Genomic DNA, 111,536 nt, shown 5'->3' on the forward strand with positions numbered 1-111,536 from the left:
AATTCATTCTTGCCGGCTTCTTCATGGCTGGCAAACGGGCTGGAAGAGAAATGGCCGGTGAGGCGGTACCAGCGTCCTGGCAGCACATAGCGGTTGTTGCCCGCCGCTTCAAAGTGCTTGCCCGCGGCTTCGATCTCTTCCATGCGCAGGCGCGACAGTTTATCGGCATCCTGAACACCCTTGACGCCGTAGGCACCGGCATATTCATAGGATTCGACATCGAGCACATTGCCCTGCTTGTTCAGGGTCGGCACGCCGGCATTGATCGGCACCGGGCTCTTGAAGTTGAAACCGGACAGCGACACCGAACCGGGCACGATCTGCCGCACCGGAGAAAACTCGCCGATGCCGTCTTCCTCAAACGCGCCGCCATGGCGCTGGAAGCGGATTTCTGCGCCGCCGTCGATGGGGGCTGCCTGGGTCGAGTCATCGGTGATGACCAGCTTGTGGCCCTTGTCCGTGTGTTCGTAGTAGTACAGCAGGCCGGCAGCTTCCAGCCGGCGATGGACGTAGTTATGGTCGCTTTCGTCGAACTGGATGGCGTCCGTCATGACGGGATCAGTACCGCTGACGCGGTAGTCCCAATCGGGCAATGTGCCGTAGTCGGCGCAGATGCTGTCGATCTGTTCGCGCAGGGTCTTGCCGTGGAAGATGTAGTTGTCCTTGCGCAGGCGCAGGTATTGGGTCCAGGGCCCCAGCTTGGCTTGATAAAACGTGATGTTCCCGTCGGTGCGAGAAAGACGGAATTCGAAGCAGTAGCCGGAGAAGCAACGCAGGCTGCCATCGGCACGGACCAGCTCCACGCAGAACAGCTTGCCTTGCAGATCCTTCAGGGCCAGCCCGGCGTCATCGGAGAGCAATTCCACGGTGTAGTCAAAATCGCGCGACAGGCTTTCGACGGCATCGAGCTTGTTCACCAGCAGCTGGGCGTGCGGGCCGTCGTCGTGGGGAAAAGACAGCCGAAGAATACGGTTGTTCTGCCGGCCTTGGATCAAGGTGGACAGGGATTGAAGCAAGCTACTCATGCGGGGGCCCCCGGGAATTGAACTGCTAACAAAAAATACTATTTCAACAATATTTTTTGTCGATGTACTAGTTGATAAAATCTTATCCAATCATAACCGCTGGCGGCTTTAATTGCCAAAAGGAAATTCCCATAACGGGCGAATTTTGCAAGAATTAACACTGTTGTGGGAGTTTTGAGACGCGGTGGGCGGCTTCGGAGTCCGCCGGGCGGTAGAACTGGCCGCGACCCGGCCGTCGTTCCAGCCCTATTTCCCGCTCAGCGCTTCAGCCGCAACCCCCCCCCTGAAAACATCGCCGTCGCCACCCCGAATCCGGGATAAGTGGTCTGTCCCGCCAGGTACAAGCCGTCTATCGGCGTCTTGTGCGGAAATTGCTGGTCCGGCCGTGCCGCTGGCGACAGGCCGTAGACGGCGCCGCCGAACAGGTGCATGCGCTCGGCGTAGTTTTTCGGGCTGGTGACGCGCCTGGTCACAATTTCGAGTGGCTGTTGCCGCGCCAATGCAGCGATGGCGGTATCGGCGGCAGCAGTCTTGGCTTGCTCAGTCCAGGCGTCCAGCGGCAGGTTTTCATCGACCGCGGCGAACATTTCGACGATGCTGCCGCCGGGCGGCGCCAGTTCGGGCATGGGCAGGGTCGGCACGGTGTAGTTGAACCACTTGATGCCATCCGTCTGCGGCGCCAGCATGCGCTTTTGCTCTTCCATCAGGGGGATGTGGTTGACCGAGTGGGCGGCGGGCTGCAGGCGGTTGGCGAGGCCGAGCTGGATGCTGAGCGTGCGGTGCGACAGCGGTGCGCCTTGCACGCGCCGCTGCATGGCGCGCGGGACCTGGCCGCTGTCGATCAGGCGTCTTTTCGACGGCCATGGTAGCGTAATTTTTCACGCCAGGCTTTTGCCTGCCGTGGTGCTTCGCCGGCGCCGGCGAGTGCTTTTCCCGCAGCGGCGCCATGGCTGGATCCTTGGTCAGATTTGTCTATGAATCCTCTAGAGATTAGTTTTTACAAGCGCACATTTGTTGCATATGATGGGGCGGCAAGGGTCATTGGCACGCATGAGAACGACATAGCCGGGCAAATGCGCTCATCGTGCGGCGCCTGGCCGAGACAGTGGAATTCTCGCTGACGTATATAAAAATAAACATCAAAGGCAGACTATGAACACCATCGTGAACGAAGCCGGCGCCGAGCTGGAGCTCGACCAGATCAAGAGCGAAATCCTGCGCGTGTTTGACCGCCAGCGCGCTACTGCGCTGCGCTTGCGGCAATCCAGCAAGGCCGCGCGCATCGCCAAGATCCGCAAGCTGAAGGCGGCGGTGCTGGCCAATCGCGAGGCGATCATCGCCGCCGGTTTCGCCGATTTCGGCAAGCCTGCGGCCGAGGTGGAGCTGACCGAAATCCTGCCGGTGATCGCCGAAGCCAATGACGCCATCCGCAAGCTGGGCAGCTGGATGAAGCCGAAGAAGGTGTGGCCGTCGCGGCTGTCGGTCGGCACCCAGGGCTATATGCAGTACGAACCCAAGGGCCGGGTGCTGATCGTGGCGCCCTGGAACTATCCGGTCAACCTCAGCCTAGGGCCGCTGGTGTCGGCGCTGGCGGCCGGCAATACGGTGATCGTCAAGCCTTCGGAAATGACGCCGCATGCTTCCGCCGTGATCGGCAAGATCCTGCGCGAAGTGTTCGTGGAAGACGAAGTGGCGCTGTTCGAGGGCCCGGCGCCGGTGGCGCAGGCGCTGCTGGAACTGCCCTTCGACCATATCTTCTTTACCGGTTCGCCGGCGGTCGGAAAGATCGTCATGGCGGCGGCCGCCAAGCACCTGGCCAGCGTCACGCTGGAACTGGGCGGCAAATCGCCGACCATCGTCGACGAAAGCGCCGACCTGGCGATGGCTGCCCAGAATATCCTCTGGGCCAAGTTCACCAACAACGGCCAGACCTGCATCGCGCCCGATCACGTGTATGTGCATGCCAGCGTCAAGGACGCCTTCCTGCAGCATTGCATCGCCACCCTGGAAAACGCCTACGGCAAGGATGCGCAGCAAGCCGCCAGCCCGTTCCTAGCGCGCATTGTCAACGAGCGCCATGCCGAGCGCGTCAAGGCCCTGCTCGACGACGCCAAGGCGCGCGGCGCGCGGGTGGTGACCGGCGGCCAGGTCGACGCCGGCCAGCGCTATATCGCGCCGACCCTGATCGACGGCATTCCGGACGACGCCAAGATCATGAGCGAAGAAATCTTCGGACCGCTGCTGCCTATCATCAGCTTCACCGAACTGAGTGCGGTAATCGCGCGCATCAATGCCGATCCCAAGCCGCTGGCCTTGTACGTCTGGAGCCGCAAGCAGGCAAACATCGACAAGGTGATGCAGCAGACCACGTCCGGCGGCGCCTGCATCAACCATTGCGTGGTGCAGTTCCTGCACGGGAACCTGCCCTTCGGCGGCGTCAACAATTCCGGCATCGGCAGCGGCCATGGCCACCACGGCTTCCTGGCGTTTTCTCACGAGCGCGCGGTGGTGCGCGGCCGCATCATGCTGACCAAGATGTTTTACCCGCCCTACACCGCCACCACGCGCAAGCTGATTTCCCTGTTCATCAAGACCGTCTGATCCGCAGCCGGGGCTGCTGCCTGCCTAGCGGCCCAGGGCTTCCACCGCCGGCTGGTCAGCCAGGTTGTCGATGAACCAGTTCGGATACACCGGCGCCAGCGGCGTGGCGGCGTCCAGTTCGGCGACTTCTTCGGCGCTCAGCTTGATGCCGGCGGCGCCGAGGTTATCCTCCAGCTGAGGCAGTTTCGAAGCGCCAATCAAAACGCTGCTGACCGCATCCTTGGCCAGCAGCCAGGCCAGCGCAACCTGCGCCACGCTGGCGTTGTGGCGGCGCGCGATGCCGCGCATGTGCTCGACCACCGCAAAGCCATGTTCCTTGTCGAACGGCAGCAGGTCGAAGCCGGAGAAGCGGTTGTCGGGGCTGGACAGGGTTTGCGGGGTGTATTTGCCGCTCAGGAAACCCGAGGACAGCGGACTCCACACCGTCATGCCGAGGCCGTAGCGGCGCATCATCGGCGCCACGTCGCGCTCGACATCGCGCCCCAGCAGCGAATAGTGCATCTGGCCGTGGGTGAACGGCGCCAGGCCGTTGGCTTTCTGGATTTCCAGCGCCGCCGCCACCTTCCAGGCTGACCAGTTGGAAAAGCCGATATAGCGCGCCTTGCCGGATCGCACCACCGCATCCAGCGCCCACAGCGTTTCTTCCAGCGGCGTGTGCGGGTCTTCCCGGTGGGCGATGTAGATATCCACCCAGTCGGTATTGAGGCGCTTGAGGCTCTGGTCGATAGACCACAGGATATGCCGCCGCGACAGCCCCGACTGCATCAGCGCCGGCCCGGTGCGGAAGCCGACCTTGGTGGCGATCACGACATCGTTGCGGCGCGATTTCAGCGCCTGTCCGAGCAAGGTCTCCGATTCGCCGCCGGCATAGCCGTCCGCGGTGTCGAACAGGTTGACGCCGGCGCTCAGGGCATGGCCGACCAGCTCATCGGCCAGCTGCGCGCCGACCTTGTAGATGGCGCCTATGTCTTTGTTGCCGGAAGTGAAAGTCATGGCGCCGAACGCCAGGCGGGAAATCAACAGGCCGGTCTGGCCGAGCATGGTGTATTGCATGGTGGGTCTCCTGACAGACGAATGAAGTGGGATGCGACAAACGGCAAGAAGGGCAAGTGAAAGTATCTCTTGGGAAACTTTTAAGAATTGTACGACATTCTCGCCCGCGCAGCGCGGTGGCGCCGTCCTTGGTGCCGTGGCTGCAAGAGCCGTCGGCGGTGGCTAATTAACATTTAATGACGAAAGAGGTCTTTATAGTGATGGCGCGTGGCAATTATTGTTGTTCAATGTCCACACAGATGTCTTGGCGGCAGCTGTTTGCTTGCGGCAAAACCTTGTTTTTGCAAAAATCGCAATGCAGATAGATGCTTTGCGAAATCAAGGACTTGCGTTCAGCCACGCGGCATTTCGAAGAGCGTAGGAGCGGCCGGTGGCGCAACAATATCGACCGGCGTAGTCGAAGAAAGCGGCGGATCGGGGAGATAAGCAAGAATGCGGTCAACCAAATTCCGCCAGCCGCGTTTTTAAGCGTATGCCGCAGCAAACGCGGATGTTAACCTCAACCATTTAAAGGATTGAAAAATGAAAAAGCTGCTAGGTGCTGCTGCACTCCTCATCGCATTTGCCCCATTCGCCCAAGCTCAAGACGCCAGCGGTGTCCTGGCTAGCCATCCGGACGCACGCAATGACCGCACTGCTGTCGAAGCTGCCGCTGCTCCAGCCAAGCACGTGAAGGCCAAGGCTCACCACAAGGCTGCCAAAGCCAAGCCGAAAGCAGCTGAAGCCAAGGACGCTGCTTCTAAGTAAATCGGCAGCTCATGCCGCGCCTGGCGCGCGCATGAACAACAGAAGGCCATGAACGCGGATACCCGCATTCATGGCCTTCTGGCATTTGGCGCGACGAATTGGCTTTTTCCGCAATGCGGCCTGCGCTATAGCCGGAATTTCTCTCCTCTATCCTGCATTGTTACTTTGGTTTCCCGATCGAGGTTCTGTCCGAGGTGCTACTGCTTCCGCCCCAAGAAAAATTGAACCGGCCGGGCGCGCCCTGCATTTGCGAGGCAGTATTCTGAAATTTTTTTTTGTGCCGGAATCGATGCCGCGCTCCGCAATACGCCGCAAATGTTGGAAGTTGTAACGGTATGTAATCGCCGTCAACATACCGCCGGCACCGCTCGTTAATTGCTCAGGACCTCGGGAATTACCTGAGTTAATCAAGATAACTTTAAGGTGCACAAATGAACAAATTAATCGCTACTCTGATCGCTGGCCTGTTCGCAACTTCCGTTTTCGCTCAAGCCGCCGCACCTGCCGCTCCAGCAGCGCCTGCAGCCGCCGCAACGACTACCCAGGCAGTAAAGGCCGATGTCAAGGCGGATGCCAAGACCGAAACCAAGGCAGCTCCTGCAGCAGCCAAAGTCAAGACTGCAAAAGCTGAAAAAACCAAGGTTGCCCGTAAAGCGGCCAAGGCCAAGGCCAAGGCGCCTGCAGCGAAGGCAGAAGTAAAGACAGAGGCAAAGGCAGACACCAAGGTAGAAGCCAAGACAGCAGCCCCTGCCGCTAAATAAAGTACGGCATGTCGTGCACGCCGCGACTATGATGAGCATGGCGGCATGATTGCGGAAAAACGCAGTCATGCCGCCATGGCGCGTTCCGGCATGGAGCGAAGCTGTTTTGCGTAATTGATTACGCAGTTAAAAATTCCGCTGTTCGATATTTTTTAGGAGTTGGTCATGGGTATTCTGGAAGAAGTCATTGGTGCTGTGGTGGCCGTTGAAGGTGTCAAGAAATTGGATCCGAACGCATCCATCCTGACGGAAGGCATTGCCGCTGTCGCCGGCTACAAAGGTGTGGAAGCGGTTACCGAACACCTGGAAAACAAGGAAGCAGAAAACAAAGAGGGCGATGTCCCTGATCAGCCTGCCTGAGTGACTGCATAATTGCAGAACAAATTGCTGAAGCTTTAAAAAGATGAAATTTTCTCGCCCGGGAAAATTTCATCTTCCGCATTACACGCCGCCATTTTTCATCCAGTTCACAGCGGATGAGAGCAAGGCGCCGGCCGCAGCCGTCAGGTCAGACAAGGCCGCCTGGCTGCCCCGCCGCCAAGGCAAAGGCTGGCGCGCTGGCTATCGTCATTCCCCCGCTCAATATTCCCGATCAGCAGCGCGCCTGCCTGAACTCAGGCGGCGAGGTCGATCGCCTGGTAGTTGCCAAGATCGGCCTGGATGCCAAGCCGGTTGAACATTTCCTGCGGATGGAAGTCGGTCTTGACGTGCAGCTTTTGCACTTCGATTTTTGCCGCTTCGATCGACGCCAGATAAATCTGGGAAGCCATAGCTGTTTCTCCGGCGGATTGGGGTGGCGACGCACTGCGTTTGGTGAGAGTGCGGCGAGAAGATTTCAGATACCGGAGATGAGTGTAAAATCTCAAGTTAACTTGAGGTCAAGCAAAAAATAACGCAGACGATCCGAGTTGAGGTAAGGTAGCGCAGCGCGACCTGTCCATCCTCGTTCCCTACCCGATCATGCAAGCCACCGAGTCCTTTGACGTCTCTTACGAAAATGCCATCCTGAAGGGCGATTTTCAGCCCGCCGCATCATCCCAGCACATCCTGCTGCTGCACGGCGCCGGCGTCAGTTCGCGGGCGACCGCCAGCCGTTCCGGCCTGCGGCCGGCGCTGCAGCAGCGCGGGATCGCCACCACTTCCTTCGATTGCATCGGCCATGGCGACACCGGCGGCGCCCTGTCAACGTCTTCGCTGCACAGCCGCTCGCGCCAGGCTGAGGCGGTGATCGCCGCCAGGAAATTGGTCGACCCGCTGGCCGGCCCGCTGGTGATATGCGGCGCCAGCATGGGCGCCTACAACGCCATCCGGCTGACGCAGACGCAGCAGGTCGCCGGATTGATTTTGATCGTGCCCGGGGTCTATACGCCCGCCGCCTACGACTTGCCGTTCGGACCGCTGTTTTCGGAGGTTATCCGCCGCCATCGCAGCTGGGCCGGCAGCGATGCCTGGGAAATCCTCCGGCAGTTCAAGGGTGACCTGCTGGTGATCGCCGCCGAGCGCGATGCCGTCATCCCTTTGGAAATACCGGAGCGGCTGGTGCTGTCTGCGCGCCAGGCGCGTTCGCGCCGGCTGCGGGTGGTGGCGGACACCGACCACAACCATTTGTTTCCCTTGCTGGCGGCAGAACGCCCGGCGGAATTCGAAGAGCTGATGACGCTGATGGCGGATTGCGGCCGGAAGCACTAAGGTCTATCCGCACGGCCACGGACGCCCACCCAGCGAGAGCGATGGATAAACAGGATCTGTCATGATTTAAGAAAATATCAATAGTATGATGCAGGCAAGCAGGCGCACCGGCCGGTCCGGAACGTTTCGCCCGCCAGCCTGTCTGTCAGAGTACCCATTCAATTCTTGAGACCACGATGCGCCTATTCTTTTTCGTCATTGCCAGCTTCCTCCTTGTAGCCTGCGGCCACGTGTCGCCGAACAGCGACAGCGGCAGCAATGGCAGCATCAGCGGCAGCAGCGTCACACCTTACGGCGTGATCGATACCGGCGTTACCCGCACCATCAACCGCTGATCATCAAACGCCAATCATCAAACGCCAATACGCGAACGGAGTTTTCAAAGTGAAGCAATACATCAACGCAAGCCTGGTCGAAGCACAGCAATCACTGAATGCCTTGCTCGCCAATCCGACGGCGCTGGACGCGATTGAACAAGCGGGCCAGCTCTTGATCGATGTGTTCCAGCGCAAGGGCCGGGTGTACTCATGCGGCAACGGCGGCTCGATGTGCGACGCCATGCATTTTGCCGAGGAGCTGACCGGCCGCTACCGGCTCGACCGCGCCGCCCTGGGCGCCACCGCCATCAGCGATGCCGGCCACCTGACCTGCGTCGGCAACGATCACGGTTACGAACAGGTATTCTCGCGCTACATCGAAGGCCACGGCCGCGCCGGCGACTGCCTGCTGGCGCTCAGCACCAGCGGCACCAGCAAGAACATCATCCGCGCGGCGCAGGCGGCGCAGGCGCAGGGTATGAGCGTGATCATCCTGTCCGGCAAACGGAGCGAAGCCTTGGAGGCGCTCAGCAGCGTCTACATCTGCACTCCAGGCGGCAAGTTTGCGGACCGCGTGCAAGAGTTGCACATCAAGGTGCTACATATTTTGATCGAGTTGGTGGAGCGTCATTTCTTCCCGGAGAATTACGCAGACGGTCAATAATCCCGGCGCCGCCGATCGTTGATCGACGCGTCGCCGACGCGGCGCGCCTGCTACTTCTCGCTAATCCAGCCTATCGACAGCACATAGCGGCTGCCGCCTTCCACCCGCGTCACGCTGTGCTCGCACTGATCGGGCCGGAACAGCTTGATGCGCGCGGTCGAGAAGATCGGCGCACTGCAGACGAACTCGCCGCCGCGCGGTGAGCGTTTGAGCACCAGGTTCAGGCGGTAATGTTTGCCGTGCGCGACCGCATCGGTATGCGGCGGAATCTCGGCGCCGACCGGATATCGGATCAGGTAGCTGTCGAAAGGCAGCGGCCAGCGCGCCGTCAGCAACAGCATCTTGTCGTAGCCGCTGCCCTGTCGTCCGCGTTGCCATTTGAATGCGACTGCAAGATAGTCGCGCAAGTTGTTCAGCATGTTTCCCGTATCCGGCATGGCCGCTCGGCCGTCGCTTCACATTCTATTTCAAGGCAGCGTTTCAAGGCAGCGCTTCCGGTTTGCCTGTGGCGGGCAAGGCCGCCGCACTCAGCACGGCATCGCGCTTGTCCAGCAAATGCTGGCGCAGCACAGCCGCCAGGCGCTTGCCGTCGCGCGCTTCCAGCGCTTTCACCATTTCGTCATGGTCGTGCGCCGCGCTATCCCATTTGTGCGGCTGGAAATTGGACTTGAAGCGCAAGGCTTGCAGGCGCCGGTTGAGGGTCAGGTAAGTCTGGCGCAGCACCGAGTTGCGGGCAGCGTCATTGATTTTGTCGTGGATTGCCTGGTTGCGGCTGTAGTAGCCCGGCAAGTCGTTTTGCGCCTTGCAGGCCAGCATCGCATAGTGCAGAGCCTTGATCTCGGCCAGCTCGACCGGCGTGATGCGGTCGCAGGCCAGCTCGCCCGACATGGCTTCCAGGCCGCTCATCAGTTCAAAGGTTTCCCAGATTTCCGTTTCCGACATCTTCGACACCGAAGCGCCGCGGTTCGGCGAGATCTCTATCAGGCCTTCGGCTGCCAGCACTTTCAGGGCTTCGCGCAGCGGCGTCCGTGAAATGCCCAGGGTTTCGCACAGCTCCCGTTCATTCAGCTTGGTGCCCGGCGTCAGCACCGCTTCGACGATCAGGTTGCGCAAGTGATCCACCACCGTGTCATGCAAACGCTGACGTTCCAGTTTCGGCACCAGCGGCGCGGCTTTTATCTCTTCGTCAGTTATCGTATTTTGCATTCAAAATCCTTTTTTGCGCATTTTTCTCTATTTTAGCATCAAATATGACGCCTAAGAATCCTCCTGTCTATGCGCTTGAATCTGAATGTAAATATGCAAAAAAGGCCAATAAATTGACAAATAGTGCCATTTTTCATTGGTTTTTATCGCCTTAAAGCCGTTCACAGAAGTCGGGTAATCACAAAAAGTCCTTTACGTCCGAAATGTCGACTGCTAAAGTATTTTGAATGCAAAATACAATTTGTTCAAAAAGGAGACGTAAATGTTGACACTAGACTTCCATCCGGCCGGCCGTCATTTCCTGCAGATCCCAGGCCCCAGCCCGGTGCCGGACCGGATTTTGCGGGCCATGAGCTATCCCACCATCGACCACCGCGGCCCGGAATTCGGCGCGCTGGGTTTGCAGGTGCTGGCCGGCATCAAGAAGATTTTCAAGACCGAGCAGCCGGTGGTGATCTACCCGGCCTCCGGCACCGGCGCCTGGGAAGCGGCGCTGACCAATACCTTGAGCGCGGGCGATACGGTGCTGATGTATGAAACCGGCCATTTCGCCACGCTCTGGAAAAAGATGGCGGAAGCGCTGGGCCTGAAGCCGGAGTTCCTCGGCTTGCCTGGCATCGAAGGCTGGCGCCATGGGGTCCAGGCCGACCGCATCGAAGCGCGTCTGCGCCAGGACCGCGAGCATCAGATCAAGGCGGTGTGCGTGGTGCATAACGAAACCTCGACCGGCGTCACCTCCGATATCGCAGCTGTACGCCGGGCGATCGACGCCGCCGGCCATCCGGCTTTGCTGATCGTCGATACCATTTCCGGCCTGGCGTCAGCCGATTACCGCCATGACGAATGGGGCGTCGACGTCACCGTCTCCGGTTCGCAAAAAGGCTTGATGCTGCCGCCCGGTATCAGCTTCAACGCGGTGTCGCAGAAGGCCATCGAAGCCAGCAAGCGCGCGACGCTGCCGCGGGCGTTCTGGGGCTGGACCGACATCATTGAAATGAACGCCAGCGGCTACTGGCCTTACACCCCCAACACCAATCTGCTGTATGGATTGTCGGAAGCGCTGGAGATGATTCTGGGCGAAGGCCTGGACAATGTCTTCGTGCGTCACCAGCGCCTGGCCAGCGCCTGCCGCGATGCGGTGCGCGCCTGGGGCCTGGAAATCCAGTGCGCCGATCCGGCCCTTTACTCGCCGGTGCTGACCGGCGTCATGACGCCGCCCGGCTTCGACGCGGACGCGATCCGCAAGACCATCTATGAAAATTTCAACATGTCGCTTGGCACCGGACTGGGAAAAATGAAGGGCGGCATGTTCCGCATCGGCCACCTGGGCGAAGCCAACGATCTGACCCTGATGGCGACGCTGGCCGGCTGCGAGATGGGACTGAAGCTGGCGGGCGTGCCGTTGGCCGGCAGCGGCGTGGTGGCGGCGATGGACAACCTCGGCGCGCAGCATCGCAAGTCGGTATTGAAAGCCGCATGAGAACAGCACGAAGCGAGCAGGCGCCGGTCCGCGACCGGGGCCTCGGGTAGCAGAACCAGAACGGCTGGTTTCCGGCATGCAGGCGGAAGCGGCCAGGCATCGTCCCACAGAGGGCGGGCCAGGCCGGGAGCGCGCAAGCGCTCTTCAGCGCATGCCGACCATATACATAATATTGGAGACAACCATGAAGCATCTGCGTTTGCGCGCGACCACCGTCGTGCTGATCATGTTATGCCTGATGTATTTCATTACCTACCTCGACCGCGTCAACGTCAGCACCGCCGCGGCCGGCTTCGCCAAGGAATTCAATCTATCCAAGACTGAAATCGGCCTGGTGTTTTCGGCATTCGCCTATCCCTACCTGGTGTTCCAGATCATTGGCGGCTGGGTCAGCGACAAATTCGGCGCCAAGCGCACCCTGATCTACTGCGGCATCCTGTGGGGCATCGCCACCATTTTGACCGGCTTTGCCGGCGGCCTGTTTTCGCTGCTGATGGCGCGCCTGCTGCTGGGCCTGGGCGAGGGCGCCACCTTCCCGGCCGCCACTACCGCCATGTCGCGCTGGGTGGCCAAGGAAAACCGCGGCTTCGCTCAAGGCATCACGCACGCCTTCGCCCGCATCGGCAATGCCGTGGCGCCGGCGCTGGTGGTGTTCATCATGGCGATTCACGGCTGGCGCGAGTCCTTCTATATCTTCGGCGTGTTCAGCCTGATCTGGGTGCTGGTGTGGGCCTTCGTGTTTACCGAACATCCGGAAAAGCATCCGCGCATCACCGCGGAAGAACTGGCGATCCTGCCGCAGGCCAAGAAAAACAATCCGAAGATTCCATGGGGCCCGTTGTTCAAGCGCATGCTGCCGGTCACCATCGTCTATTTTTGCTACGGCTGGACCCTGTGGCTGTTCCTGAGCTGGATCCCGCAGTACTTCCTGCACAGCTACGACCTGGACATCAAGAAATCGGCGCTGTTTGCCTCCAGCGTGTTCTTTGCCGGCGTGGTGGGCGACACCTTGGGCGGCATCGTCAGCGACAAGATTCTGAAGCGCACCGGCAACCTGAAGCGAGCGCGCAGCCAGATGGTGTCGGTCTGCATGTTGCTGACCTTGCTATCCCTGCTGCCGCTGCTGTACACCCATAACGTCTACGTCTCCATCCTGTGCCTTGGCGCCGGCTTCTTCTTCGCGGAAATGACGATCGGGCCGATGTGGGCGATCCCGATGGATATCGCGCCCCAATATTCAGGCACCGCCAGCGGCATGATGAATACCGGTTCGGCGCTGGCCGCCATCATTTCGCCGGTGCTGTCCGGCTATCTGATCGACCGCTTCGGCAACTGGGAACTGCCCTTTGTCGGCAGCATGATCCTGATGGGATTCGGCGTCTTCCTGGCATTCCGCATGCAGCCTGACAGCAAGTTCGAGCAGGCGGCCGCCGGAAGTGCGCCTGGCGTCGCCAAGGCCGGCGTATAGGCCGGCGGCAGCGCCGGCTTGTCGCCGATTCATTTTGCACTGTCCCGAGGCCCTGCCCCGCCTCGCCATTTTTTCAGGATTTTCTCCATGCTGGTCAAGCCCATACATCTAGTGCCGCGCGCTGCAACCCTCGCATCTCCGCTGGCGACGCAGCTGCGCCGCGAATTGCGCGGCGATGTTCTGTTCAGCCAGGCCGACCGCGGCCGCTATGCGACCGACGCCTCGATTTATCAGATCATGCCGATCGGCGTGGTGGCGCCGCGCGACCAGGCCGACCTGCTGCTGGCGCTGGATATTGCGCGCGATAACCGCGTACCCATCCTGGCGCGCGGCGCCGGCACCAGCCAGTGCGGACAGACCGTGGGCGAGGCGCTGGTGATCGACAACAGCAAATGGCTGAACCAGGTGATCGAGTTTGATCCGGCCGCCCGTACGGTAACGGTCGAGCCGGGCATGGTGCTGGATCACCTCAACGCCTGGCTCAAGCCGCATGGCCTGTGGTTTGCGGTGGATGTCTCGACCGCCGCCCAGTGCACGATAGGCGGCATGGCCGGCAACAATTCCTGCGGCTCGCGCTCTATCGAATACGGCAACATGGTGCACAACGTCGCTGCCATCGATGCGGTGCTGGCGGACGGCACGCAGGGACGCTTCGGACGACTGGAGCAGATGGCAAGCGGCGGCCGCATCGGCGATATCGTCGCAGGATTGCAGCGCATCGCCGCGCGCGAACGGGGCGAGATTGCCGAGCGTGTGCCCAAGGTTCTGCGCCGGGTCGGCGGCTACAACATCGATCTCTTCGATTGCCAGAATCCGCGCGCCTATACCGACGACGGCATGGCCAACCTGGCGCATATCCTGGTCGGTTCGGAAGGCACGCTGGCCTACAGCCGCCAGATCACCCTGGCGCTGGCGCCGCTGCCGGCGCACAAGGTGCTGGGCGTGGTGAATTTCCCGACCTTCTACCAGGCCATGGACTTGACCCAGCACATCGTCAAGCTGGGCCCGACGGCGGTCGAACTGGTCGACCGCACCATGATCGATCTGTCGATGAGCAATCCGGCTTTCAAGCCGGTGATTGAAAAAGCCATGAGAGGCCAGCCGCAAGCGATCTTGCTGGTCGAGTTCGCCGGCGAACAGCTGGAAGCGCTGCTGCGGAAACTGGCCAGCCTGGATGAATTGATGGCCGATCTGCAACTGCCGGGAGCGGTGGTGCAGATGTCCGGCGTCGCCGAGCAGAAAGCCCTGTGGGATGTGCGCAAGGCCGGCCTCAACATCATGATGAGCATGAAGGGCGACGGCAAGCCGGTGTCCTTCATCGAGGATTGCGCCGTGCCGCTCGAACACCTGGCGGAATACACCAGCCAGCTGACCGAGGTGTTCCACAAGTACGGCACCGAAGGCACCTGGTACGCCCACGCCAGCGTCGGCACCCTGCACGTGCGGCCGATACTCGACATGCGCCGCGGCGGCGCCAAGGACATGCGGGAAATCGCCGACGCCGCCTCGGCGCTGGTGCGCAAATACAAGGGCGCCTACTCCGGCGAACATGGCGACGGCCTGTGCCGCGGCGAATGGGTGGCCTGGCAGTATGGCCCGAAGATCAACGCTGCCTTCAGCGAAATCAAGACCCTGTTCGATCCGGACAACCGCTTCAATCCGGACAAGATTGTCAGGCCACCGAAGATGGACGATGCCGCCAACTTTCGCTTTGCGCCTGGCTACGCCGAGCTGCCGCACCAGCCCTTGCTGGACTGGTCGGTCTGGAACGTCAAACGCGATCCGCTCAGCGGCGAGGAAAGTGCAGCCGGCACGGGCGGCGACCGCAGCGGCGGCCTCGCCAAGCTGGTGGAAATGTGCAACAACAACGGCCATTGCCGCAAGTTCGACGCCGGCACCATGTGTCCCAGCTACCGTATCACCAAGGATGAAAAGCACGTCACGCGCGGCCGCGCCAACACCCTGCGCCTGGCGCTCTCGGGCCAGCTCGGCAGCGCAGGCCTGGCCAGCGCCGAGGTCAAGGAAGTGCTGGACCTGTGCGTCTCCTGCAAGGGCTGCAAGCGCGATTGTCCGACCGGCGTCGACATGGCCAAGGTCAAGATCGAAGCGCGCGCCGCCTGGGTCGGCAAGCACGGTCTCGGCTTGCGCGAGCGGCTGGTCGGCTTCATGCCGAAATACGCGCCCTACGCCAGCAGCATGGGCGGCCTGATCGCCGTGGCCGACAAAATTCCGCTGCTGTCGACCTGGGTCAAGAAGCGCCTCGGCCTTGCACCGCAGCGCGCCTTCCCGCAATTCAAGAGAGCCTTCCTGGCCGATGCCCGGTCCGCCGTTGCAAGCGAGCGCGAAGTGCTGCTGTTCGTCGATACCTTCAACAACTACATGGAACCGGAAAATGCCCGCGCCGCCCAGCAGGTGCTGGAGGCCGCCGGCTACAAGGTCCATTTCAACACGGTCGCCGGCGCCCGGCCCCTGTGCTGCGGCCGCACCTATCTGTCCGCCGGCCTGGTGGACCAGGCAAAAGCCGAGGCGCGCAGGACGCTGGATGCCTTGCTGCCCTATGTCGAGCGCGGCATCGCCATCGTCGGACTGGAACCGTCCTGCCTGCTGTCCTTGCGCGACGAATTTCTCAATTACGGCTACGGCGACGAGGCCAAAAAACTGGCGCAGTCGGCCTATCTGTTTGAAGAATTTCTTGTGCGGGAAAAAAATGCAGGCCGCCTGCAGCTGGATCTGAAGCCGCTGCCGGGCAACAAGGTCCTGCTGCACGGACACTGCCATCAAAAAGCCTTCGATGCCTTGCGCCCGGTGCAAGCCGTGCTGGAATGGATTCCGCAGCTAGCGCTGTCCACGGTTGAATCTTCCTGCTGCGGCATGGCCGGCAGCTTCGGCTACGAGGCCGAGCATTACGAGGCGTCGATGGCGATGGCCGAGCTCACGCTCCTGCCGGCGGTGCGCAAGGCTGGCGCTGGCAGCATCGTGGTCGCCGACGGCACCAGCTGCCGGCATCAGATCCAGGATGGCGCCGATACGGCGGCCTTGCATGTGGCGCTGGTGCTCGCCATGTCCTTGCACGGAGCCGATCAATCAGCGATTAATTCGATAGTCGATAGGGTGGGCACTTGTGCCCACGCGGAACGTCGATCATTCGAGGAGCGGATTCAGCGTGGCAGAAAACCTGCCCATCCACCGGCGTCGGGCCTTGCGGGCCTTTTGTTGTGATTCAAGTGTTCATATCGACACTGTTTGCTGATGCTCTTTCTCACACATCGTAATCGCTGTCGGTCTTGCGGCCTGACAGCGCCTGGTTCAGCTTTTGTTTTTCAATCCGCCGCACCCTGCGCGCCGGGTTGTGCGAAGCATGCGCTCCGGCTTTCCTGGCCCTGGCTGGCGCCACCAGCGGATTGCGCGGCTTCGGTAATTTAATCGTGACTTTCATGATCATCCTTTCACGCAAACGACCTGGCGCAGCGTGTGCACCACCTCGACCAGGTCGGTCTGGTGCGCCATCACCTGGTCGATATCCTTGTAGGCCGCCGGAATCTCGTCGACCACGCCGCCGTCCTTGCGGCATTCGATGCCCTGGGTCTGATCGGCCAGATCGAAGCGGTTGAAGCGTCGCTTGGCTTCGCTACGGCTCATGCGGCGTCCGGCGCCGTGGGAACAGGAGCAGAACGAGTCCGGATTGCCCTTGCCGCGCACGATGTAGCTCTTGGCGCCCATGCTGCCGGGAATGATGCCCAGTTCGCCTTCGCGCGCCGAGATCGCACCCTTGCGGGTGATGAACAGCTTTTCATTGCCGTGCATTTCCTGCGCCACATAGTTGTGATGGCAGTTGATCGCTTCGCCATCGAGCTTGAACGGCGGCAGCTGCTGGCTCAGTACATCGACCGCACGGCGCATCATTTCGCGGCGGTTGATCAAGGCGTAATCCTGCGCCCAGTCGACGGCATCGACATAATCGTCGAACAGCGTCGATCCTTCGCTGAAGTAGGACAGGTCCTTGTCCGGCAGGTTGATGCGGTGGCGCGCCATCTCCTTTTTGGCGGCCGAGATGAAATAGCGGCCGATCACGTTGCCGATGCCGCGCGAGCCGGAGTGCAGCATGATCCAGACCCGTTGTTCTTCATCCAGGCAGATTTCGATGAAGTGGTTGCCGCCGCCCAGCGTGCCGATCTGGCAGATCCAGGTCTGGGCGAACTTGTGCTGCATCTTCATGATGCCCTTGTGCCTGGCGACGATGCGGTCGAGGCGATCATTCAGCGGACGGCCGACGCGCGCATGGGCCGAACCGCGCACCTTGTCCCATTCGTGCTGCTCGAAGCCGACCGGGATCGCTGCTTCGATGGCGCTGCGCAGGCGCGCCAGGTTGTCCGGCAGTTGGCTGGCGGTGAGCGTGGTGCGCACCGCGTTCATGCCGCAGCCGATATCGACCCCGACCGCGGCCGGGATGATGGCGGCGCGCGTCGGAATCACGCTGCCGACGGTGGCGCCGATGCCGGCATGGACGTCCGGCATGGCCGCCACGTGGGGATGGACGATAGGGAGGCTGGCGATGTTCAGCAATTGCTGAAGCGCGCTGTGGTCGATATCGTCGGTAAATATGTGCACCGGCACCAGGCCCTTGTGCAAGCTCTGTTTGATTGGCATAACGTTTTTCTTCGTTTTCTTTGTCATGCCGGGGTCTTTGCCGCGGGCCGGCTATGCCGTGCCCGCAAAAAAACAAAAACCCCGGCGAGTTTCCTCACCGGGGTTCTGGTTGGAACGACCGGCTCGGGTCGGCAATATGCCGAAGACCCCGAGCAGTCATGCGCGGGGCTATTTATCGTTTGAATTGTTGATAGCCGTCCGTGGCATGGCCGTTCCTTTCCTGTAAAAATGCGTTAGTCGAAAATGCTGAGCTGCGATTCTGCACCCGATGAAATCGCAGTGTCAAACAATTCGCCGCCGCGCGGCGCGATTCTGTTGTTTTTGGCACGAAACGAAGAGGCGAACTCAGCGCTGCAAATGGCCAGCAGGACTAATTGAGTTCGCGCATGCGGCTGTGCTTGGGCAAGCGCGCCGCCAGGTAGTCGTGCTGGTCGGCCAGGACGTTGCGGCCGCTCAGCAGATAGTGTTCGGCGCGGCATGGCACGTACGGCACATACAGCAGCGGGCGGAAACTTTCCAGCGCTTTGCTGCCTTTTTCCTGATTGCAGTCCTTGCACGCCGTGACGCAATTGGTCCAGGTGTCCTTGCCGCCGCGCGAGCGCGCCAGCACGTGGTCGCGCGACAGTTCATTGTGCGGGAAACGGCCGCCGCAATAGGCGCAGGTGTAGCGGTCGCGGCGAAACAGCAGATCGTTGTGATGGCCCAGCGGCAGTTCCATGTGCAGCATGCGCGCCATGATGGCGCTGCCGGCGATGGCGATGATGGGTTTGACGGCGATGCGGGACTGGATGCCGGCGCGGGAATAACCGCCGCGGAAAACGATGTCGCCGTCGCCGATTTCCCAAGCCACCTTCCCGCTCGCGTAATAGAGCACAGCGTCTTGCGGCGAAATCCAGTCAAACGGATTACCCGCGATATCGAGGGTCAGGATATGGGAGATCATTTGCATCACCTTTGCGGTTGATTATAACCAGCATTTTTGTGTTTCGTCCTTCGTTTGTTGCTTTTTAGCGTGAAGACGGACGGTGCCGGTGGGGTCGCCTATCGGGAATGATCCGATATCGCCGCGGGTCACAGCCGCGTGCTTTGCCAGTTAAGCTAAAGCCACCATTGAGATCTATATTGGGTGCGCCGGCCTGTTTGGAAAGAGGCGGCTTGCAGGTATTGCTGCAGCCGGCGCAGGGACCTGTCCCTGCGCCGCTTCATTCCTGTTTCATTTTGTTGCAATTGCGCAGACGCTGAACAGCCCTCGTTCTTCAAACGTGATCCTTACCGGCAAGAATTGTTCGATGACTTCGGCATTGGTGAACGCATGCTGCGACACGCAATCGACCGTAAACCGGCCGCTGCCTGCCAACGCCAGCGGCAACATGATCTGGTCGGCCAGGTGCTCGCCGACCGCGGCGCCGGAGGCAATATACTGCCGCACCTGCGAAATTGCCTTTTTTGCAACCGCTTCGGAGCGCACCATTTTCTCGCCGAACGCACAAAACACCTCTGTCACATGCTGCGATTCCAGCGTCACCAGCAAGGCGTTGCCCGGCGCCTGGTCATGCGGCAAGCCGCGGATCGCCAGTTGCGCATCGTCCCAGCCCATCGCGGTCTTGACGCAAGCCAGCTCGCGCTTGGCGACGTCGGCCGGCACGCCGGCGATGAAACTTTCGGCATAACCGGCGACGCGTTCGCCGCGGCTCATCAGTTCCAGCGGCTGCAACTGCCGGCATGGCGACACTTTCGCCTCGATCTCGCCGCCGCCGGCGGGATAAAAGCCAAAGCGTTTCAGTTCGATTTCCAGGTTCGCGCCCATGGCCGCCAGCACGCGGCCGTATGCGCGCTGCAGGAAGTGGGCTGGCGGCGCCATCGCGTTATGCGTGCCGCCGCTGATCTTCACCACCGATGGCGCATCCGCATACAGCAAGGCCGGCAGCAAGGTTTGCAGCACCAGGGTGCAGCTGCCGGCGGTGCCGATGGCAAACTGATAGGCGCCGCCCTTGATCTTGCCCGGGATGAATTGCAGCGTTTGCGCGCCGACCGCCGCCGAACCGATATCGGCATTGCTGATCTCGGCAGCGGCTTGCACCGCCACCAGATGCTGCCGCATCAATCCAGGCTTGGGCCGGTTGGCCCGGATATTCACAATCCGGAACGGCTGTCCGGTAATCATCGACAGGGTCAGCGCGGTCCGCAAAACCTGGCCGCCGCCTTCTCCTGTTGCTCCATCTAGTTCAATCATGTTCTTCTATTCTTTATTGTTATCGTCTTTACGGCCATGATCCCGCCGGGACCACGGCCTGTTCCAGGACAAGCCAGTGCTTAGCCTTTCACGCACACCACCTGCTTCAGCGTATGCACTACTTCCACCAGGGCGCGCTGCGCTTCCATCACCGCATCGATATCCTTGTAAGCCATTGGAATCTCGTCGATGACGTCGGCATCTTTGCGGCATTCCACGCCCTGCGTTGCCTTGATCTGGTCGTCCAGCGTGAAACGCTTCTTGGCCTCGGTACGGCTCATGGTGCGGCCGGCGCCGTGGCTGCAGCTATGGAAGCTGTCGGCATCGCCTTTACCGCGGACGATGAAGCTTTTCGCTCCCATCGAACCCGGAATGATCCCCAGCTCGCCTGCCCGCGCCGATACCGCACCCTTGCGGGTTACCAGCACATCCTTGCCGAAGTGATTTTCCTTCTGCACATAGTTGTGGTGGCAATTCACCGCTTCCACGTGCGTCTCGAAAGGCTTGCTGATGACTGTGCGCACCGCCGCAATCAGATTCTGCATCATCACTTCCCGGTTCATGCGCGCGAATTTCTGCGCCCAGCTCACTGCTTCGATATAGTCGTCATAGTGCTGCGTACCTTCCGGCAAATACGCCAGATCCTGGTCCGGCAGGTTGATGAAATGGGTACGCATATCCTGCTTGGCCAGTTCGATGAAATGCGAGCCGATGGCGTTGCCCACGCCACGCGAACCGGAGTGCAGCATGAACCAGACGGCGTTGCTCTCGTCCAGGCAGACTTCAACGAAGTGGTTGCCGGATCCCAACGTTCCCAGGTGCCGATAGTTATTCGTATTCTTCAACTTTGGCGTCTTCAGGCAAACCAGGTCGAATTCATCCTTCAGCTGCGCCCAGGCCGCGTCCACCGGCGTCGGCGGGGTTTCCCATGAACCTTTGTCGCGTCCCTTGAAACCGCGCGTCTTCGGCGACATCCCGTGCGGAATGGCTTTTTCGATGGCGCTGCGCAACGGGTGGAGATTGTCAGGCAGGTCGCGCGCATTCAAGGTGGTCTTGGCCGCCATCATGCCGCAGCCGATATCCACCCCCACGGCCGCCGGGATAACCGCACCCAGGGTAGGAATCACGCTGCCGATGGCCGAACCCTTGCCGAGGTGGACGTCAGGCATCACAGCCAGGTGCTTATAGATAAACGGCAGCTTCGCGGTGTTGCTCAACTGCTTGCGGGCCCCGTCTTCCACCGGTACGCCGCGGGTCCACATCTTGACGTGGCTTCCGCCCTCGACATTCATTACATCGTATTCTTCGTGTTTCATGATTCTCTTCTTTTAAATGCAGATTTGATCTGCGTGCACTTCAAGACCGATACTGCGCGATCCATTAAATTCCGACAAGAGCGGACAAGACATTCTGCCAAACTTGTTCAGCCTGGCCTGCCGTGGTTGTCCAAGATGCAGTCTTGCCGGCATTCGGCGACATGCGCCACCGGACAACGACATGAGTCGAGGTCGACGTGACGGAAAACCTGTCGACCGGAGCCGTGCCTGGATTCATGCCCTCCGTAAAACCGGTACTGCTAATTTTGATCATCCAGCTCATGATGAGCTCCTTTTTCTGGGCAAGCTCTCCGGTCTGGAAGGCGCTTGCCAAACTATTGTGTCGCGGCGGCTGGAATTTCATCCACCCACTGTGTTGTGCTCAGCTGCGCCGGCGGCATAGGCTGCATGCACTTGCGGCAGGAATTTTCCCTGCAAGGTTTGAAGCAATTGGTATTCGTCATTTCATTTCCTCGCTTGTCAGGGCTTGTTAAGCGGCCCTGAGTCGGATGCCGGCCGCAAGCTGTTTGCCGCATCGCGCAGCGCGAAAGAAAAGCCGAACGATGCAGATCGCCTCAAAAAATACCTGGCCAAGTTCGGACTGGGCTGGGAGGCGGTGGCCGGCAGATAGGCATTCGCCGCGCCGGTGCTATCGCGGGGCCGGCATGGTATCGCGCAGCAGTCGGCGCATACAGTCCGTCGGCCATTGCATAGGTAAGTTACTTGGCAGACAATACCAGGGCCAATTACAACCAGCGAGCTGACTATATGATCCTATGGGGAATTCTTTGTGGCGGGGTGCTGGGTTGGCTCTGGCCTAACGCCGGATATGGCGATGTCGGCGTATTTGCCGGCGGAGTGCTCGGCCTCGTGGCCGGCCTGGGCTTGCGTTACGCGGTCCGGGGAGAAATCGCCGCCGGCAATGAAAAGCTGCGCAAGCAGATGCAGGAATGGCTGAAGGCTCAGCCAAACCTGCATGGCGGCGCGCCGGCGTCCGATTTGGATCCGGGCGCCAAGCTTGTCGTGGACAAGGCAGCCGCGGTTAGCGCTCCTGTCTATCCGGCAGCGCCGCCAGCGATACCGGCCACGTCGGCCGGCACGCCCCTGCAGGCTGGCTCGCCTAGGATACAGGCGCCGCCATCGGCGCCTGCAGCGCCCAAACCGTCTCCTGTTCCGGCGCCGCCCAATCCACTGGACCTGGCCATCGCCGCCGCCAAGAACTGGCTCCTCGGCGGCAATACCATCGTCCGTGTCGGCCTGGTGATTCTGTTCATCGGCCTGTCCTTCCTGGCCAGTTACGCCGCTTCTGCCGGCTTGTTTCCGGTGGAGTTGCGGCTGGCGGCGGTTGCCGTGGCCGGGATTGCGCTGCTGGCGCTGGGTTTCGGCAAGCGCCGGGTCAAGCCGGCGTTTGCGCTGGCGCTGCAGGGCGGCGGCGTGGCGGTGATCTATCTGACGGTGTTTGCCGCTTTCCGTTTGTTCAGCCTGATCCCGCCCTTGCCGGCTTTCGGCCTGATGATCGTGGTGTGCGCGCTAAGCTGCGCGCTGGCGCTGTTGCAGGATTCGCGCGGGCTGGCGGTGGCGGCGTTTGCCGGCGGCTTTGCGGTGCCGCTGCTGCTGTCGACGGGAGGCGGCAGCAGCGTCGGCTTGTTCAGCTATTACACGGTGTTGAACCTGGCGATCCTGTTCATTGCTTATAAGCGCTCGTGGCGGGTTTTGAATATGGTGGGATTCGTCGCCACTTTCGGCGTCGCCACTACCTGGGGGGTGCTGAAGTACGACCCGGCGCTGTACCTGAGCTCGCAACTGTTCCTGATTCTGTTCGTGCTGATCTACGTGACGGCGGCGATCCTGTATGCCCGCAATACGCCCACCAGGCTCGGAAATGCGGTGGACAGCACCTTGATGTTCGGCACCGCGCTGATCGGCTTTGGCCTGCAAGTCGGCCTGGCCAGCCAGTTCAAGCTGGGCAGCGCGTTCTCGGCGCTTGGCTTTGCCGCCTTGTATCTGCTGCTGGCCGCCGTGCTGATGCGGCGTGGGCAGCAGAACTACCGTCTGATGATTGAATCCATGCTGGCCATCGGTGTCGGTTTTGTGACGCTGGCGGTGCCGTTGGCGCTGGATGTGCGCTGGACTTCGGCAGTATGGGCGCTGGAAGGCGCTGGTGCATTCTGGGTCGGCATGCGCCAGGCGCGCTGGATGCCGCGCGCCTTCGGCCTGCTGCTGCAGGTGGTCGCCGGTGGCGCCTTCTTGGCGGCGCTCGATGACAATGTGTCGGCCTGGCCTTTGGCCAACCCGATGTTCGTCGGCGCCATGTTCATCGCACTGCCGGCGCTGGCGATTGCCTGGTGGCTGCGGGCTGCGTTGCCGCACAGCGATTCGGCCTGGGCCAGGTCCTATGTGAAAGCAGAGGCATTGCTGGGTCAGCCTGTCTATCTGTATGGCTTCGTGTTCTGGTGCCTGGCCTGGATTCTGGAAGCATGGCGCAGCCTGCCCGGCGGCGAAGCCGGCATGGCAACGCTGCCCTTGTTCAGCGCCGGCACGCAGCAGTTGCTGACGATGCTGGCCCTGGTGGCGAGCGCGTGGCTGTCGTCGCTGCTGGGCCGCAAGAGCGGCTGGGCGGTTGCTACCTGGCCGAGCCGTCTTACCCTGTTGCCGCTGGTGCTTGTGTTCGTTGCCCAGGAATTATCCGATTTCCGCGTCCTCGCTACGCCGGCCTGGGCCATCTGGCTGGCAGCGCTGGCTTTGCATTTCCGGATGCTCTACCAGAACGACACCGATGCCAGCGCCGGCACCGGCGTGCTCAGGTTCAATCGCGTCATGCACGTCGGCGGCGTCTGGCTGCTGACGCTGCTGCTGGCCGATTGCCTGTGGTTCTGGATCGGCCGCGCCAATTTATGGCAGACGTCCTGGGCCAGCGTCGTGCTGCTGGTCAGCGCCATCGCCATCTTGCTGTTGCTGTCGCTGTGGGCGGGCAAGGCTAACCGGCTGGCGACACTGCCGGAATTCGGCTGGCCGCGCAATCCGCACGCAGTTGCCTATTACTGGCATGCCGCGATGCCGCTGGTGCTGCTGGTGTTTGGCGGCGCCCTGCTGATGGCCTTGTTTTCGTCTGCCCATACCGAACCGCTGCCGTATATTCCCTTGCTCAATCCTACCGACCTTGCGCTGGCGCTGGCCCTGGGCGCCTTGCTATTGTGGCGCCGTACGGTGAGTGCGGCGCAGCCCTTGCCGGCTGCCGCGGCCTGGGTGGCGCGCAAAGAGACGCTGCTGGCGCTGGCGGCGCTGGCCTTTATCGCGCTCAACACGGTCTGGCTACGCATCGCCCACCATTTTTTCGGCGTCCGCTGGGATGGCCCGGCCTTGTTCGACAGTTTCGTGGTGCAGACCGGTTTGGCCATCCTTTGGACTTTGCTGGCACTCGGCCTGATGCTGCTGGCGCACCGGCGTGCACAGCGCGCCTTGTGGCTGACCGGCGCCGGCCTGCTGGGGCTGGTAGTGGTCAAACTGCTGCTGGTCGATTTGTCGAATGCCGGCGGCGCCGAACGCATCATTACCTTTATCGCCGTCGGCATCCTGATGCTGGTGGTCGGTTATTTCGCTCCGCTGCCGCCAAAAGCCGCGGTCGCGGATCTTAACCCTGTGGAGAACAAGCAAGCATGAGACATTTTCCAGGTTTGCGCCGGCTGGCCGTCGCCTGCGTTCTGGCGATGCCGCTGACGGCATGGCCGGCCGGCGATCCGAACGTCATGCAATCCTATGCGCTGCACCTGCCGGTGCACTTCAACGGCGATGCCTCGTTGCAGCGCCTGCTGTTGCCGGCGCAGGTGCTGGCGAATCTGCAAAGCGGCGGCATGAGCGACTTGCGCATCTTCAATGGCCAGGGCCAGCCGCTCTCGATGGCCTGGTCGGATAGCGCCAGTCTGCGGCAAACTGAAAATCGTAAGCTGGTCCTGCCGTCATTGCCGGTCATGGGCGCCCCTGATGCCAGGGATCTCTCCGCTTCCTCATTGCGCATCGAGGAGCAGCAAGGCAAGCGCGTGGTGCAAATCGATAGCGGCGCCGCGACTGCCGGCCCGCAGTCTGGAAAAGTGCTGGGCGCCTTGCTGGATACCCGCGCCATCGCCGATCCGGTGGTAGGCATGGTGCTGGATGTCGACCTGCCCGATGCCCAGCCGATTACCTTTACGCTGCAGGCCAGCGCCGATTTGAAAGGCTGGCGGCCGTTGGCGGAAACCGTTCTGTATCGTGCCGATGCCGGCGCCGGCCATCTGGGCGCCGACCATGTGGAGTTGTCCGGCGCCAGTCTCAAGGACCAGTATCTGCGCGTAAGCTGGACCGATGCCGGCGGACATGTGGCGCCGGTGACCATGCGCAGCGCCACCCTGACGACCGCACGCGGCATCAGCAGCGCTCCCAGGGTCAGCGCTGCCCTGGCCGCGCCGCAGCTGCTCAATCCGTACGAGCTGCGTTTTGCCCTGCCCTTTGCGACGCCGCTGGCGGCGCTGAAGATCAAGGCGGCGGGGGACAATTTCCTGATCCCGGTGCGGGTGCTGGGCCGTAACGACTCCGGCCAGCCATGGACCTCGCTCACCGCCGGCGTCATCTATCATTTGCAGACGGCCGGCAAAGTGCAGGATAGCGCCGCGCTCGAATTGCCGCCGACGGCGTTCCGTGAAATCAAGATCGAAGCCGACAAGAAGAGCGCCGGCTTCAGCGCGGCGCCAGAGATTGCCTTGGAGTTCGAACCTGCCCAGATCGTGGCGCTGGTCAGCGGCCAGCCGCCGTTCACCTTGGCGGCTGGCCTGGCCAATGCCGCCAGTCCCTACCTGCCGATGCAAAGCCTGCTGCCCGGCTATAGGGCGGCGCAAGAAAACAGCTTGCCGCTGGCGACGGTCGATAGCGCCGCTGCGGTGGTGCAGGCTAGCGCCAGCCGCGACGGCGTGCCGGCCCGCAATCTTGCGCTGTGGGGCGTACTGCTGACGGCCGTCCTGGGGCTGGCAGCGATGGCCTGGGTGCTGCTCAAGCAGAATGACAAGGGACCAGCTGAAGAGCAATGATCTGGCGGCCCCTTGTCTGGTCTGGCTCAGCGCAGATGCGGATAAGTGAAGCCAATGAAGTGCACGGCATTGACCACGATATGGACGATGATCGGCGCTTCGATACGTTGCGTGGCGTAATAAGCGTAGGCATAGCCGAGGCCGGCGATGGCCGCCAGCAAGACATAAACGCCGCCGCCGGCCGCGTGCGCTGCGCCGAACAGCAACGCGGAGCAGATCAGCGCCGCTACCGGACCATGATGAAAGCGCGCCAGCGACGCTGCCAGGCGATCTTGCAGCAGGCCGCGGAAAAACGCTTCTTCCGCCACGACCGTAAAGAACAGATTGGTCGCCAGGAACAGCGCCGTGGTCTGGCTCAGCTTGAAATCCGCTTTGACATAGCCGACCCAGGCCGCCGCTCCCAGCACCGCGATGGCGGTCGCCAGCGCTGCCGGCCAGGTCTTTTTCAACAATGCGCGCCAGGCCGCGGCGGAATCCGCGCGGCGGCACAGCAAGGCCAGCAGCACCAGGCCGGCGGCGCCCTTGTCGAAGTTTGCATACTGGCTGAACGGCGCGGCGCCGGCTGACAGCGTCAGAGCGGAAATCAGCAGCGGATTGTTGAATCCCGGCAGACGGTGCAAGGCCAGCGCCAGCGCCACGATTGCCGCAGCGGTAGTCAGCAGGACGCGGGAAACGGATGGTTGCCTGGCGGTCGACGCCAGATAGGCGATGCCGCAAAAAATCACCAACGCCGCCGCCGACCAGGGATTGAGGACGCCGGCAGCCAGGCCGCAACAGACTGCGGCGACGAAGCAGCCGGTCCAGGGCGGCAGCGTCGCGTGTCGGCTGACGCGGACCGCCGGCAGCCAGACTGCGCAGATCGCCGCAGCAAGCAGGATAAAGGTAAGGGTGGTCAATCCGGAAATAGCCATGGCGGATGCGTCAGGAAACCGCCGGTGGCCCCTTCAGCTCCACCACGTTGCCTTCCGGATCGCTGATATAGATCGACGGCCCTTCGCCTTCGGCGCCATTCCTGGAAGTCAGCGGACCGGCATCGACCTGGTGCGCCAGCAGATGGCTGCGGATGGCGGCTTCGTCGAAGGGTTCGACGCGGAAGCAGAAATGGTCGAGGTTGCGTCCTTCTTTGCCCGGTGCGGCGCCGCCGGCGCTGCCGAGCTTGCCGTCGACCGGTACCAGGTCGAGCAGCGAATTGCCGGCGCGCAGCTGCACCAGGCCGATTTCTTCCTGGCGCCGTTCGACGCTGCAGCCCAGCACATCGCAGTAAAAATGCAGCATCTTGCCGAGGTCTGCCACTCTCAAGACCAGGTGGTCGATTTCGCGGATCTTTATCATCTTGGCTTCGTTCAAAATTTTTATTGTAGACCGCTGGCCGTCATGGCGTCTTGCGCGACACCACCAGCTTGGAGACGAACAGCTGGACGATTTCGCCATGCTGGTTGCGGGTCTCGCTGCGCAGCTTCACCATGCCGCGGTCCGGCCGCGAACGCGATGGCGTCACCTCCAGCACTTCGCTTTCCACATGCAGGATATCGCTGGCGCGGGTCGGACGCGGCCAGCTCAGTTCGCCGCCCGAACCGATGATGCCGCCCTGCAGCGGCATGCCGCTGGTGACCAGCAGGCGCATCGTGATGGCTGCCGTGTGCCAGCCGCTGGCGGCCAGTCCGCCGAACAGGGTTTCCCTGGCGGCGGCGTCGCTGAGATGGAAGGGCTGCGGATCGAACTGCTGCGCAAACGCCAGGATCTGCTGCTCGTCCATGGCGTGCTCGCCGCTGACGAAGAGCGAGCCGACCGTGAGGTCGTCCAGGTACAGCGCGGGTTGCGGGGGACTGCTATGTTGGTTCATGACGGCTTCCTCGGGTTTGTTCAAAGCTTGCGGCGCCCGTCCTCCCTGGCAGGCCGATGCCGGAGAAACGTTGCCTGAATGTGCGCTACCGTACAGATTCAATCTTACATCGCGCCTACAGTGACATCATGATTGCGGATAAAGATGCAGCCGCATCTCGATCACTGCGACGCGGCTGTTGCCTGGGCCGCTTGCCGTCGCTCATGGATGCCGAATCAAGGATGCCTGATCCGATCAGGAATATCGTCCGGAACTGGAGGAATTGACGCTTACTCAAAATTGCCAGTTTGTACATGCATCTTGAAAATGCCATATATAATTTGCAACGTTGTCCATTTGTTATCCACATCTCGTTGGAGAAAAAAATGCAAAAAAAATCCTTATTCCCAAGCAAGACCCTTGCTGCCGTCGCTGTCGCCCTGGCTAGCGTCACCTTCGCCGGCTGCACCACCACCATGCCAGGCAAGGACGCCAGTTCCCAGACCAGCCGCTCCGACATCAATGCCGGCGTAGACGCCACTTTGTCGAAACTGTACCAGACCGCGCCTGCTTCACGCGAGCTGGTGGCGCGCGCCAAGGGTGTCCTGGTATTCCCGCAAGTGCTGCAAGCCAGCTTCGTGCTGGGCGCTGAATACGGCAAGGGCGCGCTGCGCGTCGGCAACCGTACCGAAGGCTATTACAGCACCACTGCCGGTTCCGTCGGCTTCCAGGCCGGCGCGCAATCGAAAGCCATCGTGCTGCTGTTCATGACGCAAGACGCTTTGGATAAATTCCGCAACAGCAACGGCTGGACCGTCGGCGCCGACGCCACCGTAGCGCTGGCTAACATCGGCGCCAACGGCAGTATCGATACCAACACGGCGCAGCAGCCTATCGTCGGTTTCGTCACCACCAACGGCGGCCTGATCGCCGGCGTCTCGCTGCAAGGCGCCAAGATCGCCAAGATCACGCTGTAAGCAGCACAGCCTCAAGCAGTCCTGAAATCGATACGGCATCTTCGGATGCCGTATTTTTTTGCCTGCGGCAATCTGCGCAATCCGATCCTAGTCGCTCAACAGTTCGGCGATCGCATGCATGCCGTCGACCTGCTTGGCGACCACCTTGACGATGACGATGATCGGTATCCCCAGCAGCAGGCCCCATATTCCCCACAGCCAGCCCCAGAACAGCAGCACGATAAACACCGCCGCGGCATTCATCTTGGCGATGCGGCCGGTCATCCAGGTCGTCACGAAGGTGCCGACCAGGGTGGCGATAGCCAGCGTGATCGCCGCCACCAGCAGCATCATGTAGAAGGAATCGAACTGCATGAAGGCGGTGATGCCGGTCGCCAGCGCGATCAGCAAGGGGCCGAAATAGGGAATGATATGGAGGAAGCCGCCGGCCAGGGCCCAGGCGCCGGCGTTTTCCAGGCCGATCCAGCGGAATGCGATCCACATCAGCACCGCCAGCAGCGAGTTCGTCACCAGCAGCATGAACATATACCTTTGGATCGAGGAATTGATTTCGAGCAGGATGCTGACGGCGATCTTTTTGTTCGACAGCGACGGTCCGGTCAGTTTCACCAATTTGCGCTTGAACTTGTCGCCGGACAGCAAAAGGAAAAACACCAGGAAGGCCACCATGGTGGCCTGGCCGATGAAAATCATGGCGCCCATCGAACCGGTCCATATCCATTCGCTGAGCTGGAAGGATGGCGGCGCGACCGCCGCCGGCGCCTGCCGTTTGGCGTCGGGCCGCACGCCGGCAGCCTGGCCGGCGGCGCTTTCGATCTCGCTGGCGGCCGCCTGCATTTTCTGGATCGTGCTGGTTTGCCCGCCCTGGTTCCTGGCGTTGACGATGGCGCGCGACAATTGATGGGCGGCGGTTGGCAAGCGTTCCATGATGGACTGGAATTCGCCGCGCAGGGAATAGCCGACCTGGGCCAGGCCCAGCACCAGCGTCGCCATCACCAGGCAAGTGCCGAACAGGCGCGGCACGCGGATGCGCTCCAGCCAGACCACCAGCGGATTCAAGGTATAGGCGATGAAAATCCCGAACACCAGCGGCACCAGGAATTTTTGCCCCCATTGCAGCGCGAACACCAGGGCCAGCACGGTGAGGATGCGCAGGCACAGGCTGCGCACATGGGTGGCGCTGTGGGGGGCCAGCGGCGCCAGCGGACCTGTCATCGGCGTTTCGGCCGCTGCTTGCACTGCCGGCTGCTCCAGCGGCGTCGGCGTCGGTCCAGGTTGAGGGGCCGCCGCATCGCCGGCTTCTACTGTTGCATCTGCGCTGATTGAGTTCATGGGAGTAGTTGATTACACGTCATGTGGGCAAAGCCGATAGCAGCAGCATATACAAGCTGGAATGGGCGCTCGGTGCGTCAGCACACAGAGCCGGTTTGATTTTTCAAGAGCGATTGTGCGCCAGATATCTCCCTGAATTTTATATTTGTGCGCGTTTATTCGTATCCTGATAGTCAGAAAGACAAGCAAGCGGGCGCTCCCCGGCGGCCGATTCCTCTGGCGGCGGAAAAGGGGTATTCTTGAAGTCTAACGCTTGAAGAAACCGGCTGCTTCGCTCCGCTGTCATTCTTGCATCACCTGTCTGGAGTTTTTCGCATGACCGTTTCACCCGAGCCGCTTGCCGCCATTACCGGCTATCACGCCCACATCTATTACGACGCCGCCAGCATGCCGCAGGCGCTGGCCTTGTGCGAGCAAGCCGCGCAACGCTTTGCCCTGAGCGTGGGCCGCGCGCACCGGCAGCCGGTAGGTCCGCACCCGGACTGGAGCTGCCAGCTGGGCTTTGCGCCGGAAGTATTCGGCGAACTGATTCCATGGCTGGCGCTGCATCGTGCCGGCCTGATCGTATTCATCCATCCGCTGACCGGCGATGAGCTGGCCGACCATCGCGATCATGCCATCTGGATGGGCGCAGTGCGGCCTTTGAAACTGGCGATCTTTGCCAGGGATGCGGAAAAGCTGGATCTTGAATAAGTTGGCGTGGCTCGTCTTGCCGAGCAAGGCGGCCAGCCGAAAAAAAATTGGAGACCTGTCATGCACAGCTTGCAGAAATTCGCGGGAGTAGCCTTGCTCGCCTGGCTGCCCTTGTCCGGCGCCAGCGCGGCGGCGCAGCGCATCATTTCCCTCGATCCGGCGCGCGCCGACAAACCGGGCTTCATGGTGATCATCGACGAACCGGGACACTATCAGCTGGCCGGCAACATGAAGGTGGCCGACCCCAACACCACCGCAATCGAAATCAATGCCGATAACGTCACCCTCGACCTGCATGGCTATGCGATCCAGGGGCCGACGCGCTGCCAGAAACTGCCTGCGCCCTGCTGGCCGCTCGGCGGCGGCAACGGCATCCACGCGGTGAACCGCAGCCATGTCACGGTCAGGAACGGCATCGTCCAGGGCATGGGCAACTACGGCATCTACCTGGAGACCAATTCGGCCAACCTGGATCATGTGGTGGTGTCGCGCAACGGCCGCGGCGGCGCGGTTCTGTTCGGCGGCGCGATCAGCAACAGCGCTGCCGAGAACAATGGCGGCGACGGCATTTTCGGCATCGACCTCAAGGTCAGCCGCAACGCCATGCGCGGCAACCAGCATTTCGGGCTGGCCGCCTATGCCCAGTCCAGCTTCAGCAACAATCGCCTGAGCGCCAACAACGGCAATGCCGCGCAGACCAATCTCAAGTCCGCTGCAAGCGCCGGCAATACCTGCAACGCCAGCGCCTGCCCTTAAGGTTTAATGCTTAACGGTCGACCCAGGCCATGCGCTCCTTGCTGTAACGCTCGCCGGCTACCCGCTGCAGTGCGCTCTCCAGCGCGTCGGTCTCGGCTGCCGTCAGGGTAACGTCGACGGCGTTCACGTTCTGTTCCAGGTAAGTGCGGCGCTTGGTGCCGGGAATCGGCACGATGTCGTCGCCTTGCTGCAGCACCCAGGCCAGCGCAACCTGGCCGGCGGTGGCGCCCTTGGCTGCGGCGATATCCGCCACTACTTTGGCGGCGCGCATGTTGGCGTCGAAGTTCTCGCCTTGCAGGCGCGGATCGAGATGGCGGAAATCGCTGGCCGGATAGGTTTCGGCGCGCTGCGCACTGCCGCTGAGGAAGCCGCGGCCGAGCGGGCTGAAAGGCACCAGGCCGATGCCGAGTTCGCGCAGCACAGGCAGGATTTCGGCTTCCAGGTTGCGCTCCCAGAGCGAGTATTCGCTTTGCAGGGCGCTGATCGGATGCACCGCGTGCGCCTTGCGGATATTGGCGACGCCGGCTTCCGATAGTCCCAGGAAGCGCACTTTTCCTTCGCGCACCAGCTCGGCCATGACGCCGACCACGTCTTCGATCGGCACCGCCGGATCGACCCGGTGCTGGTACAGCAGATCGATGTGATCGGTGCCGAGACGGCGCAGCGAGCCTTCCACCGCGCGCCGGACATGGCCGAGTTCGCTGGTGATGCCGGTGGTGACGCCATTCTCGATCTTGAAACCGAACTTGGTGGCCAGCACCACTTCATGCCGACGGCTCTTGAAGACCCGCCCCAGCAATTCCTCGTTGAGGTAGGGGCCGTACTGCTCGGCGGTGTCGAAGAAATTGATGCCGAGTTCCAGCGCGTGTTCCAGGGTGGCGATGGATTCCTTTTCATCGGCGGCGCCGTAGGCGGTGCTCATGCCCATGCAGCCCAGCCCCATGGCCGATACCGTCAGGCCGCCCGATCCCAGTTTGCGATGCTTGATGCGTTGCTCTTTCATTGTCTGCTCCGGAAAGTTGTTGGGGCCGCCGAGGTGCGCTCGGCGTGCTTGACCATGGCAAGCGCCGCAAGTTAGTATAAGCCATGCTCAAGCACGCCATCATCTGCTCCCGTCCTCAAGTCTGCGCACGCTGTTGTCGCACGACATCCTGTATTGCGCCTGATTTTTGCGCCTGATTTAGTCTGCGCCGGCTTGCCGTCACGGCATCGTTTCACATCACCCGTATTTGTTAAATGAACTGCATGGAACTCCATCTATACGACAGCTGGGAGCGCCGCGTCCGCCGCTTCGACAGCATTGATCCCGGCCGCGCGGGTTTGTACTGCTGCGGACCGACGGTGTACGACTACGCCCACATAGGCAACCTGCGCACCTACATTTTCGAGGACCTGCTGCGGCGCACGCTGGAATTCAACGGCTACCAGGTGCAGCATGTGGTCAACATCACCGACGTCGGCCACCTGGTGTCGGACGGCGACGACGGCGAAGACAAGATGGAAAAAGGCAGCCGCCGCAGCGGCAAGAGCGCCTGGGACATCGCGGAGTTTTATAGCGTCGCTTTCATGGAAGATTTCCGCGCGCTCAACCTGTTGCAGCCGGCGGTCTGGTGCCGCGCCACCGACTATCTGCCGCAGCAGATTGGCTTCATCCAGAGCCTGGAGCAGAAGGGCTACACCTACCGCACCGCCGACGGCATCTACTTCGACACCAGCAAGCAGGACGATTACGGCTACATGGCGCGGCTGGATCGCGATGCCTTGCAGGCCGGGGCACGGGTCGACATGGGAGAGAAGCGCAGCGTCACCGATTTCGCCCTGTGGAAATTCAGTCCGCCCGAGACGCGTCGCCAGATGGAGTGGGACAGCCCCTGGGGCCGCGGCTTTCCCGGCTGGCACATCGAATGCTCGGCGATGTCGGCCGCGCATCTCGGCAGCCTGTTCGACATCCATTGCGGCGGCGAGGATCACATCGCCGTCCATCACAGCAACGAGATCGCGCAGACCCAGGCTTGCCACGGCACCCGCCTGGCCAATTACTGGATGCATGGCTATTTTCTGCAGACCGGCAGTGAAAAGATGTCCAAGTCCGACGGCGATTTCCTGCGCCTGCAGTCGCTCAGCGAACGGGGATTCGATCCGCTCGCGTATCGCTACCTGTGCATGGCGGCGCACTACCGCAGCCAGCTGGAATTCAGCTGGGACGGCTTGCAGGCCGCGGCAACCGGCTTGCAGCGCTTGAGAGAGGCTTACCATCGCTGGCCGAATGACGGTGCGGCCGACGAGGCATGGATGCAGCGCTTCCGCGCCGAGATCAATAACGACCTGAATTTTTCGCGCGCGCTGGCGCTGGTGTGGGAGCTGGTGCGCAGCGACACCGATGCAGCCGTTTGCAAAGCGACCTTGCGCGCAATGGATGAAGTGCTGGGCCTGGACCTGGATGGCTGGCGTCCGGCCAGCGTCGCCATACCCGCAGCAGTAGCGCAGCTGGCCGCGCAACGCCAGGCCGCGCGCGCGGCGCGGCAATGGCAGGAAGCGGACCGCTTGCGCGAACAGATCCGTGTGCTCGGTTTCCTGGTGGAAGATACCGTTGCGGGGCCGGCGCTGAAGCCGGCCTTGGCAGGAGCGGCGCATGACAGCTAGCCTCGATGGCGGGCCGCGGCGGCTGTTCTATGCGCTATGGCCGGATGAAGCAACCAGCCAGCGCCTGGCCCAGGTACAGGCGCTGGCGCCCGGGCGCGCCGTGCACCGCGACGATTTTCATATCACCCTGGCTTTCCTGGGAGAACAGCCGGCCGGCGCGCTGCCGTTGCTGGAACAGATACTGGAAAATTTACCGCAGGCCGCGATGACGCTGGTGCTGGATCGGGTCGCCTACTTCCGCCGCCACCGGATCGCGGCGTTGCAGATGAGCGAGCCGCCGGCGGCGCTGCTCGACCTGCAGGCCGCGCTGGCGGCCGAGTTGCTGCGTTGCCGGATCGGCTTCGACCAGCGCCGCCGCTTCCAGCCGCACATCACGCTGGCGCGCAATGCCGATGCGCCCGCCGATACTTTGCTGGCGCCGCCGATTGTCTGGCAAGCGCGGCAAGTCGCGCTGGTGCAATCGGCGCCCGCGGCGGCGGGCGCAAAGTACCGGCTGCTGGCGACGCATTGACGCTGTGGCGCGCCGCTTCCAGCACCATGCCCGAGAACGGGCGCTTCTATTTTGCGGTTGGCATGGTGAACTCGGCGCCCTTGGCGATGCTGTCCGGCCAGCGCTGCATGATGCTCTTGTAACGCGTATAGAAACGGATGCCTTCTTCGCCGTAGGCATGGTGGTCGCCGAACAGCGAACGCTTCCAGCCGCCGAAGGAATGCCAGGCCATCGGCACTGGAATCGGCACGTTGATGCCGACCATGCCGACCTGGATCTGCCGTGAAAATGCGCGCGCCACGCCGCCGTCGCTGGTAAAGAGAGAAACGCCGTTGCCGAATTCATGGGCATTGACCAGTTCCACCGCGCTGCCCAGATCCGGCACCCGCACCACCGCCAGCACCGGGCCGAAGATTTCTTCCTTGTAGATGGTCATTTCCGGCGTCACGTGGTCGAACAGGGTGCCGCCGACGAAGAAGCCGTTTTCATGGCCGGCAACCCGCAAGCCGCGGCCGTCGACCAGCAGCTTGGCGCCCTCTTCCACGCCTTTGGCGATGTAAGCCTCGACCTTGGCCTTGTGCGCGCCGGTGACCAGCGGGCCCATCTCGGAATCGGCCTGATCGCCGTTGCCGATCTTGAGCGCAGCGGCGCGTAGCGTCAGCCGCTCGACCAGGCGATCGGCGATATCGCCCACCGCCACCGCTACCGAAATCGCCATGCAGCGCTCGCCGGCGGAACCGTAGGCAGCGCCGATCAAGGCGTCGACCGCTTGTTCCAGATCGGCATCCGGCATCACCACCAGGTGGTTCTTGGCGCCGCCCAGCGCTTGCACGCGTTTGCCGCGGCGCGCGCCTTCGGTATAAATGTATTCTGCAATCGGGGTCGAGCCGACAAAGGAAACGGCCTGCACGTCCGGATGCGCGAGCAAGGCATCCACCGCCAGCTTGTCGCCCTGGACCACATTGAAGACGCCGTCGGGCAAGCCCGCCTGCTTGAGTAGGTCGGCGATCAGCAGGCTGGCCGAAGGATCGCGTTCCGACGGTTTCAGGATGAAGCAATTGCCGCAAGCGATCGCCACCGGGAACATCCACATCGGCACCATCACCGGGAAGTTGAACGGCGTGATGCCGGCCACCACGCCCAGCGGCTGGCGCAAATTCCAGTTGTCGATGCCGCCGCCGATATTGTCAGTATGGCTGGTCTTCAGCAGATGCGGAATGCCGCAGGCAAACTCCACCACTTCGATGCCGCGCACCACTTCGCCCTTGGCATCGGAAAACACCTTGCCATGCTCGCGCGTGATCAGGGCCGCCAGCTTGTCGTGATTCTGCTCCAGCAGTTCCTTGAACTTGAACATGACCCGCGCGCGGCGCAGCGGTGAAGTCTCGGACCAGGCCGGAAAGGCCGCGCGCGCGCTGGCGACGGCTTTATCCACTTCTTGCGCGGATGCCAGCGCAACCTGGGCGACCACCTCGCCGGTGGCCGGATTGAAGACGTCGGAATAACGCTCTGAGCGGCCAGCCGCCGGTGCGCCTGAAATGAAATGATTGATTTGAGAAATGGTCATGGACTGCCTCTGATTATTTGGTTTCATTGAGTGCTTCGCGCACTGTGCTGAAGATGCGTTCGATTTCTTCCGGCTGCACGATCAGCGGCGGCGAGAAGGCCAGGATGTCGCCGGTATAGCGCACCATCACGCCTTTTTCAAAGCACTTGCGGAAAACTTCGTAGGCGCGGGCGCCGACCGCGCCGGGCCGTGATTCCAGTTCGATGCCCGCCACCAGGCCGAGGTTGCGGATGTCCTTGACGTGCGGCGCGCCGGCCACGCCATGCGCCGCCCGGCCGAACAGCGGCGACAATTCGCGTGCGCGCTCGAACAGGCGCTCGCTTTGATACAGGTCGATGGCGGCGATGGCGGCCGCGGCAGCCACTGGATGGGCGGAATAGGTGTAGCCATGCATCAGTTCGATGCCGCCGACGGCGGTGGCTTGCACCACCGTATCGTGGATTTCGCGCTGGACCGCTACTGCACCCATCGGAATCGCCGCGTTGTTGATGCCCTTGGCGAGCGTGATCAGGTCGGGCGTCACCTTGAAATACTCGGCCGCGGTGGCAGCGCCCAGGCGGCCGAAGCCGGTGATCACTTCATCGAAAATCAGCAGGATGCCGTGCTTGCTGCACAGCGCGCGCAAGCGTTCCAGGTAGCCGACCGGCGGCACCAGCACGCCGGTGGAGCCGGCCAGCGGTTCGACGATGACGGCGGCGATGGTGGAGGCGTCGTGCAAAGTCACCAGCCGTTCCAGTTCATCGGCCAGGTGCGCGCCCCAGGCCGGCTGGCCGTCGCTGAAGCCGGCTTCAGCGATGTTCAGGGTATGCGGCAAGTGGTCGACGCCGGGCATCAGGTTGCCGGAAAAAGCCTTGCGGTTGTTGCTGATGCCGCCTACCGAAATGCCGCCGAAGCCGACCCCGTGGTAGCCGCGCTCGCGGCCGATGAAGCGGGTGCGCTGGCCTTCGCCGCGGGCGCGGTGGTAAGCCAGGGCGATCTTCAGTGCGCTATCGACCGCTTCCGAACCGGAATTGGTGAAAAAGATGCGGTCCAGCCCGGCCGGCATCAGCCCTGCGACTTTATCGGCCGCGGCGAACGCCAGCGGATGGCCCATCTGGAAAGTCGGCGCGTAATCCATGCTGCCGATCTGGCGCGTGACGGCGGCGGTGATCTCGTCGCGGCAATGGCCGGCGTTGACGCACCACAGGCCGGCGGTGGCGTCCAGCACCTGGCGGCCGTCGTCGGTCTGGTAATACATGCCCTTGGCGGACACGAACATCCGCGGCGCGTCCTTGAACTGGCGGTTGGCGGTGAATGGCATCCAGAATGCCGACAGGTCTTGATCCGATTGATGTGTGTTCACGGCAGGCAGCTTTACGGTGGTTGGTAATGTGGCCGATTATTGCAGTTACAATCGGGATTCATAGATACACTTCACACAAATCGTTAAAAGTGTATTGTTGTGAATCCTGGTCTGTACTGAATACACTGACGCCATGACTGCCCAAACCGATGCCTTGCCACTCCCTCTGCCGCTGGACCGGCAATCCGCCCTCGGCCTGGTGGAACAAGTGGTCGCCGCCCTCGGCGCCCTGATCGATAGCGGCAGGCTGCGTCCTGGCGAGCGGCTGCCGTCGATCCGCCAGTTCGCCAGCCAGCAAGGCGTCAGCAACGCCACCATCGTCGAAGCCTATGAGCGGCTGGTGGCCAGCGGCATGCTGATCGCCCGGCGCGGCGCCGGCTTCTTCATCGCCAAGCGCGAAGCGGCGCAGCGCAGCGGCATGCCGGCGATCCGGCCCAATCCGGTGATCGACTCGGCCTGGCTGTTTTCGGAAGTGTTTGCCGACGAGCGGGTGCCGATCAAGGCCGGCTGCGGCTGGCTGCCCAGCAGCATGCTGGACGGCGAGGGTTTGCACGCGGCGGAGCGGCGCATCATCCGCTCGCCCGGGGCGCAGCAGGTCGGCTACGGCCATCCCTTCGGCTACGGGCCGCTGCGGCAAACCATCGCCAAGTCCTTCGCCAACTGGTCGCTGGATATCGCGCCGCACCAGGTGGTCACTACCCACGGCGTGACGCAGGCGCTGGACCTGATCATGCGCACCCTGGTCAAGCCGGGCGACACGGTCTTCATCGAAGAACCCGGCTATTGCAACCTGATCGCCATGCTGCGGCTGGCGGCCATCAATGTGATCGGCGTGCCGCGCACCGTCAGCGGCGTCGATCTGGACGCGCTGGAGCAGCTGGCGGCGCTGCACCGGCCGAAGATTTTCTTCACCAATCCGGTGTTGCAGAATCCGACCGGCACCAGCTATACCCCGGCCTGCGCGATGCGCGTGCTGCAGGCCGCCGAGCGGCACGGTTTCTGGGTGGTGGAAGACGATCTCTACCGCGAACTGGCGCAAGCCACCGATCCGATGCTGGCGGCGCTGGACGGCTTGCGCCGCGTGATCTATGTGAGCGGCTTTTCCAAGACCATCGCGCCGTCGCTGCGGCTGGGCTTCATCGTTTGCCAGAGCGAGCTGGCGCAGGAGCTGGCGCGCACCAAGATGATCCTGACCCTGACCAATTCGGAAATCACCGAACGGCTGGTCTACAACGCCCTGACCGAAGGTCATCATCGGCGTCACGTCGAGCGCCTGGCCGGCGCCTTGCTCACCGCGCAGGCGCAGGTCAGCGCCAGGCTGGAAGACGCCGGTTTGCTGCCGTTCGGGCCGCTGCGCGGCGGCATGTTTTATTGGGCCAGGATGCAGGACAGCAGGCTGAGCGCCACGGAAATTGCCGACCAGGCGCTGGCGCAAGGCATTTGGCTGGCGCCCGGGGAGTTTTTCCACGTCGCGCCGCCGCCGCATCCCTGGTTCCGCTTCAATGTCGCGTTTTCGGACCTGGCCAAGCTATCCGATTTTTTCCGCACCCTGGCGGCGGGAAGCTAGCGCCGGTCCTGTGGTTGCGAGGGCATGAATAAGTGATTGGCTGAAATGCACTTAAAGCCTTGTGTTTATTGCAGAGCAGTAAGGATAAGCAGTTTAAGTGACTAGATGGGAGGGGCTCATCAAAGTGGAGCGATAAGTGCGCGTGCCGCAGAATGCATGTCATCCAGAATGCTTCGCATGGCGTCAGCGTCCGAGTTGGTTACCGGAGGGACAGGTTTGCGGTACGTGACGCGATTGCGAGCGTCATGGAGACGGAGCAGCGCGCTTTGCTTCGCCGGAGCCAAGCCAAGGTCTGCTGCAACGCGACCGATTGCTATGGCCCTGTGTCCACCGGCATCGCCCGGGCGAACCGCATAGAACTCCAGTACCGCCATGACGACGTTGAACATGCCTTCGTAGGCAAGCAAGAACTGCGGAGAGGCGCCAAGGCCGGCCTTTGTGGCGGCCAGCAGCTCTTGCGCATTCTGCATGAACTGTTGGATGGATTCCTGGCTCGATGCCGCCTCCTTGAAAGAGCCTACCTTCAGCAGATTCTCATATTCAATTGGTCGTGCCATGTAGTTCCCCCATTAAATCGATACGAGGTCCGAGCTTAATGGACTGAAGCACGGGGTCGTCGCCAGATGACCATTCGCCCTCGGTGTAGACATTCACATGAATTGGTCGCCCTAGCTCTTGCTCCACTGAGTCCAGTAAGGGAGACACGGTAAACAGGTCCACGTCGCCGACGACGACCATGTCGATATCGCTGTCATTGGTGTCCTTGCCAGCCGCGACAGAGCCGAAGACAAACGCTTCCCGCAGTCGGGCCGAAATGGGCGCAAGGGCGCGCGTCAGGGGCTCGGCCAAGCCCACCGTCTTCAAGGCTATTTTCCGCAGTTCGGGGTAGAGGATGAAATCGGGGTTGACGGACAGGCGGCGCTGATTGCCAACCCTGCGTTCTTTCAGCAATCCTGACTCTACCCATCGCTTAAGCACTACGCTGCCCGCACTTCGGCTGCTACCCATCTTGCTCAATAGCTCAAGGGTGCCGAAATCCCGTTCCGGGTGTGTCAATACCGTCGCGATAAGCCGCTGCTCCGGCGGCGAAAAAAGAATATCAAGAGGTCGCATAAGCCAATATTCCTAAAGTAGGGATGATTGTACCAAATATAGGAATATAGGAATATAGGTCGAATTTATATTTCTAAAATAGCATTTTCAACTATTCTTCATGCGATTTTTCTAGCCGCTTATTCATACATTCTGAAAAAAAAAGAAACCCGCGAGAGCTAAACGCCGCGCGGGTTTCGTCATTGTTGCCGGTTCCCCCGTGCTGGCGGGAACAGCTTGCAGACAATCAATTGCCGTTATTGGCATCGACCGGATATTGGCCGTTGGAGAAAACCAGCTGGCCGGAGCTGCGCGCCTGCGCCAGTTCTTGCTGGACTTCGGCACGGGTCTTGGTGGATGCAATGGAGGGAGCGACGAACTGCGGATATTGCGAACCGGCGAAATCGAGCTCGCCGGCAGCGCGTGCTTTTGCCAGTTCGGCCTGCACTTCGGCACGGGTCTTGCCGGGGACGTTGCTGGCGGCGACGGGCAGGTACACCGGATATTGCGAGTTGGCGAAATTGAGTTCACCGGCGGCGCGGGCGCGAACCAGTTCGGCCTGGACCTGGGCGCGGGTCAGCGGGGTGATATTGTCGGCTGCAAATGCAGGAGCGGAAACGATTGCGGTCAGGGCCAGTGCGGCGATCAGATTGGTTTTCATGATGGATGCTTTCTTGTTTGAGTTGATAACAAAGTGTCAAATACAGTGGCCATGCAACGCATGGTCTGACGGGGCGGCAACCTTGCTGGACCGTCGTGCTAGGCTTTGGGATATATATCTATCACTAGGTAGATATCTAGGGGAAATAAAAAGCGCCTGTGATACGCGGCGCTTTCCGAATCCGCTATTTCATCCCGCAGCCCGGGCACGTTGCCCGATCCAGTCCTGATATTGCCGTAGGAAAAAATCTGGGTCGGATAAGGCTGTAACAACGTGTCTGCAACTACTGTAAGATGGATTCTAGTTATCTACTACTAGGTAGTCAAATGGTATTTGCTTATACAAATAAATCATTACCCTATACGCCACAGAAAATGAAAGCCAGATATTTGTCTACCTTTCAGTAGATAACATATGGTACTATCCGAACAAAGCGTCTTTGTGATTTTGGTTGTTGCGCAGGCTTGCCGCCGCAGGGATAAAAGACGTAGCATGGCGGGATATTCGCAGCCTGGAACTGCCGCCAGAAATCGTACATTGCGCGCCCACCGTATTGCGCCTCTATCTCTTTATAGGTAACAAGATCATGAAAACCGCCTCCCCTGTACGCGAACAACTGCTGGAGCACACGCTGGTGCTGCTGGGCACGCGCGGCTATAACGGGTTCAGCTATCGCGACCTGGCCGAGCTGGTGGGCGTCAAGACTTCCAGCATCCACTACTATTTCCCGACCAAGGAAGACCTGGCGCTGGCGGCGGTGCAAGCCTATGCCGGCAATATCGGCGACATCATGCGCGGCATGGATGTGAACGGGCCGCTCAAGGAGCAGGTCGAAAAATACCTGGCGCTGTGGCGCAAGAACCTCGGCACCAGCCGCGTCTGCCTGTGCGGGATGCTGGCTGCCGAAGCTACCAGCCTGCCGCAAAACGTGCTGACCGCTTTGCAATCTTTCTACAGCATGCACGAAGCCTGGATCACCCAGCGGCTGGAGCGCGCGGTCGCTGAAAAAGGCGTGAAACTGCCGGCCGCGCCGTCGGTTTACGCCATGACCATCCTGGGCGCGCTGCAAAGCGGTTTGATTTCCGCCCGTCTGTTCGGCAAGCCTTGCCGGCTCGATGCGGCATCGGCGATGCTGCGTTCCGCTGTCACTCCGGAAAACGGCAAGCAAGCCGCAGCGGAAGCCGATGCAGCGCTTTCCTGAAACACGTCGCCGCCCTGCCGCGGGCGGCCAGTCTGGCCAGGCATTGTTGCACGATGCCGACAGATTCCTGCTTTTCGCATAATCCCCCATCTTCTCGCTACTCCGTCCTGACGGCGTCATTTTTCTACCTCGACGCTATGCGTTTCCAGGTTCCTTGCACAACAGGGTTCTGTAGAACGCGCTCAAATTTTTAGCAATTACGATTGACACGGAAAAATATCGCCCCTACCATTGTTTCATATATCAATACGTTGTTTTATTAGATGAAACAATAGAGCAGCCGGAAGCGGTCATGCATTTTCAGGAGAGCGTCGCCTGAAGACGACCGGACAGCCGAAGCGGCCTTTGAATTTTTTCAACCGGGAGGAGTGAGTCATGAAGAAGTCGTTAATTGCATTATCCGTTCTAGGCAGTTGCAGCTATGCCGCGCAGGCGCAAACCAATGTCACTGTGTATGGCCTGCTGGATTCGGGCGTCGCCTATGTCAACAAGATCGCCACGCCGACCGCCGCCAATGCGCGCGGCACCGGCAGCCGCTTCAGCGTCGATTCCGGCGATCTACAGCAATCGCGCTTCGGCTTCAAGGGCAGCGAGGACCTGGGCGGCGGCATGAAGGCGCTGTTTCATCTGGAAGGCGGCTTTGCCGTCGATACAGGCGCTTCCGGCCAGGGCGGCCTGACCTTCGGCCGCACCTCGGTAGTCGGCCTGTCGGGCAATTTCGGCACCGTGCAACTGGGGCGTCGCAAGGATTTCATCGACGAAGTGGCTACCTACTACTCCAGCGTGTACGATTTCGGCGTGTTCATCAACGGCGTGCACGACAACAACCTGGACCGCGTCGGCGGCAACCGCGCAAACAACCAGATCCGCTACGACACGCCGCTCATGAACGGCCTGGTGCTGAACGCCACCTATGGCTTCGGCGAAACCGCCGGTTCCACCTCCACCGGCCAGTCGATCGGCCTGGGCGCCAATTACGAGAACGGTCCGTTCGGCATCGGCTTCGGCTACTGGCAATCCAAACTCGGTACCTTGTCCGGCGGCGTCAATACCTCCAGCGACCAGGGTGCGACGCTGGGCGCCGGCTGTACGCCAAGCTATGGCCACCCGGGCGATACCTGCATCAAGACCTGGATGCTGGGCTCCAGCTACAAGACCGGACCCTGGCGCTTCTTCGGCGCCTGGTCGAAAGTGCTGCAGCCGCTGGCCACCAACGGCGGCAACGCCGCGCCGCTGGCCGTGAAATTCAGCGGCAGCGCCGGTTCCTCGCCGTTCACCGCGGGCGGCTCCAACAACAACAGCACCAATGTCTTCGACCTCGGCGTCAACTACGCCTGGTCGGACAGCCTGCGCCTGGTCGGCAGCGTGCTGCAGTCGCGCTACAGCTTTGTCGGCAGCAGCACCAAGGGCCGCCTGACCCAGGTCAACCTGGGTCTCGACTATAGCTTGTCCAAGCGCACGGACCTGTACAGCTACGTGGCGAACCTGCGCGCCGCCGGCATGTATAGTCCGGGCATCACCGGCGGCGCACCTGGCGCCGACAATGCGCAAACCGCCTTCACGGTCGGCCTGCGCCACAAGTTCTAAAGCAGCATAGCGCCGGTACCCGATAAACTGTTCCGGGACCGGCACAGAAACACATCGTTCGGTAAATCGGCCGCGGAGACCAGCATGGCAAGCAGCAGCATGGAAAGCGAAAAACAGGACGCGCACGGCAAAAGCCGCATGCTGCATCCGGTGGCGATGATGCTGCTGATCATGCTGGTGGCGGTCGGCCTGACCTATCTCCTGGATTCCGGCGAGTTCCAGCGCCAGGCCAGGCTGGTGGTGCCCGGCACTTACCAGCTGATCGCCAAGCAGCGCGACCTGGCTTCGCTGCTGGCCGCCAGCCCCGCCGCCAGCAGCGCGCAGCAGGCCTACCCGGCCAGCCTGTTTTCGGCGATGGCGGCGATTCCGGCCGGCCTCGCCAAGAGTGCGCCGCTGATCTTCATGATCATGTTCATCGGCGGCATGTTCGGCGTGCTGCGCAAGAGCGGCGCGCTGGATGCCGGCATCGACCGCCTGCTGGCGCGCACCGGCGGCAATGTCTATCTGCTGACGCCGCTGCTGATGATAGTGATCGCTGCCGGCAGCACCTTCCTCGGCCTGATCTCGGAATACCTGGTGATCATCCCCATGATGCTGATCCTGGCGGAACGGCTCAGCCTGGGGCCGCTGTACGCCACCGCGCTGGTGGCGATCGCAGCCAAGGTCGGCTACCTGGCTTCCGTCACCAACCCGCTGGCGCTGGTGATCGCCCAGCCTATCGTGCAGGTGCCGCTGCTGAGCGGCGCCGGCTTGCGGCTGGCGGTGTTCGTGCTGTTCCTGGCGATCGGCATCGCCTATCTGCTGTACTACGTCAAGCGCCAGGGCTACAGCGTGCCGGCCGCGCTCGACCATACCCAGCGGCTGTCGCTGCCGCACCGCTTCGTGCTGACGGTGGTGGGCGCCAGCGTGATCGCGCTGGTGGTCGGCACCAGCGTCTGGAAATGGGGCGATATCCAGCTCGGCGCCTTCTATATCTTTGAAGGCATCCTCATCGCCATCGCCGCCGGCATGTCGGTGCGCACCGCCTGCGACGCCTTCGTCGAAGGCATGAAGGGCATGATGCTGGCGGGTTTGCTGATCGGCCTGGCCAAGGCGGTTGAAATCATCCTGCACGACAGCCTGGTGCTGGACACCGTGATCTTCCATCTGGCCGCCATCGTCGAAGGACGCGGTAGGCTGTTCGCGGCAGAAGGCATGATCCTGGTGCAGATGCTGCTCGATGTGCTGATTCCCTCGACCTCCGGCAAGGCCGCCATCAGCATGCCCATCCTCGGTCCGATCGGCCACCTGTCCGGCGTCAGCGGCCAGAGCGTGGTGCTGGCTTTCCTGTTCGGCAACGGCCTGACCAATATGGTGACGCCGACTTCCGGCATGCTGCTCGCCTACCTGGCGACCGGCAAGGTCGGCTACGGCGCCTGGCTGCGTTTCATCCTGCCGCTGTTCGCCATCTTCACTTTGCTGGCGATGGCCTTCATGGCGTTTGCGGTTTACAGCGGCTATTGAGCCGCGCTTTCATAGAATAAGGCAGCATCATGCAAGACACGTTTTTTCTCACCCGACCCGAGCAAGACAGGCAGATTCCGCTGATCTTCGATTCGCCGCACAGCAGCCGCTTCTGTCCGCCCGACATGCGCGCCATTGCGCCGGAGGCGGCGCTGATGTCCGGCTGGGACGCTTATGTCGATGAGCTGTGGAGCGGCGCGCCGCAGTCTGGCGCTACACTGCTGGCGGCCGGCGTGCACCGCAGCTACATCGATTTCAACCGCGCCCGCGGCGATATCGACCCGGAACTGCTGGACCAGCCCTGGCCGCAACCTATCCAGGTATCGGACAAGAGCAAGGCCGGGATGGGCCTGATCCGCCGCTACGCCCTGCCCGGCGTGCCCATGTACGAGCGCAAGCTGAGCGTGGCCGAGGTGCAGCAGCGCATCGAACATTATTACGATCCCTACCATGCGCAACTGAAGCAGCTGATCGATAGCGCCCACGCACGTTTTGGCCAGGTCTGGCATATCGATTGCCATTCCATGAAATCAGTCGGCAACGCCATGAATATCGACAACGGCGCGCGCCGTCCGGATTTCGTGCTGGGCGACCGCGACGGCAGCGCCGCCGATCCGGCCTTCACGCAATGGGTGGCGCAGCAGCTGCAGGCGCTGGGCTATATAGTCAAGATCAACGATCCCTATCGCGGCGCCGAACTGGTGCGCGCCTACAGCGATCCGCAGCATGGCCGCAACAGCATGCAGATAGAAATCAACCGCGCGCTGTACATGAACGAGCAAAGCCTGGAGCGCAGCACCGGCTTCGCCAAGCTGCAGGAGCAGCTTGCGCAACTGGCAGTAGCCATGTCGAGGTATATTAGTACCCTGAATCAGAAATTCGTTGAAGAAAAGCGATGAAATCGCTGTCATGCGTCGTTGCAAATACAGGGGACCACACCCTTGCTCCGTTTTGCGCCTAGCCTGACAGCGATTTCATCACTTTTCTCACTCAACGAACTTCTGACCCAGGACACTAGCGAAAAATTAATCTGATCAGAAGCAGGAAGCATGGCCGACTATACCGTTGCCGCAGTAGATGAAGCACTGGCGCTGTTGTTGCTGGTGGCGCAAAACCCGGGACTCGGGGTGACCGAGCTGTCGGTCCGCTCCGGCAACACCAAGGCGCGCACCTTCCGTCTGCTCTACACGCTGGAACAGCGCGGGCTGCTGCATCGCGAAGGCGATACGCCGACTTATCACCTGGGCTACAAGGCGCTGTATCTGGGCGTCGCCGCCCAGGAGCAGGTCAGCCTGGTGCGGGTGGCGCGCAGCCATCTGCGCGATATCGGCGGCATCTGCAATGAAAACGTCCAGGTGCGGGTGCGCGACGGCCTGGAAATGGTGTGCGTGGCGCGCTGGGAATCGACCCAGGCGATCCGCGTCCACACCGATGTCGGTAATCGCCGCCCGCTATACGCCGGCGCCTCCGGCAAGGTGCTGCTGGCGCACGCGCCGCAGCCGGTGCAAGAAGCGGTGCTGGCCGGTGCGCTGACCCGCTTCACCGACAACACCATCGTCGACCGCCAGGCGCTGGAAAAAGAACTGCAGCAAGTGCTGGCGCAAGGCTACGCGGTTTCCTTCGCCGAGCGCTCCAGCGGCGCGGTGGCGATCGCCGCACCCATCATGGACGCCGACGGCGCGGTGATCGCTTCGCTCAGCATCGCCGGCCCGGCCAGCCGCATCACCGCCGACAACCTGCAAGGCTTCATCGACCTGGTGGTGCAGCGCGCGCGCGACCTGTCGCTGGGCCTGGGATACGCTTACCGCTAAAGCAGCGCGGCAAGCGCTCCTGCCGCCACTTAGTTTTGCAGGCCGGCGTTGAAGGCCTTCCAGAAACTGCTGTCTTCCATGCCGAGCGCATACATCGAAGTGCCGCCCAGGCCGTAGGCATTCACCAGGCCGGTTTTCAGCTTGATGCTGGCGGCGTTCTCGCTCCACACAGTATGCGTGCCGCTGCCGTCCGTGGCCTTGTAATTGAACACCAGCGAGTCGGTCTTGGCGTCGTAGCGCGGCGTGACGCCGTACTGCTTGATTAACGCAGCAGTCTGGCGCCAGAACAGCTGGCTGCCGTCGCCCTTCTCCGGCCAGTCGTTGCCGTAGGCCGGGATGCCGTTCAGGATCTTGGCGGGCGCAGTCTTGCTGACAGCATAGTCGAGCGCATCTTCCATCCAGCCGGAACCGGCCACCGGACCCGGCGACCACACCGGAATGGTTTCATCGTAGGTCATGATCTGGATGAAGTCGACCGCCTGTCCCAGCGCCTGCAGGTCGAATGCCTTGTTGTAGTCATCGTTTTCATCGCTTGCCGAGAAGGCCGGTACGCTGATGATCAGCTTCAGGCCGTTGGCATGCAGCGCCGCGCCCAGGTCGGCGGCGAAACCGCTGAGGTTCGCGCGGTCTTGCGGCGCCACGTTTTCAAAATCGATATTGATGCCGGCCAGCCCCTTGGTTTGCGCCAGCGCCACCAGGTTGGCGATCGCCGCTGCCCGGTTGGCGGAGGTGACATCGTGCGCAATCGACGGGCTCCAGTCGTCAGCCATGTTGGAGATGCAGCCGTAGGCCGGGATTTTCTTGGCGGCCAGGAAGGCGAGCGCCTTGGCCAGCGCAGGATCGTCGTTTTCCGGGATCTCGCCGCTGCTGGCGATGTTCCAGAAGTCGATCGAGACGGTATTGAAATTCTGGTAATTCTTGGTGAGATCGCTGTAGTTGTTCGGATAGTCCGAGTAGTAGGCCAGCACCATTTTTCCCGGCGCGATTTGCGGCGCAGCCTTGGCTGCCGCCTGCGCTGCCGGGCCCGGCGTGGCAGCGCCGCTGCCATTGTCGCCGCCGCCGCAAGCTGCCAGCAGCGCGCCGGTCAGCAGCGAGGCCAGCGAGGAAGCGAGCAATTTCCTGTTCAAAGAGCTATGCATGAGTTATCCGGTGATCCGTTGAGTGAGTTAAATAGTTTCCTTGTGGATATATATTTTAAATGATAGCGCTGACTGTCGGGAGGCGGAATCGTGCTTCGATCTTCAATAAAAACAAGCAAATGATTCAATCGCTCGCCCAATTATCAAAATCCTCGCTGGAACGCACAATGCCCTCAATGCATGGCCGCATGCACTTTCATTTCATTTATTGCGAGGATTCCTATGTCACCAATCGTTCACCCGCATCGCCGCTTGTTGTCCGTTGCTGTTGCGGCGGCATGCCTGGGCATAATCGCCTCGGCAGCGCATGCCGACCAGCACAGCCTGCCTGAACCGCATCACATCGCCGTGGCTGGCAATGCCGCCGATGCCGCGCCGCTGATCTTGGCGGCGCGCCGTTATGCCGCGTTCTGGAATAGCGGCGAGGAACAATACGCACAACAAGCCCTGGCGCCGGATTTCATGGACCGCACCTTGCCCGCCGGCAGGCCGCAGGGCGTGGCCGGCCCGTTGCAGGCATCCAAGGGTTTCCGCGCTGCCGTGCCGGACCTCCGCGTTGAAATCGACGACCTGGTGGTCGCCGGCGACCGCGTCTCTCTGCATCTGCACTTCCGCGGTCATTTCAGCGGCCGGTTCGGCCAGCTCAAAGGGAGCGGCCAGCCTGTCGATTTCCAGGCCTTCGATCTGTACCGGGTAGCCGGCGGCCGCATCGCCGACAACTGGCACCTGGAAGACAACCAGACCCTGATGCAGCAACTCGGCGCGGCTCAACCCTGAGCCGGCCATCGTCAATTTCATTTTTTTAGGAGCAAGCATGTCTGCCATTTCACTGTTCGACCCACTCTCGCTGGGTAATCTTGAACTGCCCAACCGCGTCGTCATGGCGCCCATGACCCGCGCCCGCAGCTCGCAGCCGGGCGATATCCCCAACGCCATGATGGCGGAGTATTACGCCCAGCGCGCCAGCGCCGGCCTGATCGTCAGCGAAGCAACCCAGGTCTCGCGCCAGGGGCAAGGCTATTCCTTTACGCCCGGCATCTACCATCCGGATCAGGTCGCGGGATGGCGCCTGGTGACCGACGCCGTGCATGCCGCCGGCGGCAGGATCTTCCTGCAACTGTGGCACGTCGGCCGCGTTTCGCATTCGGTGTTCCAGGATGGCGGCGCGCCGGTGGCGCCGTCGGCGATCCAGCCGCGCGGCACCCAGGTCTGGATCGTCGGCGACGACGGCGTCGGCCGCATGGTCGATTGCCCGACGCCGCGCGCGCTTTCAGTGGCGGAAATCCAGGATGTGATTGCGGATTTCCGCCAAGGCGCCGCCAACGCCATCGCCGCCGGTTTCGACGGCGTTGAAATCCACGGCGGCAACGGCTACCTGGTTGACCAGTTCCTGCGCACCGTCTCCAACCAGCGCACCGATCAATACGGCGGCGCTGTCGAAAACCGCACTCGCTTCCTGCTGGAGCTGGCGGCCGCGGTGGCGGACGAAATCGGCGCCCACCGGCTCGGTATCAGGCTGGCGCCCTACATCACCTTCAAGGACATGGCGGATCCGGAAATCGTCCCAGCCATCCTGCATGCGGCTGCCGGCCTCGATCGCATCGGCGTCGCCTACATTCATTTGTCGGAAGCGGACTGGGATGACGCGCCCACCATCCCGGATCACTTCCGTCATGATTTGCGCAAGGCGTACAGCGGCAGCCTGATCGTCGCCGGCCGCTACGACAGCGCCCGCGCGGCGCAGATCCTGGAGCAGGGCCTGGCGGACCTGGTGGCGTTCGGCCGGCCCTTCGTCGGCAATCCCGACCTGCCGCGCCGCCTGGCGGAAAACCTGGCGCTGGCCGGACACGATGGCGCTACCTTGTTCGGCGGTTCAGCTGACGGCTATACCGACTATCCGCCGGCAGCCTAGCAAGACGAGCTTACCAGCACAATTCGTAGACGGTCCAGCGCGGTTCATATTCGCTGAAGCCAAGTTTCTGATGCAGCCGCATGGACGCCGTATTGCCGGTAGCGACCAGGGCCCGCATCTCCGTCTCGTTCTGTGATCGCAGCTGCGCCGCCGTCAGCTGGTAAAGCTGTTCGGCGAGTCCCCTGCCGCGCCAGGCATGACGCACGCCGACGCCTTCGACGCTGCAGCCGTCGACCATGACAAAGGCTTGGTACTCGCCATCTGCATCGGCCAGTATCAGGCTGGCCTGTGGGTTTGCCGCCAGCCATTCTTCGCGCAAGGCGGCCTGCTCGGGAATCGGCGAATTCGGCACGCCGGCAAATGTCTCCGCATAACAGGCGTGCAGCTTGCCCCAGTCGATGGCGTCGCGGCCGACCGCCTGCAAGCCTGCCGGCAAGTCAGCCGCGGCAGCCAGCGGCAATGCGCGGGAAAAATTCACAAACTCGAACAAGGCGCTGAAACCGGCTCGCTGCAGGCCTTCGCGCTTGGCGGATTCGCCGGCCCGTACGCTGATGCGCAGCCTTTGCGCGCCGGCGGCACGGACTTCTTCGCTGACGATGCCGATCAAGGCCGTGGCGACCTCGACATCCGCCGCTATCAGGGGCGAACCGTAGGCACAGCCGTCGGCGGCGATGCCGAGCGTCACCCAGGCCGCGCATCCCGCGACCTGCTCGGCGCGCCAGATCATGACCACGTTCTGGCCGTGCGCACGGGCTGGACTCTGCAAATCGTGGGCGAGCGTGTGAACCAGGTGCGGCGCCAACTGCCGGTTCCACAGGTCTTGCAGCATGGGCAGCGCGGCGGGCAGCAAAGGCGTGATGTGTAGGGACATGATAATCAGACGGCGACGGTTTACTCCAGGCCAGCCGCGGCTGCGGCAAAGCGTTCCTGCAAGAATTCGATCAGCAGCTTGACCCTGGGCGGCTGGAAGCGGCTGCGGTGGTACAGCACGCTGAGCGGCGCGCTTTCGGTGAAAAATTCGTCCAGTACCGTGATCAGGCGTCCGGCCCGAATATCGTCGGCGACGTCGAGCAGCGATTTGTAGGCATAGCCGTGGCCGCGCAACGCCCATTTGCGGATGATTTCGCCATCGTTGCTTTGCTGGTAGCGATTCAGGCGCACCGATTTCGGCTTGCCGCCGGCGCGGTAGCGCCATTCGTTCATCGGTCCGGCGGCGGTCAGCAGCACCAGCGCCGGCAGGGCGGTCAGCTGTTCGGGGGTTTGCGGCTTGCCTGCGCGCACCGCGCATTCCGGCGCGACGCACACCACGCGCCGGCCCGGCGCCAGCGTCCGCGCCACCATGCCGCTGTCGGCCAGGACGCCGTAGCGTATCGCCAGGTCGATATCGTCCTGCACCAGGTTGGCGGCGGAATCCGTCAGCGACAGCGCGAACTGCACCTGCGGATACAGCTGACGGAATTCGTCGAGATAGGCCAGCAGCAGATTGCGCCCCAGGTCCGATGGCGCCGAAATCCGCACGGTTCCCTGCACCAGGCTCTTACCGGCCTGCAACGCCTGCTCGGCCTCATCCATCAGCTCTAGCGCCTGCTGGCTATACAGCTTGTATAGCTGGCCCTCTTCGGTCAGGCGCAGGCGGCGCGTGGTGCGTTCGAACAGCTTGACCCGCAAGCTCGCCTCCAGCCGCTGGATCGCCGCGCTGGATGCGGCCGGCGACAAGCCATGCTTGCGCCCCGCCGCGGAAAAGCTGCCGAGCGTGGAGGCATCGATAAACAGTTTCATGACGCTGAGTCGGTCCATGGCATTGGTGCGCTGGGTCAGACGGCTTGTGCAATATAGCTGGAAACGCCGGCCGCCAGTGCATCGAAGGCAGTGCGGCAGCGTTCGCTGGAGCGCAGGTCTTCGTGCATCACGATCCAGGTTTCCAGCTCGCTCTTGACGGCGCCGGCCAGCACCGGCCGCAAATCAGGATTGTGGCGGGCCAAAGGCGTCTGGCACATGCCGATGCCGTAGCCGGCGCGGATCGCCGCCAGCTGCGCCAGCTGGTTGTCGGTGCACAGCGAGAACATCTCGCGCGAGAGCTGCAGGCCGCGCTGTTGCATGGCGCGGATGTAGCTGGTTTCCTGGTCGAAGCCGATCAGCGCATGCTGCTTGAGTTCCGCCACGCTGGCCGGCATGCCGGCCTGGTCCAGATAGCGGCGGTGCGCAAACAGGGCGAGCGGAATCACGCCGACCTTGCGCGCGACCAATGCGCTCTGGCTCGGCTGCACCATGCGCACCGCAATGTCGGCGTCGCGCTGCAGCAGGTCCTGGGTGCGGTTGGACAGCACCAGTTCGACGGTGATGTCGGGACGCGCCTCACGCAAGGCGGTCAGGATGGGCGGCAGGACTTCGGCCCCGACCACGTCCGCCGCCGTGATGCGCACCGTGCCGCGCTGGCTGGCGGCGGTCGAGGCGCGCCGCAGCGCATTGGCGGTGACGCGCAGGTTGTCGGCAAAGGGCCGCAAGGCCAGGGCGGTGTCGGTCGGCGCCAGCCCGGTTTGCGAGCGGGTGAACAGCTTGACGCCCAGCGCCTGCTCCAGCGCTTCGATCTGGCGGCCGATGGTAGGCTGGGTCAGGCCCAGGCTGCGGGCGCCGCCGGACAGCGAGCCCTCTTCCAGCACGGCCAGGAAAGCACGGTACAGATCCCATCCGGGTTCTTGGGTAGTCATACAAATATGTATAGCTGTTATGTCGAGATCGCCAATTTTAAACTAATCCCGCCGCTGTTACGCTGGACTCCTGCTTTCTTTATCCAAGGAGATTCACCATGCAACAGCCTGCAACACCACACACACCGCGGAAAATTGCCCTGGTCCTGGGCGCCACCGGCGGCATCGGCAACGCCATGGCGCACAAGCTGCTGCAGCGCGGCTGGCAAGTGCGCGCGCTGCACCGCCGTGCCGCCCAGATGGCCGCCGCCGGCAGCAGCGGCATCGACTGGCGCCAGGGCGACGCCATGCAGCAGGCCGACGTCGTCGCTGCCGCCGAGGGCGCGGCAATCATCGTTCATGCGGTCAATCCGCCCGGCTACCGCAACTGGGGCGAGCTGGTGCTGCCGATGATAGACAACAGCATCGCCGCCGCTCGCATGTCCGGCGCGCGCATCATCCTGCCCGGCACCGTCTACAACTACGGCGCCGACGCTTTCCCCGAGCTGAGCGAGACGTCGCCGCAAAATCCGTTCACGCGCAAGGGCGCGATACGGGTCCAGATGGAAGGCCGGCTGCGCAGCGCGGCGCAAAGCGGCGTGCGTTCGCTGGTGGTGCGCGCCGGCGATTTCTTCGGGCCGCACCTGGCCAATTCCTGGTTTGCGCAAGGCATGCTGAAGCCGGGCCGCCCGGTGACGGCGGTCACCTACCCTGGCAAGCGCGGCATCGGCCACCAGTGGGCTTACCTGCCGGACGTGGCAGAGACCATGATGCAGCTGATCGAGCGCGAAGACGCCCTGGCCGCTTTCGATACCTTCCACATGAACGGTCACTGGGATGCCGACGGCACCGAAATGGTGGCCGCCATCGCCCGCGCCGCCGGGCAGGCGGATCTGAAGGTGAGGAGTTTCCCCTGGTGGCTGCTGCCGGCGCTGGCGCCCTTTGTGCCGATCATGCGCGAGCTGCGCGAGGTCGCCTACCTGTGGCGCCAGCCCTTGCGCATGAACAACCGCCGCCTGCTCAAGGTGCTGGGCAGCGAGCCGCATACCGGCTGGGATCAGGCGGTGCACAGCACGTTGGCAGGCATGGCTTGCATCAAAGCATGATCCACGAGCAATATTATATTTTGCGGTAATTGGTTCCCGGGAATTCATGTCGAGGGATAATGCGTCTTGAACTTGATTCACAAACGGCGGTAGCCGCCAGCGCGCATTTCTGCGGAAGCGCCAGGCGGCTGCGGCCATCAATATTGGAAGCAACGCATTTTGAACACGACAAGAACCAAGCGCTGGACCGGCAAGATGGATTCCCTGACAACTGACTATCTGAAAGATGTCATGGGCAAGATGGAAGTGTACGGCGACCGCGTACAGTTTGGACTGACCAGCCCGGGCCCGCGCCCGTATTATCAGCTCACCAACAGCTCCGACAAGAAGATGGCCTTCGACGGCAACAACCATCTGCTGCATCCGAAGGAAGACGAATTCGTCGGCGTCAACAGCACGCCGGTCTTCTCGCTGGAGCAGATCAAGGCCGCCATCGCCGCCGGCGGCTTCCGCTCCACCAGCAGCAGCTCCCGCAGTTCCAGCGGCGCTACCCGCAGCAGCAGCCCGCGCGCCGGTTCGTCGGCGATGAAAGCCAAGGACCTGATCGACGCTGCACGGTATGAATATTTCAGAAGCAACCGCCAGATCATGCCGGACGGCATAGGCGAGCATTCGGCGGAAATCACCGAACTGATGCTCAAAGGCAGTTCGGCCGCGGACGCCTTCAGCGAAGTCATCAAGCGTCATTTCTGATGCGCCAGCGGCGGCCCGGCAGCGCGCCGGGCCGCCGCATCGGTCAGCCCCGGCCGGGCTGGCATATGGCCGGATCGGTCGCCGGCGCGCTGATCGGCCAGTACGGCATCCCCCTCTCAGGTTTCCCCCAATCCCTGCCTCGCGTTGCCCTGCCGGCTGATGCAGGATGTCAGCGTTCGGCGGGAAGCTGGTAATAGGCCAGGAACATGTCCACCGCCGAATCCACCACCTGCTGCTGCATCTTGGCCTCCAGCGGCGGCTGGCCCAAGGTGATCTGCGGCCAGAACGCAAAGGTTTTCAACAGGCTCTGCAGCTGATGCGCGGCGAACGCCGGATCCACGGTTTTCAGCCGGCCGTCGGCCTGGGCCGCGACGATCCAGGTGTTGACGCCTTCTTCCCGCTGGCCCATCCTGGCCACCATGTCCTGGGTTCGTTCCGGCGAATGGATGGCGGCGGCGATGGCGACCCGCGCCAGGTCGAGGAAATTGCTGTCGTTGAGCATGCGCATTTTCGATTGCAGCAGTTCGCGCAACTGCCCCCGCAGGGGTTTTCCGGGACGATAGCTGAGCGCGCTGTGCTCTTCGCTGGTCTGCCACAGCCGGGTCAGGATTTCCGCGAACAGTTCTTCCTTGCCGGGGAAATGGTTGTAGACCGTACGTTTGGAGACTTCGGCGCGGGCGGCGATCTTGTCCATGCTGGTGGTTTCGAAGCCGTTGCTGCGGAATTCGGCGATGGCTGCCTGGACGATGGCCTCGCGCTTGCGGTCGGTGAGGCGTTGGACTGGGGTCATGTTGTATCTCGGGATGACGGATAGCTGAATTTTACACCACCCAGTTTACTTTTTGAAAAATAGGCACTACGCTGCGTAGTGTCGTTATTTGCCGGATATGCGGCGCTCAAGATCGGGATAAGCGATGAAAGTCATACTGTTTGGCGCCAGCGGCATGGTCGGACAAGGCGTGCTGCGCGAGTGCCTGCTGGACGACGGCGTCGATAAGGTACTGGTGGTCGGCCGCGCGCCGCTGGCCGTCGCGCACGACAAGCTGAGCCAGATCGTGCTGCCCGATATCAGCCGGCTGGCCGAGCGCGCAGACGCCTTGCAGGATATCGACGCCTGCTTCTTTTGCCTCGGGGTGTCGGCGGCCGGCATGACGGAAGCGCGCTACAGCGAACTGACTTACGACCTCATGCTGGCTGCCGCCGGCGCCGTCGCGGCAGCCAGTCCGCGCATGACCCTGACTTACGTATCCGGCGCCGGCACCGATTCCAGCGAGCGCGGCGGCATCATGTGGGCGCGCGTCAAGGGACGCACCGAAAACGCCCTGTTGCGGCTGCCGATCAAGGCCGCCTTCATGTTCCGTCCGGGAGTGATCCAGCCGCTGCACGGGGTGGTGTCCAAGACCCGTTCCTACCGCCTGTTCTATTTGCTGGCCGGGCCGCTGCTGCCATTGGCGAAGCGGCTCTTCCCCAAGCACATCACCAGCACCGAGCAGATCGGCCGCGCCATGATCAGGCTGGCGCGCCAGGGCGGCCCCAGCCGGGTGCTGGAAAGCGCCGACATCAACGCCGTGTAGGCATCCTCAATCTCTTCAAGGCAGGCCGTTGCGGCCGTGCCGCAGGAAACCGGGGCGCTGGCTGAGCCGTTCAAAGTAGGCGCTTACGGCCGGATACGCGGCATGCTGCATGGGCGTCGTCAGCCAGCGGTTGACCGACAGGCCGAGCGGCACGTCGGCCAGCGTGAAGCTGTCGCCCAATACGTAGGCGCCGGTGGCCGCCAGCTGCTGTTCCAGGATGCCGATGTGGCGCGACCAGCTGGTCAGCGAAGCCGCCAGCGCGGCGGCGTCGTTGTAATCGGGATGTTTCCGGACCAGCGCCACAAACGCGTAGCGCCAGGAATTGTTCAGTTCGGTCGCCTGCCAGTCCATCCATTGCTCCGCCAGCGCCCGTTCGCGCGGCGCCGCCGGCAGCAGCCGGCCGTCGCCGTAGGCCGTGGCCAGGTAGCGGATGATAGCGTTGGACTCCCACAGCACGAAATCGCCGTCCTGGATGACCGGCACCATGGCGTTCGGATTCAGCGCCAAGTAATCGGGCGTATCGGTAGCGCGAAAGCCGCTGCCCCAGTCTTCCCGTTCGAACGGCAGGCCCAGTTCATCGCAGGTCCAGAGCACTTTGCGAACGTTGATGGACGACGCTTTTCCCAGAATTTTCAGCATGAGGACTCTCTTTTTTTATCGTAAAAGCGGGTTTTTTTGCTACAGATATGCATCGCTGCACGCGGAATTTTAAAAGCAATTTGTCTGAAACCCGCGATTGCGGTAGTCTACATCGCCGATTCCAAGCAAATACGGTGCTAGAATTTGCAACTCACCACTTTTTTTGAGGATTTAACGAAATGAACAAAACCGAATTGATCGACGCCATTGCTACCGACTGCGAAATCTCGAAGGCCGCTGCACAGCGCGCGTTGGAGTCCGTCGTGGACAATGTGATCAAGGCTGTTACTAAAGGCAGTACTGTTCAATTGATTGGATTTGGTTCGTTCTCTTCCGGTAAGCGTGCCGCTCGCGTCGGTCGCAACCCACGTACCGGCGAAGCAATCAAGATCGCTGCAGCCAAGACTGTGAAATTCACAGCTGGTAAAGCATTCAAAGATGCTGTGAACAAGAAGAAGAAATAAGGTAACAATCGTCATTCAGTGCGACTGAGTGCCAGCCCCTTGAAGCGATTCGAGGGGTTTTTTTTCGTCCCTTCATTTTTCATGGATAGAAAAATCCTGACGACCTCCACAGCCGCCGTTGCCGCGCGGCGCTTCGGGCGCCATCATTTTCATGAACTAAATTGCAAGTAAATTTGTCTATCAAATACGTGCCTGGAATTCCACGCATTCAACCAGGGAAGGAAGCAGCATGTCCACGGCAGACCATTGCGATCATCATTTTTCACCTGAGCGCGGGCAGGTCGGCATCCGCCGCGTACGTCCGTTCGATGCGGCGGCGTTCGAGCAGGCGGTGGCCGCCATGCTGGAGGCCAGCGGCATCGAAATCGATCCGGTGCATACCGGCAGGACTGCGCAGCGGGTGGGAGAACTTTGGCAAAGACGCCTGCTGGACGGCTACGATATCGATCCGGCGGAAGCGCTGGGCGCCGGTTTTGAAGATGCGCGCCGCGACATGGTGGTGATCCGCAATATCGCAGTGCATGGCGTATGCCCGCACCATTTGCTGCCGTTCCGCGGCGTGGCGCATGTCGCCTATCTGCCGGGCGGGCGCTTGCACGGTTTCGGCCGGATCGCGCGCATGATCGACGCCATCGGCCATCGCTACACCTATCAGGAATGGATGACGAACGACATCGCCAACCTGCTGGTCACGCACGGCGCAGCGCAAGGCGCCGCTTGCCTGATCGAAGCCGAGCAGCTCTGCTTGCTGATGGGTGAAAACCGGCGCGGCGACGAACGCGTTGTGACCCAATGCTACGCCGGCGAGTTCGAACGCAATGCCCAGGCCCGCACCGAGTTCCTGCACGCTGTCGGACGTCGATGATCAACCGCTGGCGCGTCAGCTGTTCAGCTGTTCGCGTTTTGCAACAGCTCCGCCAGCACCTCGGCGGCCTGCGCGTTGCGCGCCCCGCGCGCCGTCATGGCCGCGACAAATTCCCGGTACTGCTGTTCGAAGCCGCTCACCGGACTCATGCAATCGCTCACCAGCACCAGTTTCGCCATATGCTGCGGACCGAAATGATCGGCGATGTGTTCGGTGGTGGCTTTCACGCAATGGCTGCCGGCTTCGCCGGTGATATAGATGCGCTCTGCCGCGGCCAGGCTGGCGAGGAAGGCCTGGTTGGATTGTGTCAGCGGATCGTCCGGATCCGGCACTTCGGCCTGCACGGCGGAATAGTGCTCGGTCCACGGATTGCTGCCCTTGCTGATCTTGGCGACGCTGCGCAGGGTGCGTTCTTCCCAGCGGTTGTAGGCGCGCCGCACATCGGCATGGACGTTGTGCCCCCATGAGCCGATCTCGCAATGGACCGGCCAGATCATCAGCCGGTAGCGCCCTGCTGCTTCCAGCTGATCCAGATAGTGCAAGACCCGCGGCAAAGCGCTGGCCAGGCGCGGCAGGTAGCTGCCGTCGCGTACCTCTGCCGCCGCAATCTGGGTGAACGGTGCAACTTCGCCGCCGCCGGCTGTCATCCAGAAGCCGGGATGGGCGATATCGAGCCGGTGATGCGAGTCGAGCGTGATGCTGATGGCGCTGAGGCCGGCGCCGCCGTGCTCGATCAGGCCGGCCACGCGCAGCATGTCGGCGTGGGCGCCCGGCACCGGCAGCGCAGGTACGGCCTGGCTGTCCGGCAGGTAGCCCGAAGGAAGATCGCAAAAATCGTTTTGCGGATCGATGATCAACATGTGTAGATTGCGGCGCATCTGCGGCTCCTATACTACCTGTCTGGTTTCCCCGGATTACAGCGCTGCCAGCATTTTCTTCAATGCGTCCTGTGTGGCCGGATAGCTGAGACCCAGGTTGCCCTTGGTTTCCAGCAGATGGTCGCGGCAGGCCGCCGGCCAGCCGAAGGCATCGTCGTCCAGCGCCAGCCAGCTGGTCGGCTTGCGCCGTTCGACATCGCGCCAGACCTGCATGCCGCGCGGCATGGTGTCGAATTCCGCCGGCGTCAGCTTGGGGTGATGGAAGGTGGAGCCGATCACGCGCTCGCGCAGGCTTTCCGTCAGTTCCTGCCGGGTGTCGTCGAATCCCAGCGCCCGGATCCAGCTGGTGGAGAGGACGATCTTGATCTCGGGATAAGGCGCCAGCAATTCTTCCAGGATCGGCATCCACTCAAAGAATGCACGGTCGGGAGTGGCGATATAGAGGCCGCGCTTGCGGTTGCGGATTACCTTGGCGTCGTGCAGCACGCCGTTGTAGTCCAGATAGAGAATTTTCATGGAGCGTCGGTTATCAAGGTTGAATCGGAATCTCTGCCTGGGCAGGAATGCCGCTATTAGACCAGCAAGTTTACTCCAAGTGGATCGCCATGGTCCCGCAAATCGGCCGCATCGGGCGCGGCGCCATCAAAACAGCGCGCCGCCAGCAGGCCTGAAGCACTGCGGCTATACTCGAAAACCGCACCGATAGCTGAACAAGGAAGTCGCCGTGATACCAATTTCAATTCTGGACCTGGTCCGCATCAGAGAGGGCAGCGATGCCCGCGCCGCGCTCGATCATGCGCGCGATCTGGCCTTGCATGCCGAGGGCTGGAACTACCGCCGTTTCTGGATGGCAGAACATCACAACATGCGCGGCATCGCCAGCGCCGCCACCGCGGTCGCCATCGGCCACGTGGCCGCCGGCACCAGCACGATCCGGGTCGGCGCCGGCGGCGTCATGCTGCCGAACCACTCGCCGCTGGTGATCGCCGAACAGTTCGGCACGCTGGCCTCGCTGTTCCCCGGACGTATCGATCTGGGCCTGGGACGCGCGCCCGGCTCCGACCAGGCCACCACGCGTGCGTTGCGGCGCGACCCGGCCAGCGCCGAATCGTTTCCGCAAGACGTGCTGGAGCTGCAAGCCTTCCTGGCGCCGGCCGAAACCGGCCAGCGCATCGTCGCGGTGCCGGGCCATGGCACCAACGTGCCGCTGTGGATACTGGGATCGAGCACCTTTGGCGCCCGGCTGGCGGCGGAGCTTGGCCTGCCTTATGCCTTCGCTTCGCATTTCGCCCCCGATTCGCTGGAGATGGCGCTGCAGATGTACCGCGCGCAGTTCAAGCCGTCGCGCCAGCAAGCCAGGCCGTATGCCATGGTCGGCGTCAACATCATCGCCGCCGACAGCGATGCCGAGGCACGGCGCCTGGCCACCACCCAGCAGATGTCCTTCACCGACATGCACCGTGGCGTGCGCGGCCTCAGCAAGCCGCCTATCGACGATATCGAAAGCTACTGGTCGCCGCTGGAAAAGGCCCAGGCTTCGCACATGCTGGCGCATTCGATCATCGGCTCGCCCGAGACCGTGCGCGCGGGCATCGAGCGCTTCCTGCTGCTCACCGGCGCCGATGAACTGATGATTGTGTCCGACGTCTTCGAGCACAAGGCGCGCCTGCATTCGTATGAACTGATCGCTGAAATTGCGCGCGCCATCGAGCCGCTCTGAGCTGCTGTGCTGTTCCCCGGTTTGTCCTCGCCTTCGCCCTGCCAACTGATCGACAGCACGGCTTTCCTCGGCCGCGATATCTGGGTCAAGCGCGACGATCTGCTGCATGCCGAGGTCTCCGGCAATAAATTCCGCAAGCTCAAATATCCCCTGCTGGCGCTGCAGGGCCAGCATCCGACCCTGGTCACCATGGGCGGCCCGTGGTCGAATCATTTGCATGCATTGGCGCATGCCGCCGCCCTCGGCGGCTGGCCAAGCATAGGACTGGTGCGCGGCGCCGCCGAGATGAGCAGCGCGACGCTGGACGATTGCCGCCGCCTGGGCATGCAGATCCGCTGCGTGTCGCGCATGGACTATCGCCAGCTGCGCGAAGACGGGCAAGCCTGGCGCCGCCATGTCGCGCCGGCCGATGACAGCCACATCTGGCTTCCTGAGGGGGGCAGCGCGCCGGCGGCATTGCGCGGCGTGGCGGAGCTGGTGGACGAAATCGCGCAGCAGCTGCAGTTCATTCCTGAAGTGATCATGGCCGCCTGCGGCACCGGCGCCACCCTGGCCGGGATCCTGGCGGGCTTGCGCGGCCGCGGCCGGGTGATCGGCGTCGCCGTCTTGAAAGATGCTACTTATCTGCGCCAGGAAGTTGCGCGTCTGTTGCAGCAGGCCGGCTATCCCGATTACCAGAACTACCAGTTGCTCACCGACGCCCATCACGGCGGCTATGGCAAGGCGCCGCCGGAATTGCGCCAGTTCTGCCGCGATTTTTCGCAAGAACTGGGTTTGCCGGTCGAGCCGGTCTACACCGGAAAATTATTCCACGCGCTCCGGCAGTTGCAGCAAGCGCATGCATTCCGCGAGGATGAACGCGTGCTCGCCGTGCATACCGGCGGCATGCAGGGAGCGCGCGGCTTCATCGATCACGCGCAAGATTGGGGCCTGTAACGCCTGCCGCGCGTTCGCACTCCCAAATCCTAGTACTCGCGCGCCCGGCGGCTGTCCTGGCGCGGCTGCGCCCCATCCAGGTAACCGATATCGCGCAGGACATGATCGCTCAGGTCTTGCAGGGTGATCAGCGGCTTGGCGGGCTGGGCCTCCAGCCGTTGCTGCAAGCGGCCGATGGCCAGCCGCAGGGTTTGCAGGACGCCGTCGGCGGCACCTTGCGAGCGCGCCGATGCGACGAGGGACGAACCAGTTAATGCTGTAACAGTTTGGCAAGATGTCGATGTGCTGTTCATGGCGGACTCACAGGTGGGTTGACGGGAGTTTTACAATAATTTCTTAAAGCAACTTCGGTATTGGTAAGCATATCGAACCAAACTCCCCTTGGGAAACGACTTGTTTTAACCATCTTGGTCAGCTATGCTTACCAACATGAGCCGACTTCCACTACACACCTTGCCAGTCTTCCGCAGCGCCGCCCGTTCGCAGAACCTGCGCGCCACCGCGGTCGAAATGCACCTTACCCATAGCGCCGTCAGCCAGCAGATCGGCGTGCTGGAGCAGCAGCTGGGTTTCCCCCTGTTCGAGCGCCGCGGCCGCCGCATCGTGCTCAACGAAGCGGGCCAGACTTTGCTGTGCAGCGTCGAGTCTGCGCTGGCGCAACTGGACACCGGCGTGCTGGCCGCCGCCGCCACTGCCGTCGGCACCTCGCAACGCTTGCGGCTGACCGTCATGCCCTCTTTTCTGCAGCGCTGGCTGCTGCCGCGCATGCACCGCTGGCGCGAGCGCCATCCCGACATCGCGCTGGAACTGCATTCCTCGCAGCAGCTGATGGACTTGCAGCGCGATGGTTTCCACGTCGCGCTGAGGCAAGGCAAGGGCGGCTGGCCGGGCTTGAGCGATGAGCGCCTGATCGACAGTCCGCTGGTGGTGGTGGCTTCGCCCGCCACCGCGCGCCGCTTGCAAGGCGGCAGCGTCGCCGCCCTGGCGCACGAACCGCTGCTCGGCAGCGCCGAGTCCTGGGACCGCTGGTTCAGCGAAGCCGGACTCAAGCTGCGCAGCAATCCGGTGGCCACTTTCAGCGATGCCGGCCTGATGCTGCAAGCTGCCGAGCAAGGGCTGGGGATTGCGCTGGGACGCGAGTTCATGGTGGCCGACGCCTTGCGCGACGGCCTGCTGGTGCAGCTGTCGGAACAGCGGCTGGAACCGGATGTCGACTACGCTTCCTACTTCCTGGTGTATCCGCCCGCCCTGCGCGACTGGGCGCCGCTGCAAGCCTTGCGCAGCTGGCTGCATGACGAAGCGTGCGCCTTGCAGAAAAACATTGCGCCGGCGGCGCCGGTCATTACCCCGATGGCGGCAGAACCGCAGAGGAAATCCGCGGCGCGCGCTAAAGCGGCAAAACCGAAACCTTAGAAACCTCAGGTGCGCGGCAGGCGGCAGGTTCCGCCGGCAAGAAGTCGGCAACCTGACGCGCCACCGTACCGCTATCCAGCCAGGCCAGCGATTCCAGCCACAGATTGCCGCTGAAGCGATCGTGGAAAAATGCGAAATGGCCGATTTCGGCCAGCGCCAGCTCTTGCGGCCGGACCACCACATGGGTGCGCTCGCTGCCGCGGTAGTAGCGCAGCAGCCGCAGCACCGCGGCCGGCGTGCCGAAATCGTCGTCGCTGATGCTGTAGGCCAGCAGCGGACAACGCAGCTGCGGGAACAGGCGGCCTGCGCCATCCGGTTGCAGTCGGGCGCGGCGGAACGCCCATTCATACGCGACGCCGGCCGGCAAGTCTTCCAGCCAGCCCAGCCGCCGCCCCGGAAAGTAGCCGGCCAGCGCGGTCGCCAGCGGCATCAGCACGTGCCACTTCAGCAGCATGCGATAGCGCGCGCGGGCGGCGTAGTCCTGCCAGTAGGCGAACTGCGCGGCCACCGTCAGCATGCGGTCGATGCGGCCGCCGGAAGCGCTGAAGCCGGGCAGCACGCCGCCTATGCTATGGCCGACCACGGCGATGCCGGCATCGGGAAAATTCTTGATCACCCATTGCAGGATGCCTTCGAAATCCTTGCTGCCCCAGTCGAACTTGCTGGCCTTCAGGCGGCGCAGCGAGAGCGGCCGCGAGGCGCCGATGCCGCGGTAGTCATAGGTGACGGCGAGATAGCCATGAGCTGCCAGGAAGCGGGCGTAGCGCGCATAGTAGCTGGCCTTGACGCCGGTGGCGCAATTGATGATCGCTACTCTTTGCGGCAGCTGCAGCCGGTCGGAGTAGTACAAGGTGGCGGCCAATGGATAGCCATCGGTGGCGGCGATCCGGGTGGGAGATTCGATCTGCATTTGTCCTCGAATTGCTGCTCTGTATGCCATCGATTGTAGGGAGCAAAAGGTGCAGGCATAAGGTATGCTGCCATCATCTCTTTGTTGAGCATGACTCACCAATATGACTAATCTCGACGCCAATTCGCTGATCATCTTCCATCACGTCGCCAGCGGCGGCAGCTTGACCAAGGCCGCCGAGGCGCTGGGGCTGTCGCGTTCCGCGCTCAGCCACCGCATCAAGGCGATCGAAGCGCGGCTTGGCTGCCAGCTGCTGATCCGCACCACCCGCAGCGTCAGCCTGACCGACGCCGGCTACCGCCTGGCGGCTTATGCCGGCCGGATAGCCGACACCCTGGGCGAGGCCAACCTGCTGGCCAACGGCCTCAACCAGGACAGCGCCGGCCTGCTGCGCATCTCGGCGCCGTCCGGCCTCGGCACGGTCTGGCTGCGGCCGCTGATCCTGGCCTACATGGAGGCCAATCCGCTGGTCAGCGTCGATTTGCGGCTGAACGAATTTGCCGTCGACATCACCCGCGATCCGTTCGATCTGGCGATCCGCGTCACCTCGCAGCCGCCGGAGAATGTGGTGGCGAAGAAGCTGTTCGGGATTTCCTGGTGGCTGTGCGCCAGCCCGGAACTGGCGGCCCGCTTTGCCGGCGAACTGGCAGTGCCCGATATTTCGGCGATACCGGTGGCCGGTTTCGCCCGGGCCAGCCAGCTGCACGACATCGTCCTCACGCGCGGCAAGCAGAAGCTGCTGGCGATGCGTTCCCCTGTGCTGGTGTCGAATGAATTGCAGGTAGTGCGCGATGCGCTGCTGCGCTCGCTCGGCATGGCGGTTCTGCCTGACTATTACGCCAAGCAGGACGTGCAGGCCGGGCGCCTGCTGCGCTTGCTGCCCGAGTGGCAGGTCGATGCCGGCTACGGCGATCATGTCTATGCGCTGCATCTGCCTGGCCGGATGACGCCGCCGCGGGTCAAGCGGTTGATTGATTTCCTCAAGCGGCGCAGCCAGTAATCATCGCTATTGTTGAATTTTCCTCACCGCAGATGTGATCCGGCGCTATCTTATCCTGCCTCTGCGCCGCGTCTAAAATGACTCCCGGACGGCAGTAATGCCGTTCAGTTAAGACAAAAAACGCCGCTGCGAAGCAATTCGGAGCGGCGCTTTTCATGGTTTTGCAACCATATAAATCTCAAAAGTCGAGCTTGACGGTGCTTAACTGAACGGCATTACCCGGACGGCAGCGTTTGTGCCGCATCTCAACCCCCACTGCGGAAACCTTATGACTGCCAAGCCGCGCGCCACCTGGCATGGCTGGGCACGGTGCCGCTGTCGAATGGCGTGGCGGGGCAGATCTTCGGTTACCAATACATTTCCACCCTGTACGGCTTTGTCTTCCTGAGCCATCAGCTGGGCAGCTTTCTCGGGGTCTGGCTGGGCGGTCTGCTGTTCGACATGACCGGCAACTACCAGTCGGTCTGGGTCATCGCCATCCGAGCGCATGGCGCTCACGCGGCTGCCAACGGTGGTTAAAATTGGGTCTGCCATCGATTCCTTTACGTCATGACCCAGCCGGACCCCGTCAAACGTCTCACCTGCCCTCGCTGCATGCGGCCGCAGCGCACATGCATCTGCGGCTGGATCAGGCCGACCGCGCACGCGGTGCAAGTGCTGATCCTGCAGCATCCGCTGGAAGTCCATCAGGCCAAGGGCAGCGCCGCCCTGCTCCAGCTGAGTTTGCCCGGCAGCCGGCTGGAGGTCGGCGAAGTCTTTGCGGAGCCGGTGTTGCAGGCGCTGCTGCAAGCGCCTCCCGGCGGCCGCACCGTCCTGCTGTATCCGGACACGCCTGAAGACCAGAGCTTGCAGCTGGCCACGCCGCCGCCGCTGGATCCGGCGTTGTTGCCTGAAGCGGAAAAATTGCTGCTGGTGGTGCTCGACGGCACCTGGCGCAAGAGCCGGAAAATGCTGTATCTCAACCCGCTGCTGCAACAGCTGCCACGGCTGGCGCTGCAGAATATGCCGACTTCGATGCCGGCATCGCGCTACCTGATCCGCAAGGCCCAGCGGCCGGGGCAGTTGTCCACGCTGGAGGCGACTTGCCACGCCTTGATGCAACTGGAGCATGATGAGGAGCGCTATCTGCCCCTGCTGACGGCTTTCGATGGCTTCGTGGCGCAGCAGCTTGCCTATGGGGGGCACTGAAAACCGTGGTTTTCCGGCTACGCACGGCATCGACTTCCGGCCTGCGCTCGTGTATCCTCCGCAGTCTCTCCCTAAGTGTTTGTTTTCTCTCGGCAACAAATGCTTACCCTGCAAGTATTCCATCAGTAACAAGATAACGGTCTACCGGTCGGCCTGACCGCCACGACAACGTGTGAGGACGCATGAAGGATTATTACGCCGTTCTCGGCTTAGACAGTGATGCAACGAGCGGCGCGCTGAAAAACGCCTATCGCAAGAAAGCCTCAGAGTTTCACCCCGACAGGAATAGCGCGCCCGATGCGCCGGCCCGCTTCCGCGACGTGCAGGAAGCCTACGATCTGTTGTCGGATGCGGTGAAACGCCAGGAATACGATGAAAACCGGCGCCGCAGCCTGCTGGAAAATCCGCTTGAGAGCGCTCGACAAATCTGGACCACTTATATGAACAAGGTTATGCAATGATGCTTTCCGCTTTTTTCGAAGACTTGACCAAGGCTTACCAGGCTGAACTGGAAGACTTGCAAAGCGATTCCGAAGGCAACGATATCCTGACATCGCGCCTGAAGAGCAAGCGCGCGCAGTTTGCGCTGATGATGCCGATGATAGAAACCGATCCTGAAATGGTGGCCGTAGCGTTTCACGGCGGCGTCGATTTCACCAATCCGCAGCAGCTGACCATGCTGCTGGGCGAAGAGCCGGATGACTTTCCTGCCTGGAACGAGGTTGCCGACGCTGTGCAGTTCGAGTCGTGGGCGCAAAAGCTGGCCGACATCGCCTTGCAGGAACCGGGCGGCGAGCGCTTCCTGATCACCACCGTCTGCCTCGAATACCTGCATGAGAAGAGCAACGGCAGCTACCAGGGCGTCTACGGCCACTCGGCCCACGGCGAATCGGACGATGCGGTGGAAGGCGTCGAGGAAGACGAAGAAGACGGCCGCGACCTGGAAATCGAAGGCGCCGACTGGCTGGCGGAGCAGGGCTTCGAACGGCTGGGCTGATGTAAACATTTTGACACTGTGATTCCATGACAAACGCGCTCGTAGTAAAAGCAGCAAACCTGATCCGCAACGGCGATATCGCCGGGGCCGAATTCGCTTTGGTCAGCCTGGCCGAGACCGAGGGCGATTACGCCCTGGTCGCCGCGCTCGAGACGCTGCCGCCGAAAGATCTGCTGGCGGTGATTCGCGAATACGATACTTCGAAAGAATCGGTGGTCAATCTGGTGGTGACGCCGGAGCAGTTCGCGCGCGCGGTGGTCATGGAACGTCTGTACGGCGATCATAGCCATGTGCGCCTGCGCGGCATGATCAACGCGGTGCTGTTCCGCGACGATAGCCAGACCGGCGAATTCATCGAAGCCATCGGCGATGTCGACGGCGGCTGCGAAGCGCTGATCGATTACTTGTCGGATCGCGACGAAGAAGTCGTGCATTTCGTCACCTACGACACCTTCAACGTCAACCGCATGGAAGAAGGCGATGAAGTCGACAAGGCGGAAATCAGCGACCGCGACTGGAAGGAACTGACCTGGCTGCTCAAGCATGAGCATGCCGACATGTTCGAGCAGATCTGGCCGGTGCTGAAGAAGCGCATGAAGGAACGCCTGAAGCGCGAAGCCGAGCAGGAATTGCTGGAGCAGCAGGCGCAGCAGGAGCAAGAGCGGCAAGAACCTCAGCTGCGGCGTGAGCGTCCCACCGCCGCCACAACGCCGGCGGCCATCGCCGATGCCGGCGAAGAGTCGGCGCTCTGAGCGTCGGCTGTTTCTGTTTCCACCGTTCCTGAACTGACGCATCCCATGTCCGACAAGCACCGGAATATCGATCTCATCGACAAGCGCCCTTTCTTTGAAAAGGCGCTTGGCTTTGGCCTCAAGAGCGGCATCCTGGATCAGGAAAAATGCCGCGCCATGATAGAAGACGCCGCCAAGGGCACGGTGCAAGTGGCCGCCTTTTTCGGCACCAGCCATCTGCATACCGATCTGGAAAATGCGCGGCAGCGTATCGTCAACCTGATCAGCCTGTATCTGGAACAAACGTTCAGCGGCGATCTGCGGAAAGCCGCGGAATCCTTGCGCGACAACACTTTCCTGTCGCATTCGCGCGGTGGCAACGAGATGCTGAAGGCTTTGCATGCGCTGCCGGATTCCACCATTTTCGGCGATGGCAAGGGCCAGGGGCTCAAGGAATTCCAGGACGAGCGGACGCTGGCCAAGCCGTTTTCCCTGAATGCTTATCGCAAGGAATTGAAGTCGCGCGAGGAGGCCGCGGCGGTGTTGGCGGCGGCTTTGTGGTTTGCCGATGACATGGGCGTGGAGCGCGCTGCGCTGGAGTTTGCCGGGGCGGAGACGGTGATTCGTACGGCCTTGCTGGTGCGGCTTGGCGGCGCCGAGGAGTTTCCTGGGCGGCTGGGGTTTGCCAAGCTGGTGGCGACGGTGCGCGATGAGGGCGTTGTCGGCAGCAAGCTGAAAATTCCTCGGCAGTTGCTGGATGATGTGCCGGCGGAGCATCGCGATATTGCCGGTCGTGTTCGGCGTGAGATCGAGAAGCAGGATGCGCTGGCGGATGCCGGGGTGGGGCTTGATTCCTTGTTGAATCTGATCGAGTTGCGTTACTTCGTGCTTGAGGGCGGGCTGGAGGATGTGGACGGGTTTGATGCGCTGGTGTCGAAGGAGTGGAGCAAGGTGACCAAGGGCAAGGAAGATCCTTATTCGCGGTTGACGGTGTTCATGTGCATTGCGGCGGGCATCAAGCCGAAGACTGCGGTGTCGGAGACCGAGGCGCGCAGCATGATTCGGCGAGTGCGCGAGCATGGCTTCGAGAGTGAAGCGGTGTTGGCGTTCATCCGGGATGCGGCGCCGTTCGAGATCAAGGATAACCTGCTGTCTTTGTGGGAGGACGAGTTCCTGCCCGAGGCGGAGCAATACCTGCTCGACGACGATCTCAAACTTACGCGCGCGATGAAATTCCTGAAAGAGAATTGCAACATCAAGCTAAAAGCCGCCAGCAAGTAAAGGTAAAACCTTAGCACTGCCCCCATTTGACGTTTTACGGAGTACATGTCTTGGCATGCTAAGAACGGTTAGTGCGTTGCTAAAACAAGTGCTACCCCGTGGAAGCTTGCCGGAGGTGGCCCGCAGCCAGTCTCCTTTTCTTGTTCACCCCCTCGCCAGGCGCAAGAAAAGGGTGAACAGCAAGCACATCATCGCGATGCGCTGCAGCAGTACTCAGATCAAATTGATGGCGCGTGGCAGGCGGTTCTGTTTTTTGGAAGCGTGCGGCATTTTTATAAAGCATACAAAAGCGCAGAGAACCTGACTTCCAGAGCGGTCAAGAGAGCTGCAGATTCAACATTGACGTCGGCCCCGTCATGGCAGTTTGGCGCGCATTCTGTCCATCCAGCTTGGGGGGAGGGAAATAAAGGCTGCATTACCATTTGAATCATAATTAAGCCGTCCGTCCCACCAAGTCAGGGTTGAGTCCCGATAAGTCGAAAATGTGCGCTCTGCCAGCAGGGTGCCGTCGCGGCTCGAATAGAGGCGCAATCGCTTCGCGTACGAGTTAACATAACATAGCTCGGCTATATACAACCCGCCGTCCTGCTCCGACATTTCTACTTCGCAGTTTTTCACGTCGATACGCAGAAATAGGTCCCAGACATAACCCAGCGCAATCACTACCAGCAGCGCTGCTGCCAAGCGGCGCACGGATACCTTGAATATTTCTACGGCGCGTTGCATGCGCCCCTGTTTTGTGGAAAAAATAAAAAACAACGATGCGCAAACAACATAAGCAAGTGCATATTTCCACAGCAAGAGGCCAGAAAGCAGAAGCAATACTGGTATGAACGGCGTTTCAGCCAACCAGCCATAACTTAAAAAAATTGTTAGCGGCACCAACGCAATTATTTCTCTTTGCAACGTAGCCTTGGTTGGCAACGCCATATCTTCAGGCGGATTTCTTTTTGAAAGAAACAACGTCTCAAAAGTCATCTGTAAAATCAGCAACGAACCCAGTGCCAGCCCGAGGACAATGAACGGTCCTCTGACAAGATCCTCCTTTCCATAACACACATAGTGCAGGCCGGTAAGCAGCAAGCACATCATCGCTATACGTCGTAGCAGCACCCGAATGAAATTCACTGTGCGTGGTAAGCGGTTCTGTTTTGTTGAGATATGCAGCATTTTTATAAAAGCATACAAAAGTGCGCAGAGCCCGATTGCCAGAGTGATAAAAAATGGCTTGGTATCCATCATATGGATAGTTCCATAGCTATAGTAGGTTTTAACTGGATAGTTTTGGTATCTGAAAACAGAAGAATGTCTCCACCCTGCTGATATTTTTTCTGCCAGTCGAGGAAATTCTTGTTGTGGATCGGGTAATACACATTCGTGGTCTGCCATGGCCAGTTAGTTGCCACGGGATAATCGAGCCAATCATTTGTGTTGAGCAAGGAGACCGCAAGATCGGCAGGTACCAGACGTACGCCGTTGCGATTCCAATGTCCTAGATACTGAGATGCCTTTTGATCTGAGCGGTCATAAAAGGAATAGACATCTTTCATATAGAGATTGATGTGGGTCACTATCACCTTGACCTTCTTGGGCGTGACCCAGTCGAGTTGCGCACGCTCTATTGCCGCGTACAACGCAAAACCGCCGAGCGCGCCCGCCAAATCGTCAGGGACTCCGGTTCCCGAGGTATTCGTTCGTACCAACAGCATGGCCTTGTCTCCCGGACTAGTATCCACGCCAATATTTTGAAATTGAAATTGCCGATGTAACTCCTGTATGTCGTGGTTGACTTCTTCCCAGGCATTGAGCCTATATTTGCAACCTGCAGCCAGACAGCGGCGCAATATTTTTTCCAATTCATTACGCGCCGCGGAGCTTTGAATCACAGCGTTACCCTGCAACTCCTCGAATTTCCTTCGCGCGCGCGGGAACGACAGGATCCAGTCCATTTTGATCGTGCTGGTATCGATCATGGATGGCGGAAATGGCTGGCCGAGCTGATTGATTTGTTTTTCGTCGCCCTCGTCATTGACAGGGTAATTCAGCTGGCCGGCAAACCATTTGCGCATGAGTTTCGCGGAAATTTTCCAGCCCAGTTTTTCCATGGCGGCGGGAATTTCCTGGATATCGAAAGGCTTGATGCGCGGGAAGGCCGGCACGGGAAGGGTCTTTTCGTCGGGCTCCGGCGGCGGAGGCGGTTTTTTTACAAGCGCCGGTTCTTCCATCCATTCAACAAAATCGACCAGCTTGACCAGTGCCGCTCCCAGATAGCCGATTTTTTGAACGCTGAATGGCCCGGGCTCGGCTGCCACCGGTGCAACAGGATCCGGCGGTGGTTGATCGCGCAGGGGCGGCGGCCGCATGTCGGCCGCCAGGAAAATTTCTTCCTGATCCACTTTGTAGCAGCCCTTGCTTCCCTCTTGTTTTTCCCATGTCCACCACAACAGGTTTGGTTTGAAATAAGGTAATTTCTCTGCTGGCTCATGCATGTATTCGCTCCCGCGATAGCCAAAATAATGGAAGGAATTTATGGTACAGCAGACGCTATTTAAATTGCTTTAAATGCATTGTTGACATTCGCAGTCGCAGCGTCCCGTTATCGCCATGGGGCGACGTAGCCTAAGCAGCGCCAGTCTTGTTTTTTGTCGGAGAGGGTATTGGCCGGCTTCCTTGAATGTGTTCAGGTGTGATTTTCTTCGTTGCGCGCTTTTCCGTTGTTCACTAGAATCATCGCTGGAACACCCGCACAACGGGATCCTCGTTCCAACGTCGCTCGGACGGTTCCGGGCGCTTACGTGAGAGAAAAATATGTCTGCATCCCCAACTCCGCGCAGATTTTCGCGCATCGATCGCTTGCCTCCCTACGTTTTCAATATCACCGCCGAACTGAAGATGGCGGCGCGGCGGCGTGGCGAGGATATTGTCGATATGTCGATGGGCAATCCCGATGGCGCGACGCCGCCGCATATCGTGGAAAAACTGATCGAGGTGTCGCAGCGGCCCGATACCCACGGCTATTCCGCGTCCAAGGGGATTCCCCGGCTGCGGCGGGCTATCAGCCATTGGTACAAGAAGCGCTACGACGTCGAATTCGATCCGGATAGCGAAGCGATCGTCACCATCGGTTCCAAGGAAGGGCTGGCGCATCTGATGCTGGCGACGCTGGACCGCGGCGATACCGTGCTGGTGCCGAATCCCAGTTATCCGATCCACATCTACGGCGCGGTGATCGCCGGCGCCGACATCCGTTCGGTGCGCATGAGTCCGGGCGTGGATTTCTTCGCCGAACTGGAGCGGGCGATACGGGAAAGCTATCCCAAGCCGAAAATGATGGTGCTCGGCTTCCCGTCGAATCCGACCGCGCAATGCGTCGAGCTGGAATTTTTCGAGCGCGTGGTCAAGCTGGCCAAGGAACACAACATTCTGGTGGTGCATGACCTGGCCTATGCCGACATCGTGTTCGACGGCTGGCAGGCGCCTTCCATCATGCAGGTGCCGGGCGCGCGCGATGTCGCGGTGGAATTCTTTACGCTGTCGAAGAGTTACAACATGGCGGGCTGGCGCATCGGCTTCATGGTCGGCAACAAGGAACTGGTGGCGGCGCTGGCGCGCATCAAGAGCTATCACGACTATGGCAGTTTCACGCCGGTGCAGGTGGCGGCGATCGCAGCGCTGGAAGGCGATCAGCAGTGCGTCAAGGATATCTGCGCCAAGTACCAGAGCCGGCGCGACGTGCTGGCCAAGGGCTTGCATGAAGCCGGCTGGATGGTCGACATTCCGAAGGCCTCGATGTACATCTGGGCTCGCATACCGGAGGCTTACCGGCATCTCGGCTCGCTGGAATTTTCCAAGCAGCTGCTGGAAAAAGCCAAGGTGTGCGTCTCGCCCGGCATCGGTTTCGGCGAGTACGGCGACGAATACGTGCGTTTTGCCTTGATTGAAAACGAAGCCCGCATCCGCCAGGCGGTGCGCGGCATCAAGAGCATGTTGCGCGCGCCGGCGGCATAGAAAAGCATAGGGGGCGGCCTGCGCCGCCTCAGCTTTTAACGATTCAGCCATTGTTTGTCTTCCTTCATTCTTCTCCGTTACGGCCTGGATGGCGGGAAGGCGTGCGCTGAAATTTCTGCTGATAGGTAAATTGACATCAAATCGTTGCCTCGTCCCCAGCTGACACAAAATGTCACCACGAATGACAAGAGAGGGCAGTTTTGCAGGTCTGAAACCGGCCAATTACCAGGTTTTATGCGGCTATAAGACCAGTTTTCGATAGCCTTGCTTGGGCATGGAAATTGCTGCCAAGCAAACAGCCACAGGTACACACGATTTGCGCAAATTCGCAGGTGTTTGCACTGTGTCTGCAAAACCAGGCTTGGACCACATCGATGATCAAAATTAGTGTTATTTCTTACAACAACATGGCGCCCGAGCAGCCCATGTCGGCCGTCTTCGGCCGTGAGCCGAAAACCCTCGGCCGCAGCGAAGAAAATTATTTCGTGCTGGCCGATCCGCGCAACCTGGTGTCGCGCACCCAGGCCGAAATCAAGAGCGACGGCATCCGACAGACCATCACCAATCTCAGCCGCGCCAATCCGATCCTGCTCAATGGCCATGAGATTGATGTCGAGTGCGAGGTCGATCTGCAGATAGGCGATGAAATTCAGATTGGACTGTATCTGTTGCGCGCTGAAGCGCAGCTCAATTTAATGAAGGACAACCCAGACATGACCTCGACCAATCCGGTGCGCCGAGTCAATGCCAGCAAGCCACTGCTTAGCGTATCCGAGACGCGCCTGGCGGCGCTGGCGCAACTGAACCTGGAGCTGGCCGCTACCGCCAACGCCGCGTTGCCGACCTCCGCGTCCGCTGCCGCGACGATGGCGCGCCCGGCAAGCCAGGCAGTTCCTGTGCCCGCCAGCCCGGCAGCCGCATCGTTGAACCAGGCCGACGACAACCTTCCTGCCGCCGAGCCGAATGCCGCCAGCGAAGCGCTGATGCAAGCCTTCATGAAGGGCGCCGGCCTGACGCCCGGAGCGCTGGCGCCGAGCCTGACGCCGGAATTCATGGAAACCGTGGGCAAGCTGCTGGCGATCTCCGTGCAAGGCGCGATTGACTTGAACGCCGCGCGCGCGCTGGTGAAGCGCGAAGCGCATGCGGACGTAACCAAGGTAGTGGTCCGCAACAATAATCCGCTGAAGTTCTTCCCGGACAGCCAGACCGTGCTGATCCAGATGCTGCGCAAGAAAATGCCGGGCTTCATGGGCGCCACCGAAGCCATGCAGGACGCCTACGAAGATCTGCACGGCCATCAGGTTGCAGTGGTGTCCGGCATGCGCGCCACCATGAATGAAACCATGCAGCGCTTCAATCCGGAAGTGATGGAGAGGCATTCGCAAAAAGGCGGCATGCTCGATACGCTGCTGCCGGCTACGCGCAAGGCCAAGCTGTGGGATGCCTATGTGCTGCGCTATCAGCGCATCATCGGTGAAGCGTCGCAGGATGATTTCCAAACCCTGTTCGGCAAAGCCTTCTTGCAAGCTTACGAGAGAAAGATCGAGAAGCTGAAGAAGGCTTCCCCGCATGCCTGAGCAGTCCCTGCTCAGCAACACGGCAGCGCCGATGCTGCTGAGCCTGGCGCAGCTTAGCCATGCCGGCGGCCGCCAAGTCAACCAGGATTCCTGGGGCAGCGCGCAGCAGGACGACCTGACCTGCATCATCGTCTCGGATGGCGTCGGCGGCGAGTACGGCGGCGAGATTGCATCGAACGTGGTGGTGCATTCGATCATGGAAATGTTTGTCGAAGAGGCCTCCTTCGGTCCGCGCGCGCTGCAATCCTATCTCGATTATGCGGTGGCCCAGCTGAACCGGCGCCAGGGACAGATTCCGCGCCTGAAAGACATGAGCGCGACCGTGGCGACGCTGCTCATCGACCAGAAAAACCGCTGCGCCCTGTGGGGCCATATGGGCGATACCCGCATCTATCAGTTCCGCCGCGGCCAGCTCTTGCACTTCACCAAGGATCACAGCCTGATCCAGCAATTCGTCGATGCCGGCCATTGTTCGCCCGAGCAGCTGCGGCGTCATCCGCGCCGCAGCATCCTGTGCGCCGCGGCCGGCGTCGAAGGCAGCGCGCCGGCGCAAGTGACCCCAAATCCGGTGCCGATACAGGACGGCGACGCCTTCCTGCTGTGCACCGACGGTTTCTGGGAATGGATCAGCGAAGCCGAAATGGCGCTGGCGGCCGCGCAAGCCGGTTCGGCCCAGGACTGGCTCAACATCATGCACGCGGTGGTGGAAAAGAATGGCCAGACCTGCAATGTGCCGCTGGATAACTGCACCGCGTTTACGATATACGTAGCCGAGCCGCCAGCAGCCAAAATCCTTAATCATTGAAGACGTGTTGATAACTATCCTCATAATATTGCTAACGTCGAATCCAACTGAATATGCAAAACGCCAAATCGGTTGACCTGCAAGAACCCTCTGCCATGGCTGTCGAGAACTGCCTGCCGAAAGGGACGCGCCTGGCCGATTTCGAAATCATCGGCGTGATCGGCGAGGGCGGTTTCGGCATTGTCTATTTCGCCTTCGACCGCTCGCTGCGCCGCATGGTCGCCATCAAGGAATACATGCCGGGCGCCTTTGCCGGGCGCGGACCGGACAAGAAGGTGGTGGTCCGCTCGCAGCGCCACCGCGAGACATTCACCATCGGCCTCAAGAGCTTCATCAAGGAAGCGCGCCTGCTGGCGCAGTTCGACCACCCGGCCCTGATCAAGGTGTACCGCTTCTGGGAGCAGAACAATACCGCCTATATGGCGATGCGTTACTACGAAGGCCGCACGCTCAAGAGCGTGGTGCAGAATTCGCCGGCGCAGGTCACCGAAGCCTGGCTGAAAAGCATGCTCAAGCCGATGCTGGAAGCGCTGGCCGCCATGTACCGGGTGCAGATCCTGCATCGCGATATCTCGCCCGACAACATCATGATCCAGAAGAGCGGCGAGGCAGTACTGCTGGACTTCGGCGCGGCGCGCCAGATCATCGGCGACATGACGCATTCGCTGACGGTGATCCTGAAGCCGGGCTACGCGCCGATCGAGCAGTACGCCGACGACGCCATGATGAAGCAAGGTCCGTGGACCGATATCTATTCGCTGTCGGCGGTGATTTACTTCGCCATCAAGAAAACCGCGCCGCCGACGTCCGTGGCGCGCATGATCCAGGACCCTATCGAACAGTTGCAGAACGGCGGCCACAGCGATTTCAGCCAGGCCTTCCTGGCGGCGATCGACAAGGGGTTGGCGGTCAGGCCGGAAGACCGTCCGCAATCGATAGAAGAATTCCGCCAGCTGCTCGACCTGGAGCTTTCGGTGCCGATGCCGATGCCCGACAACGACGCCGTGCCTCCGCGCTCTTCCAGCAGCGGCAGGCGCAAGCCGGCTGCTGCTGCCGGCAGCAAGCATGAGAGCAGCGCACAGGCGCTTGCCGCTGCCAACGTCATGGAACGGCCGTTGCGGGCGCCGGCCCTATGGATTGCCGGCGCAGTCTGCGTGGTGGTGGCCGGCGCCTACCTGTGGCTCAAGCCGGCGTCGTCGCAGCAGCCGGAAGCGCCGCTGGTGGCCTCGCGCGCTGCGGCAGTGCCGGTGGCAAAGCCGGCGCCGAGCGCGGCCGTGGCCGGCGAGCAGATCCTGGACGAAGAAACCATCGGCTGGGAAACTCTCAAGGAGCTGAAAAACGTCTCGCCGCAGCAGATCACCGCCTTCCTGCAGAAATACCCGGACAGCAAGCATGCCGCGATCGCGCGCGCCCGGCTGGCGGAGCTGCAAGGCAAAGGCGCCGCCGAGGCTGGCGCCAAACCGGCCGAGGTGAAAAGCGCGGAAGCCAAGGCCGCCGAGGTAAAGTCAGCTGATGCTACCGGCGTAGTCACCTTGGCCATCAGGCCTTGGGGCAACGTGATTGTGGACGGCAACCTGAAGGGCGCCAGTCCGCCATTGAAAAAGCTGGTCCTGGCGGAAGGCAAGCATCAGATCAAGGTGGTCAATCCGAGTTTCCCCGATAAGGTCTTTGAAATTGACGTCAACCAGAAAAAATCGCGTAGTATCGACTACAGTTTTTCGCCCTAATCCATGCTTTCCAGCCAGGCAGACCCCATGACCACTTCTTTTTACCGTATCGGCGGCGCCATGATGGCTGCGGCCTTCATGCTCAGCGCCTGCGATACCATCGATACCCCGAAAACGCCGGCAACGGCCAGCCAGAAACCTTCTGCTTCAACGCCGGCAGTGGTTGCCGCCGCTCCCCAGCCGCCGGCGCCGCCGGCAGCCCTGAGCGACGGCATCGCCCTGTACAACAAGGGCAGTTACAGCGCCGCCATCAAGCGTCTCGCCAACGGCCAGGATATCTGGTCGGCGGACACGTCGTTCCAGACTGAGGCGCTGAAATACATGGCCTTCAGCTATTGCGTCACCTCCCGCAGGAAGCTGTGCAAACAGCAATTTGAAAAGGCCCTCAAGCTGGACCCGGGTTTCGACCTGGCGCCGGGCGAACAAGGCCATCCCTTGTGGGGCCCGGTATTCACCCAGGCCAAGCGGTCGGTTGCCGCCAGCGCAAAAAAATAACGAAGCCTAAGCGCGTGAGCGCGTGAGCGCCTAACGGCCGAACAGCGGAGCGGAAAATCCCGGCAGCTGGGGAACGGGTTCCTTCATGAGCGTGAATCTTGACGTATTCCTGACATTGGGGTGGTGCGGGCAGGAAAGATAGGACATACAGTTCGTCCTGCTCCTTGACCAGCTCTTGCACGAATTGCGTACTTCGAGGTGGGCAGGGACATCCTTCTTTCACCAACCGAGGAATCCATCATGCGTTTATCCCGATTTACCTTGTGTGCCGCCATGCTCGCGGCTTTCACCAGCGGCGCCGCCAACGGCCTGACATTGGAGGACTACACGAACCCTAGTCCGGCCTGTTTCAACCGTGCTGCCCAGCCGCATCTGACTGTGGCCGACACGCATATCCACTTCCGCCCGTTCGGCGGCGAATCGGTCTCCTATCATGACATGTTGAAAATGATGGCCGACAACGGCGTAGTGATCGGCGGCGTGATGGGCATAGGCCAGCGCCTGCCCTGGGATGCGCGTCCGGGCTGCGACTCCTACCAGGATTGCCGGGACCTGCCAGCCAATCCCACCATCAAGAACGACTTCGTCAATGCCGCCAATTTTGCCGAGTTCAAGTCGCCGGATCGCCTGCTGGTGCTCGCCATGACTTTCCCCGATCTGGCCAAGCCGGCTGAGATTCCCGCCTTGATGGCGCTGTACGACAAGGAATATCCCGGGCTGTTCAAGCTGATGGGGGAATCCAACGTGGTCAAGCAAGCCTTGTTCCCCAACGGTCATGTGCCGGTGACCGAGGCGCAGATCGATCAATGGTCCGATTTCATGGCGCTCCTGCGCAAACGCGATATGCCGCTGGCCCTGCATATCGATCTGGGCAACGATGAAGGCGAGCCGACCAAGTATCAGGCGCTGATCAATTATGTGCTGACGAAATATCCAGACAACAAAATCATCTGGCTGCACCTGGGCATGTCGAGCCAGCAGAAAACGATGGACCCCTTGAGCCACATCTTCCTGCTGCAGAACCTGCTGAATCGCTTTCCCAAGCTGTATCTCGATATTTCCTGGGGTGTGCTGGAAGAAAACTACTTCAGCAGATTTCGCGAGGGCTATGTCAATTTCATCAACCGCAATTCCAGCCGCATCATTACCGGCAGCGACTATGTGGCCTACAAGAACAAGCAGCCTGCTTATAACTATGCCGATGAGCTCAGGACTTCGAGCGTGATGAATGCCTATCTGGATGACGATGCGTTCCGCAATATTGCGCTGGGCCAGACCTATCTGACCATGCTGGGCATGAACAACAAGTATAACGCGCCGCAGATCTGTCCGTCGCGCTAGGCAAGGCTTGCATGACGCCCATTCCTGATCGGCATGGGCGTCATGCAAATAGATCATCTACCCTGTACCGTATGAAGAGCCTATCTTAGTGTTATCGCATCCCCGATAAACCAAAGGAGTCTTTCATGCACCGTGCAAAAATCGCCGCAGCGCTTGCCCTTTTGTCGGTCTTGGCAATGCCGGCGGGCGCACCGCTGGCAGCCGGCAACGCTTCCGCGCAGCCCCGCTGGGTCGCCAGCTGGAGCGCCAGTCCGCAGCCGGTCTGGGAGGCCGGTTTTGCTTTGTCGACCAATATTCCGGCAAGCCTGTCGAACCAGACCGTGCGCCAGATCGCCCGCATCAGCCTGGGCGGCCGGCGTGCCAGAGTGGTGCTGTCGAACGGATTCGGGACCACGCCGCTGACCTTGGGTGCGGCGCATATCGCGCTGGCCGGCGGCGGTTCCGGCATCGTGGCCGGCTCCGACCGCACCCTCATTTTCAACGGCCGTGAAACGGTGACGATTGCGCCGGGCGCGACGGCGGTCAGCGATCCTGTCGATCTCGAACTGGCGCCGCTGGCCCAGGTCGCGGTCAGTATCTTCCTGCCGCAAATCACGCCGCTCGCCACCTTCCACTGGGACGGCAAGCAGACCGCCTACATCGCCCAAGGCAACCTGACGGCGGCGCCGTTGATCGATACCGCCCAGACCTTGGACGCACGCTTGTTCCTCAGCACGATCCTGGTCGAGGCGAGGCCGGCAACGCGCGTGGTGGCGGCCTTCGGCGACTCGATCACCGATGGCGGCGGTTCCATTTCGAACCGCAATCAGCGCTGGCCCGACCTGTTGGCGCAGCGCCTGGCCGGGCAGGATGTTGCGGTGATCAACGCCGGCATATCCGGGGCCAGGGTGCTGAACGACAAGATGGGCGTCAACACCCTCGCCCGCTTCGAGCGCGATGTGCTGAACCAGCCCGGCCTCGACACCGTGATCCTGCTGATGGGCATCAACGACATCGGCTGGCCCGGCAGCAGCGTCACGCGGCAGGACCCGGCCTTGGCGGCGGAGCGCCTGATCGACGGCTACCGGCAACTGATAGCACAGGCGCGCTTGCATCATGTACGTATCGTCGGCGCTACCTTGACGCCGTTCGAGGGCGCATTGCAGGACACCGAGCTGAAAAGCTATTATTCCGAAAGCAAGGAAAAGACTCGGCAAGCGGTGAACCGGTGGATACGCAGCAGCGGCGAGTTCGACGCTGTCATCGATTTCGACGCCGCCTTGGGAGATCCGGCGCATCCGGGGCGCATCCTGCCGGCCTACGATTGCGGCGACCACCTGCACCCGGGCGATGCCGGCTACCGCGCCATGGCCGAGGCGATCGATCTGACAACTTTACTCGGCCGGCGCTGAGTAATCGAGGATAGGATCTAAATAGGTTTTTGCCTCTAATCGGCGCTAAAACAGGGCTGTCCCAGCAATCAGCCGCGGCTTTTCAGGTAGATTCCAGCCCTATGGCAAACTGTTGGCGTTTGCCGTGGCCCGTTGAAGAATCTACAAAACCACTAGAGACCTATGTCCCATCCCGTATACCCTCATCTGCTCGCCCCGCTCGACCTCGGCTTCACCACATTGAAGAACCGGGTGGTGATGGGTTCGATGCACACCGGTCTGGAAGATCGCTTTTTCCATTACGCCAAGCTGGCGGAATATTTCCGGGCGCGCGCCAAAGGCGGCGTCGGGCTGATCGTCACCGGCGGTATTTCTCCCAACAGGCAAGGCTGGCTGCTGCCCTTCGGCGGCACCATGAACAGCCTGGGCGACATCTACAACCACCGGCGCCTGACCAGCGCGGTGCATGAGGAAGACGGCAAGATCGTGATGCAGATCCTGCACGCCGGCCGCTACGGCTACCAGCCGCTGGTGGTGTCGGCCTCGGCCATCAAGTCGCCGATCTCGATGTTCAAGCCGCGCGCGCTGAGCGAGCGCGGCATCCAGTCCACCATCAACGCTTATGTACGTAGCGCGACGCTGGCGCAGCGCGCCAACTACGACGGCGTGGAAATCATGGGCAGCGAAGGCTATCTGCTCAACCAGTTCCTGTCGCCGCGCACCAACCGCCGCACAGACCGCTGGGGCGGCAGCATCGAGAACCGCATGCGGCTGGCGGTGGAAATCGTGCAGCGCATGCGCGCGGCGGTGGGCGAGCGTTTCATCATCATGTATCGCTTGTCCTTGCTGGACCTGGTAGAAGGCGGCAATACCGGCGAGGAAGTGGTGGCGGTGGCGCAGGCGCTGGAAAAGGCTGGCGTGACGCTGATCAATACCGGCGTCGGCTGGCATGAAGCGCGGATTCCGACCATCGTCACCTCGGTGCCGCGCGGCGCTTTCCGCGAAGCGACGGCGCGTCTCAAGCGCGCGGTCGGGATTCCGGTGATTGCTTCGAACCGGATCAACACGCCGGAGGTGGCGGAGCAGATCTTGGCCGAGGGCGATGCCGACATGGTGTCGATGGCGCGGCCGTTCCTGGCCGATCCCGAATTCGTGCTGAAGGCGCAGCAGAACCGCGCTGATGAAATCAATACCTGCATCGCCTGCAACCAGGCTTGCCTCGACCATACCTTCCAGAACAAGCGCGCCAGCTGCCTGGTCAATCCGCAGGCTTGCCATGAGACCGAGCTGGTCTATCGTCCGGTCGTCAAGGCGCGGCGGGTGGCGGTGATCGGCGCCGGGCCGGCGGGCTTGTCGGCGGCCAGCGTGGCGGCCGAGCGGGGACATCAGGTGACCTTGTTCGAGGCGGCGGCGAAGATCGGCGGCCAGTTCAATATCGCGATGCAGATTCCCGGCAAGGAGGAATTCAGCGAAACCATCCGTTATTTCCAGCGCCGCCTTGAACGCACCGGTGTCGAGCTCAGGCTGAACCAGCGGATCGGCAAGCAGCAGCTGGAGGCGCTCGGTTTTGACGATGTGATCGTGGCGACCGGGGTGGCGCCGCGCAGCTTGCGGATTCCTGGCATCGATCATCCGATGGTGCTGTCGTACCTGGATGTCTTGCAGCGCAAGGCTGCGGTGGGCAAGCGGGTGGCGGTGATCGGGGCTGGCGGGATCGGTTTCGATCTGTGCGAATTCCTGCTGCACGATGCGCATGTGCCTTTGCCGGTGCCGATTGCGGAGTGGATGGATGAGTGGGGGGTGGATCCTTTGGCTGCGTCGGCGGGCGGATTGCGGCCTGCTGTTGCGGCGGAGCCGGTGCGGGAGATTCATTTGCTGCAGCGTAAGCGGAGCAAGGTGGGGGCGGGGCTGGGCAAGACGTCGGGCTGGGTGCATCGTAGTGTGATGCAGCGGAATGGGGTGCAGATGCTGGGCGGGGTGGAATACCAGCGGATTGACGACCGGGGTTTGCATATCTCCGTGGGTGGGGTGAGCCGTTTGCTGGAGGTGGATAACGTGGTGATTTGTGCGGGGCAGGAGTCGTTGCATGAGCTGGTGCCTGTCGATGCTATTGTTCCAGGCAAGCCTGGCGAGCCGCTCAAGACCAAGGCGCAGCAGGCCGGTTTGCGCTATCACCTGATCGGCGGCGCCTCGTTCGCCAGCGAACTGGACGCCAAGCGCGCCATCCGCGAAGGCGCAGAACTCGCCGCGTCGCTATAAGCTGTGCAGTCAATCGGGGTCAGAGTTTTTTTCGCGGCCTTTTGCGAAAATTACTCTGACCCCGATTGACGTTCTACGGAGTACATGTCTTGGCAAGCTAAGAACGGTTTGAGGGTTGCTAAAACGGTTGCTACTCCGTGGAGGCTTGCCGGGAGTGGCCCGGCAGCCAGTCACTTTTTCTTGCTTCGCCAAGAAAAAGTAACCAAAAAGAAGGCGACCGCACAGCCGTTGCCCGCCTTCGGCGGGTCCCCAAATGAGGCGGGTGCCAGTCGGATGGGACACAAACTCGCTTCGCTCAAACATGTGTCCCATAATTCCCGACTGGCACCCGCCGGGGACCGGAGGGAAGGCAACGTCAGCATGCGGGGTACTTCAAAAGCAACCCCAACGTCAAAACCAACGGCAACGGCAACGGCAACGGCAACGGCAACGGCAACGGCAACGGCAACGGCAACGGCAACCTCTTACCTGCAGTGCTTGATTGCTGATTTTTCGTCTGCTGAACTGCATCGCCAGATTTGTTATGATCATCGTTCTCCACTCCCACAAGGAAACCATTTCATGACTATCAGCCAACCCGCTGTGCAGCAAACTCCTCCTCAACTGCTGGGCCTTTATCCGCCGCTGGAACCGTTCAAGTCGGGCATGCTGGATGTGGGGGACGGGCATCAGGTTTATTGGGAAATGTGCGGCAATCCTGACGGTAAGCCGGCGGTGTTCCTGCATGGCGGGCCGGGGGGCGGTTGCAATGCTGACCATCGGCGGCTGTTCAATCCAGCCAAATATTGCGTCATGCTGTTCGACCAGCGCGGTTGCGGGCGGTCTACGCCGCATGCGAATCTGGAGGCGAATACTACCTGGCATCTGGTGGCGGATATCGAGCGGCTGCGGGAAATGGCGGGAGTCGATAAATGGCAGGTGTTTGGCGGTTCCTGGGGCAGCACCCTGGCCCTGGCATATGCCGAGAAACATCCTGAGCACGTCAGCGAGCTGGTATTGCGCGGGATATTCACCGGGCGCCGTGAAGAAATCCAATGGTATTACCAGGACGGCGCATCGCGCCAGTTCCCGGACAAGTGGGAAGCGTTCCTGGCGCCGATTCCGCCGGCTGAACGGCATGAGATGGTGCAGGCCTACAGCCGTCGTCTGACCGGCGCCGACGAAGTCGCCAAGCTGGCGGCGGCCAAGGCATGGAGCGTGTGGGAAGGCAGCACCGTCAAGCTGTTGCCCGATCCGTCGCTGGCGCAGGCGCATGAAGATCCGGAATTTGCGATCGCCTTTGCGCGCATCGAAAACCATTACTTCATCAACGAATGCTTCTTTGAAGACCAGCAGCTGCTGCGCGATGTCGGCCGGCTGCGCGGCATTCCTGGCGTCATCGTGCAAGGCCGCTACGATGTCTGCTGCACGCCGAAGACTGCGTGGGAACTGCACAAGGCCTGGCCGGAAGCGGCGCTGCATATCGTGGAAGATGCCGGCCACGCCTACAGCGAGCCGGGCATCCTGCATCAACTGATTACGGCGACCGACAAGTTCGCCGGCTGATGTGAGACGGCCGGAGTGCAGAGCGCGCTCCGGCTAAATGCGGTGCAATCGCCGATTCTTGCGGAGGAGCGTATGCTGCGACCACCTCGCTTCCGATCCATGCCGGCCATCCTGATGGCGCTGTCCGCGCTGATGTCTCCGGTCTACGGCGAGACCTTGAAAAACTGGTTCAACGATCCCTTCATCCAGGTGCGCAACGCCGTGCCCGATTGCCCGCCGCCGCTGGGGCCGCTGGTGAGCGAGCAAGAGGCGCACAGGGAATCCCATTGGCGCACCGAACGCGGCACCAGCTGCTGGCTGGCCGGCCAGTGCAGCAAGCCGAACTCCTATCTGTACGATGTGCCGATAGCGCAGGCCGTGCAGGCCCATTTTGCCGCCGATCCGGCGTTCGCCCGCAGCAGCCTGTGGCTGACTTTCCAGCGCCGTTTTGTCTGGGTCGAAGGCTGCAGCGCCGATCCGGCCATCAATGCCGCGGCGCTGGAGGCTTTTGTCCGCGCCGCGCCGGATGTCGAACGCGTGATCGTCAACCTGCGCGCGCCGGGCGCCAGCAAGGCGCCCTATCCGCTGGCGCCGCCCTGACGATTTCTATTCGATGCGGGCGGCGCCCGACCTGGCCGAATAGCCGTCGTTCAAGGTTTTCAGGAAGGCGATCAGGTCGCCGATTTCTTCGTCGTTGAGCGCCGGCGCCTGGCCCGCTTTGCGGTTCAGCGGCGCATCCTGGCTGTCGATATTGCCGCGGTAGCGCGGCGGCAGGTCGTCGTACTTGACGATCTTGCCTTTGACCTTGGGATACCACTTGCCGGGATCGGTATCGCGCTCCGCGTAGAAATGCAGCATGTCTTCCAGCGTGTGGAAGCGGCCGTTATGAAAGAACGCGCCGCGCGTCGCCACATTGCGCAGGGTGGGCGACTTGAACATGCCGCAGAACTCCGCTTCCTTCATCATGTCCTTGCGGTCCGGACCGCAAATGCCGAGATCGGCGTAGCGCGGGTCGCGGTTGGCGGCGATCTCGGGATTGCGCGGCACGCCCAGCGCCTGGAAGCCGAAATCGGTGAACTGCGCCGGCCGTCCTCCCGGTCCAGGCGTGTCGACGTGGCACTTGGCGCAATTGCCTTTGTTCGGATTGTTGAACAAGCCGTAGCCGCGCAGTTCAGCCGGCGTGAAATCGGCGTTGCCGGCCATCGCCGCATCGAACTTGCTGGTGTAGGGATGAAAGCTCGGATCTTCGGTCTGGAATGCTTCCAATGCCAGCGTCGCCTTTTCCAGCGCCGCCGCCGGATGATCGAAGATGTCGGCGCCATATACCTGCCGGAACTGCGCCGCGTAGCTGGCCTGCTGCAATCCGGCGATCACCGCGGCAGGATCCGGATTCGCCATCTCGTTCACATTGAGCAAGGGGATCAACGCTTGCTCGTGCAGCGTATCGACCGCGCCGTCATGCGTGAAGCCGCCGGTCGGTCCTTCATCCTCGGTATCGTCCGGTCCCGGCACATAGTAGTGACGGGTGAACTTGGGCGTGAAACCCAGGTAGCGCAAGGACGGCACCGCGCGCGTACCCTGCCGCTGCATGTCGGCGCCGCCCAGCTGCACGGCCAGGCCGTTCGGCGGCCCATAGGCATGATCGGGACTATGGCAGGTCGCGCAAGACATCTTGCCGGAAGCCGATAGGGAAGCATCGAAAAACAGCTGCTTGCCCAGCTGCGCCGCCGCACTCAGCGTAGCCGCCGGCTCAGGATAGCGCACCCACATTTTCAAGCCCGGCTTGGATACCGCCGGCGCCGCGGCAACCACCGGGGCAGCAGCCGCAACACCAGCAGCATGCACCGGCACATCGGCATCGTGGCAGCCGCCCAGCAACAACGCGAACGCAGTCGACGCCAGCAAAACACCCGCCCTGCGCCGCTCCGCGAAACCCCACCCACTATGATTGCTGCTCAAGACGCTTGATCCATTCCCAGAGATATGCCGCCACCTTTTAATTGGGGTCAGAGTGAGGTATGTCGTTGCGGATATATTCGACTCTGACCCCAATTAAAGGAAGGGGGTTAGAAGTTGAACATGGCCATCAGGTCGCCGACGGCGGTGGTGTTGACCGGGCGGTACTGGTCGGCGGCGAGGCTGACCGGGTTGGGCATGTTGTCGCGGCTGCGTGGCGACAGCGGCGGCAGGCGCCAGTTGCGTTCGATGAATTTCAGCACCGACGCATGATCGTAATAGGTGTGGTCGACGAAGCCGGTGCGGGCGTACGGCGAGACCACCAGGAACGGGATGCGCGGGCCGTCGCCGAAGAAGTCGACGTTCTGGATGTAGCCGCTGTCGAAATGGCCGCCGCCTTCATCGGTGGTGACCAGGATCGCGGTGTGCGCCCACAAGGTTGGATTGGCCTTGACCTTGGCGATCAGGTCTTGCAGGAAGGCTTCGTAGCGGGCCGGCGCGGAATAGCCCGGGTGGCCGCTGTCGAGGTTTTTCGGCACCACGAACGAGACCGCCGGCAGGGTGCCTTTGGCGATGTCGCTGTAGAAGCTGGTGAGGCCGGCCAGGCTGGATTTCAGGCTGCTGTTCATGACGTTGCTGGAGGCTACCAGCGGGTCGCCGATGGCGTTGTACTGCGCGCCTTGCGCGATCGCTACCGGAAAGCCGAGGGCGGCGGCGTCGGCCGTCACGTCGGCCACTTCGCGGCCGCCGGTATACCACTTCCAGGCGACGTTTTTCTTGGCCAGGCCTTCGGCGATGGTCGGCACGGTTTGCGGCGGATAGTTGTAGTTGTTGGGGCCGATGGGCTGGACGTTGCCGTTCATGTCGTAGCCCGGATTGTAGTTATTCACCAGATAGTATTTGCCGCTGTCGCAATTGCTCTTGACCTTTTTGCCGCTGAGGAAATTCAGGATCGCGCCGACGCCCGGCTGGCCGGCGTCCGAGCAGTTGACGTAGGAGCCGCCCTGATAGCCGTCCTGCGAATAGAAGTTCGGCGTCTGCGCCAGCGGATTCGGATTCTCGATCTGGTTCGCCGGCGGCGTGCCGACTGCGCCGCCGTTATTGAAGTAAGGCAGGTCGCCGGTGGCGATGGTGAAGAAATTGGCGCCGGTGCCGCCCATGATGCCCTGGTGATAGTTGTCGCTCAGCGCATATTGCTGCGCCAGCGATTTGAAGTAAGGCGCATCGCCGCTGGCCATGTTGAGGAAACCCATCAGCTCGCCGCCCTGCCCTGGATTGCTTGGCGTGATGCCCTTGGTGTCGCCGCCCTGGCCGACGGTCGCCGCTACCCAGGTAAACAAGTCGAGCCTGGCATTGTCGCCGCCGGTCTGCTGCCACATCTGGAAGAAGCGATGCACCGGATCGCCGGTCTGGGCGCTGGCGGCAGTGCCGTAAGGGACGTATTTGGTCAGCTGGAACGGTCCGCTGGGCAGATTGCCCGGGAAGCGCGTATCCGGCACGCCGCCGGGATCCTGGAAGGTCGGCGGTTTCAATTCGCCGATCGCGGTCGGTTGCGGCAGCGTGGCGTAGGCGCCGGCGCGCGTTGGGCTGATCGTATAAGCGGTCTGGGTCGCGCCCTGGTTCTGCATGGCCAGGCTGAAGTTCGGGCCTGGCGTGCCGTCGGCGTTGATGATGCCTTGCGACAGCAGGTTTTTGACGGTCTGGCCGCTCGGTGGCTGGTAGGCGCCGAAGACGGCGTCGAAGGTCTGGTTTTCGCCGACGATCACGATCACGTTCTGGATCGGCGTGGTGGTCGGGCCGTTGTTCAGCGCCAGCAGTGACTGGATCGCGGTTGCCGGCAGGGAGCCGCCGATGTTGCCGCTAGGCGGGATGGTCAGCACCGTGCGATTGGCGTCGGCGCCTACCGCGATCTGGCCGCTGTGCACATTAAAGCGGGCCAGTTCGAACAGGTTGTCGAGCGGATCGCCGGCGACGGCCTGGTAGACGGTGCTGCCGATAGGGTCGGCGGTTTCGCTGGCGGGCACGCCCAGTGCGGTAAACAAGGGCTGCAGCGGCAGGGTGACGTCGCTGACCGCCTGCGCAATGCTGGCCGAGCTGATTTTCGCCGCGCTGATCTGCGCCGCGGTCGGGCTGCCGTTAGGGACCATGCCCAGCACGCGCTGGGTCACCAGCGAGGTCAGCGGCGTCAGGTTGGCTTGTACCGCATTGCCGGCGCCGGGATTGATCACCGAGGACAAGGTGGCGGCGCTGCCGTCGGCATCGTTGAACGGTGCGGTGAGGACGAAAGGAGCCGTGCCTTTCAAGGGCAGCGTGAACTTGCCGCTGCCGTCGGTCAGCGCGGTCTGCACATTCTGGCCGCTGCTGTCGGTGATGGTGACAGTCACGCCCGCCAGCGCCTTGCCGCTGGCGGCGACGCCGCTCACCGTGGCGCCGCCGGACGTGATGCTGTTGCCGCCGCCGCTGCAGCCGGATAGATAAACCAGCGTTGCGCATGCCAGCGCCAGAGAATGAGGTTTCATGAATTTATCCTGTGATGGATGGTTGAATAGTCAGGCCGGACAGCAGGCGCGGCGGACGCGCACAGCATGCACCTGGTTAGCTTTCCATTGTCGCGAGCATATGTGACTGCCTGATGTCAGAACACGTTAGGGTTTGCGAAAAACAACAAACCGTTTAGAGTGAGTCGTCCATTGCGCCGAATTCATTATTGTGTTTCTCGATGGAAACAGATGGAGGGTTTTATGAAAATGTCTTTGCTGTCCCTGCTGTTGCTGGCCCTGGTTGCCGACAAGGCGCAGGCAGACGATATGCCGATGTCGATGCCCGACATGCTGGCCGACAAAGATGTGATGCAAGCCGCCAATGCCTGTCTGGCCAGGCACCCGCAAGGCGGCAATATTTTTGTCGAAAACGTCTATCCGATGAACCGCGGGCTGGTCGGCGTCGTCACCGCCGACAGTTCCGGCCGCCGCTACGATTGCTACGCCGAGCTGGAAAGCGGCAAGGTGCGCAACAGCGCGCCCATCATCGAACCGCGCGGACCCCTGTTCGTCTCGGTGCGGCAGATGTCGACGCCGCCCAAGGGCGAATGCTTCAACAGCAGCCCGCTGGTGATCGGCCGCCAGCTGCAAGGCTGGCTGCTGACGCAGACCGGCAAATGCAGCGGGGCTTCCTGGAACGGCATCGAGGCGGCGCCGAAAAATCCTTGAACGCAAGTCTCGCAACGCACCCGCCAGGTCCTAGGGCCTGGCGCCGCTTTTAGGTAGAATCCAAGGGTCATATAAATCACTGAAGCCGCCGCAGGATAGTCCGCGCCAGCACGGAGCCGACGGCTGATCGCTGCCGGCGGCGATAATGCGGTATTTCAGCCACTCAAAATTGGGAGATAAAATGCAGATCAATGCCAAAACCACGTTGCTGTCCGCCGCTATTGCCTTGACGCTGGCGGGCACCGTGCAGGCACAGGAACAGGTCGTCAAGATTGCCCACGTCGGCCCGATCACCGGCCCGGTGGCGCACGTCGGCAAGGACAATGAAAACGGCGCACGCATGGCGATCGAGGATCTCAACGCCAAGCACCTGGTCATCGGCGGCAAGCAGATCAAATTTGTGCTGCAGGCCGAGGACGACGGCAGCGATCCGAAGCAGGCCACCAGCGTCGCCCAGAAACTGGTGGACGCCAAGGTGGCGGGCGTGGTCGGCCACCTGCAGTCGGGCACCTCGATTCCGGCTTCCAAGATTTACTTCGATGCCGGCATCCCGCAGATTTCACCGTCGGCCACCAGCGCCAAATATACCGAGCAAGGCTTCAACACGACCTTCCGCGTGGTGGCCAACGACGCTCAGCTTGGCGCCGCGATGGGACGCTATGCGGCCAAGACGCTGCATGCCAAAAAGGTCGCCGTGATCGACGACCGCACCGCCTACGGCCAGGGCCTGGCTACCGAGTTCCTGAAGGACGCCAAGGCTAACGGCGTCGATATCGTCGCCACCCAGTACACCAATGACCGCGCCACCGATTTCAGCGCCATCCTGACCGCTGTCAAGGCCAGGCAGCCTGACCTGATTTTCTTCGGCGGCATCGATGCCAGCGCCGGCACCATGCTGCGGCAGATGCGCCAGCTCGGCATTACCGCCAAGTTCATGGGCGGCGACGCCATCTGCACCGGCGCCTTGCCGCGCCTGGCGGGTGAAGGCTTGCAGGATGACCAGGTGTATTGCGCGATCGCCGGCGGCGTTGAAAACCAGGCGCCGCTGGATGCCTTCAAGGCTGCCTACAAGCAGAAATACCAGGCCGATATCGTGCAGTACGCGCCGTATACCTATGACGCCGTGATGCTCATGGCCAAAGCCATGCAAGAGGCCGATTCGGTCGATCCCAAGAAATACCTGCCGAAGCTGAGCAAGATCCGGTACACCGGCGTCACCGGCAAGATCGCCTTCGACGACAAGGGCGACATCAGGAACGGCACGCTGTCGATCTATACCTTCCGCAACGGCCAGCAGACCTTGCTGTCGCTGACCAGGTAAGACACGGGCAAGGCTTGAGTCTTTAGCAAGAGAGCGCGGCGGCCATCCGGCCGCCGCATTGCAATCCGCGCACGGCGCGGCAGGTAGCACAAGGAGAGAATGTTGGCACAGGCGGCAAGCCGCACCGGGCGTTTATTCATGCTGATGGATGCATTGCGCGGCCACCGGCGGCCGGTCACGGCGGCGCGGCTGGCCGAGGACCTGAAGGTTTCGGTGCGCACCATCTACCGCGACGTCCAGACCCTGATGGAACTGGGCGCGCCGCTGGAGGGCGAAGCGGGGCTGGGCTACATGCTGCGCTCCGGCTTTTTCCTGCCGCCGCTGATGTTCAGCGAAGATGAACTGGAAGCCCTGGTGCTGGGCGCGCGCTGGGTGCAGCGGCAGGGAGACGCCGGCCTGACGCAGGCCGCCGCCAACGCCCTCAGCAAGATCGCCACGGCCTCGCCGGCCGACCTGCGCGACAGCATGGCGAACATGGGCCTGTGGGCCGCCAGCTACCCGCGGCAGCCGGCCAACGACATTGCGCTGGGTCCGATCCGCGAAGCGATCCGGCGCCAGCACAAGATCAGCATCTGTTATCGCGATGAACACGGCAGCGCCACCGAGCGCCTGATCTGGCCGATCGCGCTCGCCTTCTTCGAGGGCAAGCGGCTGGTGATCGGCTGGTGCGAGCTGCGCAGCGGCTTTCGCCACTTCCGCTGCGACCGCATCGATCAGCTGACCCTCACCAAGCTGCGCTACCCGCAGCATCGCAGCGCGCTGCTGCAGACCTGGCGGCGCGAAAACGGGTTCGCCGCAGAGCAGTAGCTATTGCTTGTCAAAACGCTACTGACACAGACTGTCAGCAGCCCGGGACTAAGATGGCTGCATCGCCTCAACCACCCCGGGAGATTTCCATCATGCGCCTCTATCATCATCCAATTTCATCGAACGCCCGCCGCGCCGTCATGACCGCCCATCATCTGCGCCAGCCGGTAGAACTGGTGCTGCTGGACCTCTCCAGCAGCGAGCAGCGCAAGCACCTGCTCAGCCTCAATCCCAACGAAAAAATCCCGGTGCTGGTGGATGGCGACTTCATCCTCTGGGAATCCTGCGCCATCATGCAATACCTGGCAGACAAGACGCCGGGCCAGACCGTGTATCCGGCCGAGTTGCAGGCGCGCGCCGACGTCAATCGCTGGATGTTCTGGTCGGCCCAGCACCTGACGCCGGCGATCAGCATCTTTTACTGGGAAAATTTCATCAAGGGCCTGATCGGCGCCGGCCAGCCCGATCCGCTCGAACTCAAGCGCGGCGCGGTCGACCTGGAAGCGGTCGCCACTGTGCTCGATGGCCACCTGGCGCGGCGCCAATGGGTCTGCGGCGACGGCCTGACGCTGGCCGACCTTGCCATCGCCGCGCCGCTGATGGCGACCGGGCCAGGGCGGGCGCCGCTGGCGCCCTACCGCCATCTGCAAGCCTGGTTCAGCCGCATGCAGGAACTGGAGGCCTGGCGCCAGACCGAACTCGACGAAGAGCTGATGGTGGCCTGAGGCGAGAGCAAATTCAATAGCAAATTCAACAGCCGATCCGATGGCAAATTCGCAAGGTCCGGCGCCGGCAAGGCTATAATCCGGCGATGGACCTTCCGCCGATTTTCAGCACCCTGCCGCAGCACCAGATTCTCAGCCGCCTGATATGGATGCGCTGGATCGCCATCGTGGCGCAGCTGCTGGTGATTGCGGTGGTGCACCTCACCCTCGATGTCGGCCTCTCGGCCGGCGCCCTGAAGTCGCTGTTCAGCGTGATCGCCCTGCTCGGCATCTTCAACCTGCTGAGCTGGTGGCGCACGCGCCATGCGCGGCCGGCCGGCGATTCCGAGCTGTTCATGCAGTTGCTGGTGGATGTCAGCAGCCTGTCGCTGCTGCTGTATTTTTCCGGTGGCGCCACCAATCCCTTCGTCTCGTTTTACCTGCCGGCGCTGGCGGTCGCCGCCGCCATCCTGCCGTGGCGGCTGGCGTTTGTGCTGGCGCTGTATGCGTTTGCCAGTTATTCCTTGCTGACTTATGTCTACCAGCCCTTGCATATCCATGACAGCAGCCGCGGCATGGCTTATCACCTGGCCGGGATGTGGGTCAATTTTGCCGTCTCGGCGGCGCTCATCACTTGGTTCGTGACGCGCATTTCCGCCAACCTGCGGCAGCGCGAGGCGCAGCTGGCGCAGGCCCGCGAGCGCCAGCTGCAAGGCGAGCGCATGGTCGCGCTGGGCGCCCAGGCTGCCAGCGCGGCGCACGAAATGGGCACGCCGCTGGCGACCATCGCGCTCATCGCCGGCGAGTTGCGCAATGAAGCCCGGCAAAGTCCGGCATTGCTGGCGTATGGCGCTGACCTGGCTCTCATCGAACAGCAGATCGCGGTGTGCAAGAATGCGCTCGAACGCATGCGCGTCGATGCCGATCCGCAGGCGGCGTCGGGGCCGCATGGGTTGAAAGAATGGCTGGGGAAATTCATCGACGCCTGGCGCTTGCGTCATCCGGCGGTCAAGCTGTCTCTGTCGTTGCCGGAGCAGGATGGCATGAGCAACGACATCCAGGTGCTGGGCCAGATTCTGCTGACCTTGCTCGACAATGCCGCGCGCGCGGTGGCAGCCGATGGCGGTCGGGTGCAGGTCACGCTGACGATGGCCGCTGCCGGCGCGCTGATCCGGGTGCAGGACGACGGCGCCGGCATCGATGCCGAACTGTTGCCGCGGCTCGGTTACCAGCCGGTCGCTGGCAGCGCTGACGGCAAGGGCATAGGCCTGCTGCTGGCGTTCGAGAGCGCGCGCCAGATCGGCGGCGAAATCAGGCTGAGCTCGCCGCCGGCGGGCGCAGGCCACGGCGCTGTCGCCGACTTCACGCTGGCGCTGGCATGAGCACTTTCCTGATACTTGACGATAACCTGGTGTTCGCCGAAACGCTGGCGCGTTCGCTGGGCCGGCGCGGTTTCAGCGTGACGGTCGCCCATGACGGCCGGCAAGCGCTGGCGGCAGCCGGCCAGACGGCCTTCGAACTGGTGACGATCGACCTGCAGCTGGCCCAGGATTCCGGCCTGCAGTGGATCGCGCCTTTGCGCCAGGCCTTGCCGCAGGCGCGGCTGCTGGTGCTGACGGCCTATGCCAGCATCGCCACCACGGTGCAGGCGATCAAGCTGGGCGCCGACAATTACCTGGCCAAGCCGGCCAATCTCGATTCCATCCTGCTGGCGCTGCAGCTCGACAGCGCCGCCCAGCCGCCGACGGCAGCCGCGGCGCCGGCGCCTTTATCGGTGGGCCGTTTGCAATGGGAGCACATCCAGTACGTGCTGGCCCAGCACCAGGGCAATGTGTCGTCGACCGCGCGCGCCCTCAACATGCATCGCCGCACCCTCCAGCGGCGCCTGGCGAAGAAGCCGGCGGCGAAGTAGCCGCCTGAGGCCGGCCCTTGGCGGATTGCCGATGCGGCTTGCGATGGACAGACGATTTTTTCGGAAATAGCAATTCTGCTATGATGAAAAATGCCTTTTGGAAATTTATAAAAATACAATTTTTATTGCCCAAACTTGTCATGGAAGGATGTTCGCTATGGAATGGTTGCATGACCTATTCAAGAGATCCCCCGAGATAGCGCTGTTTTTGTCGCTGGCAGTCGGTTATTACGTCGGCAAGATCAAGTTCGGCAAATTCCAGCTTGGCGGCGTCGCCGGATCGTTGCTGGTGGCGGTGCTGGTCAGCCAGGTGGGGGTGCAGGTCGATCCGGGCGTCAAGGCAGTCCTGTTTGCGCTGTTCATTTATGCGGTCGGCTATGAAAGCGGCCCGCAATTCTTCAACTCTCTGGGCCGGCAGTCGGTCCGCGAAATTTTCCTGGCGGCGATCCTGGCGATCACCGGCCTGGCGACGGTGGTGCTCATGGCCCGGCTGTTCGGTCTCGACAAGGGACTGGCGGCGGGCATTGCGGCCGGCGGCCTGACGCAGTCGGCCATCATCGGCACCGCCGGCGACGCCATCACCAAGCTCGGGCTGGATGCGGCCGAAGTGGCGCGCCTGCAAGGCAATGTCGCGGTGGGCTATGCGGTGACCTACGTTTTCGGTTCCTTTGGCGCCATCATCGTCTGCGTCAACATCCTGCCCAAGCTGATGGGACGCAGCATCCGCGAAGATGCGGTCAAGGCTGAGACCGCCATGCAGGCCGGGGTCAAGGTGCTGGGACCGGAGCAGCATGCGGCCTTGCCGGAACTGGTCGGGCGCCTGTATGAAGTCACCCTGGGCAAGATCACGGTCGAGGAAGTGGAAACCCTCGATCCGGCCACCGCCATCACGATTGAAAGGGTCAAGCGGGCGGGCCAGGTGATCGAAGTCAATCCGCAGCTGCTGTTGCTGCCACAGGATATCGTGCTGGTGGTGGGCCGCCGCGAAGCGGTGGTCAGCACCTCCGGTTTCCTCGGCAAGGAAGTGTATGCGGTGGAAGACATGGAGCTGACCATGCAGCATCGGGAGGTGGTGCTGACCAACAAGGAATTCCATAACAAGAGCGTGGCGGCAATCCGGGAGCAAACCGCGGGCGATGTGCGCCATGGCATCTACGTGGTGCAGATCAGCCGCATGGGACAGGTGCTGCCGATCCTGCCTGACACCATCGTCCAGGTGGGCGACGTGGTGTCCATCTATGGCGCCGAACAGGACGTCAAGCGGGTGGCCGATATCGTCGGCTACGTGATCGTGCCCACAGCCAAAACCGATTTCGTCTATCTGGGCGCCGGCCTGGTGGTGGGCTTGCTGGCCGGCCTGCTGGTGGCCAAGGTCGGCGCGATTCCGCTGACCCTGGGCAGCGGCGGCGGCGCCCTGCTCTCCGGCCTGCTGTTCGGCTGGTTCCGTTCCAAGCACCAGTCCTTCGGCGCCATGCCGGTGGCGGCGGTGCAGATCCTGAAAGACCTCGGCCTGGCCGGCTTCGTGGTGGTGGTCGGCCTGTCTTCCGGTCTGCAGGCGGTGCAGACGGTGCGCCAGCAAGGCTTCACCATCTTCGGCGTCGGCGTGGTGGTCACCATCCTGCCGATGATCCTGACCATGCTGATCGGCCGCTACATTCTGCGCTACGACAATACGGCGGTGTTCGCCGGCGCCCTGAGCGGTTCGCGCAGCGCCAATCCGGCTTTCGGCGAAGTGCTCGACAAGGCCGAAAACGCCATCCCGACCGTGCCTTTCGCCATCACCTATGCGCTCGCCAACGTGTTCCTGACCTTGCTCGGGCCGCTGGTGGTGGCGCTGGTCTGATCCGTCTCATCCGTTTGTGTCTCATCCCGGGTCCGCTGCGGCGGATCCACACCATTCAATAAGGAGTACCGGAAATGGATTTCAGCAACCCAGATAAACTCGCCCTGCTCAGCCCGTTTGAATTGAAAGATGCCTTGATCCAGGTGGCCTCGAAAAGCGACCGCTCAATGCTGAACGCCGGCCGCGGCAATCCGAATTTCCTGGCGACCACGCCGCGTCACGGCTTCTTCCAGTTCGGCCTGTTTGCCATGAGCGAAGCCGAGCGTTCTTATATTTACATGGACGGCGTCGGCGGTTTTCCGAAGCCCGACGGCATCGAAGCGCGTTTCGAAATTTTCGCCAAGGCTCACGCCGGCGTCGAGGGCATCCGCTTCATCGAAGCGGCCGTATCGTATGTGCGCGACCAGCTGGGCTTGTCGGCCGCCGATTTCCTCTACGAGATGTGCGTGGCCATCCTCGGCTGCAACTATCCGGTGCCGGACCGCATGCTGAACCTGAGCGAGAAGATCGTCGGCCAGTACATCCGCCGCGAGATGATAGGAGAGCATCCGTTCATCGGCAACTTCGACATGTACGCGGTGGAAGGCGGCACCGCCGCCATGACCTACATCTTCAACAGTCTGCGCGAAAACCATGTCCTCAAGGCCGGCGACACCATCGCGCTCGGCATGCCGATCTTCACGCCGTACATCGAGATCCCGCACCTCAACGATTACCAGCTGGTCGAACTGCTGGTCGATGCGCCGTCCGAGCACAACTGGCAGTTCACCAGGAAGGAACTCGACAAGCTGCTCGATCCCAAGGTCAAGGCCTTCTTCCTGGTCAATCCGAGCAATCCGCCCTCGGTCAGGATCAACGACGAGACGTTGGCGTATATCGCCGAGATCGTCAAGAAACGCCCCGACCTGATCATCCTCACCGACGACGTCTACGGCACCTTCGCCGACGACTTCGTCTCGCTGTTTGCGATCTGTCCCTACAACACCATCCTGGTCTATTCGTTCTCGAAATACTTCGGCGCCACCGGCTGGCGCATGGGCGTGGTCGCCACCCACGAAAAGAATATCCTGGACGACAAGATCGCCGCCCTGCCGGAAGCCCGCCGCAAGGAACTGGACCAGCGCTACAACTCGATCACCACCGAGCCGCGCGCGCTGAAATTCATCGACCGCCTGGTGGCCGACAGCCGCACCGTGGCGCTCAACCATACCGCCGGCCTGTCGACCCCGGTGCAGGCGCAGATGACGCTGTTCTCCCTGTATTCGCTGATGGATGAACCGCAGGAATACAAGAAATCGATGAAGCGCATCGTCCTGCGCCGCAAGGAAGCACTGTACCGGGCGCTGGCGTTGCCGATGCCGGTAGACGCCGATTCGGTCCACTACTACCATCTGCTCGACCTGGAAACGCTGGCCACGCAAATGTATAGCGCCGATTTCGCCAAATGGATGGTGAAGCGTTTGAAGCCGAACGAAGCGCTGTTCCGGCTGGCGGAAGAAACCGGCGTGATCCTGCTGCCGGGGCGCGGCTTCGGCACAGCGCATGCGTCGGCGCGGGTTTCCCTGGCCAACCTGAACGAATACGACTACGCCAACATCGGCACAGCGATCCGCAAGCTGGCGCTGGAATTCCATGCGCAGTTTGAGAAAAATGCAGGCAGCGAAAAAGGCGCCAAGAGCGCGGGCGGCGGCAAGGCGGCAGGCGCAAAAGCCAAGGCTGCGAAGAAGGCGAAGAAATAAGTAAAGATGGCGGAAGACGATAAAAATCCCATGGCATGCCATGGGATTTTTTTAATGCTCGCGTTACGGCTTATAGCCGTCGTTCAGGGTTTTCAGGAAAGCGATCACATCCTTGATTTCGCTGTCCGTCAGCGCCGGCCGATCGCCCGGCTTGCGGTCGAACGGCGCTTCCACATTGACGTTGCCGTGATAGGCCGGCGGCAGGTCGTCGTATTTCATGACGCTGCCATCTTTCGCTTTCGGATACCATTTCTGCGGCTGGGTATCGCGCTCCACGTAAAACTTCATCACCTGTTCCAGGCTGGTGAAGCTGCCGTTGTGGAAGAACACCTTGCGCGTCGCCACATTGCGCAGCGACGGCGTCTTGAACATGCCGCAGTATTCGGTCTTGTCCTTCAGGTCGGTGCGGTCGGGGCCGCACAGGCCCATGTCGTAATATTTCGGGTCGGCGTTGGCCGGGATATGCTTGTTGCGCGGCACGCCGATGGCGATCAGGCCGTAATCGGTAAACTGCGGGAAGGCGCCGCTGGGGCTGATTTCGCTGATGTGGCAAGAGGCGCAATTGCCTTTGGCCGGATTGTTGAACAGCTGCAGGCCGCGCAGCTCCTGCTTGCTGAGCCGGGTTTGCTGACGCAGGAAGGCGTCGTATTTGCTGTTGTAGGGATAGAACTCGGTCGGGCTCTCCTGGAACACCTCGAGCGCCATCAGCGCCCATTTGAAGGCTTGTTCCTGATTGTCGAAAATAGTTTCGCCGAAAGTCTGGCGGAACTGTGCCGCATAGCTGGCCCGCTTCAGTTTTTCCACCACCTCGGCCGGACTGGCGTTGCCCATCTCGTGCGCCGACAACAAGGGAATGCGCGCCTGGTCGTGCGTCGACGGCGCGCGGCCGTCCCAGTTGTGGCCGCCGGTAGGGCCGGCATCGATGCTGTCGTCGCCGTCGTCATCGAAGAAGTGTTCCGTAAACGCCGGCACGTTCTGGATATAGCGCAGCGACGGCGCCGCGCGTGTTCCCAGGGTCTTCATCTCCTTGCCGCCGAGCTGGACCGCCAGGTTGTTGGGCGGGCCGAAGGCGTGTTCCGGACTATGGCAGGTGGCGCAGGACATCTTGCCCGAGGCCGACAACGAGGGATCTGAAAACATGATGCGTCCCAGCGCCGTCATCGCAGCTACCGACGGCTGCTGCTTCAGCGTGGGCGCGTAGGTGGCGCCGACATAGGCCGGCTTCGCCGGCTCGGCCGCCGCTACCGGGCCGGCGTCGGCGTGCTGCTGGCCGCAGCCGTTCAGGAAGAGCGCGGCGATGCCGCTCAGGAATGCAAGGACCGCTGGTTTCATGATGATGGAAAGTGGAAAGCCGAAGTGGTGAGCGAACTGCCGCAAGTGTTGCTATTTTGTGCGCAAGACTAGTGTAGTGTTTCACACATAATGACACTTAATAAGCGGCGTCTTTGCGCGCCATGCGTCGTTGCAAATCCTCGCGATAGCCCACTATCGCTCCGGTTTGCGCGGGGCGGCCATCCGCCTAGCCTGGCGCGCAAATACACCATTTCTTAAGCGCCATTATGTGTGAAACACTACACTAGCAGCCCTGCATGACAGAACGATGACACGCTCCTTTGCAAAAAAATAAATACCGGCCGGAGACCGGCATTTCACACAGTTGAAATATTCGGGGCATAGGATTGCGCTTTTTATCGCCCAGGGAGGGGTTATGAAGCGGACCATGGATTGGCTGCCGGTTACGGTAGCCGCGGTGACGTTATCGGCGGGATTGAGTGCATGCGGCGGCGGTGGCGGCGGTTCGGTCGGCGGCGATACAGGCGCGGTGACCAGCGGCCAGGTGACCGGCAGCTACTACGAAAATGCGCAAGTATGTTTTGAGGACAAGGTCAAGAAAGCCACCTGCGACGCGGCATCGCCGGTAGTCAAGACCGGCGCCGACGGTTCCTACTCCTTGCGAGGCCAGGGCCCGGTGCTGGCGACCATCGACACCAGCGCCATCCATCACGAAGTCCTGGGCGACAAAGGCACGGCCGTCGCGCAAAAGCTGCTGTTCCGCGCGCCTGCGGGCCGCAGCGCCTTCGTCAGCGCGATTTCCACCGAACTGGCTGCGGCCATGGACGCCAACGGCGGCGATTTCGCTGATGCCAGCAAGAAGCTGGCGGCAAAAATCGGCACCGCCGAAGCCAACCTGCTGGCCGACATCAACAAGCTCGGCGGCCAGGACCTGGCTGCCTTGAAGGCAGAAGCCGCGGCAATCAATGCCGCCATCGCTGCTGCCGTGGCGCAGGGCGGCGACGTCGATCTGGGCCAGGCGCTGGGGCGCGCGCTGGCCATGAACAACATCCAGAACGTGGTGGTGATCTTTGCCGAAAACCGCGGCTTCGACAATCTGTACGGCCTGTACCCGGGCGCTAACGGCATTCCCGGCGTCAATCCGACTTCAACCTCGGCCTACGTGCCGCAGAAAGACTTCGACGGCAGCACCCTGCCCGTCCTGCCGCCGACCTGGGGCGGCATGACCCTGGCCGGCCAGAGCACGGTCATCACCCAGGCGCAGTCGGCCAACCTGCCGAACAAGCCGTTCCAGATCGATGACAGCAACAGCCCGATCTACATGTCCTCGGCCGTGATCACGCGCGACCTGGTGCATCGTTTCTACAACAACCAGATGCAGATCAACGGCGGCAAGAACGACAAGTTCACCGCCTACTCCGATGCAGGTGGCCTCAGCATGGGCTACTACGACGGCAGCAAGATGAAGTTGTGGAACATCGCCAAGCAGTACACGCTGGCCGACAACTTCTTCATGGGCGCCTTCGGCGGTTCCTTCCTGACCCATCAATACCTGATCTGCGCCTGCGCCCCGACCTACCCGAATGCCGACGCCGCCACTTCGCCGGCCAAGAACAACATTTCGGCGGTCAACCTGGACGCCAACGGCAACCTGATCGGCCTGGCGCCGGGTACCGGCAATCCGACCTCGGTATTGAATGGCGCGCCGGTCTACCAGAAAGACAGCACCATCACGCCGAAAGACGCTTCCGGCATGTTCTACGCGGTCAACACCATGCAGCCGCCATATCAGCCTAGCGGCAATAATGCTGCGGCCGTGGCTGCCTATGCGGATCCAAGCAAGGCAACTACCTTGCCGACGCAATCGCAGACCACGATCGGCGACCAGCTCAGCGCCAAGGGCATCAACTGGGCCTGGTATGCCGGCGCCTGGAACGCGGCGCTGGCGGACGCGCCGAACGCCAGCCGCAGCGTGATCTATAGCGGCAAGGTGCAGTTCCAGCCGCATCACCAGCCGTTCAACTACTACAGCCGTTTCGATCCGGCCACGGCTGCCGGCGCCGCCGAACGCGCCAGCCACCTGAAGGATTTCGACGCCTCGTTCCTGCAGGACGCGGCGGCGGGCAAACTGCCGGCGGTAGCGTTCTACAAGCCGCAGGGCAACCTGAACCAGCACCCTGGTTACGCCAACGTCGTCGACGGCGATGCGCACATCGCCGACGTGATCGCCAAGCTGCAGGCCAGCCCGCAGTGGAAGCACATGCTGATCGTCGTGACCTACGATGAAAACGGCGGCTTCTGGGACCACGTCGCGCCGCCCAAGGGCGACCGCTGGGGTCCGGGCATGCGTCTGCCGACCTTGCTGGTTTCGCCGTATGCGAAAAAGGGCTTTGTCGACCACACTCAGTACGATACCGCTTCGATCCTGCGCTTCATCACGAACCGCTATTCGCTGCCGGTGCTGCCCGGCATCACGGCGCGCGACAAGGCGCTGGTGGCCAACGGCGGCAAGCCGATGGGCGATCTGACCGGCGCCCTGACGCCAGTGCCGCAGGAGTAGATTGCAGGAAGGTCGCTGCTGCAGATCCGGGCAGCGGTTGATGGGCGACATCGCGCCGGCTGCCTTGAAAAAGGCAGCCGGTTTTTTTACGCCGGCCAGGCGCCCATGGGCGCCAGCGCAGGGGAGAATTCCGCCGCGCTCCAGCGCAGCGGCAACGATGCCTCGACACGTATCGCCTGTTCCACATGGAAGCGCAGCAAGCGCTGCGCGCCGGCGAACGATGCGACTTCGGGGCCGTCCCAGATCAGCTCGGCTGTTACCGCCAGGTAGATCAGGTCGCCGCTGGCGAAATCGATGAACAGCAAGCCGGCGCGCGGATGCACGACCAGGTTGCCGATGGTGTTGAAGAAAAAATTGCCGACGAAGTCCGGCACGGTCAGCGTCCTGGCGTCGTCGATGCGGACAAAGCCGGGCTTGCCGCCGCGATGCGAAACGTCGGCGCCGTAGCCGCCCTCCCCGGCCTCGCCATCTGCGGATTGCTCCTGCAGAAAAGCGGTGGCGATGAAGAAGGTGTCGGCGCTGCCGATCAGCTGCTGCATGGCGCCGTCCAGCGCGCTGGCGCGATGCACCTGCGGCGCCGCGGTGCTGGCGCTGTCGACGGCGCTCGGGCGGCGGGCCTGGATGTATTTGGGACAATTGCCGAAGCTCTGCTCGACTTTCAGGGTCCAGCCATCCGCATCCAGCTGCTCGACCCTGCCGTTCATGCGATTGCGGCGGCGCGTGTGCGGCTCGATGCCGAGCAAGCCGATGGCGGCGTTGGCCGTCAGGGTTTGCTGCAGCGGATCGGCCGCCAGCGCATGGGCGTGGATGCGCAGATGCTCGGCATCCGGCGAGGTGACGAAACCGGGGGCGCCGGTCACGATCGAGGCCCATGGCTGTTGCTGGCGGTCGACGCTGCCGACGATCATGAACGGCAGCTGGCTGAAGAATTCGCGGTGCTGGTCAGGCATCGCGGCGCGGATCACCTGGCTGCGCGCCGCCATTTTTTCCAGTACGCCGGCGCGCTGCTGCACTGCCCGCTCGCCGCGATGGAACACCGATTTTCCAGCGTTGGCGCTGGCTGTTTCCGGATGGTTCATGATTGCTTGCCTCGTCAATGATTGAGCGCAGTATTACCCACGGCGCATCCACGGCGCCTTCACAGCAGATCGCGCCGGCTCAGGCCGCCAGCGGCTGGTTGGCGCGCATGGCGACAAAGCCCGGCAGCGCTTCGATGCGGCGCAGCCAGCTGCGCATCTGCGGATAAGCGTCGAGCGCGATCCCGCCTTCCGGAGCATGCGCGATATAGCTGTAGGCGGCAACATCGGCAATGGTCGGATGGCCGCCGGTCAGGTAATCCTGGCCGGTCAGATGCGGCTCTAGGACTGCAAATAGCTGCAAGGCGGTAGCGCGGGCGGCTTCGCGGTCGAGCGGCGCGCCGAACAAGGCCGCCATGCGGGCGCTGGCCGGCCCTCTGAAAATCTCGCCGGCCGCCAGCGACAGGAAACGTTGCACGCCGGCGGCGCCGAGCGGGTCGCGCGGCAGCCAGGCGGCATCGCCATATTTGCTGGCCAGGTAGACCAGAATGGCATTTGAATCGGCTAGCGTGACTGCGCCGTCTTCAATCACCGGCACCTGGCCGAACGGGTTCTTTGCCAGGAATGCCGGCTTTTTTTGCTCGCCGGCGCGCAGGTCGACTTCGATCATTTCAAACGGTAAATCCAGCAGCGACAAAAACAGTTCTACCCGGTGGGCATGGCCGGAAAAGGGCGAACGGTAGAGGCGGATCGGCTGGGCTGGGCGGACGACTGGCATGGCAAGACTCCTGGAGAATTTGAATAAGACGCTGACAAAATGCGGCGCGGACGCCGCCGCTGCAAAGCGATGACCCTGTACCGAACAATCGGTACAATACAAAGTCAAAACAGTCCTGTCAAGTAAAAATCAGCTGAATCGGCGCCAGATTTTCTAGGCGGCCGGCGCGCCCAGCAAGATGTTTGGGAAGTTTTCGACCATGCGCATGAACGGCCCGTTGCTGCCCAGGGCGCGCGACACCACCAGCGAGCCCTGGATCGCGATCACGGCATTTTCGGCGCGCACCGCGGCTTCGACCTTGTCGATGCCGGCGTCTTCCGCCACCGCCGCCAGCAAGGCCATCAGGCTGCGCATGCGGCTGCCCAGGTGCTGCTGGAACAAGGAGCCGGCCTCGCCGATGGTGAACACATCGGTCAGGCAAGGCGCCATGCCATTGGAATAAAACTCTGACAATTTTCCGGCAAACTCGCGCGCGCGCTGCTCGGGCGGCTGCTTGCTGGTCAGCGTCGGCAGCACATACTGGGTGAACCAGCCGCCGACCGCGGCCATCGCCGCGCTGGCCATGTCTTCCTTGCCGTTCGGAAAGTAATGATACAGGCTGGAGCGGCCCAGGCCGGTGGCGTCCGACAGGCGCGACAGGCTGCTGCCCTCATAGCCGAAGCGGCGGAAGGCGGCCAGGATGCGTTCGATGACTTCGTCTCGGGTAAGGGCGGCGGTGGGCATGATGTGTGTACCGAATGTTCGTTGTTATCAATGTAGAGGCGAAATGGCAAAACAGCAAGCACTTAACGCGTAAAAAAGACAGAAACAAGAGAACATCGTGGCAAATAATGATTGCCTAGCTAATCATATTTATCTACACTGGCCCTATGTTCGATCACTGCCTTTATTTCAATACCACCGCACTGGCGCGCATCGTCGAGCGCGAGTGGAATGCTGCCTACCAGCCTTTCGACCTGACCGCGCCGCAAGGCTTTGTCTTGCGCACCGTGCTGCGGCGGCCCGGTCTGCTGAGTAGCGAAGTGGCGGATGTCTTCGGCATCGCCAGGCCGACCGCGACCCGTTTGCTGGACGCCTTGCTGGCCAAGCAGCTGATCGAGCGCCGGCCGTCGGCGGCAGATGGCCGCGAATGGAATATTTTCCCGACCGTCGCCGGGCTGGCGCTGGACGGACCGATCAACGCCGTCAGCGCCGAGGTAGCGCAGCGGCTGCGGCAGCAGATCGGCGGCGACCGTTTCGACGGCTCGATTGCGGCCTTGCGCGGGATTCGCGAAAGCATCGGCTGATACAGCAGTAAGCACAGTGAGCACAGTGAGCACAGTGAGCACAGTGAGCACAGTGAGCACAGTGAGCACAGTGCGCCGCCCGGGCGCATTATTTTCCATCAATTAGTTGTTTAGCTAACTTCTTTTTCGCAAGGAGCCGCCATGCCTGTCATTTCACAAAATCCGCAGCAAGTCGCACGCCGTTTCACCTTGATCGTCAGCGCAATCGCTATTGCGATCGCGCTGTTGCTGGTCATCGCCTATCTTGCAATTGCCGAGCCGGAGACGGGCCAGGCCGCGTGCATCGCGGCGCACGCGGCCGAACGCGGCATCAGCAGCCAGCAACTGGCCGGCGACAGGCGTTATCAGCAAGACCTGGTGGCGATCCTGTCTGCCTGCAGCGGCATGGCGCCATAAAATTGCAACAAGAAATTTCAGCAGCTGTACGCGTGGCAAGCCCATGTTTTAATTCCTGGGTAGCCTGGCATTGCCCGGGCCAGATCGCCTGTTAACCTGTTTCCGTACACCTTTTGAGGGAGCCGCATGCCGCGTCGACTATTCCTGCTTATCCTGCCGCTTTGCCTGTTCGGCGGCAGCGCCTTCGCCGCCTGTGCCGACGCGCCCGCCGGCCTGCGCGATATCGAGGCCAACGGCTATTACTCGGATGCGCATTACTCCATCGTCGATCCGGTCCTGAAAGCCCGCAACGAAGCTGCGGTCAAGCCGTTCAGCGACTACCTGGCGACAGTCAGCGCCAATGCCGACCGCTACATCGCCAGCGGCGATACCGCAGCCGCCGCGTGCGCCTTGCGCTGGCTGGACCGCTGGGCGGCGGATGGCGCGATGCTGGGCAAGGTCGGCAGCAGCCAGGCGCAGTACGAGCGCAAATGAACGCTGGCCGGCGTGGCGCTTGCGTATATCAAATTGCGGCCGCTGGCCGAGCCGGCGCAACGTCTGCATATCGAAAGCTGGCTGCCGCGGCTGGCGGACGCCGCGCTGGCGTATGCCGGCGACGCCAAGCGGGCGCGCAATAATCACTATTACTGGGTCGGCCTGGCGGTGATGGCGACCGGCGTCGCAACCGGCGATGCGCGCTATATCGACGCCGCCAGCAAGATCTACGACAGCGCGCTGAACGACATCGGCGACGACGGCAGCCTGCCGCTTGAGCTGAATCGCGCAGGCCGCGCACTGGCTTATCACAACTATGCGCTGGCGCCGCTGGTCATGATGGCTGAGCTGTCGCGCATGAATCATGACGACTGGTACCAGCGCCGCCACGGCCGCCTGAAAAAGCTGGCGCAACTGGTGTTGGAGGGTATCGCCGATCCGGCCTGGTTCGTGCAGAAAACCGGCGCCCCGCAGGAAATGCCGAAAGGCGGCATCCTGGGCTGGATCGTGTTCTATCGTGAAATCGCGCCGGAACTGACGGCGCCGTCGCAGGCATTGATGGAGCAGGCGCCATTCCGCTACGCGCAGCTGGGCGGCAATCTCAGCGTGCTGGCCGAAAAACATTTCTTCGAGCAGCCCTGAGCTGCGGGGGCAAGCCGGAAAACGCAGCTTCCTACCGGGCCGGCTGCTTCAGCTTGCAGCGGGAAACAGTCGATGGCGGGGCCGTCAATGCGGAATGCCGGTACGCGCTTGCTAGTTGAAAATCAAATCAATTATTGGGTTTGATGATGCCCATCATGACCGCGCGGCTGATGGCGTGGCGGGTGCTGTAGACGCCCAGCTTCATCGCCACGTTCTTCATATGGAAATACACGGTGCGCTGGGAAATGCCCAGGATCAGGCCGATCTCGCTGCTGGTCTTGCCGTCGGCGCTCCAGCGCAGGCATTCCAGTTCACGCGCCGACAGCAGCGATTCCTGGTTCGGGGTGGATTTGCGCCACAGCGTTTCGGCGGCTTCCTGCAGATACAGGCCGAGCAGCAGGGTATCGGCCTGGCTGCCCGCCGGCAGCGCCGCCGCCGATGCGTTGCTGTAAAAATCGAGGCGGTTGGCCGACTGCTTGGTATGCAGCGCCAGGCTTATGCCCTGGGTGATGCCCATGGTTTTCAAGAGCGGATAGATCTGGCCGCCATGCAGCAGGCACAGCTGCTCGACCTGCCAGCTGAGCGGCAGGCAGGAGCGCGCCAGGTGCTGCTGGACCGGATCGGTCTTGTCGTCCGTGGGCTGGGTGAACAGCTGCAGGGTGGCGCCGGGCAGGGTGCCGAACATCTGCACCTGCGAGGCGCCGTTGGCGCCGGTGACATCCATCTTCAGCATGAAGTCGCAGATGCCGATCTGCGCCAGCAGGCGCTGGCTGCGCGCCCGCAACTGATCCCAGTCGGGAGCTTGCGCGATCAGCAGTAGATCGGGGGCGGATAATCGAGGAGCGGTTTCGCTTCGCAGCATGGATTTATCTTCGGTTAGGATTTAACGTCAGCGGATTGATCACGTAAAAATTCCGCGAATGAATAAAGCGATTCACGGAGGTAGTGCGCCGGGAAATCAAACAAGGCCCAATAATAGTCTTGTGCGCCAAAACAAATTTGTGCCGGCAGGCAATATGATATCCAATCATGGCGCAAGGCGTCGGTATACATGCCGCCGGTGTCGGAAAAGAAGGGCACCAGCCGCATTTCGCGCAAGCCGGTCAGCAGTTCCAGCGGCGCGCCATAGTCTTGCGCCACCTCCAGCTGCGACATCAGGCTGGCTTCGGTTTCCACCACCATCAGCGTCGCCTTGCCCTGGATGTCGAAGAACAGGATGCCGGTCGGATTAGGGAACAGATAATATTCGACAAAGCCGTGCCGCTTGCAAAGTTGTTCCACCAGCGCCTCCAGCGCCGGATCCGACAGGAAGGTGTAGGAATGGCGCGACAGCAGGTCTTTCAGCGTCAGCGACTGGGCGTGGAAGAATTCCTTCTGCAGGGCGCGGATTTCCATTTCCAGATGATCGAGGGCGTCGTGGTCGCTTTTCTTGATGAAGCGGTCGATCAGGCCCCGATTGAACGCCTCGATGGCGATTTTTTCGTCGGCCTGGCCGGTAAACAGGATCTTTTTGCAGGGCAGGTCCTGCACCGCCTGGCAGAACGCCAGGCCGTTCATCTGCGGCATTGCATAATCGATCACCAGCACCGACGGCAGCATGAAGCGGCGGCGGTTCATCGACTGCCGGTAGATCTGGTCGATATCGACCGCGACCGTGCGGCGGTCGAAAGAATAGGTCTGCTCGTCATAGTTGACGCGGATCGACTGGCTTTTGCCGGGCGCATGGCGATAGGAGTCGCGCAGCCATTCGAGGGCGGCCTGGGTGTCGTGAAAGACCTTGCGCGCCATTTGCGGCGGCAACTGGAAAGCCAGGCTGTCCAGGAAGCTCTGGCTGTCGTCGATCAGGATCGTCAGCGTCGGATGTTGATAAACAGGTAATGAAATATTCATGGTGGCGCGTTGCAGGCGCAATTACGGCATATGCGCTTGATTAGATAAGACTGCTAATTTAACAGAGAGCGCACATCTGCTGCTTTTTGTTGCAATACCGGCGGAAATTCCAACACAAAAACGGTGTAGGCCAGCGGCCGCGAAATCACTCGTATGCGGGCGCCCCAGGCAGTGAGCACATCGCGGCAAAAAGCCAGTCCGATGCCGGTGCCGTTGTGCTCCGGATAGGCGTAGAAACGTTCGAATATCTGCGACACGCGGCCGGCTTCGATGCCGCTGCCGGTATCGATGAACAGCAGCCTGGGCTTTGCCCGCGCGCCGTCCAGCACGATCCGTATGCGCCCCTTGCCGACGCGCTGGATCGAAGTCAGCGCGTTGCGCAGCAGGTTGACCAGGACCATCGAGCACAGCTCGCTCTGGCCCAGCAAACGGAAATCGGAGCGGATCGTGATGGCAACCAGGTCGCGCTGTTCCTGATTGACGAAAGGATAGCGCTGCATCATCAGGTCGACCGCCGCCGCCATCGACACGATATCCTTCGGAACCAGATTCTCCTTGCCGGTGGAAGCGCTCAGCAGGAACAGGTCGATCACATTGTTCATGTGCCGCACTTCAAACTCGATGCGCGCCAGCGCCTTTTCTATCGGCACCCCGCTGGCTGCCAGCGGCACGGCGTTTTCCTGCAGCAGCCGGCTCAGGCCGCGGGCATTGGCGTTGATGCTGCGCAAAGGCGTGCGCAATTCGTGCGATACCGTAGCCAGGGCGGTTGCCATGCCGGCCAGCTTTTCCTGGGCCAGCACCTTTCTGCCGACCTTGGCCAGCGATACCGTGAAGATGGCAAAGACCTGGATCGGCAATTGTTCCAGCACCTGGGCGCTCAGCGGCATGATGCTACCGTGTAGCATTGCATAAACGACATAGGCCACCAGGGTGCCGACAAGATAGGAAAGGAAAGCCAGCGTAGTATCGAAGTGGAACAGGAGAATCAGCGCGATCAGCAATGACTGGCCCCAGACCGCTGAACCGTCATTCATGAGAAACATGAAGGTGAAAAAAAACGGCAGCCCGTAGGTCAGGCAAACGAAAAAATACACCGCCAGCCATTTTCTCTGGCGCAGATGGCGGATGAAAATAATCGGCGCGCACAGGGCGACGCAAAACAGGCGCAGGCCGAGGTTTTCATACAGCTGCGGAAACCAGTAAGACCAGATCACGTAATACAGCGGCATGCCGATCACGGCAACCCAGGCAAGGATCGCCACGCGATTGGCCATATCGTTGAACTGGGTGTTGATGCTCAGCCACCAGTGGCTTGCAGCACGTTCCCAGGCGCGCCAGCGCTTGCTTTTCCAGCTGCTAATGTTTTCAATCATGTTGTATCAGATATGTGGCTGATTGGATTTGGTATGACGCTGTCGCAAGACGGCGATAAGTTGCCGATGTTCTAAGTCCAATTGCATAACCTGATTCCGCGTTCCAGACAGGGACATGGCGGCTCTGTTTGGTATTTCATCTGAAAGTATAGGGAGAAAATCATGCCATTAACAGAAAGCTACCACGAACCTTCAGTTTTGGCTGCAGAGCAGCGCTTGCCAGCCTTCGTATCGACCCGGCTGGATGAGTATTACATAGATCGCATGGAAAAATTGTGGGGCGGCGAACACATACTGCACTGGAGTCCGCCCGGGCCGAACGCGATTTACTTATCCAGCAACGATTATTTATGCATCGCCGCGGAAGCGCAGCTGATCAAGGCGCAGGTCGCCTGCCTCATGCGCGGCGAAGCGGACCTGCTGATGTCGACGGTATTCATACGCGAGGGCAGCGCCCAGCCGCGCCTGGAAAAGAAGCTGGCGGCGTTCATGGGAGCGGAAGACGGCTTGATCACGCAGTCCGGCTGGAGCGCTAATGTCGGCCTGCTGCAAACCATTGCCGCGCCTGGCGTTGCGGTCTACCTGGACATGCAGGCGCACGCCTCCCTATGGGAAGGGGTGCATGCCGCGCAAGCGCGGCCGGTGCCGTTCCTGCACAACGATATCGAACATCTGCGGCGGCAGGTGCTCAAGCACGGCGCCGGCGTGATCGTGGTCGACGCCGTCTACAGCACCTCGGGCAGCGTCTGTCCGTTGGCGGAAGTGCTGGCTATCGCCGAAGACAGCGGCAGCATCCTGGTGGTGGATGAGTCGCATTCGCTTGGCACCCATGGGCCTGAAGGAGCCGGCCTGGTCATGCAGATGGGCTTGTCCGAACGGGTCCACTTTCGCACGGCCTCGCTGGCCAAGGCGTTTGGCGGGCGCGCCGGATTCATCACCTGCTCCAGCAAATTCAAAGGCTATTTCTTGTCCACCTCGCGTCCGGCGATTTTCAGTTCCTGCATGCTGGGGCATGAACTGGCCTGGTTCGACGCCGCGCTGGATTTCATCCGCCATGCGGACGACCGCCGCCTGGCCTTGCATCGCAATGCGCGCCTGGTGCGCGACGGCTTGAGCGCATTGGGTTACAACGTCAGCGACGGCAGCGAGCAGATTATTGCGCTGGAAGCCGGAACCGAGCCGAAGACGCAGATCTTGCGCAAGGCGCTGGAGGCGGAGGGGATTTTCGGCGCGGTGTTTTGCGCTCCGGCGACGCCTAAAAACCGCTCGCTGGTCAGGCTGACGCTCAACTCCGGCCTGACCGAAGTGGAAATCAGGCAGATCCTGCAGGCCTGTGCGGCGATTCGTGAAAAAGTGGACCTGGCCGGCTGGTCTTCCAGCCGCCGCATGGCTGCGGCCGCGATCAGCCGTTAGCTGAATTGGCGGCGCCGGCGTTATCGTATTGCCGGCGTGCGCCGCGAATCACCGGCTGATGGCTGCCGGCCCAGTCTGCCAGCACCTTGAGCGGCAGGCAAAGCGAGCGCCCCATATCGGTCAGCGCATATTCCACCTGCGGCGGCGTGCTCGGAATCACCGTGCGCGATACCAGCCCGTCGCGCTCCAGATGACGCAAAGTCACTGTCAGCATCCGCTGCGAAATTCCTTCCACTTGGCGCCGCAATTGATTAAAGCGCTCCGGGCCCGGTTCCAGCGTAGTGAGCACCAGCACACTCCAGGCATCGCCGATACGGTCCAGCACGTCGCGGATCGGGCAGGGCAGGTCTTCGCGTGCGCTCGGCCGGCCGCGGCCG

General features: G+C 61.8%; 108 protein-coding genes, 1 tRNA gene and 1 pseudogene (1 of these 110 running past the window's edge). 65 read left to right on the top strand and 45 right to left on the bottom strand.

The window, feature by feature from the left end; translation table 11 throughout:
- The coding region (locus AC07V8_RS09595) for a type VI secretion system Vgr family protein (protein WP_494678032.1) at positions 1-1,025 on the bottom strand (1,025 nt) is incomplete at its 3' end.
- A 257-nt stretch (positions 1,026-1,282) separates the two neighbouring features.
- Positions 1,283-1,828: a hypothetical protein gene (locus AC07V8_RS09600; protein ID WP_494678031.1), complete on the bottom strand. Its 546-nt coding sequence runs from the start codon at positions 1,826-1,828 to the stop codon at positions 1,283-1,285.
- 349 nt (positions 1,829-2,177) lie between these two features.
- Between AC07V8_RS09600 and AC07V8_RS09605 the strand changes: the two genes are divergently transcribed.
- Positions 2,178-3,626, top strand: a complete 1,449-nt coding sequence (locus tag AC07V8_RS09605; protein WP_494678030.1) for an aldehyde dehydrogenase family protein — start codon at positions 2,178-2,180, stop codon at positions 3,624-3,626.
- 24 nt (positions 3,627-3,650) lie between these two features.
- Here the strand turns inward: AC07V8_RS09605 and AC07V8_RS09610 are convergent, their stop codons facing one another.
- The gene (locus tag AC07V8_RS09610; RefSeq protein ID WP_494678029.1) at positions 3,651-4,679 is read right to left on the bottom strand and encodes an aldo/keto reductase; all 1,029 of its coding nucleotides are present in this window, start codon (positions 4,677-4,679) and stop codon (positions 3,651-3,653) included.
- Between the two features lie 522 nt (positions 4,680-5,201).
- Here AC07V8_RS09610 and AC07V8_RS09615 point away from each other — a divergent pair.
- From AC07V8_RS09615 to AC07V8_RS09625, 3 genes are all read left to right on the top strand, one after another.
- Positions 5,202-5,426 (top strand): hypothetical protein, encoded by a 225-nt coding sequence (locus AC07V8_RS09615; RefSeq protein ID WP_494678028.1) that lies wholly within the window; start codon positions 5,202-5,204, stop codon positions 5,424-5,426.
- Between the two features lie 431 nt (positions 5,427-5,857).
- The gene (locus tag AC07V8_RS09620) at positions 5,858-6,187 is read left to right on the top strand and encodes a hypothetical protein (protein WP_494678027.1); all 330 of its coding nucleotides are present in this window, start codon (positions 5,858-5,860) and stop codon (positions 6,185-6,187) included.
- Positions 6,188-6,352: 165 nt separating this feature from the next.
- Complete coding sequence (locus AC07V8_RS09625) at positions 6,353-6,547, top strand: hypothetical protein (protein WP_061935368.1); 195 nt, start codon at positions 6,353-6,355, stop codon at positions 6,545-6,547.
- A gap of 254 nt (positions 6,548-6,801) precedes the next feature.
- On the opposite strand, the gene AC07V8_RS09630 is transcribed toward AC07V8_RS09625, so the two are convergent.
- Positions 6,802-6,957: a hypothetical protein gene (locus AC07V8_RS09630; RefSeq protein ID WP_494678026.1), complete on the bottom strand. Its 156-nt coding sequence runs from the start codon at positions 6,955-6,957 to the stop codon at positions 6,802-6,804.
- Positions 6,958-7,147: 190 nt separating this feature from the next.
- Between AC07V8_RS09630 and AC07V8_RS09635 the strand changes: the two genes are divergently transcribed.
- The 3 genes from AC07V8_RS09635 (at position 7,148) to AC07V8_RS09645 (ending at position 8,857) form a co-directional block, all read left to right on the top strand.
- A complete protein-coding gene (locus AC07V8_RS09635; protein WP_494678025.1) occupies positions 7,148-7,876 on the top strand; it encodes an alpha/beta fold hydrolase in 729 nt (242 codons plus the stop codon).
- Positions 7,877-8,052: 176 nt separating this feature from the next.
- Positions 8,053-8,211, top strand: coding sequence for a hypothetical protein (locus AC07V8_RS09640; RefSeq protein ID WP_494678024.1), 159 nt, complete (start codon positions 8,053-8,055; stop codon positions 8,209-8,211).
- A gap of 49 nt (positions 8,212-8,260) precedes the next feature.
- Entirely contained in the window at positions 8,261-8,857 is a 597-nt protein-coding gene (locus tag AC07V8_RS09645; RefSeq protein ID WP_494678023.1) for an SIS domain-containing protein, read from the top strand.
- Positions 8,858-8,907: 50 nt separating this feature from the next.
- Here the strand turns inward: AC07V8_RS09645 and AC07V8_RS09650 are convergent, their stop codons facing one another.
- Positions 8,908-9,276 carry a 2OG-Fe(II) oxygenase gene (locus tag AC07V8_RS09650; RefSeq protein ID WP_494678022.1) on the bottom strand — a complete coding sequence of 123 codons (369 nt, stop codon included), beginning with the start codon at positions 9,274-9,276 and terminating at the stop codon, positions 8,908-8,910.
- 61 nt (positions 9,277-9,337) lie between these two features.
- Positions 9,338-10,063, bottom strand: a complete 726-nt coding sequence (locus AC07V8_RS09655; protein WP_494678021.1) for a GntR family transcriptional regulator — start codon at positions 10,061-10,063, stop codon at positions 9,338-9,340.
- 262 nt (positions 10,064-10,325) lie between these two features.
- Between AC07V8_RS09655 and AC07V8_RS09660 the strand changes: the two genes are divergently transcribed.
- The 3 genes from AC07V8_RS09660 to AC07V8_RS09670 all read left to right on the top strand — a co-directional run bounded on the left by AC07V8_RS09660 (position 10,326) and on the right by AC07V8_RS09670 (position 16,230).
- The gene (locus AC07V8_RS09660; protein ID WP_494678020.1) at positions 10,326-11,543 is read left to right on the top strand and encodes a pyridoxal-phosphate-dependent aminotransferase family protein; all 1,218 of its coding nucleotides are present in this window, start codon (positions 10,326-10,328) and stop codon (positions 11,541-11,543) included.
- Between the two features lie 184 nt (positions 11,544-11,727).
- Positions 11,728-13,011: an MFS transporter gene (locus tag AC07V8_RS09665; RefSeq protein ID WP_494678019.1), complete on the top strand. Its 1,284-nt coding sequence runs from the start codon at positions 11,728-11,730 to the stop codon at positions 13,009-13,011.
- Positions 13,012-13,098: 87 nt separating this feature from the next.
- Positions 13,099-16,230 (top strand): FAD-binding and (Fe-S)-binding domain-containing protein, encoded by a 3,132-nt coding sequence (locus AC07V8_RS09670; protein ID WP_494678018.1) that lies wholly within the window; start codon positions 13,099-13,101, stop codon positions 16,228-16,230.
- Positions 16,231-16,270: 40 nt separating this feature from the next.
- Here AC07V8_RS09670 and AC07V8_RS09675 read toward each other — a convergent pair whose 3' ends face one another.
- The 7 genes from AC07V8_RS09675 to AC07V8_RS09705 form a co-directional block, all read right to left on the bottom strand.
- Positions 16,271-16,447 (bottom strand): hypothetical protein, encoded by a 177-nt coding sequence (locus tag AC07V8_RS09675; protein WP_494678017.1) that lies wholly within the window; start codon positions 16,445-16,447, stop codon positions 16,271-16,273.
- Positions 16,448-16,449: 2 nt separating this feature from the next.
- A complete protein-coding gene (locus AC07V8_RS09680; protein ID WP_494678016.1) occupies positions 16,450-17,658 on the bottom strand; it encodes an RtcB family protein in 1,209 nt (402 codons plus the stop codon).
- A 370-nt stretch (positions 17,659-18,028) separates the two neighbouring features.
- On the bottom strand, positions 18,029-18,601 hold the full coding sequence (locus AC07V8_RS09685) for an HNH endonuclease (RefSeq protein WP_211442716.1): 573 nt from the start codon (positions 18,599-18,601) through the stop codon (positions 18,029-18,031).
- Positions 18,602-18,690: 89 nt separating this feature from the next.
- Positions 18,691-18,766, bottom strand: a tRNA-His gene (locus tag AC07V8_RS09690).
- Between the two features lie 105 nt (positions 18,767-18,871).
- Positions 18,872-19,891: an RNA 3'-terminal phosphate cyclase gene (gene rtcA / locus AC07V8_RS09695; RefSeq protein ID WP_494678015.1), complete on the bottom strand. Its 1,020-nt coding sequence runs from the start codon at positions 19,889-19,891 to the stop codon at positions 18,872-18,874.
- A gap of 80 nt (positions 19,892-19,971) precedes the next feature.
- Complete coding sequence (locus AC07V8_RS09700) at positions 19,972-21,207, bottom strand: RtcB family protein (protein ID WP_494678014.1); 1,236 nt, start codon at positions 21,205-21,207, stop codon at positions 19,972-19,974.
- Between the two features lie 64 nt (positions 21,208-21,271).
- Positions 21,272-21,490 (bottom strand): hypothetical protein, encoded by a 219-nt coding sequence (locus AC07V8_RS09705; RefSeq protein ID WP_494678013.1) that lies wholly within the window; start codon positions 21,488-21,490, stop codon positions 21,272-21,274.
- A 222-nt stretch (positions 21,491-21,712) separates the two neighbouring features.
- Here AC07V8_RS09705 and AC07V8_RS09710 point away from each other — a divergent pair.
- The 3 genes and pseudogenes from AC07V8_RS09710 to AC07V8_RS09720 form a co-directional block, all read left to right on the top strand.
- Positions 21,713-21,838: pseudogene (locus AC07V8_RS09710) on the top strand (hypothetical protein); the annotation flags it as partial.
- A gap of 137 nt (positions 21,839-21,975) precedes the next feature.
- Positions 21,976-24,867 (top strand): DUF2339 domain-containing protein, encoded by a 2,892-nt coding sequence (locus AC07V8_RS09715; RefSeq protein ID WP_494678012.1) that lies wholly within the window; start codon positions 21,976-21,978, stop codon positions 24,865-24,867.
- Positions 24,864-26,264, top strand: coding sequence for a DUF3999 domain-containing protein (locus tag AC07V8_RS09720; protein WP_494678011.1), 1,401 nt, complete (start codon positions 24,864-24,866; stop codon positions 26,262-26,264). The genes AC07V8_RS09715 and AC07V8_RS09720 overlap by 4 nt, the downstream gene beginning before the upstream one ends.
- A gap of 26 nt (positions 26,265-26,290) precedes the next feature.
- Here the strand turns inward: AC07V8_RS09720 and AC07V8_RS09725 are convergent, their stop codons facing one another.
- From AC07V8_RS09725 to AC07V8_RS09735, 3 genes are read right to left on the bottom strand one after another with little or no spacing between them, the layout of a single operon-like run.
- The gene (locus tag AC07V8_RS09725) at positions 26,291-27,175 is read right to left on the bottom strand and encodes a CPBP family intramembrane glutamic endopeptidase (RefSeq protein WP_494678010.1); all 885 of its coding nucleotides are present in this window, start codon (positions 27,173-27,175) and stop codon (positions 26,291-26,293) included.
- Positions 27,176-27,185: 10 nt separating this feature from the next.
- Positions 27,186-27,596, bottom strand: a complete 411-nt coding sequence (locus AC07V8_RS09730; protein WP_494678009.1) for a VOC family protein — start codon at positions 27,594-27,596, stop codon at positions 27,186-27,188.
- Positions 27,597-27,636: 40 nt separating this feature from the next.
- Positions 27,637-28,107: a MaoC family dehydratase gene (locus tag AC07V8_RS09735; protein ID WP_494678008.1), complete on the bottom strand. Its 471-nt coding sequence runs from the start codon at positions 28,105-28,107 to the stop codon at positions 27,637-27,639.
- 365 nt (positions 28,108-28,472) lie between these two features.
- On the opposite strand from AC07V8_RS09735, the gene AC07V8_RS09740 reads away from it, so the two are divergent.
- Positions 28,473-29,063 (top strand): BPSL1445 family SYLF domain-containing lipoprotein, encoded by a 591-nt coding sequence (locus AC07V8_RS09740; RefSeq protein WP_494678007.1) that lies wholly within the window; start codon positions 28,473-28,475, stop codon positions 29,061-29,063.
- Positions 29,064-29,150: 87 nt separating this feature from the next.
- Here AC07V8_RS09740 and AC07V8_RS09745 read toward each other — a convergent pair whose 3' ends face one another.
- Complete coding sequence (locus AC07V8_RS09745; protein ID WP_494678006.1) at positions 29,151-30,395, bottom strand: AI-2E family transporter; 1,245 nt, start codon at positions 30,393-30,395, stop codon at positions 29,151-29,153.
- A gap of 315 nt (positions 30,396-30,710) precedes the next feature.
- Between AC07V8_RS09745 and AC07V8_RS09750 the strand changes: the two genes are divergently transcribed.
- Positions 30,711-31,088, top strand: a complete 378-nt coding sequence (locus AC07V8_RS09750; RefSeq protein WP_494678005.1) for a DOPA 4,5-dioxygenase family protein — start codon at positions 30,711-30,713, stop codon at positions 31,086-31,088.
- A 60-nt stretch (positions 31,089-31,148) separates the two neighbouring features.
- On the top strand, positions 31,149-31,844 hold the full coding sequence (locus tag AC07V8_RS09755; RefSeq protein ID WP_494678004.1) for a right-handed parallel beta-helix repeat-containing protein: 696 nt from the start codon (positions 31,149-31,151) through the stop codon (positions 31,842-31,844).
- A gap of 10 nt (positions 31,845-31,854) precedes the next feature.
- On the opposite strand, the gene AC07V8_RS09760 is transcribed toward AC07V8_RS09755, so the two are convergent.
- Positions 31,855-32,847 carry an aldo/keto reductase gene (locus AC07V8_RS09760; RefSeq protein WP_494678003.1) on the bottom strand — a complete coding sequence of 331 codons (993 nt, stop codon included), beginning with the start codon at positions 32,845-32,847 and terminating at the stop codon, positions 31,855-31,857.
- Between the two features lie 242 nt (positions 32,848-33,089).
- Between AC07V8_RS09760 and cysS the strand changes: the two genes are divergently transcribed.
- Together cysS and thpR are read left to right on the top strand one after the other, a co-directional pair.
- A complete protein-coding gene (cysS, locus tag AC07V8_RS09765) occupies positions 33,090-34,487 on the top strand; it encodes a cysteine--tRNA ligase (RefSeq protein WP_494678002.1) in 1,398 nt (465 codons plus the stop codon).
- Positions 34,477-34,998, top strand: coding sequence for an RNA 2',3'-cyclic phosphodiesterase (thpR, locus tag AC07V8_RS09770; RefSeq protein ID WP_494678001.1), 522 nt, complete (start codon positions 34,477-34,479; stop codon positions 34,996-34,998). The genes cysS and thpR overlap by 11 nt, the downstream gene beginning before the upstream one ends.
- A gap of 46 nt (positions 34,999-35,044) precedes the next feature.
- On the opposite strand, the gene AC07V8_RS09775 is transcribed toward thpR, so the two are convergent.
- Positions 35,045-36,544 carry a CoA-acylating methylmalonate-semialdehyde dehydrogenase gene (locus AC07V8_RS09775; protein WP_494678000.1) on the bottom strand — a complete coding sequence of 500 codons (1,500 nt, stop codon included), beginning with the start codon at positions 36,542-36,544 and terminating at the stop codon, positions 35,045-35,047.
- A gap of 13 nt (positions 36,545-36,557) precedes the next feature.
- Positions 36,558-37,886, bottom strand: coding sequence for an omega-aminotransferase AptA (aptA, locus tag AC07V8_RS09780; protein WP_494677999.1), 1,329 nt, complete (start codon positions 37,884-37,886; stop codon positions 36,558-36,560).
- A 133-nt stretch (positions 37,887-38,019) separates the two neighbouring features.
- On the opposite strand from aptA, the gene AC07V8_RS09785 reads away from it, so the two are divergent.
- Positions 38,020-39,453: an aminotransferase-like domain-containing protein gene (locus AC07V8_RS09785; protein WP_494677998.1), complete on the top strand. Its 1,434-nt coding sequence runs from the start codon at positions 38,020-38,022 to the stop codon at positions 39,451-39,453.
- A gap of 119 nt (positions 39,454-39,572) precedes the next feature.
- On the opposite strand, the gene AC07V8_RS09790 is transcribed toward AC07V8_RS09785, so the two are convergent.
- The 3 genes from AC07V8_RS09790 to AC07V8_RS09800 all read right to left on the bottom strand — a co-directional run bounded on the left by AC07V8_RS09790 (position 39,573) and on the right by AC07V8_RS09800 (position 41,206).
- Positions 39,573-40,010 carry a hypothetical protein gene (locus AC07V8_RS09790; RefSeq protein ID WP_494677997.1) on the bottom strand — a complete coding sequence of 146 codons (438 nt, stop codon included), beginning with the start codon at positions 40,008-40,010 and terminating at the stop codon, positions 39,573-39,575.
- A complete protein-coding gene (locus AC07V8_RS09795; protein ID WP_494677996.1) occupies positions 39,994-40,566 on the bottom strand; it encodes a nucleotidyltransferase domain-containing protein in 573 nt (190 codons plus the stop codon). The genes AC07V8_RS09790 and AC07V8_RS09795 overlap by 17 nt, the downstream gene beginning before the upstream one ends.
- A gap of 226 nt (positions 40,567-40,792) precedes the next feature.
- Entirely contained in the window at positions 40,793-41,206 is a 414-nt protein-coding gene (locus AC07V8_RS09800) for a DUF4148 domain-containing protein (protein ID WP_494677995.1), read from the bottom strand.
- Between the two features lie 586 nt (positions 41,207-41,792).
- On the opposite strand from AC07V8_RS09800, the gene AC07V8_RS09805 reads away from it, so the two are divergent.
- The 5 genes from AC07V8_RS09805 to AC07V8_RS09825 all read left to right on the top strand — a co-directional run bounded on the left by AC07V8_RS09805 (position 41,793) and on the right by AC07V8_RS09825 (position 47,308).
- Positions 41,793-42,407 (top strand): TetR/AcrR family transcriptional regulator, encoded by a 615-nt coding sequence (locus AC07V8_RS09805; RefSeq protein WP_494677994.1) that lies wholly within the window; start codon positions 41,793-41,795, stop codon positions 42,405-42,407.
- A gap of 375 nt (positions 42,408-42,782) precedes the next feature.
- Entirely contained in the window at positions 42,783-43,994 is a 1,212-nt protein-coding gene (locus AC07V8_RS09810) for a porin (RefSeq protein ID WP_494677993.1), read from the top strand.
- Positions 43,995-44,078: 84 nt separating this feature from the next.
- A complete protein-coding gene (locus tag AC07V8_RS09815) occupies positions 44,079-45,497 on the top strand; it encodes a YfcC family protein (protein ID WP_494677992.1) in 1,419 nt (472 codons plus the stop codon).
- Between the two features lie 29 nt (positions 45,498-45,526).
- A complete protein-coding gene (locus AC07V8_RS09820) occupies positions 45,527-46,396 on the top strand; it encodes an N-formylglutamate amidohydrolase (protein WP_494677991.1) in 870 nt (289 codons plus the stop codon).
- Positions 46,397-46,546: 150 nt separating this feature from the next.
- Positions 46,547-47,308: an IclR family transcriptional regulator gene (locus tag AC07V8_RS09825; protein WP_494677990.1), complete on the top strand. Its 762-nt coding sequence runs from the start codon at positions 46,547-46,549 to the stop codon at positions 47,306-47,308.
- A 29-nt stretch (positions 47,309-47,337) separates the two neighbouring features.
- Here the strand turns inward: AC07V8_RS09825 and AC07V8_RS09830 are convergent, their stop codons facing one another.
- A complete protein-coding gene (locus AC07V8_RS09830; RefSeq protein WP_494677989.1) occupies positions 47,338-48,447 on the bottom strand; it encodes a glycosyl hydrolase family 18 protein in 1,110 nt (369 codons plus the stop codon).
- A gap of 222 nt (positions 48,448-48,669) precedes the next feature.
- Between AC07V8_RS09830 and AC07V8_RS09835 the strand changes: the two genes are divergently transcribed.
- Together AC07V8_RS09835 and AC07V8_RS09840 are read left to right on the top strand one after the other, a co-directional pair.
- Positions 48,670-49,224: an ester cyclase gene (locus AC07V8_RS09835; protein WP_494677988.1), complete on the top strand. Its 555-nt coding sequence runs from the start codon at positions 48,670-48,672 to the stop codon at positions 49,222-49,224.
- A 37-nt stretch (positions 49,225-49,261) separates the two neighbouring features.
- Positions 49,262-50,359, top strand: a complete 1,098-nt coding sequence (locus tag AC07V8_RS09840; protein ID WP_494677987.1) for an alkene reductase — start codon at positions 49,262-49,264, stop codon at positions 50,357-50,359.
- A gap of 10 nt (positions 50,360-50,369) precedes the next feature.
- Here AC07V8_RS09840 and AC07V8_RS09845 read toward each other — a convergent pair whose 3' ends face one another.
- From AC07V8_RS09845 to AC07V8_RS09855, 3 genes are read right to left on the bottom strand one after another with little or no spacing between them, the layout of a single operon-like run.
- Positions 50,370-51,230, bottom strand: coding sequence for a GNAT family N-acetyltransferase (locus tag AC07V8_RS09845; protein ID WP_494677986.1), 861 nt, complete (start codon positions 51,228-51,230; stop codon positions 50,370-50,372).
- A gap of 20 nt (positions 51,231-51,250) precedes the next feature.
- Complete coding sequence (locus tag AC07V8_RS09850) at positions 51,251-52,156, bottom strand: LysR family transcriptional regulator (protein WP_494677985.1); 906 nt, start codon at positions 52,154-52,156, stop codon at positions 51,251-51,253.
- Between the two features lie 17 nt (positions 52,157-52,173).
- Entirely contained in the window at positions 52,174-53,067 is an 894-nt protein-coding gene (locus AC07V8_RS09855) for a LysR family transcriptional regulator (RefSeq protein WP_494677984.1), read from the bottom strand.
- A gap of 98 nt (positions 53,068-53,165) precedes the next feature.
- Between AC07V8_RS09855 and AC07V8_RS09860 the strand changes: the two genes are divergently transcribed.
- Complete coding sequence (locus AC07V8_RS09860; RefSeq protein WP_494677983.1) at positions 53,166-54,152, top strand: SDR family NAD(P)-dependent oxidoreductase; 987 nt, start codon at positions 53,166-53,168, stop codon at positions 54,150-54,152.
- Positions 54,153-54,311: 159 nt separating this feature from the next.
- Entirely contained in the window at positions 54,312-54,845 is a 534-nt protein-coding gene (locus AC07V8_RS09865; protein WP_494677982.1) for a hypothetical protein, read from the top strand.
- A gap of 169 nt (positions 54,846-55,014) precedes the next feature.
- On the opposite strand, the gene AC07V8_RS09870 is transcribed toward AC07V8_RS09865, so the two are convergent.
- Entirely contained in the window at positions 55,015-55,635 is a 621-nt protein-coding gene (locus AC07V8_RS09870) for a TetR/AcrR family transcriptional regulator (protein WP_494677981.1), read from the bottom strand.
- A gap of 124 nt (positions 55,636-55,759) precedes the next feature.
- On the opposite strand from AC07V8_RS09870, the gene AC07V8_RS09875 reads away from it, so the two are divergent.
- A complete protein-coding gene (locus AC07V8_RS09875) occupies positions 55,760-56,419 on the top strand; it encodes a Rossmann-fold NAD(P)-binding domain-containing protein (RefSeq protein WP_494677980.1) in 660 nt (219 codons plus the stop codon).
- 15 nt (positions 56,420-56,434) lie between these two features.
- Here AC07V8_RS09875 and AC07V8_RS09880 read toward each other — a convergent pair whose 3' ends face one another.
- Positions 56,435-57,058: a glutathione S-transferase family protein gene (locus tag AC07V8_RS09880; RefSeq protein WP_494677979.1), complete on the bottom strand. Its 624-nt coding sequence runs from the start codon at positions 57,056-57,058 to the stop codon at positions 56,435-56,437.
- 179 nt (positions 57,059-57,237) lie between these two features.
- Between AC07V8_RS09880 and AC07V8_RS09885 the strand changes: the two genes are divergently transcribed.
- Both AC07V8_RS09885 and folE read left to right on the top strand, forming a co-directional pair.
- On the top strand, positions 57,238-57,522 hold the full coding sequence (locus tag AC07V8_RS09885) for an HU family DNA-binding protein (protein WP_061935477.1): 285 nt from the start codon (positions 57,238-57,240) through the stop codon (positions 57,520-57,522).
- Between the two features lie 229 nt (positions 57,523-57,751).
- On the top strand, positions 57,752-58,387 hold the full coding sequence (folE, locus tag AC07V8_RS09890) for a GTP cyclohydrolase I FolE (protein ID WP_494677978.1): 636 nt from the start codon (positions 57,752-57,754) through the stop codon (positions 58,385-58,387).
- Positions 58,388-58,410: 23 nt separating this feature from the next.
- On the opposite strand, the gene AC07V8_RS09895 is transcribed toward folE, so the two are convergent.
- Entirely contained in the window at positions 58,411-59,265 is an 855-nt protein-coding gene (locus AC07V8_RS09895; RefSeq protein ID WP_494677977.1) for a cysteine hydrolase family protein, read from the bottom strand.
- A 36-nt stretch (positions 59,266-59,301) separates the two neighbouring features.
- The gene (locus AC07V8_RS09900; RefSeq protein ID WP_494677976.1) at positions 59,302-59,781 is read right to left on the bottom strand and encodes an HAD domain-containing protein; all 480 of its coding nucleotides are present in this window, start codon (positions 59,779-59,781) and stop codon (positions 59,302-59,304) included.
- Between the two features lie 208 nt (positions 59,782-59,989).
- Here AC07V8_RS09900 and AC07V8_RS09905 point away from each other — a divergent pair, with 208 nt between their 5' ends.
- Positions 59,990-60,985 carry an LLM class flavin-dependent oxidoreductase gene (locus tag AC07V8_RS09905; RefSeq protein WP_494677975.1) on the top strand — a complete coding sequence of 332 codons (996 nt, stop codon included), beginning with the start codon at positions 59,990-59,992 and terminating at the stop codon, positions 60,983-60,985.
- A 6-nt stretch (positions 60,986-60,991) separates the two neighbouring features.
- Complete coding sequence (locus AC07V8_RS09910) at positions 60,992-61,921, top strand: 1-aminocyclopropane-1-carboxylate deaminase/D-cysteine desulfhydrase (RefSeq protein ID WP_494677974.1); 930 nt, start codon at positions 60,992-60,994, stop codon at positions 61,919-61,921.
- A gap of 29 nt (positions 61,922-61,950) precedes the next feature.
- Here the strand turns inward: AC07V8_RS09910 and AC07V8_RS09915 are convergent, their stop codons facing one another.
- The gene (locus tag AC07V8_RS09915; RefSeq protein WP_494677973.1) at positions 61,951-62,214 is read right to left on the bottom strand and encodes a hypothetical protein; all 264 of its coding nucleotides are present in this window, start codon (positions 62,212-62,214) and stop codon (positions 61,951-61,953) included.
- A 124-nt stretch (positions 62,215-62,338) separates the two neighbouring features.
- Between AC07V8_RS09915 and AC07V8_RS09920 the strand changes: the two genes are divergently transcribed.
- A complete protein-coding gene (locus AC07V8_RS09920; protein ID WP_494677972.1) occupies positions 62,339-63,334 on the top strand; it encodes a LysR substrate-binding domain-containing protein in 996 nt (331 codons plus the stop codon).
- On the opposite strand, the gene AC07V8_RS09925 is transcribed toward AC07V8_RS09920, so the two are convergent.
- Positions 63,309-64,244: an alpha/beta hydrolase family protein gene (locus AC07V8_RS09925; RefSeq protein ID WP_494677971.1), complete on the bottom strand. Its 936-nt coding sequence runs from the start codon at positions 64,242-64,244 to the stop codon at positions 63,309-63,311. The genes AC07V8_RS09920 and AC07V8_RS09925 overlap by 26 nt on opposite strands.
- 103 nt (positions 64,245-64,347) lie before the next feature.
- Between AC07V8_RS09925 and AC07V8_RS09930 the strand changes: the two genes are divergently transcribed.
- The 7 genes from AC07V8_RS09930 to AC07V8_RS09960 all read left to right on the top strand — a co-directional run bounded on the left by AC07V8_RS09930 (position 64,348) and on the right by AC07V8_RS09960 (position 69,441).
- The gene (locus tag AC07V8_RS09930) at positions 64,348-65,244 is read left to right on the top strand and encodes a LysR family transcriptional regulator (protein WP_494677970.1); all 897 of its coding nucleotides are present in this window, start codon (positions 64,348-64,350) and stop codon (positions 65,242-65,244) included.
- 309 nt (positions 65,245-65,553) lie between these two features.
- On the top strand, positions 65,554-65,763 hold the full coding sequence (locus AC07V8_RS09935) for a hypothetical protein (RefSeq protein WP_494677969.1): 210 nt from the start codon (positions 65,554-65,556) through the stop codon (positions 65,761-65,763).
- Positions 65,764-65,793: 30 nt separating this feature from the next.
- Positions 65,794-66,432 (top strand): tRNA-uridine aminocarboxypropyltransferase, encoded by a 639-nt coding sequence (locus AC07V8_RS09940; RefSeq protein ID WP_494677968.1) that lies wholly within the window; start codon positions 65,794-65,796, stop codon positions 66,430-66,432.
- Between the two features lie 182 nt (positions 66,433-66,614).
- Positions 66,615-66,893: a DnaJ domain-containing protein gene (locus AC07V8_RS09945; protein ID WP_494677967.1), complete on the top strand. Its 279-nt coding sequence runs from the start codon at positions 66,615-66,617 to the stop codon at positions 66,891-66,893.
- Complete coding sequence (locus tag AC07V8_RS09950; protein WP_494677966.1) at positions 66,890-67,429, top strand: hypothetical protein; 540 nt, start codon at positions 66,890-66,892, stop codon at positions 67,427-67,429. Before AC07V8_RS09945 ends, AC07V8_RS09950 begins: the two co-directional genes overlap by 4 nt.
- Before the next feature lie 26 nt (positions 67,430-67,455).
- Positions 67,456-68,181: a hypothetical protein gene (locus AC07V8_RS09955; protein ID WP_494677965.1), complete on the top strand. Its 726-nt coding sequence runs from the start codon at positions 67,456-67,458 to the stop codon at positions 68,179-68,181.
- A gap of 45 nt (positions 68,182-68,226) precedes the next feature.
- Positions 68,227-69,441 carry a hypothetical protein gene (locus AC07V8_RS09960; protein WP_494677964.1) on the top strand — a complete coding sequence of 405 codons (1,215 nt, stop codon included), beginning with the start codon at positions 68,227-68,229 and terminating at the stop codon, positions 69,439-69,441.
- Positions 69,442-69,795: 354 nt separating this feature from the next.
- Here the strand turns inward: AC07V8_RS09960 and AC07V8_RS09965 are convergent, their stop codons facing one another.
- Together AC07V8_RS09965 and AC07V8_RS09970 are read right to left on the bottom strand one after the other, a co-directional pair.
- Positions 69,796-70,683 carry a hypothetical protein gene (locus AC07V8_RS09965; protein WP_494677963.1) on the bottom strand — a complete coding sequence of 296 codons (888 nt, stop codon included), beginning with the start codon at positions 70,681-70,683 and terminating at the stop codon, positions 69,796-69,798.
- Positions 70,680-71,930 (bottom strand): DUF6402 family protein, encoded by a 1,251-nt coding sequence (locus tag AC07V8_RS09970; RefSeq protein ID WP_494677962.1) that lies wholly within the window; start codon positions 71,928-71,930, stop codon positions 70,680-70,682. Before AC07V8_RS09970 ends, AC07V8_RS09965 begins: the two co-directional genes overlap by 4 nt.
- 319 nt (positions 71,931-72,249) lie before the next feature.
- On the opposite strand from AC07V8_RS09970, the gene alaC reads away from it, so the two are divergent.
- From alaC to AC07V8_RS10020, 10 genes are all read left to right on the top strand, one after another.
- Positions 72,250-73,449: an alanine transaminase gene (gene alaC / locus AC07V8_RS09975; protein ID WP_494677961.1), complete on the top strand. Its 1,200-nt coding sequence runs from the start codon at positions 72,250-72,252 to the stop codon at positions 73,447-73,449.
- A gap of 374 nt (positions 73,450-73,823) precedes the next feature.
- The gene (gene tagH / locus AC07V8_RS09980) at positions 73,824-75,026 is read left to right on the top strand and encodes a type VI secretion system-associated FHA domain protein TagH (RefSeq protein WP_494677960.1); all 1,203 of its coding nucleotides are present in this window, start codon (positions 73,824-73,826) and stop codon (positions 75,024-75,026) included.
- A complete protein-coding gene (locus AC07V8_RS09985) occupies positions 75,019-75,831 on the top strand; it encodes a PP2C family protein-serine/threonine phosphatase (RefSeq protein WP_494677959.1) in 813 nt (270 codons plus the stop codon). The genes tagH and AC07V8_RS09985 overlap by 8 nt, the downstream gene beginning before the upstream one ends.
- Before the next feature lie 53 nt (positions 75,832-75,884).
- Positions 75,885-77,558: a serine/threonine protein kinase gene (locus tag AC07V8_RS09990; protein WP_494677958.1), complete on the top strand. Its 1,674-nt coding sequence runs from the start codon at positions 75,885-75,887 to the stop codon at positions 77,556-77,558.
- Positions 77,559-77,585: 27 nt separating this feature from the next.
- Complete coding sequence (locus AC07V8_RS09995) at positions 77,586-78,053, top strand: TssQ family T6SS-associated lipoprotein (RefSeq protein ID WP_494677957.1); 468 nt, start codon at positions 77,586-77,588, stop codon at positions 78,051-78,053.
- A 240-nt stretch (positions 78,054-78,293) separates the two neighbouring features.
- Complete coding sequence (locus AC07V8_RS10000; RefSeq protein ID WP_494677956.1) at positions 78,294-79,394, top strand: amidohydrolase family protein; 1,101 nt, start codon at positions 78,294-78,296, stop codon at positions 79,392-79,394.
- A 125-nt stretch (positions 79,395-79,519) separates the two neighbouring features.
- Complete coding sequence (locus tag AC07V8_RS10005) at positions 79,520-80,785, top strand: SGNH/GDSL hydrolase family protein (RefSeq protein ID WP_494677955.1); 1,266 nt, start codon at positions 79,520-79,522, stop codon at positions 80,783-80,785.
- Positions 80,786-80,947: 162 nt separating this feature from the next.
- The gene (locus AC07V8_RS10010) at positions 80,948-83,023 is read left to right on the top strand and encodes a 2,4-dienoyl-CoA reductase FMN-binding domain-containing protein (RefSeq protein WP_494677954.1); all 2,076 of its coding nucleotides are present in this window, start codon (positions 80,948-80,950) and stop codon (positions 83,021-83,023) included.
- Between the two features lie 561 nt (positions 83,024-83,584).
- Positions 83,585-84,568, top strand: coding sequence for a prolyl aminopeptidase (gene pip / locus AC07V8_RS10015; RefSeq protein ID WP_494677953.1), 984 nt, complete (start codon positions 83,585-83,587; stop codon positions 84,566-84,568).
- A gap of 72 nt (positions 84,569-84,640) precedes the next feature.
- Complete coding sequence (locus tag AC07V8_RS10020) at positions 84,641-85,147, top strand: BON domain-containing protein (RefSeq protein WP_494677952.1); 507 nt, start codon at positions 84,641-84,643, stop codon at positions 85,145-85,147.
- A 6-nt stretch (positions 85,148-85,153) separates the two neighbouring features.
- Here the strand turns inward: AC07V8_RS10020 and AC07V8_RS10025 are convergent, their stop codons facing one another.
- A complete protein-coding gene (locus AC07V8_RS10025) occupies positions 85,154-86,506 on the bottom strand; it encodes a cytochrome-c peroxidase (RefSeq protein WP_494677951.1) in 1,353 nt (450 codons plus the stop codon).
- Positions 86,507-86,613: 107 nt separating this feature from the next.
- Positions 86,614-89,022, bottom strand: a complete 2,409-nt coding sequence (locus AC07V8_RS10030) for an alkaline phosphatase family protein (RefSeq protein ID WP_494677950.1) — start codon at positions 89,020-89,022, stop codon at positions 86,614-86,616.
- A 222-nt stretch (positions 89,023-89,244) separates the two neighbouring features.
- Between AC07V8_RS10030 and AC07V8_RS10035 the strand changes: the two genes are divergently transcribed.
- From AC07V8_RS10035 to AC07V8_RS10070, 8 genes are all read left to right on the top strand, one after another.
- Positions 89,245-89,712: a hypothetical protein gene (locus AC07V8_RS10035; protein WP_494677949.1), complete on the top strand. Its 468-nt coding sequence runs from the start codon at positions 89,245-89,247 to the stop codon at positions 89,710-89,712.
- 181 nt (positions 89,713-89,893) lie between these two features.
- The gene (locus AC07V8_RS10040) at positions 89,894-91,033 is read left to right on the top strand and encodes a branched-chain amino acid ABC transporter substrate-binding protein (protein ID WP_494677948.1); all 1,140 of its coding nucleotides are present in this window, start codon (positions 89,894-89,896) and stop codon (positions 91,031-91,033) included.
- A gap of 99 nt (positions 91,034-91,132) precedes the next feature.
- Positions 91,133-91,840 carry a helix-turn-helix transcriptional regulator gene (locus tag AC07V8_RS10045; RefSeq protein ID WP_494677947.1) on the top strand — a complete coding sequence of 236 codons (708 nt, stop codon included), beginning with the start codon at positions 91,133-91,135 and terminating at the stop codon, positions 91,838-91,840.
- A gap of 92 nt (positions 91,841-91,932) precedes the next feature.
- Entirely contained in the window at positions 91,933-92,565 is a 633-nt protein-coding gene (locus AC07V8_RS10050; RefSeq protein ID WP_494677946.1) for a glutathione S-transferase family protein, read from the top strand.
- A gap of 86 nt (positions 92,566-92,651) precedes the next feature.
- Complete coding sequence (locus tag AC07V8_RS10055; RefSeq protein WP_494677945.1) at positions 92,652-93,926, top strand: ATP-binding protein; 1,275 nt, start codon at positions 92,652-92,654, stop codon at positions 93,924-93,926.
- Positions 93,923-94,456, top strand: a complete 534-nt coding sequence (locus AC07V8_RS10060) for a response regulator transcription factor (protein ID WP_494677944.1) — start codon at positions 93,923-93,925, stop codon at positions 94,454-94,456. Before AC07V8_RS10055 ends, AC07V8_RS10060 begins: the two co-directional genes overlap by 4 nt.
- Positions 94,457-94,613: 157 nt before the next feature.
- The gene (gene aspT / locus AC07V8_RS10065; protein ID WP_494677943.1) at positions 94,614-96,299 is read left to right on the top strand and encodes an aspartate-alanine antiporter; all 1,686 of its coding nucleotides are present in this window, start codon (positions 94,614-94,616) and stop codon (positions 96,297-96,299) included.
- 74 nt (positions 96,300-96,373) lie between these two features.
- Positions 96,374-98,038, top strand: a complete 1,665-nt coding sequence (locus AC07V8_RS10070) for a bifunctional aspartate transaminase/aspartate 4-decarboxylase (RefSeq protein WP_494677942.1) — start codon at positions 96,374-96,376, stop codon at positions 98,036-98,038.
- 63 nt (positions 98,039-98,101) lie between these two features.
- On the opposite strand, the gene AC07V8_RS10075 is transcribed toward AC07V8_RS10070, so the two are convergent.
- On the bottom strand, positions 98,102-99,370 hold the full coding sequence (locus AC07V8_RS10075) for a cytochrome-c peroxidase (protein ID WP_494677941.1): 1,269 nt from the start codon (positions 99,368-99,370) through the stop codon (positions 98,102-98,104).
- A 376-nt stretch (positions 99,371-99,746) separates the two neighbouring features.
- Here AC07V8_RS10075 and acpA point away from each other — a divergent pair, with 376 nt between their 5' ends.
- The gene (gene acpA / locus AC07V8_RS10080) at positions 99,747-101,891 is read left to right on the top strand and encodes an acid phosphatase (RefSeq protein ID WP_494677940.1); all 2,145 of its coding nucleotides are present in this window, start codon (positions 99,747-99,749) and stop codon (positions 101,889-101,891) included.
- Positions 101,892-101,977: 86 nt separating this feature from the next.
- On the opposite strand, the gene AC07V8_RS10085 is transcribed toward acpA, so the two are convergent.
- The 3 genes from AC07V8_RS10085 to AC07V8_RS10095 all read right to left on the bottom strand — a co-directional run bounded on the left by AC07V8_RS10085 (position 101,978) and on the right by AC07V8_RS10095 (position 104,408).
- Positions 101,978-102,970: a pyridoxamine 5'-phosphate oxidase family protein gene (locus tag AC07V8_RS10085; RefSeq protein WP_494677939.1), complete on the bottom strand. Its 993-nt coding sequence runs from the start codon at positions 102,968-102,970 to the stop codon at positions 101,978-101,980.
- A gap of 79 nt (positions 102,971-103,049) precedes the next feature.
- Entirely contained in the window at positions 103,050-103,685 is a 636-nt protein-coding gene (locus AC07V8_RS10090; protein WP_494677938.1) for a glutathione S-transferase family protein, read from the bottom strand.
- 153 nt (positions 103,686-103,838) lie between these two features.
- Entirely contained in the window at positions 103,839-104,408 is a 570-nt protein-coding gene (locus AC07V8_RS10095; protein WP_494677937.1) for a TetR/AcrR family transcriptional regulator, read from the bottom strand.
- 146 nt (positions 104,409-104,554) lie between these two features.
- Between AC07V8_RS10095 and AC07V8_RS10100 the strand changes: the two genes are divergently transcribed.
- The 4 genes from AC07V8_RS10100 (at position 104,555) to AC07V8_RS10115 (ending at position 106,483) form a co-directional block, all read left to right on the top strand.
- Positions 104,555-104,971, top strand: coding sequence for a MarR family winged helix-turn-helix transcriptional regulator (locus AC07V8_RS10100; protein ID WP_494677936.1), 417 nt, complete (start codon positions 104,555-104,557; stop codon positions 104,969-104,971).
- A 141-nt stretch (positions 104,972-105,112) separates the two neighbouring features.
- Entirely contained in the window at positions 105,113-105,367 is a 255-nt protein-coding gene (locus tag AC07V8_RS10105) for a hypothetical protein (protein WP_494677935.1), read from the top strand.
- Positions 105,368-105,493: 126 nt separating this feature from the next.
- On the top strand, positions 105,494-105,841 hold the full coding sequence (locus AC07V8_RS10110) for an alginate lyase family protein (protein ID WP_494677934.1): 348 nt from the start codon (positions 105,494-105,496) through the stop codon (positions 105,839-105,841).
- Between the two features lie 12 nt (positions 105,842-105,853).
- The gene (locus tag AC07V8_RS10115; protein WP_494677933.1) at positions 105,854-106,483 is read left to right on the top strand and encodes an alginate lyase family protein; all 630 of its coding nucleotides are present in this window, start codon (positions 105,854-105,856) and stop codon (positions 106,481-106,483) included.
- 127 nt (positions 106,484-106,610) lie between these two features.
- Here the strand turns inward: AC07V8_RS10115 and AC07V8_RS10120 are convergent, their stop codons facing one another.
- The 3 genes from AC07V8_RS10120 to AC07V8_RS10130 are packed head-to-tail and all read right to left on the bottom strand — an operon-like array spanning position 106,611 to position 109,746.
- Positions 106,611-107,345 carry a LuxR family transcriptional regulator gene (locus tag AC07V8_RS10120; protein ID WP_494677932.1) on the bottom strand — a complete coding sequence of 245 codons (735 nt, stop codon included), beginning with the start codon at positions 107,343-107,345 and terminating at the stop codon, positions 106,611-106,613.
- Between the two features lie 14 nt (positions 107,346-107,359).
- Positions 107,360-108,373: a response regulator gene (locus tag AC07V8_RS10125; protein ID WP_211443184.1), complete on the bottom strand. Its 1,014-nt coding sequence runs from the start codon at positions 108,371-108,373 to the stop codon at positions 107,360-107,362.
- A 53-nt stretch (positions 108,374-108,426) separates the two neighbouring features.
- Complete coding sequence (locus AC07V8_RS10130; RefSeq protein WP_494677931.1) at positions 108,427-109,746, bottom strand: sensor histidine kinase; 1,320 nt, start codon at positions 109,744-109,746, stop codon at positions 108,427-108,429.
- Positions 109,747-109,908: 162 nt separating this feature from the next.
- Between AC07V8_RS10130 and cqsA the strand changes: the two genes are divergently transcribed.
- A complete protein-coding gene (cqsA, locus tag AC07V8_RS10135; protein ID WP_494677930.1) occupies positions 109,909-111,159 on the top strand; it encodes an alpha-hydroxyketone-type quorum-sensing autoinducer synthase in 1,251 nt (416 codons plus the stop codon).
- Here cqsA and AC07V8_RS10140 read toward each other — a convergent pair.
- Positions 111,149-111,536 carry the 3' portion of a winged helix-turn-helix transcriptional regulator gene (locus tag AC07V8_RS10140; protein ID WP_494677929.1) on the bottom strand. 50 nt of this gene lie beyond the right edge of the window, so 388 of the gene's 438 nt are visible here — the last part of the coding sequence; its start codon lies off the right edge, out of view; it ends in the stop codon at positions 111,149-111,151. The genes cqsA and AC07V8_RS10140 overlap by 11 nt on opposite strands.

It is taken from the genome of Collimonas sp. GW821-FHT02H07 (assembly GCF_059421505.1).

Bases quoted from the DNA above. Each gene is read 5' to 3' on its own strand.
- acpA (WP_494677940.1), top strand. From the start codon at position 99,747: ATGAAGCGGACCATGGATTGGCTGCCGGTTACGGTAGCCGCGGTGACG.
- AC07V8_RS09815 (WP_494677992.1), top strand. From the start codon at position 44,079: ATGGCAAGCAGCAGCATGGAAAGCGAAAAACAGGACGCGCACGGCAAA.
- AC07V8_RS09835 (WP_494677988.1), top strand. From the start codon at position 48,670: ATGTCACCAATCGTTCACCCGCATCGCCGCTTGTTGTCCGTTGCTGTT.
- AC07V8_RS09630 (WP_494678026.1), bottom strand. From the start codon at position 6,957: ATGGCTTCCCAGATTTATCTGGCGTCGATCGAAGCGGCAAAAATCGAA.
- AC07V8_RS09795 (WP_494677996.1), bottom strand. From the start codon at position 40,566: ATGCGACCTCTTGATATTCTTTTTTCGCCGCCGGAGCAGCGGCTTATC.
- AC07V8_RS10010 (WP_494677954.1), top strand. From the start codon at position 80,948: ATGTCCCATCCCGTATACCCTCATCTGCTCGCCCCGCTCGACCTCGGC.
- AC07V8_RS10120 (WP_494677932.1), bottom strand. From the start codon at position 107,345: ATGCTGCGAAGCGAAACCGCTCCTCGATTATCCGCCCCCGATCTACTG.
- AC07V8_RS09660 (WP_494678020.1), top strand. From the start codon at position 10,326: ATGTTGACACTAGACTTCCATCCGGCCGGCCGTCATTTCCTGCAGATC.
- AC07V8_RS09800 (WP_494677995.1), bottom strand. From the start codon at position 41,206: ATGAAAACCAATCTGATCGCCGCACTGGCCCTGACCGCAATCGTTTCC.
- AC07V8_RS09970 (WP_494677962.1), bottom strand. From the start codon at position 71,930: ATGCATGAGCCAGCAGAGAAATTACCTTATTTCAAACCAAACCTGTTG.
- AC07V8_RS09990 (WP_494677958.1), top strand. From the start codon at position 75,885: ATGCAAAACGCCAAATCGGTTGACCTGCAAGAACCCTCTGCCATGGCT.
- AC07V8_RS10055 (WP_494677945.1), top strand. From the start codon at position 92,652: ATGGACCTTCCGCCGATTTTCAGCACCCTGCCGCAGCACCAGATTCTC.
- AC07V8_RS09615 (WP_494678028.1), top strand. From the start codon at position 5,202: ATGAAAAAGCTGCTAGGTGCTGCTGCACTCCTCATCGCATTTGCCCCA.
- AC07V8_RS10085 (WP_494677939.1), bottom strand. From the start codon at position 102,970: ATGAACCATCCGGAAACAGCCAGCGCCAACGCTGGAAAATCGGTGTTC.
- AC07V8_RS09640 (WP_494678024.1), top strand. From the start codon at position 8,053: ATGCGCCTATTCTTTTTCGTCATTGCCAGCTTCCTCCTTGTAGCCTGC.
- AC07V8_RS10125 (WP_211443184.1), bottom strand. From the start codon at position 108,373: ATGAATATTTCATTACCTGTTTATCAACATCCGACGCTGACGATCCTG.
- AC07V8_RS09840 (WP_494677987.1), top strand. From the start codon at position 49,262: ATGTCTGCCATTTCACTGTTCGACCCACTCTCGCTGGGTAATCTTGAA.
- AC07V8_RS09895 (WP_494677977.1), bottom strand. From the start codon at position 59,265: ATGCGCCGCAATCTACACATGTTGATCATCGATCCGCAAAACGATTTT.
- AC07V8_RS09785 (WP_494677998.1), top strand. From the start codon at position 38,020: ATGACTGCCCAAACCGATGCCTTGCCACTCCCTCTGCCGCTGGACCGG.
- AC07V8_RS09820 (WP_494677991.1), top strand. From the start codon at position 45,527: ATGCAAGACACGTTTTTTCTCACCCGACCCGAGCAAGACAGGCAGATT.
- thpR (WP_494678001.1), top strand. From the start codon at position 34,477: ATGACAGCTAGCCTCGATGGCGGGCCGCGGCGGCTGTTCTATGCGCTA.
- AC07V8_RS09760 (WP_494678003.1), bottom strand. From the start codon at position 32,847: ATGAAAGAGCAACGCATCAAGCATCGCAAACTGGGATCGGGCGGCCTG.
- AC07V8_RS10075 (WP_494677941.1), bottom strand. From the start codon at position 99,370: ATGAAACCAGCGGTCCTTGCATTCCTGAGCGGCATCGCCGCGCTCTTC.
- AC07V8_RS09705 (WP_494678013.1), bottom strand. From the start codon at position 21,490: ATGAGCTGGATGATCAAAATTAGCAGTACCGGTTTTACGGAGGGCATG.
- AC07V8_RS09950 (WP_494677966.1), top strand. From the start codon at position 66,890: ATGATGCTTTCCGCTTTTTTCGAAGACTTGACCAAGGCTTACCAGGCT.
- rtcA (WP_494678015.1), bottom strand. From the start codon at position 19,891: ATGATTGAACTAGATGGAGCAACAGGAGAAGGCGGCGGCCAGGTTTTG.
- AC07V8_RS09675 (WP_494678017.1), bottom strand. From the start codon at position 16,447: ATGAAAGTCACGATTAAATTACCGAAGCCGCGCAATCCGCTGGTGGCG.
- AC07V8_RS09920 (WP_494677972.1), top strand. From the start codon at position 62,339: ATGCTTACCAACATGAGCCGACTTCCACTACACACCTTGCCAGTCTTC.
- AC07V8_RS10130 (WP_494677931.1), bottom strand. From the start codon at position 109,746: ATGATTGAAAACATTAGCAGCTGGAAAAGCAAGCGCTGGCGCGCCTGG.
- AC07V8_RS09960 (WP_494677964.1), top strand. From the start codon at position 68,227: ATGTCCGACAAGCACCGGAATATCGATCTCATCGACAAGCGCCCTTTC.
- AC07V8_RS09810 (WP_494677993.1), top strand. From the start codon at position 42,783: ATGAAGAAGTCGTTAATTGCATTATCCGTTCTAGGCAGTTGCAGCTAT.
- AC07V8_RS09825 (WP_494677990.1), top strand. From the start codon at position 46,547: ATGGCCGACTATACCGTTGCCGCAGTAGATGAAGCACTGGCGCTGTTG.
- AC07V8_RS10050 (WP_494677946.1), top strand. From the start codon at position 91,933: ATGCGCCTCTATCATCATCCAATTTCATCGAACGCCCGCCGCGCCGTC.
- AC07V8_RS09965 (WP_494677963.1), bottom strand. From the start codon at position 70,683: ATGATGGATACCAAGCCATTTTTTATCACTCTGGCAATCGGGCTCTGC.
- AC07V8_RS09735 (WP_494678008.1), bottom strand. From the start codon at position 28,107: ATGAACCAACATAGCAGTCCCCCGCAACCCGCGCTGTACCTGGACGAC.
- AC07V8_RS09955 (WP_494677965.1), top strand. From the start codon at position 67,456: ATGACAAACGCGCTCGTAGTAAAAGCAGCAAACCTGATCCGCAACGGC.
- AC07V8_RS10020 (WP_494677952.1), top strand. From the start codon at position 84,641: ATGCTGCGACCACCTCGCTTCCGATCCATGCCGGCCATCCTGATGGCG.
- AC07V8_RS09875 (WP_494677980.1), top strand. From the start codon at position 55,760: ATGAAAGTCATACTGTTTGGCGCCAGCGGCATGGTCGGACAAGGCGTG.
- AC07V8_RS09930 (WP_494677970.1), top strand. From the start codon at position 64,348: ATGACTAATCTCGACGCCAATTCGCTGATCATCTTCCATCACGTCGCC.
- folE (WP_494677978.1), top strand. From the start codon at position 57,752: ATGTCCACGGCAGACCATTGCGATCATCATTTTTCACCTGAGCGCGGG.
- AC07V8_RS10030 (WP_494677950.1), bottom strand. From the start codon at position 89,022: ATGAAACCTCATTCTCTGGCGCTGGCATGCGCAACGCTGGTTTATCTA.
- AC07V8_RS09610 (WP_494678029.1), bottom strand. From the start codon at position 4,679: ATGCAATACACCATGCTCGGCCAGACCGGCCTGTTGATTTCCCGCCTG.
- tagH (WP_494677960.1), top strand. From the start codon at position 73,824: ATGATCAAAATTAGTGTTATTTCTTACAACAACATGGCGCCCGAGCAG.
- AC07V8_RS10040 (WP_494677948.1), top strand. From the start codon at position 89,894: ATGCAGATCAATGCCAAAACCACGTTGCTGTCCGCCGCTATTGCCTTG.
- AC07V8_RS09680 (WP_494678016.1), bottom strand. From the start codon at position 17,658: ATGCCAATCAAACAGAGCTTGCACAAGGGCCTGGTGCCGGTGCACATA.
- AC07V8_RS10100 (WP_494677936.1), top strand. From the start codon at position 104,555: ATGTTCGATCACTGCCTTTATTTCAATACCACCGCACTGGCGCGCATC.
- AC07V8_RS09700 (WP_494678014.1), bottom strand. From the start codon at position 21,207: ATGAAACACGAAGAATACGATGTAATGAATGTCGAGGGCGGAAGCCAC.
- AC07V8_RS09745 (WP_494678006.1), bottom strand. From the start codon at position 30,395: ATGAACTCAATCAGCGCAGATGCAACAGTAGAAGCCGGCGATGCGGCG.
- AC07V8_RS09885 (WP_061935477.1), top strand. From the start codon at position 57,238: ATGAACAAAACCGAATTGATCGACGCCATTGCTACCGACTGCGAAATC.
- AC07V8_RS09755 (WP_494678004.1), top strand. From the start codon at position 31,149: ATGCACAGCTTGCAGAAATTCGCGGGAGTAGCCTTGCTCGCCTGGCTG.
- AC07V8_RS09715 (WP_494678012.1), top strand. From the start codon at position 21,976: ATGATCCTATGGGGAATTCTTTGTGGCGGGGTGCTGGGTTGGCTCTGG.
- AC07V8_RS09900 (WP_494677976.1), bottom strand. From the start codon at position 59,781: ATGAAAATTCTCTATCTGGACTACAACGGCGTGCTGCACGACGCCAAG.
- cysS (WP_494678002.1), top strand. From the start codon at position 33,090: ATGGAACTCCATCTATACGACAGCTGGGAGCGCCGCGTCCGCCGCTTC.
- AC07V8_RS09790 (WP_494677997.1), bottom strand. From the start codon at position 40,010: ATGGCACGACCAATTGAATATGAGAATCTGCTGAAGGTAGGCTCTTTC.
- aspT (WP_494677943.1), top strand. From the start codon at position 94,614: ATGGAATGGTTGCATGACCTATTCAAGAGATCCCCCGAGATAGCGCTG.
- AC07V8_RS10070 (WP_494677942.1), top strand. From the start codon at position 96,374: ATGGATTTCAGCAACCCAGATAAACTCGCCCTGCTCAGCCCGTTTGAA.
- AC07V8_RS09750 (WP_494678005.1), top strand. From the start codon at position 30,711: ATGACCGTTTCACCCGAGCCGCTTGCCGCCATTACCGGCTATCACGCC.
- AC07V8_RS09685 (WP_211442716.1), bottom strand. From the start codon at position 18,601: ATGATCTCCCATATCCTGACCCTCGATATCGCGGGTAATCCGTTTGAC.
- AC07V8_RS10095 (WP_494677937.1), bottom strand. From the start codon at position 104,408: ATGCCCACCGCCGCCCTTACCCGAGACGAAGTCATCGAACGCATCCTG.
- AC07V8_RS09720 (WP_494678011.1), top strand. From the start codon at position 24,864: ATGAGACATTTTCCAGGTTTGCGCCGGCTGGCCGTCGCCTGCGTTCTG.
- AC07V8_RS09940 (WP_494677968.1), top strand. From the start codon at position 65,794: ATGACCCAGCCGGACCCCGTCAAACGTCTCACCTGCCCTCGCTGCATG.
- AC07V8_RS09860 (WP_494677983.1), top strand. From the start codon at position 53,166: ATGCAACAGCCTGCAACACCACACACACCGCGGAAAATTGCCCTGGTC.
- AC07V8_RS09880 (WP_494677979.1), bottom strand. From the start codon at position 57,058: ATGCTGAAAATTCTGGGAAAAGCGTCGTCCATCAACGTTCGCAAAGTG.
- AC07V8_RS10110 (WP_494677934.1), top strand. From the start codon at position 105,494: ATGCCGCGTCGACTATTCCTGCTTATCCTGCCGCTTTGCCTGTTCGGC.
- AC07V8_RS09855 (WP_494677984.1), bottom strand. From the start codon at position 53,067: ATGACTACCCAAGAACCCGGATGGGATCTGTACCGTGCTTTCCTGGCC.
- AC07V8_RS09870 (WP_494677981.1), bottom strand. From the start codon at position 55,635: ATGACCCCAGTCCAACGCCTCACCGACCGCAAGCGCGAGGCCATCGTC.
- AC07V8_RS10045 (WP_494677947.1), top strand. From the start codon at position 91,133: ATGTTGGCACAGGCGGCAAGCCGCACCGGGCGTTTATTCATGCTGATG.
- AC07V8_RS09845 (WP_494677986.1), bottom strand. From the start codon at position 51,230: ATGTCCCTACACATCACGCCTTTGCTGCCCGCCGCGCTGCCCATGCTG.
- AC07V8_RS09670 (WP_494678018.1), top strand. From the start codon at position 13,099: ATGCTGGTCAAGCCCATACATCTAGTGCCGCGCGCTGCAACCCTCGCA.
- AC07V8_RS09620 (WP_494678027.1), top strand. From the start codon at position 5,858: ATGAACAAATTAATCGCTACTCTGATCGCTGGCCTGTTCGCAACTTCC.
- AC07V8_RS09805 (WP_494677994.1), top strand. From the start codon at position 41,793: ATGAAAACCGCCTCCCCTGTACGCGAACAACTGCTGGAGCACACGCTG.
- AC07V8_RS10035 (WP_494677949.1), top strand. From the start codon at position 89,245: ATGAAAATGTCTTTGCTGTCCCTGCTGTTGCTGGCCCTGGTTGCCGAC.
- AC07V8_RS09665 (WP_494678019.1), top strand. From the start codon at position 11,728: ATGAAGCATCTGCGTTTGCGCGCGACCACCGTCGTGCTGATCATGTTA.
- AC07V8_RS09725 (WP_494678010.1), bottom strand. From the start codon at position 27,175: ATGGCTATTTCCGGATTGACCACCCTTACCTTTATCCTGCTTGCTGCG.
- AC07V8_RS09740 (WP_494678007.1), top strand. From the start codon at position 28,473: ATGCAAAAAAAATCCTTATTCCCAAGCAAGACCCTTGCTGCCGTCGCT.
- AC07V8_RS10000 (WP_494677956.1), top strand. From the start codon at position 78,294: ATGCGTTTATCCCGATTTACCTTGTGTGCCGCCATGCTCGCGGCTTTC.
- AC07V8_RS09985 (WP_494677959.1), top strand. From the start codon at position 75,019: ATGCCTGAGCAGTCCCTGCTCAGCAACACGGCAGCGCCGATGCTGCTG.
- AC07V8_RS09850 (WP_494677985.1), bottom strand. From the start codon at position 52,156: ATGGACCGACTCAGCGTCATGAAACTGTTTATCGATGCCTCCACGCTC.
- AC07V8_RS09635 (WP_494678025.1), top strand. From the start codon at position 7,148: ATGCAAGCCACCGAGTCCTTTGACGTCTCTTACGAAAATGCCATCCTG.
- AC07V8_RS09830 (WP_494677989.1), bottom strand. From the start codon at position 48,447: ATGCATAGCTCTTTGAACAGGAAATTGCTCGCTTCCTCGCTGGCCTCG.
- AC07V8_RS10090 (WP_494677938.1), bottom strand. From the start codon at position 103,685: ATGCCAGTCGTCCGCCCAGCCCAGCCGATCCGCCTCTACCGTTCGCCC.
- pip (WP_494677953.1), top strand. From the start codon at position 83,585: ATGACTATCAGCCAACCCGCTGTGCAGCAAACTCCTCCTCAACTGCTG.
- AC07V8_RS09730 (WP_494678009.1), bottom strand. From the start codon at position 27,596: ATGATAAAGATCCGCGAAATCGACCACCTGGTCTTGAGAGTGGCAGAC.
- alaC (WP_494677961.1), top strand. From the start codon at position 72,250: ATGTCTGCATCCCCAACTCCGCGCAGATTTTCGCGCATCGATCGCTTG.
- AC07V8_RS09925 (WP_494677971.1), bottom strand. From the start codon at position 64,244: ATGCAGATCGAATCTCCCACCCGGATCGCCGCCACCGATGGCTATCCA.
- AC07V8_RS10105 (WP_494677935.1), top strand. From the start codon at position 105,113: ATGCCTGTCATTTCACAAAATCCGCAGCAAGTCGCACGCCGTTTCACC.
- cqsA (WP_494677930.1), top strand. From the start codon at position 109,909: ATGCCATTAACAGAAAGCTACCACGAACCTTCAGTTTTGGCTGCAGAG.
- AC07V8_RS09945 (WP_494677967.1), top strand. From the start codon at position 66,615: ATGAAGGATTATTACGCCGTTCTCGGCTTAGACAGTGATGCAACGAGC.
- AC07V8_RS09775 (WP_494678000.1), bottom strand. From the start codon at position 36,544: ATGACCATTTCTCAAATCAATCATTTCATTTCAGGCGCACCGGCGGCT.
- AC07V8_RS10060 (WP_494677944.1), top strand. From the start codon at position 93,923: ATGAGCACTTTCCTGATACTTGACGATAACCTGGTGTTCGCCGAAACG.
- AC07V8_RS09605 (WP_494678030.1), top strand. From the start codon at position 2,178: ATGAACACCATCGTGAACGAAGCCGGCGCCGAGCTGGAGCTCGACCAG.
- AC07V8_RS09625 (WP_061935368.1), top strand. From the start codon at position 6,353: ATGGGTATTCTGGAAGAAGTCATTGGTGCTGTGGTGGCCGTTGAAGGT.
- AC07V8_RS09995 (WP_494677957.1), top strand. From the start codon at position 77,586: ATGACCACTTCTTTTTACCGTATCGGCGGCGCCATGATGGCTGCGGCC.
- AC07V8_RS09650 (WP_494678022.1), bottom strand. From the start codon at position 9,276: ATGCTGAACAACTTGCGCGACTATCTTGCAGTCGCATTCAAATGGCAA.
- AC07V8_RS10005 (WP_494677955.1), top strand. From the start codon at position 79,520: ATGCACCGTGCAAAAATCGCCGCAGCGCTTGCCCTTTTGTCGGTCTTG.
- AC07V8_RS09655 (WP_494678021.1), bottom strand. From the start codon at position 10,063: ATGCAAAATACGATAACTGACGAAGAGATAAAAGCCGCGCCGCTGGTG.
- AC07V8_RS09915 (WP_494677973.1), bottom strand. From the start codon at position 62,214: ATGAACAGCACATCGACATCTTGCCAAACTGTTACAGCATTAACTGGT.